The 84,582-nt window shown below is 73.6% G+C and carries 70 protein-coding genes; 38 read left to right on the top strand and 32 right to left on the bottom strand.

What is annotated here, in order from left to right; translation table 11 throughout:
• Nucleotides 1-9: 9 nt before the first annotated feature.
• The gene (locus tag RZ50_RS09605; protein WP_217680365.1) at nucleotides 10-738 is read right to left on the bottom strand and encodes a DUF3152 domain-containing protein; all 729 of its coding nucleotides are present in this window, start codon (nucleotides 736-738) and stop codon (nucleotides 10-12) included.
• Nucleotides 739-1,092: 354 nt separating this feature from the next.
• Here RZ50_RS09605 and RZ50_RS09600 point away from each other — a divergent pair, with 354 nt between their 5' ends.
• Together RZ50_RS09600 and RZ50_RS09595 are read left to right on the top strand one after the other, a co-directional pair.
• Nucleotides 1,093-1,776, top strand: coding sequence for a DUF4232 domain-containing protein (locus RZ50_RS09600; RefSeq protein WP_217680363.1), 684 nt, complete (start codon nucleotides 1,093-1,095; stop codon nucleotides 1,774-1,776).
• Between the two features lie 377 nt (nucleotides 1,777-2,153).
• Nucleotides 2,154-2,369, top strand: coding sequence for a heavy-metal-associated domain-containing protein (locus RZ50_RS09595; RefSeq protein ID WP_196949202.1), 216 nt, complete (start codon nucleotides 2,154-2,156; stop codon nucleotides 2,367-2,369).
• A 70-nt stretch (nucleotides 2,370-2,439) separates the two neighbouring features.
• On the opposite strand, the gene RZ50_RS09590 is transcribed toward RZ50_RS09595, so the two are convergent.
• Nucleotides 2,440-2,991 (bottom strand): DinB family protein, encoded by a 552-nt coding sequence (locus RZ50_RS09590; protein ID WP_196949203.1) that lies wholly within the window; start codon nucleotides 2,989-2,991, stop codon nucleotides 2,440-2,442.
• Between the two features lie 102 nt (nucleotides 2,992-3,093).
• Here RZ50_RS09590 and RZ50_RS09585 point away from each other — a divergent pair, with 102 nt between their 5' ends.
• A complete protein-coding gene (locus tag RZ50_RS09585) occupies nucleotides 3,094-4,059 on the top strand; it encodes a YafY family protein (RefSeq protein ID WP_196949204.1) in 966 nt (321 codons plus the stop codon).
• A gap of 55 nt (nucleotides 4,060-4,114) precedes the next feature.
• On the opposite strand, the gene RZ50_RS09580 is transcribed toward RZ50_RS09585, so the two are convergent.
• Complete coding sequence (locus RZ50_RS09580; RefSeq protein WP_196949205.1) at nucleotides 4,115-5,449, bottom strand: PLP-dependent aminotransferase family protein; 1,335 nt, start codon at nucleotides 5,447-5,449, stop codon at nucleotides 4,115-4,117.
• A gap of 159 nt (nucleotides 5,450-5,608) precedes the next feature.
• On the opposite strand from RZ50_RS09580, the gene RZ50_RS09575 reads away from it, so the two are divergent.
• The gene (locus RZ50_RS09575; RefSeq protein WP_196949206.1) at nucleotides 5,609-6,385 is read left to right on the top strand and encodes a crotonase/enoyl-CoA hydratase family protein; all 777 of its coding nucleotides are present in this window, start codon (nucleotides 5,609-5,611) and stop codon (nucleotides 6,383-6,385) included.
• A gap of 101 nt (nucleotides 6,386-6,486) precedes the next feature.
• On the top strand, nucleotides 6,487-7,257 hold the full coding sequence (locus tag RZ50_RS09570; protein ID WP_196949207.1) for a GNAT family N-acetyltransferase: 771 nt from the start codon (nucleotides 6,487-6,489) through the stop codon (nucleotides 7,255-7,257).
• Between the two features lie 140 nt (nucleotides 7,258-7,397).
• Here the strand turns inward: RZ50_RS09570 and RZ50_RS09565 are convergent, their stop codons facing one another.
• Both RZ50_RS09565 and RZ50_RS09560 read right to left on the bottom strand, forming a co-directional pair.
• On the bottom strand, nucleotides 7,398-8,330 hold the full coding sequence (locus tag RZ50_RS09565; protein ID WP_196949208.1) for a LysR family transcriptional regulator: 933 nt from the start codon (nucleotides 8,328-8,330) through the stop codon (nucleotides 7,398-7,400).
• 325 nt (nucleotides 8,331-8,655) lie between these two features.
• Nucleotides 8,656-9,390 carry a flavodoxin family protein gene (locus RZ50_RS09560; RefSeq protein ID WP_196949209.1) on the bottom strand — a complete coding sequence of 245 codons (735 nt, stop codon included), beginning with the start codon at nucleotides 9,388-9,390 and terminating at the stop codon, nucleotides 8,656-8,658.
• A gap of 142 nt (nucleotides 9,391-9,532) precedes the next feature.
• On the opposite strand from RZ50_RS09560, the gene RZ50_RS09550 reads away from it, so the two are divergent.
• Nucleotides 9,533-10,429 (top strand): LysR family transcriptional regulator, encoded by an 897-nt coding sequence (locus RZ50_RS09550; protein ID WP_305853032.1) that lies wholly within the window; start codon nucleotides 9,533-9,535, stop codon nucleotides 10,427-10,429.
• Between the two features lie 55 nt (nucleotides 10,430-10,484).
• Here the strand turns inward: RZ50_RS09550 and RZ50_RS09545 are convergent, their stop codons facing one another.
• Nucleotides 10,485-11,138: an ankyrin repeat domain-containing protein gene (locus RZ50_RS09545; RefSeq protein ID WP_196949210.1), complete on the bottom strand. Its 654-nt coding sequence runs from the start codon at nucleotides 11,136-11,138 to the stop codon at nucleotides 10,485-10,487.
• Between the two features lie 185 nt (nucleotides 11,139-11,323).
• Nucleotides 11,324-11,896 (bottom strand): HPP family protein, encoded by a 573-nt coding sequence (locus RZ50_RS09540; protein WP_196949211.1) that lies wholly within the window; start codon nucleotides 11,894-11,896, stop codon nucleotides 11,324-11,326.
• Between the two features lie 118 nt (nucleotides 11,897-12,014).
• On the opposite strand from RZ50_RS09540, the gene RZ50_RS09535 reads away from it, so the two are divergent.
• Nucleotides 12,015-13,250, top strand: a complete 1,236-nt coding sequence (locus RZ50_RS09535) for an amidohydrolase (RefSeq protein ID WP_196949212.1) — start codon at nucleotides 12,015-12,017, stop codon at nucleotides 13,248-13,250.
• An 80-nt stretch (nucleotides 13,251-13,330) separates the two neighbouring features.
• On the opposite strand, the gene RZ50_RS09530 is transcribed toward RZ50_RS09535, so the two are convergent.
• The gene (locus RZ50_RS09530; RefSeq protein ID WP_196949213.1) at nucleotides 13,331-14,701 is read right to left on the bottom strand and encodes an erythromycin esterase family protein; all 1,371 of its coding nucleotides are present in this window, start codon (nucleotides 14,699-14,701) and stop codon (nucleotides 13,331-13,333) included.
• 201 nt (nucleotides 14,702-14,902) lie between these two features.
• Nucleotides 14,903-15,589: a polysaccharide deacetylase family protein gene (locus tag RZ50_RS09525; protein ID WP_196949214.1), complete on the bottom strand. Its 687-nt coding sequence runs from the start codon at nucleotides 15,587-15,589 to the stop codon at nucleotides 14,903-14,905.
• 212 nt (nucleotides 15,590-15,801) lie between these two features.
• Between RZ50_RS09525 and RZ50_RS09520 the strand changes: the two genes are divergently transcribed.
• A complete protein-coding gene (locus RZ50_RS09520) occupies nucleotides 15,802-16,467 on the top strand; it encodes a DUF6461 domain-containing protein (protein ID WP_196949215.1) in 666 nt (221 codons plus the stop codon).
• 168 nt (nucleotides 16,468-16,635) lie between these two features.
• Here the strand turns inward: RZ50_RS09520 and RZ50_RS09515 are convergent, their stop codons facing one another.
• Nucleotides 16,636-17,127, bottom strand: a complete 492-nt coding sequence (locus RZ50_RS09515; protein ID WP_196949216.1) for a hypothetical protein — start codon at nucleotides 17,125-17,127, stop codon at nucleotides 16,636-16,638.
• A 141-nt stretch (nucleotides 17,128-17,268) separates the two neighbouring features.
• Nucleotides 17,269-19,098: an Ig domain-containing protein gene (locus RZ50_RS28995; protein ID WP_254802048.1), complete on the bottom strand. Its 1,830-nt coding sequence runs from the start codon at nucleotides 19,096-19,098 to the stop codon at nucleotides 17,269-17,271.
• A 741-nt stretch (nucleotides 19,099-19,839) separates the two neighbouring features.
• On the opposite strand from RZ50_RS28995, the gene RZ50_RS09505 reads away from it, so the two are divergent.
• Together RZ50_RS09505 and RZ50_RS09500 are read left to right on the top strand one after the other, a co-directional pair.
• Complete coding sequence (locus tag RZ50_RS09505; RefSeq protein WP_196949217.1) at nucleotides 19,840-21,417, top strand: alpha/beta hydrolase; 1,578 nt, start codon at nucleotides 19,840-19,842, stop codon at nucleotides 21,415-21,417.
• Nucleotides 21,418-21,505: 88 nt separating this feature from the next.
• Nucleotides 21,506-22,117: a DsbA family protein gene (locus RZ50_RS09500; RefSeq protein WP_196949218.1), complete on the top strand. Its 612-nt coding sequence runs from the start codon at nucleotides 21,506-21,508 to the stop codon at nucleotides 22,115-22,117.
• Nucleotides 22,118-22,533: 416 nt separating this feature from the next.
• Here the strand turns inward: RZ50_RS09500 and RZ50_RS09495 are convergent, their stop codons facing one another.
• Nucleotides 22,534-22,842: a PadR family transcriptional regulator gene (locus RZ50_RS09495; protein ID WP_196949219.1), complete on the bottom strand. Its 309-nt coding sequence runs from the start codon at nucleotides 22,840-22,842 to the stop codon at nucleotides 22,534-22,536.
• Between the two features lie 108 nt (nucleotides 22,843-22,950).
• Between RZ50_RS09495 and RZ50_RS09490 the strand changes: the two genes are divergently transcribed.
• The 5 genes from RZ50_RS09490 to RZ50_RS09470 all read left to right on the top strand — a co-directional run bounded on the left by RZ50_RS09490 (nucleotide 22,951) and on the right by RZ50_RS09470 (nucleotide 28,877).
• The gene (locus RZ50_RS09490; RefSeq protein WP_196949220.1) at nucleotides 22,951-23,184 is read left to right on the top strand and encodes a hypothetical protein; all 234 of its coding nucleotides are present in this window, start codon (nucleotides 22,951-22,953) and stop codon (nucleotides 23,182-23,184) included.
• Entirely contained in the window at nucleotides 23,181-24,119 is a 939-nt protein-coding gene (locus tag RZ50_RS09485) for a hypothetical protein (RefSeq protein WP_196949221.1), read from the top strand. Before RZ50_RS09490 ends, RZ50_RS09485 begins: the two co-directional genes overlap by 4 nt.
• Nucleotides 24,120-24,261: 142 nt before the next feature.
• Nucleotides 24,262-26,256: an ATP-dependent zinc metalloprotease FtsH gene (gene ftsH, locus RZ50_RS09480; protein ID WP_196949222.1), complete on the top strand. Its 1,995-nt coding sequence runs from the start codon at nucleotides 24,262-24,264 to the stop codon at nucleotides 26,254-26,256.
• Between the two features lie 106 nt (nucleotides 26,257-26,362).
• A complete protein-coding gene (gene nadE / locus RZ50_RS09475; protein ID WP_196949223.1) occupies nucleotides 26,363-27,214 on the top strand; it encodes an ammonia-dependent NAD(+) synthetase in 852 nt (283 codons plus the stop codon).
• A gap of 382 nt (nucleotides 27,215-27,596) precedes the next feature.
• Nucleotides 27,597-28,877 carry a nucleotide disphospho-sugar-binding domain-containing protein gene (locus RZ50_RS09470; protein ID WP_196949224.1) on the top strand — a complete coding sequence of 427 codons (1,281 nt, stop codon included), beginning with the start codon at nucleotides 27,597-27,599 and terminating at the stop codon, nucleotides 28,875-28,877.
• A gap of 33 nt (nucleotides 28,878-28,910) precedes the next feature.
• Here the strand turns inward: RZ50_RS09470 and RZ50_RS09465 are convergent, their stop codons facing one another.
• The 4 genes from RZ50_RS09465 to RZ50_RS09450 all read right to left on the bottom strand — a co-directional run bounded on the left by RZ50_RS09465 (nucleotide 28,911) and on the right by RZ50_RS09450 (nucleotide 33,417).
• Entirely contained in the window at nucleotides 28,911-29,651 is a 741-nt protein-coding gene (locus tag RZ50_RS09465; protein ID WP_196949225.1) for a hypothetical protein, read from the bottom strand.
• A gap of 312 nt (nucleotides 29,652-29,963) precedes the next feature.
• Nucleotides 29,964-31,715: a DUF885 family protein gene (locus RZ50_RS09460; protein ID WP_196949226.1), complete on the bottom strand. Its 1,752-nt coding sequence runs from the start codon at nucleotides 31,713-31,715 to the stop codon at nucleotides 29,964-29,966.
• A gap of 213 nt (nucleotides 31,716-31,928) precedes the next feature.
• Nucleotides 31,929-32,843: an SDR family oxidoreductase gene (locus RZ50_RS09455; RefSeq protein WP_196949227.1), complete on the bottom strand. Its 915-nt coding sequence runs from the start codon at nucleotides 32,841-32,843 to the stop codon at nucleotides 31,929-31,931.
• A 163-nt stretch (nucleotides 32,844-33,006) separates the two neighbouring features.
• Nucleotides 33,007-33,417, bottom strand: coding sequence for a DUF5997 family protein (locus RZ50_RS09450; protein WP_196949228.1), 411 nt, complete (start codon nucleotides 33,415-33,417; stop codon nucleotides 33,007-33,009).
• Between the two features lie 58 nt (nucleotides 33,418-33,475).
• Here RZ50_RS09450 and RZ50_RS09445 point away from each other — a divergent pair, with 58 nt between their 5' ends.
• Both RZ50_RS09445 and RZ50_RS09440 read left to right on the top strand, forming a co-directional pair.
• Complete coding sequence (locus RZ50_RS09445; RefSeq protein WP_374199890.1) at nucleotides 33,476-34,270, top strand: LysR family substrate-binding domain-containing protein; 795 nt, start codon at nucleotides 33,476-33,478, stop codon at nucleotides 34,268-34,270.
• 64 nt (nucleotides 34,271-34,334) lie between these two features.
• Nucleotides 34,335-34,910 carry a DUF421 domain-containing protein gene (locus RZ50_RS09440; protein WP_196949229.1) on the top strand — a complete coding sequence of 192 codons (576 nt, stop codon included), beginning with the start codon at nucleotides 34,335-34,337 and terminating at the stop codon, nucleotides 34,908-34,910.
• A gap of 23 nt (nucleotides 34,911-34,933) precedes the next feature.
• Here RZ50_RS09440 and RZ50_RS09435 read toward each other — a convergent pair whose 3' ends face one another.
• The gene (locus tag RZ50_RS09435) at nucleotides 34,934-35,656 is read right to left on the bottom strand and encodes a rhomboid-like protein (RefSeq protein ID WP_196949230.1); all 723 of its coding nucleotides are present in this window, start codon (nucleotides 35,654-35,656) and stop codon (nucleotides 34,934-34,936) included.
• Nucleotides 35,657-35,760: 104 nt separating this feature from the next.
• Nucleotides 35,761-37,110, bottom strand: a complete 1,350-nt coding sequence (locus RZ50_RS09430; protein WP_196949231.1) for a cytochrome P450 — start codon at nucleotides 37,108-37,110, stop codon at nucleotides 35,761-35,763.
• 278 nt (nucleotides 37,111-37,388) lie between these two features.
• Here RZ50_RS09430 and RZ50_RS09425 point away from each other — a divergent pair, with 278 nt between their 5' ends.
• A complete protein-coding gene (locus RZ50_RS09425) occupies nucleotides 37,389-38,792 on the top strand; it encodes an amidase (protein ID WP_196949232.1) in 1,404 nt (467 codons plus the stop codon).
• Between the two features lie 117 nt (nucleotides 38,793-38,909).
• On the opposite strand, the gene RZ50_RS09420 is transcribed toward RZ50_RS09425, so the two are convergent.
• Nucleotides 38,910-40,847: an FUSC family protein gene (locus RZ50_RS09420; protein ID WP_196949233.1), complete on the bottom strand. Its 1,938-nt coding sequence runs from the start codon at nucleotides 40,845-40,847 to the stop codon at nucleotides 38,910-38,912.
• 509 nt (nucleotides 40,848-41,356) lie between these two features.
• Between RZ50_RS09420 and RZ50_RS09415 the strand changes: the two genes are divergently transcribed.
• From RZ50_RS09415 to RZ50_RS09395, 5 genes are all read left to right on the top strand, one after another.
• Nucleotides 41,357-42,475: a phytanoyl-CoA dioxygenase family protein gene (locus tag RZ50_RS09415; protein ID WP_196949234.1), complete on the top strand. Its 1,119-nt coding sequence runs from the start codon at nucleotides 41,357-41,359 to the stop codon at nucleotides 42,473-42,475.
• Nucleotides 42,457-43,770 carry a DUF6271 family protein gene (locus RZ50_RS09410; protein WP_196949235.1) on the top strand — a complete coding sequence of 438 codons (1,314 nt, stop codon included), beginning with the start codon at nucleotides 42,457-42,459 and terminating at the stop codon, nucleotides 43,768-43,770. The genes RZ50_RS09415 and RZ50_RS09410 overlap by 19 nt, the downstream gene beginning before the upstream one ends.
• Before the next feature lie 196 nt (nucleotides 43,771-43,966).
• Nucleotides 43,967-45,136 carry a type III PLP-dependent enzyme gene (locus RZ50_RS09405; protein WP_196949249.1) on the top strand — a complete coding sequence of 390 codons (1,170 nt, stop codon included), beginning with the start codon at nucleotides 43,967-43,969 and terminating at the stop codon, nucleotides 45,134-45,136.
• On the top strand, nucleotides 45,133-45,714 hold the full coding sequence (locus RZ50_RS09400; RefSeq protein WP_196949236.1) for a GNAT family N-acetyltransferase: 582 nt from the start codon (nucleotides 45,133-45,135) through the stop codon (nucleotides 45,712-45,714). Before RZ50_RS09405 ends, RZ50_RS09400 begins: the two co-directional genes overlap by 4 nt.
• A 5-nt stretch (nucleotides 45,715-45,719) precedes the next feature.
• Nucleotides 45,720-46,931, top strand: coding sequence for an MFS transporter (locus RZ50_RS09395; protein WP_196949237.1), 1,212 nt, complete (start codon nucleotides 45,720-45,722; stop codon nucleotides 46,929-46,931).
• 22 nt (nucleotides 46,932-46,953) lie between these two features.
• On the opposite strand, the gene RZ50_RS09390 is transcribed toward RZ50_RS09395, so the two are convergent.
• Complete coding sequence (locus RZ50_RS09390; protein WP_196949238.1) at nucleotides 46,954-47,346, bottom strand: MerR family transcriptional regulator; 393 nt, start codon at nucleotides 47,344-47,346, stop codon at nucleotides 46,954-46,956.
• Between the two features lie 14 nt (nucleotides 47,347-47,360).
• Complete coding sequence (locus RZ50_RS09385) at nucleotides 47,361-48,380, bottom strand: NADP-dependent oxidoreductase (RefSeq protein WP_196949239.1); 1,020 nt, start codon at nucleotides 48,378-48,380, stop codon at nucleotides 47,361-47,363.
• A gap of 205 nt (nucleotides 48,381-48,585) precedes the next feature.
• Between RZ50_RS09385 and RZ50_RS09380 the strand changes: the two genes are divergently transcribed.
• Nucleotides 48,586-49,344 carry a PIG-L deacetylase family protein gene (locus RZ50_RS09380; protein WP_196949240.1) on the top strand — a complete coding sequence of 253 codons (759 nt, stop codon included), beginning with the start codon at nucleotides 48,586-48,588 and terminating at the stop codon, nucleotides 49,342-49,344.
• Between the two features lies 1 nt (nucleotide 49,345).
• Here the strand turns inward: RZ50_RS09380 and RZ50_RS09375 are convergent, their stop codons facing one another.
• From RZ50_RS09375 to RZ50_RS09365, 3 genes are all read right to left on the bottom strand, one after another.
• On the bottom strand, nucleotides 49,346-50,023 hold the full coding sequence (locus RZ50_RS09375) for a DedA family protein (protein WP_196949241.1): 678 nt from the start codon (nucleotides 50,021-50,023) through the stop codon (nucleotides 49,346-49,348).
• A gap of 42 nt (nucleotides 50,024-50,065) precedes the next feature.
• Nucleotides 50,066-50,260 carry a DUF1918 domain-containing protein gene (locus RZ50_RS09370; RefSeq protein WP_196949242.1) on the bottom strand — a complete coding sequence of 65 codons (195 nt, stop codon included), beginning with the start codon at nucleotides 50,258-50,260 and terminating at the stop codon, nucleotides 50,066-50,068.
• 121 nt (nucleotides 50,261-50,381) lie between these two features.
• On the bottom strand, nucleotides 50,382-51,053 hold the full coding sequence (locus tag RZ50_RS09365) for a TetR/AcrR family transcriptional regulator (RefSeq protein ID WP_196949243.1): 672 nt from the start codon (nucleotides 51,051-51,053) through the stop codon (nucleotides 50,382-50,384).
• 394 nt (nucleotides 51,054-51,447) lie between these two features.
• On the opposite strand from RZ50_RS09365, the gene RZ50_RS09360 reads away from it, so the two are divergent.
• The 8 genes from RZ50_RS09360 to RZ50_RS09330 all read left to right on the top strand — a co-directional run bounded on the left by RZ50_RS09360 (nucleotide 51,448) and on the right by RZ50_RS09330 (nucleotide 61,456).
• A complete protein-coding gene (locus RZ50_RS09360) occupies nucleotides 51,448-52,245 on the top strand; it encodes a phytanoyl-CoA dioxygenase family protein (protein WP_308271548.1) in 798 nt (265 codons plus the stop codon).
• 11 nt (nucleotides 52,246-52,256) lie between these two features.
• Entirely contained in the window at nucleotides 52,257-52,871 is a 615-nt protein-coding gene (locus RZ50_RS09355; RefSeq protein ID WP_196949244.1) for a DUF6309 family protein, read from the top strand.
• On the top strand, nucleotides 52,868-56,989 hold the full coding sequence (locus RZ50_RS09350) for an AMP-binding protein (RefSeq protein ID WP_217680361.1): 4,122 nt from the start codon (nucleotides 52,868-52,870) through the stop codon (nucleotides 56,987-56,989). The genes RZ50_RS09355 and RZ50_RS09350 overlap by 4 nt, the downstream gene beginning before the upstream one ends.
• A 31-nt stretch (nucleotides 56,990-57,020) precedes the next feature.
• Nucleotides 57,021-58,289: an aspartate aminotransferase family protein gene (locus RZ50_RS09345; RefSeq protein ID WP_217680360.1), complete on the top strand. Its 1,269-nt coding sequence runs from the start codon at nucleotides 57,021-57,023 to the stop codon at nucleotides 58,287-58,289.
• A gap of 12 nt (nucleotides 58,290-58,301) precedes the next feature.
• The gene (locus RZ50_RS28990) at nucleotides 58,302-59,171 is read left to right on the top strand and encodes a TauD/TfdA family dioxygenase (protein WP_254802046.1); all 870 of its coding nucleotides are present in this window, start codon (nucleotides 58,302-58,304) and stop codon (nucleotides 59,169-59,171) included.
• Nucleotides 59,168-59,917: an SDR family oxidoreductase gene (locus RZ50_RS09340; protein ID WP_308271547.1), complete on the top strand. Its 750-nt coding sequence runs from the start codon at nucleotides 59,168-59,170 to the stop codon at nucleotides 59,915-59,917. Before RZ50_RS28990 ends, RZ50_RS09340 begins: the two co-directional genes overlap by 4 nt.
• A 4-nt stretch (nucleotides 59,918-59,921) precedes the next feature.
• Nucleotides 59,922-60,668 carry a class I SAM-dependent methyltransferase gene (locus RZ50_RS09335; RefSeq protein WP_217680358.1) on the top strand — a complete coding sequence of 249 codons (747 nt, stop codon included), beginning with the start codon at nucleotides 59,922-59,924 and terminating at the stop codon, nucleotides 60,666-60,668.
• A gap of 68 nt (nucleotides 60,669-60,736) precedes the next feature.
• Nucleotides 60,737-61,456: an alpha/beta fold hydrolase gene (locus RZ50_RS09330; protein ID WP_217680357.1), complete on the top strand. Its 720-nt coding sequence runs from the start codon at nucleotides 60,737-60,739 to the stop codon at nucleotides 61,454-61,456.
• Between the two features lie 57 nt (nucleotides 61,457-61,513).
• Here RZ50_RS09330 and RZ50_RS09325 read toward each other — a convergent pair whose 3' ends face one another.
• Genes RZ50_RS09325 through hemA form a run of 8 tightly spaced genes read right to left on the bottom strand, consistent with a single transcriptional unit; the run spans nucleotide 61,514 to nucleotide 71,376 of the window.
• Nucleotides 61,514-62,758, bottom strand: a complete 1,245-nt coding sequence (locus RZ50_RS09325; RefSeq protein WP_217680356.1) for an MFS transporter — start codon at nucleotides 62,756-62,758, stop codon at nucleotides 61,514-61,516.
• A 3-nt stretch (nucleotides 62,759-62,761) separates the two neighbouring features.
• A complete protein-coding gene (locus RZ50_RS09320; RefSeq protein ID WP_217680355.1) occupies nucleotides 62,762-63,766 on the bottom strand; it encodes an NADP-dependent oxidoreductase in 1,005 nt (334 codons plus the stop codon).
• Between the two features lie 55 nt (nucleotides 63,767-63,821).
• Entirely contained in the window at nucleotides 63,822-65,168 is a 1,347-nt protein-coding gene (locus tag RZ50_RS09315; RefSeq protein ID WP_217680353.1) for a hypothetical protein, read from the bottom strand.
• On the bottom strand, nucleotides 65,168-67,084 hold the full coding sequence (locus RZ50_RS09310; RefSeq protein WP_308271546.1) for a phenylacetate--CoA ligase family protein: 1,917 nt from the start codon (nucleotides 67,082-67,084) through the stop codon (nucleotides 65,168-65,170). The genes RZ50_RS09315 and RZ50_RS09310 overlap by 1 nt, the downstream gene beginning before the upstream one ends.
• Nucleotides 67,081-68,289, bottom strand: coding sequence for an acetyl-CoA carboxylase biotin carboxylase subunit family protein (locus tag RZ50_RS09305; protein WP_254802045.1), 1,209 nt, complete (start codon nucleotides 68,287-68,289; stop codon nucleotides 67,081-67,083). The genes RZ50_RS09310 and RZ50_RS09305 overlap by 4 nt, the downstream gene beginning before the upstream one ends.
• A gap of 11 nt (nucleotides 68,290-68,300) precedes the next feature.
• Nucleotides 68,301-69,260, bottom strand: a complete 960-nt coding sequence (locus RZ50_RS09300; RefSeq protein WP_217680351.1) for a 3-oxoacyl-[acyl-carrier-protein] synthase III C-terminal domain-containing protein — start codon at nucleotides 69,258-69,260, stop codon at nucleotides 68,301-68,303.
• Entirely contained in the window at nucleotides 69,257-70,135 is an 879-nt protein-coding gene (locus RZ50_RS09295) for a TauD/TfdA family dioxygenase (RefSeq protein ID WP_217680349.1), read from the bottom strand. Before RZ50_RS09295 ends, RZ50_RS09300 begins: the two co-directional genes overlap by 4 nt.
• Nucleotides 70,132-71,376, bottom strand: a complete 1,245-nt coding sequence (hemA, locus tag RZ50_RS09290; RefSeq protein ID WP_217680347.1) for a 5-aminolevulinate synthase — start codon at nucleotides 71,374-71,376, stop codon at nucleotides 70,132-70,134. Before hemA ends, RZ50_RS09295 begins: the two co-directional genes overlap by 4 nt.
• Before the next feature lie 451 nt (nucleotides 71,377-71,827).
• Between hemA and RZ50_RS09285 the strand changes: the two genes are divergently transcribed.
• The 6 genes from RZ50_RS09285 to RZ50_RS09260 form a co-directional block, all read left to right on the top strand.
• Nucleotides 71,828-74,716 carry an AfsR/SARP family transcriptional regulator gene (locus RZ50_RS09285; protein ID WP_217680345.1) on the top strand — a complete coding sequence of 963 codons (2,889 nt, stop codon included), beginning with the start codon at nucleotides 71,828-71,830 and terminating at the stop codon, nucleotides 74,714-74,716.
• A gap of 364 nt (nucleotides 74,717-75,080) precedes the next feature.
• Nucleotides 75,081-76,997, top strand: a complete 1,917-nt coding sequence (locus RZ50_RS09280; RefSeq protein WP_217680343.1) for an ABC transporter substrate-binding protein — start codon at nucleotides 75,081-75,083, stop codon at nucleotides 76,995-76,997.
• Nucleotides 76,998-77,341: 344 nt separating this feature from the next.
• Nucleotides 77,342-78,394, top strand: coding sequence for an alpha/beta fold hydrolase (locus RZ50_RS09275; RefSeq protein WP_217680341.1), 1,053 nt, complete (start codon nucleotides 77,342-77,344; stop codon nucleotides 78,392-78,394).
• A gap of 377 nt (nucleotides 78,395-78,771) precedes the next feature.
• On the top strand, nucleotides 78,772-79,104 hold the full coding sequence (locus tag RZ50_RS09270; RefSeq protein WP_217680339.1) for a DUF5132 domain-containing protein: 333 nt from the start codon (nucleotides 78,772-78,774) through the stop codon (nucleotides 79,102-79,104).
• Nucleotides 79,105-79,332: 228 nt separating this feature from the next.
• The gene (locus RZ50_RS09265; protein WP_308271545.1) at nucleotides 79,333-81,591 is read left to right on the top strand and encodes an ATP-binding cassette domain-containing protein; all 2,259 of its coding nucleotides are present in this window, start codon (nucleotides 79,333-79,335) and stop codon (nucleotides 81,589-81,591) included.
• Between the two features lie 108 nt (nucleotides 81,592-81,699).
• Nucleotides 81,700-84,582 (top strand): amino acid adenylation domain-containing protein (locus tag RZ50_RS09260; RefSeq protein ID WP_217680335.1); only part of this gene is annotated, 2,883 nt, incomplete at its 3' end.

Here is an 84,582-nt window from a genome sequence, read left to right as displayed (position 1 = left end):
GGGGGAGGGTCAGGGCGCGTCGGTCGGGGCCTGGACGGGCGGGCCGGTGAGCAGGGTGCCCGTGTCGGAGTAGGGCCAGCCGTTGGGGACGCAGCCGTGCAGGCCCTTGATCTGCTGCATCATCACCGGCGCCGGGGCGCCCGGGCCGGGGCAGTCGACGTGGCCGTTGCCGAGGATGTGGCCGACCTCGTGGTTGATCGCGAGGGCGTGGTAGAGCTCGGGCTTGCCCTGGTAGAACTCGGACAGCTCGGTCCAGCGCTTGAGGTTGACCACGACCTGGTGGCCGACGCCGCAGTTGACCCAGCCGCCGGTGTCCAGGCCGTACTGGCCGCAGATCCGGTCGGTGGACTGCGGGGTGGCGAGGTAGACCGTGAAGTCCACCGGGTCCTCGGGCATCCGCTGGAAGGACGCCGTGTTCCCGGCGGCCCAGCCGTGGCGGGTGTCGCCGAGGATCGCGTCCACCTCGGCGGCGAACTGCGCGGGGCTCTCCTGGAGCCCGTTCTCCACCCGCACCTTGTAGCGGTACAGGTGCTCCCCGGTGCCGAAGCGGGCCGAGCCGCCGGGGGCGGTGGTGAAGGCCAGCGGCGCGGGCCCGTCGCTCCCGCGCCACGGCTGCCACCACAGCAGGCCGGCGGCCAGGGCCGCGACCAGCGCCAGGGCGGCGGCGCGCTGCCAGGGCCGTCCGCGCCGCCAGAGCCGCCCGGGTTGCCAGCGGCTGGTGCGGGTGGCCGCCGTCATCGGCCGCCGCCCGCTATTCGGCGGTCGTCGGGTCGGGCTTCGGTCGGGGCCTGGGTGGACATGGCGGTGGGACAGCTCCTGAGCGCGGTGGGTCGGGCGGTGGGTCGGGGGAGGGGGCGTCAGAGGGGACGTCAGAGGGAACGGGCCGGTTCGCACCGGCGGTTCAGCCGGTCGCGAGCGGACGGATTGCTCCCGGGACGGGAGGGGTAGTCGTCCGGGCGCTGTGCCGGGGCGGAACCCATGGGTGGTCAGCAGGCGATCACGGCGGGGCCGCGGTCGTTGATCGGTTGTTGATCGGGAGGCGGCACAGTGGTGTGCACATGCATTGAGCGTTGGCCCCCGAGGAGAAGATCCATGCCCAACCCGCTGTCGTCCAAGCCCCGTTACGTCGGCGCCGCCTGTCTCGTGACGGTGGCCGCCACCCTCGGGCTGAGCGCCTGCGGCCCCGACAACTCGGGGAGCGACAAGCCCGCCGCACCCGCGACGGCGGCCGCGAGCCCCGCCGCGCCGACGGCCACGGTGCCCGCGCCGGCGGCCACCCCGTCCGCGCCGGGGAAGGCGCCCACGGCGGCCGCGCCCGGCAGGACGACCCCGGCCGCCCCGGTTCCCCCGGTTGCGACGGGGGCGGACTGCACGGTCGACGACCTGCGGATCACCGCCCAGGACAACACCATCGACACCAAGGAGGGGGTGGTCACCGTCCAGATGCACAACAAGGGCTCGCGGGAGTGCCGGGTCAACGGCTTCCCCGGGGTCGACCTGAAGGTGTCCGGAGGCAGCATCTCGGTGCCGCGCAAGGCCGAACAGGCCGTCTCGGGCCAGATCCCCCCGGGAGGGGACGCGGCCTTCAACATCTACTTCCAGGTCAACACCACCGGCGGCACCGGAGTGAAGCCCACCCAGATCGTGGTGACCCCGCCGAACGACACCCACCAGGTGACCCTGGCCTGGCCGGGCGGCTCCTTCCCGGTCGACAACCCGGACCACCCGAACAGCGGGACCAAGCTTGAGGTGGGGCCGGCCGGCAAGGTCGGCTAGGGCCCGTCCGGCGGATCCTTGCCGGTGCCGGTGCCGGTGCCGGTGCCGGTGCCGGTGCCTGCCGTGCTCGCCGTAGCCGTCCGGTCGGGGCGGCCCGCTTGTCGTCCGTCACGGTGTGGTGCTTTCCCGGCGGCCCGGCGAAGGTCGGGGCCAGTGTGCTCGGGCCCGATCAACAGGCGGTCAGGGCGGGTGCGGGGAGGCCCCAGTCGGGCGCCGGTGCCCGTTGGTTCCCGGGTCCACTCGAAGGTGCCACCCGTGCGGCGTGTCCCTGGGGAACGCGGCCCGATTCCGCTGTCGTAGTGCGGGTCCACCGGTCGACGTGCGGGTCACCGGTCGACCACCACCGGCACACCCGACGAAGCAACGGAGGCACCGTCATGTCCATCACCACCGTCCTCACCGTCGACGGCATGAGCTGCGGCCACTGCGAGAAGACGGTCAGCGCCGGGCTGGCCGCCCTGCCCGGCGTCACCGAGGTCGTCGCGGACGCGCCGAGCGGGAGGGTCACCGTGGCCTCCGCCGGGCCGCTGGACGAGGCAGCGGTGCGCGGCGCGGTGGACGAGGCCGGGTTCACCCTCGTCGGCCGGGCCTGAGGCCGCCGCCGTGGGGCCCGCCGGCGGGCCCCACGGTCGTCTTCCGTCCACCTGTGGCGGCCGTGCGGGCTCAGCCCATGCTCTTGGCGCCGTCCAGGGACTCGCGGATGATGTCGGCGTGGCCCGCGTGCTGGGCGGTCTCGGCGATGATGTGCATCAGCACCCGGCGGGCCGACCACTCGGTGTCCGGCTGGAACCAGGGGGCGTTCGGCAGCTGCCGGGTGACGCCCAGGTCGGTCAGGGTGGCCACCAACTCGTCCGTGCGGCGCGCCACTTCGGCGTAGTCGGCGAGGACGCCGGCCAGCGTCTCGCCCGGCAGCAGCCGGAACTCGTCGGCGCGGCGGGCGAAGTCCTCCTCGGTCCAGGTGGTGAAGTCGGGCATCGCGGAGGGGCCCTCCACGATGAAGTTCGCCCACAGCCGCTCGACCGAGGTCACGTGCTTGATCAGGCCGCCCAGACACAGCTCGCTCGCGGTGGTCCGCAGGCCGGCCTGCTCGTCGGTGAGGTCACGGGTGGTGAAGCGCAGGAAGTGCCGGTGCTTCGCCAGGGCCACCAGGAAGTCGGCGCGCTCGCCGGTGACGGCGGGGGTGGTGGTCGTGCTCGCGGTCGTGCTCGTGGTCATGGTGGTGGCCCTTCCGTTCGGTTTCCTGCCCCTTCGGACGAGAACCACGCTACGGACCATTGCGGCCACTTTCCGTCCTGAATTCCGACGAGAATGGCAGGCATGGCGAACACCAGCACCCGTACGCTGCGACTGCTCTCCCTGCTCCAGAACCACCGCTACTGGCCCGGCGAGGAGCTCGCCGAGCGGCTCGGCGTCTCCCTCCGCACCCTGCGCCGCGACATCGACCGGCTGCGCGAACTCGGCTACCCCGTCGAGGCCCGGCGCGGGGTCGACGGCGGCTACCAGCTGGCGGCCGGCGCGGCCCTCCCGCCGCTGCTCATCGACGACGAGGAGGCCGTCGCCCTCGCGGTGGGCCTGCAGGCGGCCGCGGAGAGCCCGGTGGAGGGCGTCGCCGAGGCCTCCGTCCGGGTGCTCGCCAAGGTCGTGCAGGTGATGCCGGCCCGGCTGCGCCGCCGGGTCGAGGCGCTGCGCGCGATGACCGTCCCCGTCGACTGGGGTGCCTCGGCCCGCGCGGGCGTCGACCCGGACACCCTCACCGTGGTCGCCCTCACCTGCCGCGACGCCGAACGGCTGCGCTTCTCGTACACCGCGGCCTCCGGGCAGCGCACCGAACGGCAGGTCGAGCCGCACCGGCTGGTCAGCCTCGACCGGCGGTGGTACCTGGTCGCCTACGACCTCGACCGGGCCGACTGGCGGACCTTCCGCCTGGACCGCCTCGCCACCCCTCAGGGCAGCGGTGCCCGCTTCTCCCCGCGCCCCCTGCCCGCCGCCGACGCCGCCGAGTTCGTCCGTTCCGGCCTCAACGGCGTGCCCCGCCCGTACCGCGTCGAGGCCCTGGTCGAGGCCCCTGCCGCCCGCGTCCGCCCCCACGTCGGGCACTGGGGCGAGGTCGAGGAACTCGACGAGGACGGGGGCCGCTGCCGGCTCCGGATGACCGCCGACTCCCTGGACTGGCCCGCCATGGCCCTCGGCTCGCTCGGCGCCGAGTTCCACGTCGTCCACCCGCCCGAACTCCGCGCCCTGATCGCGGACTGGTCCGCCCGCTTCGCCCGCGCGGCGGGGTAAGCGGTGGGACGGATCCCGGGGGCCCCTCGTGCCGGCGGTGCCCGTGCGGACGGGCTCAGGGGGCGATGGACTCGATGGTGACGCGGAGGCGGTGGAGGGCGGCGGGGAGATCGGCGAGCGGGGGCGTGGCGAGGGCGAGGCGGATGGCGTTGGGGTGGTGCGGGGTGGTGGCGAAGGCGTCGGCGGTGGAGATCAGGATGCCCTCGGCCGCGAGCAGCTCGGCGACCCGGTCGGGGCGCTGGTGGGGCTCCAGGGTGAGCCACTGGATGTAGGAGGTGGGGTGCGCGGTGACCGGCAGCCCGGCGAGGGCGGTACGGGCGAGGCGCTGACGGGCGGCGGCGTCGGCGCGGCGCTGCTCCTCCAGGCGGGTGACCGTACCGTCGGCGAGCCAGCCGGTGGCGAGCGCGGTGGTCAGGCCGGGGGCGCCCCAGGCGGCGGCGCGCAGCTGGGTGGTGGCGGCGCGCAGATGGCGGTCGGGGAGGACGGCGAAGCCGAAGCGCAGACCGGGGGCGACGTTCTTGGACAGACCGGCCACGTAGCAGGTGCGGTCAGGGGCGAGGGCGTGCAGCGGCGGGGGCGGGGCGGCCTCCAGGAAGGCGTACGTGCCGTCCTCGATCAGTGTGCAGCCGTGCTCGGCGGCGAGGGCGGCGAGCCGGTCGCGCCGGGCCCGGTCCAGCACCCAGCCGAGCGGGTTGTGGACCGTCGGGATCGTGTAGACCGCGCGGACCGGGCGGCTGCGGCAGAGCCGGTCGAGCGCGTCGAGGTCAGGGCCCGCCGGGGTGACCGGGACGGGCGCCAGGTCGAGCCCGTGCGCGGTGGCGAGCAGCTTGACGCCCGGATAGCTGAGCGCGTCCACGGCGAGCACGTCACCCGGGCGGGTGAGCGTGCGCAGGACGCAGTCCAGCGCCTGCTGCGCCCCGCTGGTGAGCAGGACGTTCTCCGGCGCCGTGTCGACCCCGCGGTCCAGCAGGTACTCGGCCACCACGGCACGGTCGTGCCGGTGCCCGCCCGGCGGCTGCTGGCGCAGCAGCGCCTCGGCGTCGCCGCCGGAGGCGAGCGCGCGCAGGGCCTGGCGCAGCAGGTCGCCCTGGCCGGGGGCGAGCGGCTGGTTGAAGGAGAGGTCCGCGACCCGGGGCACCGGGAGGGCGCGCGAGGGTTCGAGGCCGTCGTAGCCGGAGCGGGTCCGGACGAAGGTGCCCCGGCCCTGCTCGCCGACCACCAGCCCGGCGGCGGCCAGTTCGGCGTACACCCGGGTGGCGGTGGCCAGGGCGATCCGGCGCTCGCGGGCGAGCGTGCGGTGGGTCGGCAGACGGGTGCCGGCGGGGAGGGTGCCGGAGCGGATGGCGGCGGCGTACTCGTCGACGATGGCCTTGTAGGAGGGCGGTCGCATGGGGGCCTGCCGTTCGGAGGGGGCGGTGCGGTGGGGGGCGGTGCGGTGGGGGTCTCGTGGTGGGGGGCGGAGTGTATCCAGGACAATAACTGGATTGTCCTGGGCGGTTGTTCCTAGCCTGCGAGGTGAAGGCACCACGGCGAAAGGGAGCAACCGGCCATGACCGTCCGCAGCGAGCGGGACCAGCACGTCGTCACCCTCACCATCGACCGGGAGAAGAAGCTCAACGCCCTCGACTACCCGACGATCGACGCGCTGCTCGCCGAACTCGACCGGATCGACGCCGACGACACCGTCCGCGCCGTCATCCTCACCGGCGCCGGGCAGCGGGCCTTCAGCGCGGGCGCGGACATCCCGTCCCTGGCGGGCAGCATCGCGGGCGGGGCCGAGCAGGCGCTGCGCGAGTTCGTCCGGCGCGGCCACGGGCTGACCCGGCGGATCGAGGAGTTCCCGAAGCCGATCATCGTCGCGGTCAACGGGCTCGCGTTCGGGGGCGGCTGCGAGATCACCGAGGCGGCGCCGCTGGCGATCGCCGCCGAGCACGCGACCTTCGCCAAGCCGGAGATCTCGCTCGGCTTCCCGCCGCCCTTCGGCGGTTCGCAGCGGCTGCCGCGCCACGTCGGCCGCAAGCGCGGCCTGGAGCTGATCCTGACCGGCGACCCGATTCCGGCCGCCCGGGCCGCCGAGCTGGGGCTGGTCAACTCGGTCGTCCCGGCGGACGAACTCCTCGACGCGGCGCGCGACCTGGCCGCGCGCATCATCCGGCACGCGCCGACCGCCGTGGCGGCCTGCCTGCGGGCCGTCACCCGGGGGATCAACCTGCCGATCGACGAGGGCCTCGCGGTCGAGGCGGCGGCCTTCGCGGCCACCGTGCCGACGGACGGGGTGCGGGACGGACTGCGGCGGTTCCTCGACCGTTCGCAGGGTGCCCGCTGACCTTCCCTCCGGTTGCCGGGCGTCGTTCGGCGCCGTGGGCCGGCAACGTGGATCGGCGATATTCGCTTGGCGGGAGCGACCGGCGGGGCGATCATGGCGAGATGTCTGAACTGCTCGGGCGTGTGAACGCCTTCCGCGCCGCCTTCGCCCGCCGCCAGGCGGCCGAGACCGTCGAGCTGCCCGAGTACCCGGGGGTGTTCGCGGTCCGGGACATGGAGTTCGCCCTGTCCCACGAGCACAACCACCTGGTCGTCACCGGCCCGGGAACCGACCCGGCGGCCCTGCCCGGGCTGGCGGCGAGGTGGCTCGGGCCGCGCCGCCAGTACGCGATCGCCGCACTGGAGGAGGAGCCGGGGGAGCGGGCCACCCCGGTGCTCGCCGAGGCCGGGTACGAGCGGAGCACCGCCGTGGTCCTGGCCCGGGACACGGCCGGCTGCGAACTGCCCGAACGAGCGGCCCGTCCGGCCGAGCTCGCCGAACTGCGGGCGGTGATCCGGCGCCAGCAGTCGGAGTGGTACAAGGGCGAGGAACTCGGCCGCCAGCTCACGGACCGCCGCGCGGCCCGGCTGCGCGGTGCGGAGCGGGTGCACTTCCTGGCCGCCCGGACGCCGGACGGCGAGGTCGCGGCCTGGGTCGACCTCTACCTCGACCCGGTCGCCGGGCTGGCGCAGGTGGAGGACCTGGTCACCGCCTCCCCGCACCGCGGTGCGGGATACGGCGACACCCTGCTCGCCACCGGCCTGGCACTGGCCGCCGAGGCCGGGATCCCCCAGCTCTTCCTCCTCGCGGACGCGGCCGACTGGCCGCGCGAGTGGTACGGGCGGCGCGGCTTCACCGAGATCGGCCGCAGCCACTCCTTCCACTCCCGCTGAGGCTGGTGGTCGGACTGTACGAGGTGTGGCGCGGTGGTGCAGGCGCGGATTCGCCCCGGTGATGCGCATGCCCTCGGCGGCGTGAAGGCCCTTGGGCGTGAAGGCCCCTGACACCCCGCGCCCCTCCGGCGCGCCATCCGTCAGGGAACGGCGGGCGCGGCGGGACCGACGGGCGGTGGCGTCCGCCGGTTGCCGCGGTGTCCGGCGACGGTGTCGGCGAAGGCGCGGGCGAGCGGGCCGAGGGTCTCCCAGTCGTGGACGGCCCAGCCGACGGTGAGCGCGGGCAGGTCGGGCAGCGGGAGCAGCCGGAGGCCGGGGTGGCCGGGGCCCTGCCATTCGGGGAGCGCCGGGACGACGGCGTGGCCGAGGCCGAGCTCGGCCAGGAGGATCGCGGTGTCCCAGTCCGTGACGCTGGTGTCGAAGATCGGCCGGATGCCCGACTTGCCGAGCCAGTCGTCGAGTTGGGAGCGTGACACCGAGTTCTGCGGCAGCCCGATGAGCCGGGCGTCCTGTAGGTCGGCGGGTTCGATGCGCTCCCGGGCGGCGAGCGGGTCGCCGGCCGCGACGGCGAGTACCCAGGGCAGGTCGGCCACCGGCCGCTGGTCGATGCCGCGGACCGGGGTGCCCATGGTGATCCAGGCGAGGTCCACGTGGCCGGCGTTGAGCGCCTCCAGGCAGCTGCGGCTGGACACCCCGGTCTGGAACTCCAGGCTGACCTGCGGGAACCGCTGCCGGAAGTCCACCACGGCGGCGGACATGAAGTGCCGGATGCTGGTGGCGCCGGTGGTGATCCGTACGGATCCGCCCTCGCCGCGAGCGAGTTCGGCGATGGTGCGCAGGGCGCGGTCGATCCCGCCGAGCCCGCCGGCCACGGCGGTCTGCAGGAGGCGCCCGGCCCGGGTGGGCACCACGCCGCGCGGATGGCGTTCGATCAGGGTGAGGCCGAGTTCGCGCTCCAGCCGCTTCACGTGCTGGCTGACGGCGGACTGGCTGCACGCCAGGTCGCGGGCGACGGCGCTGAGGGAGCCGGCCCGGCAGACGGCGGCGAAGACGCGGAGGTCGTCGAGGGTCATGGACACCCAAGGTAATGCTTGGAGGTTTCTCAGCAAACCGGTGGATTGACTTGGGTGTTGGGGTGGATCGATCATCGATGGCAGGGCCCGCGAGAAGGGCGGCAACCCGCCCGCTGCCTTCGCGGCGCTCCGGACGCCGGGGCGGGGGCACGGCGGGTGCCGACCCGCATGAGTTGAGTGCGTCGGGTGCGTCGGGTGCGTCGGGTGCGCTGCGTGTGTGAGGTGCGGAGGGGAGCGGAACGCGGTGGCGCCATCGGCTGATGGACCGCCCCTCCTCCGGCGTCCCGGACGGGCGCCGGCGCCGGAAGAGGGGCGGTCCACGAGGTCAGGCGCCGGTGAGCGCCGCCGGCGCGTCGAACGTCCCCCTGAGGGAGGCCGACAGGTCGCGGGCCTCGTGCTCGGTCATCCGGGGGGTGTCGTACGGCAGGGCGTTGACCCAGCGCTGGGTCAGCCGGGCGATCCGCTCGCCGTACCGCTGCGCGGTGATCAGGTCGCCGCGCGAACCGGCGTGCTCCGGCCCCTGGTCGGCGTGGCTCTGGCTCATCAGGCCCAGCCAGGAGCCGAGCCGGTTCACGTCGTCGCGTGAGCCGCCGCTCCAGTTGTTGCCCGGCATGTCGCCGACGCCGATCCATTGCATGCCCATCTGCGCGGCGAAGACCGCCAACTGCTCCAGGACCGTCAGCTTGTCGCCGCTCTGCGACGCGGACATGGTGAACCCGCCGGCCAGCTTGTCCTTCCACGCCTGCGTGGTGAACGGCGTGAACGCCGCCTCCATGAAGGCCTTGAACACCGCCGACACGCTGCCCATCAGCGTCGGGGAACCGAGGACGATCGCATCGGAGCGCCCGAGCAGTGCCATCACCTCCGCGTCGTGCCAGCGGCCCGCGTTGACGTCCTCGGCCCGGATCTCGGCGAGGTGCACCCGGGCACCCGGCACCCGCCGCGCCCCTTCGGCGAGGTGCTCGGCCAGGACCCGGGTGTGTCCGTGCACCGAGTGGTAGACCACCGTCACCGTGGCGGTCGGCCCGTCGTGCGCGCGGTCGACGTCATTGACTGTCATGACTCTTCACTGCTCCCGTTCGTGGGAAGTTCCTGCCTGCCCACTCATCACAGCCTGCGTACGGCACGGCATCAACGCCGAACTTCGGCACCCAGCGATCGGTCACACCGATCGATCGGGCTAGCCTGGCCCCGTGGACAGGATGGAACTGGAAGCATTCGTCGCGGTCGCGGAGGAACTCCACTTCGGCCGGGCCGCCGCTCGCCTGCACCGGGGGCAGCCCACCGTCAGCGAGGCCGTCAGGCGGCTGGAGAGCACCCTGGGCGGGCGGCTGTTCCACCGCACCAGCCGACGGGTTTCACTGACCGGTCTCGGCGAAGCGCTGCTGCCCGACGCCCACGCCGCCCTGGCCCAGCTGCGCCGCTTCCAACAGCGCGGCCGCTCCCTGGCCGCCGGCGACCGGGCCGGCACCACCCTCGTCGTCGGTCACGCCGAATACACCGGCCACCAGCTGCTGTTGCGCTGCCTGCCGCAACTGCGCGAGCGGTTCCCGGACGTGACGATCGTGCCGGAGGCCATGCCGACCACGGCCCAGCTCACCGCCCTGCGGGCGGAGACGATCGGGCTGGGCATCGGCTGGGCGACCGGCGGCATCACCGGCGTACGCGCCAGGGTGCTGTCCACCGAGAGGTTCATGGCGCTCGTACCCGCCGCCCACCCGCTCGCCGGGCGCGCCGAGCTGAGCGCGTCCGAACTGTCCGCCAGCGACCTGCTCACCTGGCCCCACCAGATCAACAGCGGCCTCTGCGACCGCCTGCTGTCCGCCTTCAGCATCGGCGGGGCCGACCTGCGCATCATCAGGACCGCCGACAGCGTGCACGCCATCGCCGCTCACGTCGCCGCGGGAACGGGCATCGGCATCACCGTCGAGTCCGCGCTCGACCACCAGCCGCCCGGCCTGCGCGTCATCCCCCTCACCGGCCCTTCGACCACCGTCGACCAGGTCGTCCTCACCCCTGCCGAGCCGTCGGACACCGCCGAGGCACTGCGCGACCTGCTGCTGAACGCCTCGGGGGAGGCTCCCACCGGCGGTCGGTGAACGGTGAACACGGTGCGGTCGTGGAGCTGTCGAGTCCGCGGCCACCGTGCTGCGCTCAGCGGGTGCCGCCCGTGGCGGAGCCGCGTGCCCGGCCCTGCGCCTCGGCCGCCCGCAGGGCGGCGGCGATGTCGTGGAAGCCTCGCCGTTCGGCGTGGGCGCGGGCGGTGGTGCCGTCGGCGTCCGGGAGGAGCGGATCGGCGCCGTGGGCGAGGAGGACGTCGACGATCTCGCGGTGGGCCGGGCCGCCGTCACTGAGCAGGACCGCCTCCAGCAGGGCCGTCCAGCCGAGGTCGTTGACGTGGTCGACGTCGATGCCGGTCTCGTCGAGCACCGCGCGGACGTAGGCGACGTGCCCGCGCTCGGCGGCCGGGATCACCGAGACCCCGCCGTAGCGGTTGCGGCGGGTGAGGTCGGGGCCGCCGGGGAGCAGGGCGCGCATCATCGGGACGCTGCCCGTGATGCCGGTGACCAGCCACGGGCTGTTCAGCTGGGGGTCCTGGGCGTTGACGTCGGCGCCGGCCTCGACCAGCAGGCGGGCGGCGGCGACCCGGTCGGCGAAGGCGGCCCGCAGCAGCGGGGTCCGGCCCTCGGTGTCCCGCACCTCGACGCTCGCGCCCGCCGCGAGGGCCGCCCGGACGGCGTCGAGCCCGCCGCGCTCGGCGGCCTCCAGCAGGGACCGGTCGGCGGGGGACGGCGGGCGGGCGGTCATGACGGGGCTCCTCCACGGGGTGTGCTCGCACGGGGTGTGCTGCTCCACGGGGCGTGCTGCGTACGGGGCTACGTCATCAGCTTGAGGCCTCCCGGCGGTCGGTGGTGTCGGCGGGGTGGCCGGGAGAGTACGGCGGAACGGTGGACGGCCGGGTCAACCGATCGGATGACCCGGCCGTCCACCGTTCACCAGGAGAGTGGGTACCGGACCGGATGCCCGCCGATCCGGCCGGGCAGCAGACCGATGACCACCAGCAGCCCGGTGGCCAGGGCGAGCAGCGGGAGGAAGGGCAGCGGGTGCGGGGCCTGCAGGACCACGATGACGGCGGTGGCCGCGGCCGGGGAGTGCGAGAGGTGGGTGAGCATCATCGCGCCCAGCGCGAGCCCGGCGGCGATGGCCGCGCCCCAGGCGGTGCTGCCGGTGACGGCCCGGGTGGCGAAGCCGATCACGGCCGACAGCAGCTGGCCGCCGATCAGGTTGCGCGGCTGCGAGATCGGCAGCCCGGGAGCGCCGTGCACCAGGGCCGCGCTGGCGGCCAGCGGCGGGATCAGTAGCGGCTGGTCGAGCAGCACACCGACCCCGACCAGGAGGAGCAGGGCGCCGATGGCGAAGACGGCGGCCCGCAGCGCGTGCAGCGGGTGCGGGCGGGGTGTGGCGGCGGTCGGTGCCGTGGTGGTCGGTGCTGCGGTGGGTGGTTCGGTGGTTCCTTCGGTGACGGACGGTTCGGTGGCGGGCGGTGCGGACAGCGGCGCGGGCATGCGTGAGCGGCTCCGGATGGGGGACGGGGACCCGCAGATGATAAACAGACTGTTGAAGGAAAGGTAGGACGTTTTGCCTGCTGGACAAATCGCCGAGACAGAATCCGGGGAGCATCGCATGACGACACCGACAGTCACACCCGCAGCCACACCGGCACCGTCCGTCACCGTCTTCCGCGACGTCCGCCCCTTCGGATCGGACCGCGCCGTCGACCTGGTCGCCGTGGACGGACTGCTGGTCGAACGGGTGCCGGACGGGGTCGAGCCGGAGGTGGTCGAGGGCGCCGGCCGGATCGCGCTGCCCACCCTGGTGGACGCGCACATCCACCCGGACAAGACCGCCTGGGGCGAGCCCTGGTACAGCCGCCGCCAGGCCGACTCGCTGCCCGAGTACGTCGAGGGAGACGTCGACCTCTACCGCCACCAGGGCACCCCGCTCGCCGATCGGGCGTACCGGCTGCTGGCCCACGCCGCGACCCGCGGCACCCGTGCGGTGCGGGCCCACGTGGACGTGGCGCCCGCCTACGGGCTGTCTGGGGTGACCGGGCTCGCGGAGGTCCGGGACCGGCTGGCCGGAGTGCTGGACGTCCAGCTGGTCGCCTTCCCGCAGCACGGGGTGCGGCGCACTCCGGGCGCGGGCGAGCTGCTGGCGGAGGCGGCGGCGAGCGGGCTGATCGACGCGGTGGGAGGCATCGACCCGGCCGGGTTCGACGGCGGTGCGGACGGCGAGGGGCCCGCCCAGCTGGACCTGCTGTTCGGCCTCGCGGAGCAGCACGGACTGCGGCTCGACATCCACCTGCACGACGGGGGCGAGCGCGGCCTCGGCCCGCTGCGCGAGATCGCCGAGCGGACCAGGGCGGCCGGACTGGCCGGGCGGGTCGTGGTCAGCCACGCCTTCTGCGTACCCGAGCTGTCCGGCGCGCCACTGACCGAACTGGCCGAGCTGCTGGCCGAGTCCGGGGTCGGCCTGACCACCGTCGCGCCCTCCGCCCACCAGGTGCTGCCGTTCCGTGAGCTGCGCGCGCACGGGGTGAAGGTCGGGCTCGGCTCGGACGGCGTCCGGGACTCGTGGAGCCCGTACGGCAACGCGGACATGCTGCACCGGGCCCACCTGCTCGGCTGGACCACCGACGCCCGCACCGACGAGCAGCTGGCCGACTGCTTCGCCCTGGCGGCCGACGGCGGCGCCGAGCTGCTGGACCTTCCGCCGGTCACCCTGGCGCCCGGCTCGCCGGCGGACTTCATGCTGCTGTCCGGCGAGTGCCTGCCCCAGGTCGTGATCGACCTCCCGGCGCGCGAACTGGTGGTCCGCGCGGGCCGCGTGGTCGCCCGCGAGGGCGAGCTGACGGCCTGACGGCGGCCGCCCGCTCGTCTATCTGGCGTCGGTGCGTCCGGCGTCGGGCAAGGCGAGCGGGCCCGGCTCGTCATTCGTGCTCAGAGCTTCTCGGCCGCGCGGACCCGGTGGAGGTGCACGAGCAGGTCGTAGGCCGGGCCGATGGCGAGGGTGGGCAGCGGGTCGCGTTCGAAGGTGGTCCCGGCGTCGTAGGTCGGGCGGGGCGTCGCCAGCCAGGCGCGGGCCGCGCTCGGGGTGCGGCGCAGATCGAGGTAGTAGTCGCCGGTCCGGACCCGGTCGAGGGTGTACTCGGTCATGTCCGGTGTGGCCGGGGGAACGGTGGTCGTCCGCCAGTCGTCGGCGAAGACGTCCTCCTCGGTGAGGAAGGAGCCCTGGCCGAAGGTGACACCGATGCTGCGGTAGCCCGTGCCGAGGGCATCGCGCAGCTGGCAGCCCTGCGGCTTGGGGTACAGCTCGGGGTCGGAACTCAGGTAGCCGGCGTGGCCGTTGTGCGCCGAGAGCAGGATCCCGTCGCCGTGGAGGCGCCGCCACCAGAGGACGTTGTCGGCCATCGCGCGGTCGCGGAGCTGCTGCGCCGCGATGACGGACGAGTGGTCCTTCTCCGGGTCCATGGTCGTGAAGGCGAAGGTCTGGGCGATGTTCCGGGCGTGCTGCACGGCCCACTCGTACTCCCGGTCGCCCTCGGCCCCGGCCGCCGCGACCAGCTCCAGCGCCTGCTGGGCCAGGGCCGCATTGCGTTTCCGCTCGGGCAGCGGCAGGTTCTCCAGGTAGCCGAGGCCGTCGTCGAACGGCCTGAGCCCGGCGTACAGTTGTTCGACCTTCGGCAGGGCGGCAGGGGCGGACCCGCGGAGGTAGCCGGTCACCCGGTCGAAGAGGTGGTCGCCGAGCCCGGGCAGGCCCAGGTCGTCGCCGACGAAGTGGACCGGGCGCCGCGGATGTCGGCGGTTGTGGTCGCGCATCCAGGCGATGAGGTCGGCGAACTCCTGTCGGTGCCACGGCGATCGGGCGAGGGCGTGGTCGGCGAGCTGGCGGGCGTCGCCCCCGCCCTGGCCCTGCACATAGGCGTCGATCAGCAGACCGGCCGACCAGCTCGCCTCCAGGACGAAGGTGGTGAACCCCCGCTCCTCGACCAAGTGGCGGAACACCCGGTGCTTCAGGGCGAAGAACTCGTGCGAGCCGTGCGTGGCCTCGCCCAGCCCGACCACCCGTGCCTCGCCGATCATCGCGTCCAGCGCCCGCAGGTCGTCGCTCGGGCCGCCGGGCTCGGTGGATCGCAGAGGGTGGGCGAGGCGCGCCAACTCGTCGATGGGCGCTGGCTGTTGCGGGGTTTCGGCGGTTGTGGACGCGGATGCGGCTGTGGCTGCGGCCGGGGTCAGCACGGTGGTGGTCGCGACGGCCGCGGTGGCCGCCAGCAGTCCTCGGCGACTGATCGGCATGCCGGGTACGGTCATGGGCGCTACTCCTCGGATGGACGGATTCAACTTCCCGGTCTGCGTCGGCCGGTGAGGGAATCCTCGCGAGAGGAGGGGCCGGGGCGCGCTGGGGACGGCCGCCGATTCGGCCGGGGGGATAACCCCCGGGGACGCGTGGTGACCGGGGCGTGTGACTGTGCGGCGGCATCGGTGGAGGCCGCTTCGGTGGGTCTGGTGGGGTCAGTGACAGAGGAGACGGAAGGTGTAGCCGCGGTGCTGGAGGGTGGTCAGGACGGTGGGGAGGGCGGCGACGGTTTGGCTGCGGTCGCCTCCGCCGTCGTGCAGGAGGATGACGGAGCCGGGTCGGACGGCGGTCAGGACGCGTTGCTCGATGGTGTGGATGCCGGGGCGGGACCAGTCGGCGGGGTCGACGGTCCACAGTTTGATCGTCTTGCCCAGCGCGGCCGCTCGGGCCCGGACGGTCTTGTCGACGAAGCCGTAGGGCGGGCGGAGACAGGTGGGGGTGCGGCCGGTCCGGGCGCGGATGGCCTGGTCGGTGTTGAGGATCTGGGCGTTGAAGTCGGCGAGGGAGAGCGGCCGTAGGTCGGGGTGATCCCAGCTGTGGTTCTGGACGCTCTCTCCCTGATGGACGGCCTGGTCGGTCAGGCCGGGGTTCGCGGTGACGTTCTGGCCGATCTCGAAGAAGGTCGCGGGCACGCGGTACCGCGCCAGGACGGCGAGGATCTGGGCGGTGTACTGGGGGCTCGGGCCGTCGTCGAAGGTGAGGTAGACGACCTTGGGGTCGGCGGCCGGGGAGGTGGCGCCGGCCGAGGCCAGGGTCGCGAGGCCGAGCCCGGTGGCGAGGAGGGCGGCCACGGCACCGGCCATCGGCCGGAGCGGGCGGGCGCGACGGGAGCTGCGAGGCATGGTGGGCTCCGGGGTTGTCCTACCGGGAGCGGTCGTGGACAGCCGCGACCCCGGGCGCCGCTGGCGTCGGGTGAACGGAGGCGCGCCCCAGGTGAGTTCCTCTTCCTCACCATCCTCTGCCCGGCCGCTCGGGGTTGCACGTCGGCAATCTCGGTTAGGGTGCGGACCGGCTGCGCCTGGCCATCACAGGGCCGGCGCGAGGGGAGGGCGTCATGGGCGACGGTACGCGCGGGGCGGAAGTGAACGGCGGTGAGGGCATCGAGTGGCTGGCGGACACCGGCGGAGCGGTCGGCGGTGTGGTGTTCGCCCGGGGCATTCCACCCGAGGAGCTCGCCCGGCGGATGGGGGCCGATCCGGCGGCCGTGACCGGGCCGATCAGCGGAACGGAGATCTGGGACCTGGACATCGAGGTCTACCGCCCCAGTGGCGACGGCGACGGCGTGATCCGGGTCGGGGAGGCGGCCGGTTGGTCCTTCGCGATCGAGTACGGCGACTCGACCGGCGGTGAGCTGCTCACCGAGATAGCGCGCGACGGCGTGGAGGTGGTCCACTTCCGGCCGATGCCCGAGCAGCAGCCGGCCCTGCTGGACTACGCCCGGGACGGTGCCGTGCTGTGCGGCTTCGGCCTCGGCGAGGAACGCTGGCGCTGGGGGCAGGAACCCGACCTGCTGGTGCCGGAGCTGGTCGCCGCGTTCGCGCTGGCGGCCGACGGCGTCACCCCCGTGCGCCCCGGGGGCGAGTCGTGCGCGGCCGTCCGCCGGCGCACCCTCGGTGCCGTCGGGCGGCGGTTCGGGCTGGACCTGCCCCGGGCGGTGCTGGGCGAGCTGCGGCTCCCGGCCTACGTGGTGCGCGGCACGCCGGACATGGAGCTGAGGTGAGCCGGGGCGAAGGGTGGTGACGGTCATGGCGGGGCTCCTTCCCGGGCCCCACCGGCGGGGCCCTGATGACCGTCATCCTCTCCGGAACCGGGCGCCCCGTACCTGTGCCGATCGGGAGGTTCCGGGGGAGGGATTCCCCGGTAAAGGGTGCCGATCGGCAGCTGTGCATCACCCGGGAGCGACGGTTACGGTCACCGTGAAGCTCCGCTGATTCGGCGGGCAGACCACGGCCTCGCCGCAGCTCGTGCGGTGCGCGGTGAGGCGGGCGGTGCCGGGTGCCTCGGCCCGGTAGGTGGCGGTGACCAGGCCGCAGCCTCCGCCCGGGCGACAGGAGGGCGCGGGCGAGCTCGTGCCCCCGGTGGCGACCAGGGTCTGCGGGCCGTCGCCGACCGGCGGGGACCAGTAGGTGCTGTGCAGTTCCACCCGCAGCACGGTGCCGGGGGTGACCCGCACGGTCGTGCCGTCGGCGTGCTCGTCCAGGACCAGGGCGGACGGGCCCGTCGTACCGGACGAGGCGGCGGGCTGCGGCGTGGAGGAGATCGCGGAGGATTCCGCGGGAGAGGGGACGGAGGACGAAACGGACGACGAAGCGGGAGCGGAACAGGAGGCCGCCGCCACGCAGAGCAGCGCGACGGCCGTACCGAGTGATCGAGTGGACAACAGCCCTCCTACCGGAGGTCGAAAGCCGAGGGCGGGGAGCAGGAAGCCTACGGCCAAGGAGCGGAACGACACGGAACGCCACCGCCGGGGCGGACCGTAACGGCCCGTCCCGGCGGCGCTAGGGGCGATCTTGGCGGTGGGTCAGGAGACCGTCACGTCGTCGTAGTAGGTGTACGTCGGGTCCCCGGGGTAGTTGTCGTCCACGTTGGTCAGGGTCAGCGTGTAGCTGTGCCCCGGCGTCACGGTGCCGGAGGCGGACTGCCAACCGAGGCCGTTGGTGCAGGTCTTGGCGAGCACCGTGGAGGTGGTGTTGGCGGTGTTGTCCTTCAGCGTGGCGGTCGCCCAGTCATAGGTCACGGTGTCAGGGCAGGTCACGTCGTACCAGAAGGAGACCTTGCTGCTGCCGGTCGGCGCGGTGAAGGTCTGGCTCGCGGAGGAGGTGGTGCTGGGGTTGGTGGAGCCGAGCATGGCGCCGTAGCTGCCGGTGTGCTTGGCCGCGGTGGTGGCGGTGGCGTTGCCGACGGTGGTCCAGCCGTTGGTGGTGCCGGTCTCGAAGCCGCCGTTGGTGATGCCGCCGCTGCCGCCCGGTCCGCTCACCGTCCAGCCGAAGGTGGTGGAGCCGGAGGCCCCGGTGCCGTCCGTCGCCGTCACTGTGACGCTGGAGCTGCCGGCGGTGGTCGGGGTGCCGCTGATCAGACCGGAGGTGGAGATGGACAGGCCGGCGGGCAGACCGCTCGCGGAGTAGCTCAGGGTCTGGCCGGAGGCGCTGTCGGTGGCCGACATCTGCAGGCTGACGGCCGTACCGGTGGTGCCGCTCTGGGCGCCGGGGTTGGTGACGGTCACGGTGTTGCCCGTCGTGCCGCCGACGATCGGGTGCGACATCTCACAGCCGCCCGCGCCGCCGTTGAAGTCGTTGGCCCAGGTCGACTGCATGGCGAAGCTGCCGGTGGTGAAGCCGACGTTCGCGGAAGCGCCCTGGCCGGTGCTGATCCAGGCGCACTTGTCGCCGTTCTCGGCACCGGAGCTGTCGGTCCAGCCGCCGGCCGGGTTCTGGTCGGTGATGGTCTCCGCGTACTCGTGGCCCTCGACGATGGTCACGCCGTCGAGGGTGCCGGCCGAGCCCGCGTTGACGTAGCCCTGGCCGCAGCTGGAGCCCGCGTCGGTGACGTACGGAAGGTTGGTGAAGGAGAGCTGGCCGTACGGGGAGGAGACCGCGCCGCCGGTGAGCGTCGAGTCGCCGGTGTAGTCGTGCCAGGCACAGAAGTTGCCGGTGGCGGTGTTGAAGCCGTCCGGCGTGGTGCCGCTGGGTGACACGACGACGTACTGGTTGTTGCGGTTGGCCGCGGCGGTGGTGTTGCCGAAGTGGCCGGACGCCTTGACCGCCTCGGCGCCGATCTGGTTGCCGTTGGCGGAGGCCGGGGCGGCGGAGGAGGTGTCCACCCAGACGCCCGCGAGCGCGCCGCCGGTCGGGTAGCCGACGTGGGCCGCGTTGCTCGGGCAGCTCTGGGAGCCCGAGGCGATGCCCTCGCAGTACTGGGTCATGACACCGGACCAGAGCTCGTTGCCCGTGCCGATGCCCTTGAACAGCTGCTGCAGGCGCGGCGCCATGCCCTGGGAGTCGCCGCTGAGCGTGGTGTTGCCGTTGGAGTCGGTGCCGGAGCCGCCCCACTGGGAGCCCCAGAACACCAGGTAGACGTGCTCCGGACCAGTGGTCACGCCGATGCTCGGACTGCCCGCGCCGCCACCGTAGTTGAGGTCGGCGGTCGAGGTGGCGGCGTGCGAGGACTCGTGCCCTCGCTGGGGGACGGCGCCGTGCCGGTAGGGGTGGTCGGCGCGCACCGAGGGGGTGGCGGCGCCGTCGGGCTGCGCCTGGGCGGGCGCCGCGCTGAAGCCGGCCATGGCGAGGGCGAGCGCGGCGATGCCGGTGAACGCCGCTCGCCTGGCCTGACGGGGGGTGGGGGGTCGACCCATGTGAGGGTTGCCTCTCTCATGCCGGCCACCCGGGCACCGGTCGGTGGCGGGTGGTCGTGATGGACAGGGAGAGGCCGGAGGCGGTCCGGATGCCTTGGTGACCCGCCGCACGCGGATCAGCGGGGGGAAAGGCCCGCCTCGGCCGCCGAGAAGCAAAGCAGTCAGCGGAATGGAGGGTCAACGGGCCTGACGGTAAAGGGAATTACGGTGAATGCCGCGTAATGGAAAAGGTGCCATGCCGAGGGCCGGTCGGCGGCTTCGTTCAATTCGGCTGAACTGTATGAGAGGTGCTGTGAACAGTATGAACTCCGCCACCATCAAACATATTTGACGGTATGAGGGCGGTAAGAATCAAGAATGCGGAGACCCGGCGGTGGACGGGAAGGGTACTGCTTTGGGTGCGTACGGACCTGGATTGTGGTCCATGGGCTACTTCAGGTACGACGTCCGGGTGCCCGGCCCGGGTGCCCGGCGGCAGGGCGGTAGGGCTGTCATCCCGTGGCCGGGTTGAACCCTCACCCGGTCGGCCGGTGGCAGCCCGTGCGGCGCGCGCCCCCCGTCCGGGGCTTCCAGCGGGCGTCGGCGCGCCGGGGCCCCTAGGGTCTGTGGTGCGCCGACGGTGCCGAGCGCCGGGCGTACGCCGCCCTGCCGCCCTGCTGCGCGCCGGGGTGCCCGGCCCAGCCTGAGGGCCGCCCGAGCAGTTCGAGGGGCGCCCGGCCAAACCGAGAGGTGGACCGCTCCATGCACACCGTCGTCCGCGGCACCGGCGCGCTCGGCCTGGCCGTCCTGCTGCTGGCCCCCGTCTCCGGCTGCCAGAGCGACAGCCCCTCCGCCGCCGAGCCCGTGCCGGCCTCGCCGGCCACCGGGGCGGGCGCCAGTGCCACCGGCCTCGCCGCCCAGGAACTGGCCTGGCACGCCTGCCCGGCCCCGAGCACCTCCCAGGGCGACGGCACGGCGCCCGCCAGCGACTGGCAGTGCTCCACCCTCAAGGCCCCGCTGGACCACGACAAGCCGGACGGCCCGACCATCGACATCGCGCTGATCCGCAGCCCGGCCAAGGACGAACAGCACCGGCTCGGCTCGCTGATCTTCAACTTCGGCGGCCCCGGGGCCTCCGGCGTCGCCACCCTGCCCGCCCTGGCCTCGACGTACGCCTCCCTCAACACCCGCTACGACCTGGTGAGTTTCGACCCGCGCGGGGTCGGCGCCAGCGCCGGGGTGAAGTGCCTGGACGACCAGGGGATGGACGCCAGCGCGACCGTCGACAACACGCCCGACACCCCGGCCGAGGTGAAGGCCCTGGACGAGAGCAACGCGCAGTTCACCGCCGCCTGCGAGCGCAACTCCGGCGCGGTGCTGCCGTACGTGGACACCGAGAGCGCCGCGCGGGACCTCGACCTGATGCGGCAGGTGCTGGGCGACGAGAAACTGTCCTACTTCGGCATCAGCTACGGCACCCAGCTCGGCGGCGTCTACGCGCACCTGTTCCCCAAGGAGGTCGGTCGGGTCGTCCTGGACTCCGTGGTCGACCCGACGAAGGACCCGGAGCAGCTCGCGCTCGGCCAGGCCCAGGGCTTCCAACTCGCCTTCGAGGACTTCATGAAGGCCTGCGCCGCCCAGCTCGGGGCGTCCTGCCCGACCGGCGCGGGCGGAGCCGAGGGAACGGCGAAGGTCACCGGGCTGCTGGAGAACCTGGAGCAGTCCCCGCTGCCCACCGCGAGCGGCCGGCAGCTGACCGAGGGCCTGGCCGTCACCGGCATCGCCGGAGCCCTGTACAGCAGGGAGACCTGGCCCGCGCTGGCCGTCGGGCTCACCGAGGCGATGCAGCAGGGCGCCGGCGACACGCTGCTCAAACTGGCCGACGCGCTGCTCGGGCGGGACGCGCAGGGGCACTACAACAACCTGAACGCGGCCAACCGGGCGATCACCTGTGTGGACGCGCGGCAGCGCTACTCGGACCAGGACGTGGAGCAGAAGCTGGCCCAGTTCCGGGCCGCCTCCCCGGTGTTCGGGGCGTTCGCGGCCTGGGGCCTGACCGGCTGCACCGGCTGGCCGGTGGCGGGCAAGACCGACCACCCGGAGGTCTCCGCCGAAGGCGCCGCCCCGATCCTGGTGGTCGGCACCACCGGCGACCCGGCCACCCCGGTGGAGGGCGCCCACGCGATGGCGCAGCAGCTCGGCCCGGGCGTGGGCGTCACCGTCACCCTGACCGGCGAGGGCCACGGTGGCTACAACACCGGCAACCCGTGCCTCAAGCAGACCGTGGACGCCTACCTGCTGGACGGCACGGTGCCGGCGGACGGCACGACCTGTAGCTGAGCGCCGCCGGGCGGGCGGGAATTGGCTCAGCGCAGTGGGTGTTGATTGGCCCTGGAGGGCGGTCCACCCGCCGCCTAGAATCGTCGGCGTGACCACGAAAACCACCAAAGTCGACTTCTACTTCGACCCCATCTGCCCCTTCGCCTGGATCACCTCCCGGTGGATCCTGGAGGTCGAGCAGCAGCGCGAACTCGACCTCAACTTCCGGGTGATGAGCCTGTCCGTCCTCAACGAGGGCCGCGACCTGCCCGAGCGCTACCAGGCCCTCATGACCACCGGCTGGGGCCCGGTCCGGGTGTGCATCGCCGCCGCCGAGAAGCACGGCGCGCACGTCCTGCGCGACCTGTACACCGAGCTCGGCACCCGCCTGCACAACCAGGACCGGCCCGTCGACGACACCCTCATCCGCGAGGCCCTGGTCGCGGCCGGCCTGCCGGAGGAGCTGGCCGAGGCGGCCGGCAGCACCGAGTACGACGTCGCGCTGCGCAAGAGCCACCACGAGGGCATGGACCCGGTCGGCGACGAGGTCGGCACCCCGACCATCCACGTGGACGGGGTCGCCTTCTTCGGCCCCGTGCTGACCGCGATCCCGCGCGGGGAGGAGGCCCTGCGGGTGTTCGACGGCGTGCGGCTGCTCGCCGGGTACCCGAAGTTCTTCGAGCTCAAGCGCACCCGGACCGGCGAGCTCGACTTCTCCTGAGAACCGACGACCGACAGCCGGCGACCAACGGCCGGCGCCTGGCGCCTGAGGGTCGGCGCCAGGCGCCCGGCAACTGAAGGCTGACAGCCGGCGGCGTGTCCCGGCCCGAGGGCCGGGGCCGTCAGTTCCAGTGCCCGCTCACGGCCGAGGCGGCGCTGTCGAGGTGGAGGTCGACGAAGTGGAGCAGGCCCGGTGGCGACGCACAGCCGCTCGGCCACCGCCTTCCGGTCGGCATCCCCGGCCCGCGGCTCCAGCCCGGCCTGCTGGTCGTGCTGGTCGTGCTGTTCCTGCGAGGCCGTTCGTACGGCCGGCTGTTCCGCGTCGGTCATGGCGCGACTCCAGAGCACGGCCGGTTCGGCCGTCCGGGCCCGGGCAAGTGCTGCCCCGGCGATGGTCGTTGTCGAGGCCGGGGTGGATCAGGCCGGGTTCACCTTGAGGCTGGCCAGCCCGGCGGCGGCCACCTTCGCCATCGACCGCAGCTCCTGCTCCAGCACCTCCCGCCCCTTCGGCGTCAGCCGCACGGGCCGCTGGCGCGGCTGCGCCCCGGCGTCGTCCGCGGGCTCGATCAGCTGCTTGGCCTCCAGGCGGCTCAGTGCCCCGTAGAGGCTGCCGGGGCCGAGCCTGGTGCCGACCAGCCGTTCGATCGCGGTGTTGACCGCGTAGCCGTGCAGCGGTCCGTCGGCCAGTGCGCAGAGCACCAGGGTCTGGGCGTCGTACGCCTGCATGGGGTCACTCCCTCGATTCACGCCGTGCCCGGTTCACGATACTCCGCGGCAAGTACTACGTGACCGGTACTACGTGACAAGTACTACGCGGCATGTACTATTTCACTCATGGTCGACAAGGGGAGTGCGGCGGCCCTCGGATGGGGTTGGCTGCCGGTGGCTTCGGCGCTGGTCGTGGTCGGGTTGCCGGCCGGGCGGATGCCGATCGGGGTGATGGACGCGCTGGGCCGGGCCCTGCCGGCGGAACGGCTGCTGGTCGAGCACGTGGCGCCGGGGGTGCCCTGGCCGCCGGACGTGCCGGCGCGGAGCGGACGGAGCGCACGGGGCGGTGCAACGCGATGAGCAGGGCGCAGGTCCGGGCGCTGTGGGCCGCGTTCGCGCTGGCGGTGGGGTTCACCGCCTTCGCGTACGTGACCACCCAGGTTCGGCCGCTACGGGCCGCGAGCCCCTGGCGGGCCGATCCGTACGACGCGGTGGTGTCGTTCACGCTCTTCCTGGTGCCCGCGCTGGCCGGGCTGTCGGCCGTACGGGCGTGGCTGTGCCGGGGCGGTGGGCCGCAGCCGGGGTACCGGGTGGACCAGTTGCTGCGCGCGGCCCGACTGGGCGTCGCGATGGTCGCGGTCACGGCCGCCACCGACGTGACGGCGGCGGTGCTGCGGGCGGAGCGCGAGCTGTGGGACGGCCGGACGGCCTGGCTGATCGCCGCACTGCTGCCGCTCGGCGCGGGCGTGCTGTGGTGCCTGGCCCTGCTGCGGCGGGCCGTCCGCGAGCTGCCGCCCGAGGAGCGGCGGCGGCCGGGCGGCGACTGGCTGGACGACCTCGTTCTGCTCGCCGCGCCGCTGGCCGACCTCGGGGCCGTCGCCCGACTGCTGCGCCGCCACCTGGTGGCCGCCGCGGCCGCGCTGAGCCTGCTGGCCGGGGCACTGGTGGTCACCGGGCAGGCGGTCGGCGAGGGCTGGCCCGGCGGGCTGCTCGCGCTGGCCGAGCTCACCGTCTTCGGCAGCGGATTCTTCGCCTTCTGCCTGCTGTGTGACGCCCTGCTGCGGATCGCCGCGCCACCGCGCCCGCCCGGCGCGGCCCGGGCCGCCGCCTTCGCGGCCGCGCTCGCCGTGCCGGTGAGCGGTGGCCTGCGGGAGGCGGTGTGGTCGCTGGCCGGACTGCCGGGGGAGGTGGACACCCCGGCCAGGCTGCTGGCGCTGATGGCCGGGTGCGCGGTGCTCGCGGGCACGGCGACCCTGGGCGCGGTACGGGCGCTGCGGGCGCGGCGGACGGCGTAAGGGCGGCCCGGTGAGCGCTCGGCCCCAGCCGCCCGCCCCCGGTCCCGCCCCAGCCGCCCGCCCCGGTCCCGCCGCTCGGCCTCCCGTCCGGGCCCGGACGGGCCGACCATGGAGGGGAAGCCCCGAGAGGCGGTGAGCGTGGATGATCGTACGAGCGCGCCTGCACGCTGCCCGGCACCCCGCGACCCCGCCCGGCCCCCGCCCGGGCCCCGGTCCCGGCGCCGGCGGCCCGGGCCAGCGCCCGGGCCCGGGCGGCACCCCGCCCAGGCCGCCCGCCCCCGGCTGGCGCCGCTGGCTGCTGCCCGGCGCCGTCCTCGTGACCCTGATGCTCCTCGTCCTGTTCTCCAACCCCGGCAAGACCGGTGCCCGCTACGGCTACACCGACTTCCTCAACCGGGTCGACGCCGGCCAGGTGCAGACCGTGGACGTCACCGACACCGGCGGCGTGAGCGGCGTGCTCAAGGACGGCACCCGCTTCACCAGCCAGATCCCCACCGCCCTGGACACCTCCCAGCTCAGCCACGCGCTCTCCGACCAGCACGTGAACGTCACCGCCACCCGCTCCAGCGGCGGCGGCTCGATCTGGTCCACCCTGCTGCTGTTCCTGCCGCTGCTGATCTTCGGCGGGCTGTTCCTCTGGTCCGGCCGGATGGCCGCCCGTTCGCTGGGCGGCGGGCTGAGCGCGATCGGCCGCTCCCGGGCCAAGATCATCGAGGCTGAGCGGCCGAGCACCGGCTTCGCCGACGTGGCGGGGTACGAGGGGGTGAAGCAGGAGGTCAGCGAGGTGGTCGACTTCCTGCGCAGCCCGGAGCGGTACGCCGCCGCCGGGGCCAAGGGGCCGCGTGGGGTGATCATGGTCGGGCCGCCCGGCACCGGCAAGACGCTGCTCGCCCGGGCGGTCGCGGGGGAGGCCTCGGTGCCGTTCCTCTCCGTGACCGGCTCCGGTTTCGTCGAGATGTTCGTCGGCGTCGGCGCCTCCCGGGTCCGCGACCTGTTCGAGGAGGCCCGCAAGCGTGCGCCGTCGATCATCTTCATCGACGAGATCGACGCCGTCGGCGGCCGTCGCGCGGGCGGCTCCCGGATCGGAGGCAACGACGAGCGCGAGCAGACCCTCAACCAGCTGCTCTCCGAGATGGACGGCTTCGACCAGAGCACCGGCATCGTCGTGATCGCCGCCACCAACCGGCCGGACGCGCTCGACCCGGCCCTGCTGCGCCCCGGCCGCTTCGACCGGCAGGTCACCGTCCCGCTGCCCAACCAGGCGGAGCGGGCCGCCATCCTCGCCGTGCACACCCGCGGCAAGACCCTCGGTCCGGACACCGACCTCGACCGGATCGCCCGCGGCACCCCCGGCTTCTCCGGTGCCGACCTCGCCAACCTGGTCAACGAGGCCGCCATCAACGCCGTGCGCGCCGATCGCGCCACCATCACCGCCGCCGACCTCGACGACGCCCGCGACCGGGTGCTGCTCGGGCGGCGGGAGTCCTCCAACGCGCTGCTGCCCGAGGAGCGGCACGCGGTGGCCGTGCACGAGTCCGGGCACGCGCTGATGGCCGCGCTGTGCGAGCACGCCGACCCGGTCGCCAAGGTGACCATCCTCCCGGCCGGGGTCGCCCTCGGCGCCACCGAGCAACTGCCCGAGGCGGAGCGGCACCTGTACAGCGAGGGCTACCTGACCGACCTGCTCACCGTCCAGCTCGGCGGACGGGCGGCGGAGCTGGTGGTCTTCGGCGAGGGCTCCACCGGCGCCGCCAACGACCTCGCCAACGCCACCTCGGTCGCCACCCGGATGGTCCGCGAGTTCGGCCTCTCCCCGGAGCTCGGCCCGGTCGGCTACTCCTCCGGCTCCTCGCAGTACCTCGGCGACCACCCCGAGGACCTGCTGCGCCGCCCGTACTCCGAGCAGACCCAGCGCGCCGTGGACGAGGCGGTGGCCGGACTGCTGCGCGGCGCCGAGCGGAGGGCCGTCGAGCTGCTGCGCGAACACCGGCACCACCTGGACGAGTTGGCGGCGCTGTTGGTCGCCCAGGAGACGGTGGACGGCAAGGTGGTGCTCCGGATCCTGAAGCAACCGGCACCGGAGCCCCACCCTGAGCTCCGACCTGAGCCCCGCCCCGAGCTCCGACCCGAGCCCTGACCCGAGCCCTGACCGTCGTACCCCGGGCCGCGGGCAGGCGCTCGAACGGGGTCAGGCACTATGGGCCTGTAGCACTGCGAATGGCCCGAGCACTACGGAGTCGACCATGACCGAACGCCTGCCCGCCGACGTCCAGCGGGAGATCGCCCTCGCCCTCGGGGTGGCCCCCGTGTCCGACCCCGCGAAGGAGGTCGAGCGCCGGGTGGCCTTCCTGGCCGACCAGGTACGGGCCTCGGGTGCCCGCAGCCTGGTGCTGGGCATCAGCGGTGGCGTCGACTCCACCACCACCGGGCGGCTCTGCCAGCTCGCCGTCGAGCTGCTGCGCGCCGAGGGCCACCAGGTGTCCTTCACCGCGATGCGGCTGCCCTACGGCGTCCAGGCGGACGAGGCGGACGCCCAGCGCGCGCTCGACTTCATCCGGGCCGACGAGGTGCTGACCGTCGACATCAAGCCCGCGACCGACGCCGCCCTGGAAGCCCTCCTCGCCGCCGGGCTCACCTTCAGCGACCACGCCCACGAGGACTTCGTGCGCGGCAACGTCAAGGCCCGCCAGCGGATGGTGGTCCAGTACGCGGCGGCGGGCGCCCACGGCGGGCTGGTCGTCGGCACTGACCACGCCGCAGAGGCGGCCGTCGGCTTCTTCACCAAGTTCGGCGACGGCGCGGCCGACGTGATGCCGCTCTCCGGCCTGACGAAGCGCCAGGTGCGCGCCGTCGCCGCCGCCCTGGGCGCGCCCGCCGACCTGGTCGGGAAGGTCCCCACCGCGGACCTGGAGAATCTCGCCCCCGGCCGCCCCGACGAGGAGGCCCTCGGCGTCCGGTACGACGCCCTGGACGACTTCCTGGAGGGCCTGCCGGTCAGCGAGGACGTCTTCCACACCGTCCTCGGCCACTACCGCCGCACCGAGCACAAGCGCAGCCTGCCCGTCACCCCGTCGCAGGAGCGGACCCAGCGGTGACGGACCGCTACGCCCGGGCCGCCGGGGCCGTCCTCGGGTAGGCCGTGGGCGACGCCCTCGGCGCCCCGTAGGGGTTCGGCCCCGCCGGTGCCCGCTACGGCCTGGCGGCGATCCCCCGGCGCTGGAGCGAACCGCTGCACGTGCCGCTGCCGGGGTTCGGGGAGCGGATGCTGCGGGTGCCCGAACTGCTGGACCTGGTGCGGCGTCTGACAGAGGGGCCGGTGCCGGGGGCCGTCCGTTCCTGAGCGGGACAGCAGGACAGCCGGGCAGGTGATCCGTTGATCCGTTGATCGTTTGTCTATCGCCGCTGCCTACCGTCGGCCCGACAACGCACCACGTTCGATTTCAGGAGCCTCCGCTGTCCAGGATCATCACCACCGCCATGCCCGCGCTCGGGCACACCGGCCCGCTGCTGGCCATCTCCGCCGACCTCGCCGCCCGGGGGCACGAGGTGGTGTTCCTCGGGGGCGCGCGGTTCGCCGGGGCGGCCGCGCGGGCGGGGGCGCGGTTCGTCGCGCTGCCGGCCGAGGCCGACTTCGACGACCGTGACCTCGACGCGAGCTTCCCGGGGCGGTCGGAGCTGCCGCCCGGGCCGGAGCGGATCGCCTTCGACGTGCGGCGGGTGTTCCTCGACCCCGTCCCGCACCAGTACCGGGCGCTGCTCGCGGTGCTGGCGGAGTTCCCGGCCGAGACCGTGATCGCGGACGCCTTCCTGCAGGGCGCGCTGGCGCTGGCGCTGGGCCGGCCGAAGGGGGAGCGTCCGGCGCTGATCGGTGTCGGGGTCACACCGTCGATGCTTCCGAGCGCGGACACCGCTCCGTTCGGGCTGGGGCTGCCGCCGATGCCGGGGGAGGAGGGCAGGGCCCGCAACCGGGCCCTCCAGGAGGAGCTGGACCGGCGTGGCGAGCCGTTGCAGCGGTACGCGGAGAGGGTGTTCGCCGAGGCGGGCGTCCGGTTGCCGGAGGGGCCGCGCGGACGGGCCGTGGTGGCGGTGCCGGACGTGTTCGTGCAGCTGACCGTGCCGGGCTTCGAGTACCCGCGCAGCGACGCGCCCGCCTCGTACCGGCTGATCGGCGCGCTGCCCGGCGCCGTCGGCGGGGAGCGGCCGCTGCCGTCGTGGTGGGGCGAGGCGACCGGCGAGCGGCCGGTCGTGGTGGTGACCCAGGGGACGCTGGCCAACACCGACCTCGGGGAGCTGATCGCGCCGACCGTCGCCGCCCTGGCCGAGCGGGACGTGCTGGTGGTGGCCGCCACCGGGCGCCCGGACGGGCCGCAGGTGCTGGCCGGGCTGATGGGCGGCCGACTGCCGGACAACGTGCGCGCCGTGGACCACGTCCCGTTCGAGCGGCTGCTGCCGCACACCGACGCGCTGGTCAGCAACGGCGGCTACGGCGGGGTGCAGACCGCGCTGCGGTACGGGGTGCCGGTGGTGGTCGCCGGGGTGAGCGAGGACAAGCCGGAGGTGGCGGCCCGGGTGCAGTGGTCGGGCACGGGGCTCGACCTGCGTACGGGCCGCCCGGCGCCGGAGGCGGTCGGCTGGGCGGTCGAGCAGGTGCTCGGCGAGGGCCGGTTCCGCGAGCGGGCCCGCGCGCTGGGCGCGGAGTTCGCGGAGTACCGGCCGTTCGACACCATCGCCGGGCTGGTGGAGTCGCTCGCCCGCTGAGGCCGGGGAGACGACCCCCCGGGTGGCGGTCCGTCAGTCCCCGTCGGCGTCCGGCTCCGTGCTGGGCGTGACGCCGCCCTTGGCGATGCCGAGCTTGGCCTCCGCCGTGGTCCAGTCGGTGGCGATCGCCTGCTGGGCCGCGGTCAGGGTGACCTGCCCCTTGCAGATCGCGGTGTGCAGGTGGGTCTCCACCGAGTCCTTCGGGTTGTTCGGGCCCTTGCCCGGAACGTGCCCGGGGGAGGGCGGCTGGACCCACAGGTTGCGCGGGTCGTTGGGGTCGCCGCCGAGCTGGAGGCTGATCAGGTGGTCGTACTCGGCGTCGCCCATCGGGCCGGTGTAGCCGTAGGACTTGGCGTTCTCGGTCTTCTCCTTGCCGGTGATGTTCACCGGCGGGCGGATGGTCGAGGTGTAGCCGCCCGGCTTGCAGATGGTGTCGTTGATGTTGCCCTGGTTGACCGCCGGGCTGATCGCCCCCGGGGTGCAGTTCGGGTCGGGCAGCGGCTGCTTGTCCGCGGTGTAGCGGTAGTGGCAACTGCCCGGCGCGGGCTGCGGCTGGGCGTCGTACGAGCTCTTCGGGCCGGGCCCGGTGACGATCGCGGCCGGGACGGGCTGGGCGGCGTCGCCGGCGGCGGCCGGGGTGGAGCCGTGGGCGGACTCCTTGGCGTGGCCGCCGTCCTTGGCGGTGGTGTGGCCGCCGCCGGACGAGCAGCCTGCGGCTGCGGCGAGCAGGACGGCCGCGGCTATGGCCAGGGCACCTCGGACGGGAGCCGGCACGGGGTTCCTCCAGGTCGTTGCGATGGGACGGGCGGCCGGCCGGCGGTGTGCACCGGTGGCCGCGCCAGCGGACACTACCGCGTCGAGGGGGCCGAAAGGGTGACGCCACGTCCGGGCGCTGGAGGACCGTCACGGGCGCGCGGAATCGTTTCCGCGACGGCACGTCACCCGCCGGGGTCGCGGCGGGTTCCGTGCCTGTCGGCATCATGAAGGATCCGTGGTCGAACGGAGCCTGAAGGAGCCGGGCCGAGCCTGAAGCCGAGCCGAGCCGAGCCGAGCCGGGCCGCCCGCCGCGGGCGGCCGGGCCCGCGGCTACCCCGCCGCGATCCAGTCGGTGATCAGGTCGTCCAGCACCCCCAGCGGCAGGCTGCCGTGCCCGATCAGCTGGTGGTGGAACTCCCGGACGTCGAAGCGCCCGCCGAGCGCGGCCCGCGCCCGCTCGCGGTGCCGGACGATCTCCCGCCGCCCGATCAGGTAGGCGGTGGCCTGGCCCGGCCAGGCGATGTAGCGGTCGATCTCGTTGCGGACGTTGGCCTCGGGCGTGGCGGTGTTCTCCCGCATGAAGGCCATCGCCCGCTCCCGGGACCAGCCGTACTGGTGCAGCCCGGTGTCCACCACCAGGCGCACCGCCCGCAGCGCGTCCATCGACAGCATGCCGAGGCGGGACAGCTCCGAGCCGTACAGGCCCATCTCGTCCGCCAGCCGCTCGGTGTACAGGCCCCAGCCCTCGACGTGGGCGGTCAGCTGGCCGCTCGGCTTCTGCCGGAACTCCGGCAGGTGGTGCAGGGTCTGTGCGACGGCGATCTGGAGGTGGTGGCCGGGCACGCTCTCGTGGAACGCGATCGCCTCGTACTCGTAGCTGAACCGGCTCTCCGGGCGCAGCGTGTTGATCCAGTGCGTGCCGGGCAGCCCGCCCGGGCCCGGCGGCTGGTAGTAGGCCAGCGGCGCGGTCTCCGCCTCGATCGGGTCGATCTCCCTGATCACGCAGTCGGCGATCGGGTACGGGTGGAACCAGTCGGCCGAGGCGCGGCGGGCGCGCTCCAGGGCGTCGTCCACCAGGGCGATGATCTCGGCCGCGCTGCCGAAGCGCAGCGAGCGGTCCTCGCGCAGCGCGGTCAGGACGGCGTCGGTACCGGAGAGGCCGAGCACCTTGCCGCCGAGCTCGGCGAACTCCTCGCGCAGCGCCGCCACCGCGTCCAGGCCGGTCCGGTGCACCTCCTCCGGGCTGAGCCCGGGCCGGGTGAAGCGGGAGACGGCGTCGGCGTAGCCCTCGGCGCCGCCGGGCACGTGGCAGACGCCGGCCTCCTCGTCCGGGCGGGCGCCCGGTGCCAGCTGCTGGGCGAGTCCGCCCCGGTAGCGGGCCACCGCCGGCCGGACGCCGTCGCGCACGATCGCCCGGGCCCGCTCGAACTCCCGGCGGCCCTGGAGCGGGCGCAGCAGCTGGTCCGCGGCCGGGCCGGCGGCGAGGTAGCCGTCCAGCTGGGTGACGGCGGCGTCCACCCCGCTGCGCAGCGGGCGGCGGCCCTCGGCGGCGGCCTCCACGGCGCGCCGCAGGGCGGCGTCGAAGTAGCCGGGCAGGGCGGCCAGCCGCTCCAGGTAGGCGTCGGCGCCCTCCTGGTCGACGGTGGTCATCGCGAGCGAGGTGAACACCTCGTTGTGCGGGGCGACGATGGTCGCGGAGACGCTGAAGTCGGCCAGTCCGTGGGTGATCAGGCCGGTGCCGTTGTCGATCAGGCGGGCGAGCACCCGGTGGGTGATGCGGTCCTCGCCGGTCAGTCCGTCCAGGGGGATCGCCGCCAGCCGCGCCCCGAAACCCCGGAGCGCCTCGCGGTGGCGCAGCGCGGCCGCGCGGGACGGGTCGGGCACCTCGTGGGCGTAGCCCTCGACTCCGCTGAGGCTGGCTTCGAAGGGGTTGTGGCGGTTCTCGGCGGCGAAGAACTCCTCGGCGAGGGAGGCGAGTTCGGCCTGGTGGGAGTCGGCGTGGGAGTCGGTGTTGGAGTCGGGGTGGGAGTCAGGACGGAGGTGGGGGTGGTCGGTCGACGGGCTGGTCGGCTGGTCGTTCATGGGTCGCTCCCGGGTCCGGTGGGGTCAGTGCGACACGTGCGACACGGGTTCCCTGGGGCGCCCCGATCGGGCCGATTATTGGGAGTCGGCGACGGCGCGGTCAATACGCTGAGAAGGGAAAGGAGTTCCGTTCGCAGGTGGTGAACGCGCCGCCGCCGGCCGGGGTTTCAGCGCGACGGGCCCAGCGGTGAGGCCCGGGTGCTCCCGGGTGGATCAGCGGTAGGACTCCGGCGCGGCCGGCTTGCCCGCCTCCTGCACCTCGACCAGGTAGCGCCAGCTGTCCGGCCGGCTGCCGTCCCGGTCGGTGAAGCCGTACTCCACGGCGAGCTGTCCGCTGGAGAGCGACTGGCCGTTCCAGCGGGCGACCTCGGGGTCGGCGGCCAGCGCGGCGACCGCCCGGCCGACGAAGTACGGGGTCTCCGAGATGCCGAAGTGCGGCTCCTGGGCCAGCGCGTCGCGCCAGTTCTCCTCGGTCACGCCGAAGTGCTCCAGCATGATCTCCGAGCGCATCCAGCCGGGGGTGAGCGCCACGGCGGTGGCGCCGCGCGAACCCAGCTCGTGGCCGAGGGAGAAGGCCATCCGCAGCACCGAGGCCTTGGCCAGGTCGTAGAAGAAGGAGTTGCGGTACCTGGCGCGGTTGTACTCCTCCGTGCCGTCCGTCATCTCCACCACCAGGCCGCCCGGGTTCCGGAGCAGCAGCGGCAGGGCGTGGTGGCTGGTGATCGCGTGCGTCTCCACCGCCAGGCGGAGCAGCCGCAGACCGTCGTCCAGGTCGTGCTCCCAGACCGGGGTGTCCCAGCCGAACAGCTTCTCTCCGCCCCAGATGTCGTTCACCAGGACGTCCAGCCGGCCCTGCTCGGCCTCGATCCGCGCCACCAGGGCGGCCACCTGGGACGGCACCAGGTGGTCGGTCGGCACCGCGATGCCCCGGCCACCCGCCGCGGTGACCAGCTCGGCGGTGTCCTCGATCGTCTCGGGGCGGTCGTACTCCGAGCGCTGCTCCCGGGTGGTGCGCCCGGTCACGTACACCGTCGCGCCCGCCGCGCCGAGCTCGACCGCGATCCCCCGCCCCGCGCCCCTGGTCGCTCCCGCGACCAGGGCGGTCCGACCGTTCAGTGCCCCTGTCATCCACTGACCTCCCGTACGTACGGTTGTGCTCATGACCGTGCCGGCGTCCGCCGCCCGTGGGCGAACGCCGGCACCATCCAAGCGCGGGGGTCTGACAACCGGCGGCGGAGCGCGCGATCCGGCAGGTCAGCGGTCCGGCAGGTCAGCGGTCCCGGGAGGGCGCTCAGGCCTGCTTGGCGGCCTTCGCGACGGCCTCCTTCTCGTGCTTCTCCTTGATCCGGACGGCCTCCTTGCGGACGTCCACCTGGTTGGCGCGCTCGTGCTGGAGCCAGAGCGGGTTCTCGGCCTTGATCGCCTCGATCTCGTCGGTGGTGAGCGCCTCGGTCACGCCGCCCCGGGCCAGGCCGGAGATCGACACACCGAGCTTGGCGGCGACCACCGGGCGCGGGTGCGGGCCGTTCTTGCGCAGCTCCTGGAGCCACTGCGGCGGCTCGGCCTGCAGCGCGTTCAGCTCCTCGCGGGAGACCACGCCCTCCTGGAAGTCGGTCGGCGCCGCGTCGAGGTAGATCCCCAGCTTCTTGGCCGCCGTGGCCGGCTTCATGGTCTGGCTGGTCTTCTGCTTGAGCGATGTCATACGGACAAGGGTAAGGGAGTGCGCGGGCGCTCCCGGTCACGGTCGGTAGCCTTGCCCTGTGACAGACATGCAGGTGAACCCGTCCTTCCGGCTCGCGTACGTCCCGGGCGTGACCCCCGGCAAATGGGCCCGGGTCTGGGGCGAGCGGCTCCCGGACGTACCGCTCGACCTCCTCGCGGTGGCCGCCGCCGACGGCGAGCGCACCCTGCGGGAGGGCACGGCGGACGCCGGGCTGGTCCGGCTGCCGGTCGACAAGGACGTGCTCAGCGCCATCCCGCTGTACACCGAGACCACCGTGGTGGTCTTCCCCAAGGACCACTGGCTGGCCGCCGCCGAGGAGGTCACCCTCGGCGACCTCGCCGAGGACGTGGTCTTCCACCCGCTCGACGACACCCTCGGCTGGGCCGCCGACGCGCTGCCCGGGCGCCCCGCCATCTCGCGCCCGGAGACCACGGCGGACGCGATCGAACTGGTGGCGGCCAACGTCGGCGTGCTGCTGGTGCCGCAGTCGCTGGCCCGGCTGCACCACCGGCGGGACCTCACCTACCGGCCGGTGGTCGAGGCGCCGCAGTCCCAGGTGGCGCTGTCCTGGCCGCAGGAGCGGACGACGGACCTGGTGGAGGAGTTCATCGGGATCGTCCGCGGGCGTACGGTCAACAGCTCGCGCGGGCGCGGGGCCGGGCAGGAGGCCGCTCCGGCCGGCTCGGCGAAGAAGAAGGCGGCGCCGCAGCGCAAGCCCCAGACGCAGAAGGCCGGCGGGCAGCCGAGGTCGGGCGGGCAGAAGCCGAAGGCGGCGGGGAGCGGCCGGGGAGCGGCCGCCGCCCGGCGGGGGAAGCCCAAGCGGCGCGGGTAGCGTAGCGTCGGCCCCGTTTCGAGGAGCCCGCGGCCGCAGGGCCGCGGTGGGAGGAGCGGGGCACATGTGGCATGACCTGATGGCCGTCCAGATTCCGATCGTGGAGAAGGTCCTCCGTACGATCGCCGTCTACGCGCTGATCCTGATCCTGTTCCGGCTCGCGGGGAAGCGCGGGCTGGCGGGGCTGAACACCTTCGACATGGTGGTCGTGTTCCTGCTGTCCAACGTGGTGCAGAACGCGATCATCGGCAACGACAACAGCCTGCTCGGCGGCGTGATCGGGGCGGTGACCCTGGTCGCGGTGAACTCCGGCGTCACCCGCTGGCTCGCCCGCGACCCGCGCGCCGCCCGCTTCCTGGAGGGCACGGCCACCACCGTCGTCCGGGACGGCAAGCTGGTGCCCGGAGCGCTGCACGACCTGGCGCTGCGCCCGTCCGAGCTGGAGCACGCGATCCGGCTCCAGAACGGGGACAACGTCAGCGGTGTCGCCCGGGCCCGGCTGGAGCCGGACGGGCAGCTGCTGGTCACCCTGAAGGGCAGCGAGCAGAGCGCCACCCGGGGCGACCTGGAGGAGCTGCGGGAGCGGCTGGCGGCGATCGAGCGGCTGCTGGCCGAGATCGCCGCCGACCGCCGGCCGTAAGGCCTGCTCGGCGGCCCGGGCCCTCAGGTGTTCGTGCCCGCGGTGGCGAGGGAGTCGGTCCGGCGGCGGCGCGCGGCCGGGGCCGCCGCCAGGGCGAAGCCGATGGCGGCGGCGAGCAGGTGGCCGACGGTGGTGAACTCCGGCAGCGGGCCCGGCCAGTGGCCACCGCCGCCGCCGAGCGGCCAGGCGATCACGAAGAGGGCCCAGGGCAGCCGGGCCCGGCGGGGCAGGGCGAGGACGGCGAGCGCGAGGGCGGCCTGGGCGCCGTAGCTGATGCCGTAGTCCGAGGCCTGGCGGACGTCCTCCGGGTACCAGCCCTCGTGCAGCGCCAGCAGGATGACCACGGCGGTGACGAGCGTGGCGCCGATGTGTCCGGCGAGGAACACGGCGACGGCCCGCAGCTTCCCGTAGCGGTGCTCGACCCAGGCCAGGCTGACGCAGACGCCGAGGCCCAGGGTGATCATCGTCGAGCCGAAGCCGGTCGAGAGGACGTCGGCGAGCGTGCCGTCGAACAGCAGCGCGCTGCTGAACAGCGCGCGGACCGGATGGTCGTGGAGGTTGTCCAGGTTGGTGCTGATGTAGGCCCGCACCGTGTCGGCCCGTTCCTCGGAGAGCCCGTACGCGATCCAGACGTGGCCGAGCAGGAGCAGCCCGACGAAGCCGAGCGTCAGCGGCGAGCGGCGCGGATACCGCCGGACGGCGCGCAGCAGCCCGGCCAGGAGCCCCAACGGGTTTCGAGCGTTCATGTTCTGACGGTGTCCCGGTCCGACGGCATGGTTCCGGCCGCCCTCGGTGCGGCCGGCCACGCCGGGACAGTACCGAAGTCCGATGAACGCCGAGGCGGCTGCCCTCACCTCGCCCGGCGGGTGAGGGTCGCCGTGAAGGGGCGGGGGGAGAGGGAGGAGCTGCGGTGGGGGCGGACGGACTGGTGGGGGGTGGGGGTGACGGTCCAGCGGGAGGCGATGGTGGCGATGGCGAGGGCGGCTTCGGTGGTGCCGAAGGTGTCGCCGATGCAGCGGCGGGCGCCGAGGCCGAAGGGGGTGTAGGTGCCGGGGGCGGGGCGGGCGGTGGTGAGCCAGCGGTCGGGGTCGAAGCGGCCGGGGTGGGGGAAGAGGTCGGCGCGGCGGTGCAGCAGGTAGGGGCTGTAGAGGATGGTGGCGCCGGCCGGGACGCGGTGGCCGCCGAGTTCGGTGTCGGCGGTGACGGTGCGGCTGAGGATCCAGGCGGGCGGGTGGAGGCGCAGGGTCTCGCTGACGATGCGGCCGGTGAGCGGGAGGGAGGGCAGGTCCTCGTGGCGGGCGGGGCGGCCGTCGAGGACGGTGTCGAGCTCGGTGTGCAGGCGCTCGCGTACGGGCGGGTTGGCGGCGAGGAGGGTCCAGGCCCAGGAGAGGGTGGCGGCGGTGGTCTCCATCCCGGCGAGCAGGAAGGTGACGACCTGGTCGTGGATCTCGTTGTCGGACAGGCCCCGCCCGTCCTCGTCGCGGGTGCTGAGCAGCACGGAGAGCAGGTCGTGGTGGTCGGTGCCGGCGGCGCGGTAGTCGGCGATCAGGCGGCGGGTGATCTCGCGGAGGTCGCGCCGGGCGCGTCGGAAGCGGCGGTTGCCGGGGGTGGGGATCCGGTCGGCGCCGGGCAGCGGCAGCATGATCCGCCGGGCGACGCCGCGGGCGACCGCGTCCATGCACGCGTGGACGGGCAGCGAGCCGGCCCGTTCGTGTGCGGCGAACAGGCAGCGGGCGGTGACGGCGGTGGTGAGGCGGTACATCGCGGCGGGCAGGTCGATCACGTCGCCGTCGCTCCAGGGGGCGGTGGTGCCGGCGATCTCCTCGGCCATCATGGCGGCGTAGCCGGGCAGCCGGTCGCGGTGGAACGCGGGCTGCAGCATCCGGCGCTGGCGGCGGTGGTCGGCGGCGGGGCAGGTGGCGAGGCCGTTGCCGAAGACCTCGCGGGCCTTGTCGAGGATCAGCCCGCCCTTGTCGTAGGTGCGGTCCTCGGTGAGCAGTTGGCGCACCAGGTCGGGGTGGCAGGCGACGTAGGCGTCGAGCGGGCCGAGCCGCAGTCTGACGAGGTCGCCGTGGGCGGCCAGGCCGGCCACGAAGTCGTACGGGTGGTGGAGGAGGGCGGGGGCGTGGCCGAGGAGGGGGAGCGCGCGGGGGGCGGTGGCCGAGGTGTACTGGAAGGTCGGGCGGTACTGGGTGGGCACGGGCGTCACCTCGGGAGATGGCCGGATCGAGTGGTGATCGGGATCTATCCCGGCGCCCACGACCGAAACGATCGAGGACCGGGGGCGGGTGGCGTGAACGCGGGGGCGTGTGCCGAACGCCGGTGCGCCGCCGGAGATGTGACGATCCGATCGGCGACCGGGGCTATCCGAGGGCGGCGCCGCGCGCCTACACTGCGAGCCCGGCGCGATTACCGGCCGGTACTACCGGGCAGTACGAGCCGGGCGGCGGAAGGTCCGGCGGGGAGCGGGGAGTTGGGATGACCGACGAGCGGACGCACGCGTTCACCGACGACGCCCTCGGCGCGCACGACGCGGTGGCGCTGGCCGCGCTGGTCCGGGCCGAAGAGGTGAACCCGCGGGAGCTGGTCGCGGCCGCCGTGGCCCGCGCCGGGCGGATCGACGGTGCGCTGCTGCCCGTCGCCCACGCCTCGTACGACCGGCCCCGGATCAGCCGGGAGGGCGTCGGCGGCGAGCTGTGGGGCGTACCGACCTTCCTCAAGGACAACGTGGACCTGCGCGGACTGCCGACCGCCATGGGCAGCGAGGCCTTCCGCGCCCGCCCGGCCCGCCGCAACGCGCGCTTCACCGACCAGTTCCTGGCCACCGGCCTGGCCGTGCTCGGCAAGACCCGGCTGCCCGAGTTCGGCCTGAACGCCTCGACCGAGTTCGCCACCGCCCAGCCGGTGCGCAACCCCTGGAAGCCCTCGCACTCGGCCGGCGCCTCCTCGGGCGGGTCGGCGGCGCTGGTGGCCTCCGGCGTGGTGCCGATCGCGCACGCCAACGACGGCGGCGGGTCGATCCGCATCCCGGCCGCCTGCTGCGGCCTGGTCGGGCTCAAGCCCACCCGGGGCCGGCTGGTGACCAACGCGCAGGGCGGCAAGCTGCCGGTCAACCTCGTCACCGACGGGGTGCTGACCCGCTCGGTGCGCGACACCGCCGCCTTCTTCGCCGCCGCCGAGCGCCACCACCGAAGCGCCCAACTGCCCCCGCTCGGCCTGGTCGAGGGCCCGGGGCAGCGCCGGCTGCGGATCGGCCTGGTGGTGGACTCGCCGATCGCCAAGACCGACGAGCCGACCCGCCGGGCCGTCGAGGAGACCGCCGCCCGGCTGGAGGCGATGGGCCACCTGGTCGAGCCGACCACCCTGCCGTTCGGCGAGGAGTTCTCCCGTGACTTCCTCGCGTACTGGGGCTACATCGCCTGGGTGATCGCGCTCACCGGCCGGCTGATGCTCGACCCGTCCTTCCGGGCCGGGAGGCTGGACGGCCTCACCACCGGGCTGCGCCGCCGCTTCCAGTCCGAGTTCCCGCGCACCCCGGGCGTGCTGCGACGGCTGCGACGGGCCGAGGCGGTGTACGCGGGGATCTTCCACCAGCACGACGCCATCCTCTCCCCGGTGCTCGCCCACACCACCCCGCCGATCGGCCACCTGAGCCCGAACGTGGCCTTCGACGAGCTGATCGAGCGGCTGCTGCGCTACGTCGCCTTCACCCCGGTCAACAACGTGACCGGCGGCCCGGGCATCGCGCTGCCCACCGGGGCGGCGCCGGGCGGCCTGCCGATCGGGGTGCACCTGTCGGCCGCGCACGGGCAGGAGCGGCTGCTGCTGGAGCTCGCCTTCGCGCTGGAGGCGGACCGGCCCTGGCGGCGCATCCAGGACTGACCGCGACCGGCCGGCCGCGACCCGCGGACCCATCGGCCGCGACCCGCCTACCCGCCGACCCACCGGCCGCGACAGGTCACGACCGCCTGACCGGCCACGACCAGGGGTCACCAGGGATCACGAGGCCGCCAGGGCCCGCGCCGCGTGCACCTCGTGGTGCAGCCGGGCCAGCGCGCAGTTCGGCGACAGTGCGTCCGGGTCGGCCTCCGGCAGCGCCGCGCCGGTGCGCAGCGCCTCGGCCAGGTCGGCCAGCTCCCGGGCGACGGTGGCGACCTCGGCCGTGGTCGGTACGGGCGCGCCGTGCTCGACCCGCACCCGGGCGGCGGTGGTGGTGTCGACGATCCGCTCGACCGCGATCACCAGCGGCCACCAGGCCTCGGCCCGGGCGCCGACCGGCGGCGGCTCGGTGAGCGCCCGCTGGAACTCGCTGCGCACCGTGGACAGGTCCCGGTAGAGCCGCCGCCGGTGGCGGGCCCGGCCCGGTTCGTCCCGCCCGGGGGCGGTGGTGAAGGCCAGCGACACGTACGCGGCGGTGTCCTGGACGGCGTCGGCCAGCCGGTCGCCGATCCGGGTGTGCCAGGACTCCGGCCACAGCAGGTAGCCGACCAGCAGCGAGATGCCGCAGCCGATCAGTGAGTCGTAGAGCCGGGGCAGCACCAGGCGGAAGCCCTGGTGGTTGAGCAGGTCGGAGAGCAGCAGGATCACGGGGGTGATGGCGGCGGTCTGGAAGGCGTACCCCTTGACCGACAGCGCGGGGATCAGCATGGCCAGGGCGGCCATCACCGGTACGTCCCACCAGCCGTGCGGCACCTCGGCGAGCACCGGCACGGCGATCAGCAGCCCGCCGGCGGTGCCGAGCGCGCGCAGCACGGCGCGGGAGAACACCGAGCCGAAGTCGGGCTTCATCACGAAGGTGACGGTCAGTGCCACCCAGTACGAGCGGGGCACCGCGATCACCGAGACCAGCACCTGCGCCAGCCCGATGCACAGCGCGAGCCGCAGCCCGTAGCGCCAGGAGGCGCCGGAGAGCAGCAGCGCGCGGGCGGCCCGCCGGGCGCGGATCTCCAGGCCGGCGGGGCGGCCGAGCCGGTCGTCGACGGCGTACGGGTCCGGCGCGACCTCGTGCACGACGACGGAGGCGTGCCCGATCGCCTGGGCCAGCGCGCGGGTGGAGGGGCCGACCGGTTCGGGCAGGTCGGGTGGTGGGGCGGGGCCGGTGCGGCCCTGTTCGACGGCTTCGGCGAGGGCTCGGACCGCGGCCGGGTAGGCGGGTGGCAGCGGGCCGTACTCGGGCGGGCGGAACTGGACGGCCGAGGCGCCCTCGACCACCGGGACCAGCGCGTTGAGCTGGGCGAGCAGCCGGGCGAGGGTGGCGGAGCGGCCGTGTCGGCGGGCGCGGCGGGCGAGCAGCAGGTCGTAGGAGTGGTTGAGCGACTGGGTGAGCGCCCGGCGCCTGCCCTCGTACGCGGCGGAGCCGGTGGCCTCCAGCAGTTCGGCGGCCGACCGGTAGGTGTCGGCGACGACCGTGCGTTCGGGGGTGCCGCCGCGCAGCGGCCAGGCGAGCAGGGTGAGGGCGAGCACCAGCAGGCCGCCGAGCAGCAGCAGCGCGGGCGGCAGCCACCAGGGCGAGGGGAGCGGAAGTCCGGCCCCGATCACGGCGTTGAGCAGCAGGAGCAGTCCGGAGACGGAGGCGACGGCTCCGATCGAGGAGATCATGCCGGAGACCAGCGCGACCACGGTCAGCACCGCGACGGCCGTCCAGCCGGCGCCGTGCGCCTGGGCGCCCAGCAGCACGCCGAGGGCGCCGAACAGTTGCGGCACGGCGATGTTGAACACCCGCATCCGGTAGGCGTCGGCGGTGTCGCCGATGACGCCGGACAGCGCGCCGATCGAGACCAGCGCGGCGTCGCCGGGCCGCCCGACGGCGGTACCGACCGCGAGCGGGGCGGCGAGCGCCACCGAGGCGCGGGCGACCGCGGCCCAGGGGATCGGCGCGTTCCGGGGCCGCAGGCCCTCGGTCAGCCAGGGAGGAGGGGCGAGCCGGGTGCGTGCCACAGTCCCAAGCTACCGGCGGGCGGGCGGCGAGGGCTCGGCGTCGACCGTGCGCGGGCGCCGCGGGGCCGGGTGTAACGGGGCGCCGAGGCGGCGGGTTCAACCCGTGAGCCGCCTCTCGCGCTTATGTCAATTCTCGAAACATACCCGTGCTTATGTCAGTCTCCGAAACATAAAGCGAAGCCTGGAAGGCGTTGTGAGCTGCGCTGATTTCCCAATCGGTAACCAGCCGGAAAGGGTTGACACCATTAGTTGGTCTAGTCCAACGTATGGGGAGCGCGGTTCGCCAATGGCTGATGCTGGGTGAGTGGCCTTGCCAGGCGGGTGAGTTGACCCCCTGACGTGGTGCTGTTCCGTGCTCGGGGGCAGGGGCGAGAAGGAGCGCATGCGGACGGGACCGCATCCGCGCTCCGAATTCCCCACGCGGCCGACGACCGGCCGCCGATCCGCCGTGTCCGCACCGAGCGCCCCAGGACGCGCTGAGTCGACTACGAACCATGGAGTGACCGCCCATGCCGAGCCCTGACGAACACCCCGACGCACTCCCCGACGGGCCCGCCGAGGAATACCTGTACCGGGCCGCCACCGAGCGCCCCTACTTCAGCGCGGACACCGAGAGCTACCTGGCCCGCACGGCGCTGCGCGAAGTGCGCAAGCGGCTCCCCCTGCGGGTGCTCTCCGAGGAGGACTTCGCGTTCTGGCAGACCTACGGCTACGTCGTGGTGAAGCAGGCGATCCCGGCCGAGGCCGCCCGGCGCCTGCTCGACTTCACCTGGGACTTCCAGGGACTGTCGCCCGACCGCCCGGAGGACTGGTACCGCGAGCGCGACTACCGCGACGAACTCGACCAGCACCTGCACATCTACGGCTTCGTCGAGGCCTACCACCACCAGCTCATCTGGGACAGCCGCCAGGCGCAGCGCGTCTACGACGCCTTCGTCGACGTCTGGGACAGCGAGGAGCTCTGGGTCACCCTCGACCGCCTCAACCTCAACCCGCCGAACGTCCGCAACCGCGACCGCGCGCTCATCGAGCCCACCGACAAGGGCTTCGACATCGAACTGCACTGGGACGTCGACACCACCCAGGGCATGCTGCCGCAGCGCGTCCAGGGCATCATCGCGCTCAACGACACCGCGCCCGACCACGGCGGCTTCCAGTGCAACCCGGAGCTGTTCCGGCGCTACAACGAGTGGCAGGCCGCCCAGCCCGCCGGCCGCGACCCGATCCGCCCGGACGTCGACCGTACGGAGTTCCCGGTGGTCCGGCCCGAGTTGAAGGCCGGCGACCTGCTGATCTGGAACGGTCTGCTCGCCCACGGCGTCGCCCGCAACACCTCCGAGAACGGGGTGCGCGCCGTGCAGTACCTGTCCATGATGCCCGCCCTGGAGGAGTCCGAGCCGCTGCGCCGCTCCCGGGTCGAATCCTGGCGCACCCTCGGCACCCCGGACTGGAACCGCACCCTGGTCGGGGACGCCGAGAAGCCCGAGGCGCTGCGCTACGGGCCCGCCGAACTGACCGAGCTGGGGGAGAAGTTGCTCGGCCTGCGGTCCTGGAACGGCCACGTCCGGGAAGAGACGCAGGAGCAGCCGGAGTCGACGGGGGAGCCGGAATGCGCGACATCTGCCTGACCCTGCCCACTAACCGCGAGTGCGCCGGCACCATCACCGCGATCGGCGCCGAAGCCGCCTACGCCGCCCGGCGGTTCGGCGTCCGGGTGCACCTGCTGGTGCTGGACTCCGCCGACCCCGCCAGTCGCGCCCGGCACGCCGAGGCGCTGGCCGCGCTGCCGCCCGCCGAGGGCGTGGTCGTCCACCACTTGGACGAGGAGGACCAACGCGCCTTCCTGCGCGAGGCGATCGAGCGCTCCGACCTGCCCGGGCCGGACAAGCTGCTCGACCTGATGCTGCCCGACGCCGTCTCCTACGGCGCCTGCACCAACCGGGCCTTCCTGCTCGCCGCCGCGCTCGGCTGCGCCTCGGTGCACCGCCGCGACTCCGACAGCCGCTACCAACTGCTCGACGGTGAACCGGTGTTCCCGATCGAGCACGAGCTCGCCACGATCGGGCTCAAGGCCGCCGACGCGGCCGCCGCCGTCACCGAGCACACCCTGGACCCGGCGCACGCCGACAAGCCGGTCGCCCTGGTCGGCGCCTCCTTCATCGGCGAACTCTCCGTCGACCTCGGGGAGATCCGCGACCTCGACCCGGAGGCCTACCACGACGTGGTCGCGCTCTGGGCGCCCACCGGGGCCACCGAGGAGCAGCGGCGCGAGCTGGTCGCCGAGTCCTTCGTCGGCGCCGGCAGCGAGCCCTTCACCGGCGACCGCGCCGTGCTCGACCGGCCCGACATCTGGCGGATCGACATGTGCAACATCGCCCTCGACCGCGAGGTGTACGAGCGCGTCCCGCTGCCGCCCGCCACCGACACCATCGGCAGCGACTACTTCCTGCACCACCTCGTCCACGACGCCACCCTGCCCGGGGTGACGCACAACCGGCACATCGTCAACTACTACACCGCGGAACGGCGTACCGGCCGCGGCTTCACCGCCTACCAGGAGCGCTACGCCAAGTTCCTGCTCTCCATGCTCTACCTCCACCCGGTCTACGCCGAGATGGAGGAGGCCGGCGCGGCCCTGCTCGACGAGCGGCACCGCGTCCGGCCCGAGGCGATCGCCGAATCCGCCCGCCGCAGCGCCGCGACGGACCGCGCCGAGAACCACCGGCGGCTCGCCGAGCTCGACCGCTGCTACCGACGACTGGGCGGGAAGTACGCCGAGTTCGCCGACCACCTGGCGTCCCTGCGGACGCGTCTGCTCGACGAGGCGCAGGCGGACATCGAGGACTTCGCACTGCTGATCGACGCGTGGGGCCCGCTGGTGCGGGCGAGCAAGGCCACCCCCGCCGACCGGCTGCCGCGCTAGCCGGACCGGGAGTTCACACGTGATACCTCAGACCACCGAACCGCGCCCGTCGGCCGACCACGGCAGGGCCCCGCACCAGAAGGCGGGCCACCCGCGGCCCGAGGCCGCCCGGAAGACCAGCCACCGCGCCCCGACCACCGCGGCCACCGAGCACGCGGACAGCGCGCCCCGCCCCGACCAGCACGACCACGGCGCTCTGCGTGCCGCGCTCGCGGCCGCCACCGAGGACACCATCGTCTACGACCTGGACGGCATCGGGCGTCAGTACGCGGCCCTGTGTGGGGAACTGCCCGGCGTCGCGGTGCGGTTCGCGATGAAGGCCTGTCCGGTGGACGAGGTGCTCGCCCACCTCGCCGGGCTGGGTTCCGGGTTCGACGCGGCGAGCCCGCAGGAGATCGAGCAGGCGCTGCGCACCGGCGTGGCGCCCGGGCTGGTCCACTACGGCAACACCATCAAGTCCGATCGCAACATCGCCGAGGCCTACCGGCTGGGGGTGCGCGAGTTCGCCACCGACAGTCTGGAGGACGTCGCGGCGATCACCGAACACGCCCCCGGCTCCCGGGTGTTCTGCCGTCTCGCGACCACCGGTGAGGGTGCGTTGTGGGGCTTGAGCCACAAGTTCGGGTGCTCGCCCGAGGACGCGGTGCGGGTGCTCGGCGCCGCCCGCGCCGCGGGGCTGGTGCCCTCCGGCTTGTCGGTGCACGTCGGTTCGCAGCAGATGACCGCCGAGGCGTGGGGTGCGGCGATCGATGCTCTGGCCGCGGTGCTGGAGGCGCTCAACTGGCGTGGCATCACCCCGGAGCGGATCAACCTCGGCGGCGGCCTGCCCGCGCTCGGGGTGCTGGACCGGCTGGGCCGTGCGCTGGAGCCGCCGTTGGACAAGATGTTCGCGGTGATCCGTGAGGGGATGGAGCGGTTGCGCGCGGTCAACGGGGCCCCGCTGGAGTTCCTGGTGGAGCCCGGGCGTCACCTGGTCGCCGACCACGGTGCGATCCGCGCCCATGTCGCCCGGCTCTCCTCGCGTCACCGTCTGGACGGCACGGGTGAGGACTGGCTCTATCTGAGCTGCGGGAAGTTCAACGGTCTGTACGAGATGGACCAGTTGCAGTACCGGCTGGAGTTCCCGACCCATCCGGGCGGGCAGTTCGTCAACGCGGTGGTGGCCGGTCCGACGTGTGACAGCGACGACGCGTACGGGCAGGACGGTGGCCGGGTGCGGGTGCCGCGCGCGCTCGCCTCGGGCGACCCGGTCTGGATCCACTCCTGCGGCGCGTACGCCACGGCCTACGCGACCCGCGGGTTCAACGGCTTCGCGCCGCTGCCGTACACCTGCGTCGGCGGCGGCACGGACGGAGGCGCCGCATGACCGACACCCGCATCCGGCTGCTCCGGGAGGAGGACTGGGACGCCGTGGTCGCGCTGGAGGAGCGCGCCTACGCCGCGAGCGGCCTGTCCGAGGGCCGCGAGGCGCTGCGCTCCCGGCACCGGGCCTCGCCCTCGACCTGCTTCGTGCTGGAGCACGAGGGCCGCTGCGGCGGCTACCTGCTCGCCCTGCCGTACCCGCTGTTCCGCTGCCCGGACCTCAGCCTGGCCGAGGAGGGCGGCGTACGGGCGGACAACCTGCACGCCCACGACGTGGTGATCGCGGAGGAGCTGCGCGGCCGGGGCCTGTCCCACCGGATGCTGCGGCACCTGGAGGGCACCGCCCGGGCGGCCGGCTACCGGACGCTCTCCCTGGTCGCGGTGCGCGGTTCGCACGTGCTGTGGAACCCGCTCGGCTACCGGGCCCGGCCCGAGGTCGCCCTGCCGGAGAGCTACGGCTCCCGCGCGATCTACATGGCGATGCCCCTGGACCCCGTCCCGGCCGACCCCGTTCCGGCCTGGCCGCTGCCGCACTCCACCGACCCGATCCCCGGGTCCCCACCCAGAGCCGAAGTGGGCTGATGCACATGTCCCCCGTTCGCGACGAGTTCCGCCGGTCCCAAGTGGCCATCGGCGCACTGTTCTTCGTCCTCGGATTCCAGTACGCGACCTGGGTCTCCCAGGTGCCCGCGCTCAAGGCGCGGCTCGACCTGGGCGAGGCCCAGATCGGGCTGCTGCTGATGACCTGCGGTATCGGCGCGGCGGTGTCCTTCCCCCTGGTGGCCGTGCTGATGCGGCGGCTGGGCTCCCGGCTGCTCTCGGTGGTGTCCGCGCTCGCGCTCGGGGTGATCCTGCTCGCGCTGTCGGTGGTGCCGAACTACCCGGTCACCCTGCTGGTGCTGTTCTGCGACGGTGTCGCGGTCGGCGCCCTGAACGTCGCGATGAACGCCCAGGGCGCCGCCCTGGAGGCGCGGTTCGAGCGGACCACGATGTCCCGGCTGCACGCCACCTTCAGCGCCGGCTCTCTGCTGGCCGCCCTGCTGGCCTCGGGCGTCAACGCCTTCACCGGCACCCTCGCGGCGCACTTCGGGCTGGCCGCGCTGCTGCTCGCGGTGCTGGTGGTGGCCGCCCGGCCGGGGCTGCTCGCGGACGGGCCGCAGCAGGACGAGGCCGCCTCGTCGGCGGAGAAGAAGGAGCGCAAGGGCTTCGCCCTGCCGGCCGTGGCGACGCTCTGGATGGGCCTGGCCATGGTCTTCGGCACCGTCACCGAGGGCGCCATGAACGACTGGTCGGCGCTCTACCTCAAGGACGTGGTGCACGCGGGCGGCGGGCTCGCCCCGATGGGCATCGCCGTGGTCTCGGTGATGATGGTCTGCGCCCGGATCTTCGCCGACGGCTGGCGCACCCGCTTCGGTGACGGCAGGCTCGTACGCGTCGGCAGCCTGCTGGCCGGGCTCGGTCTCGCCCTCGCCCTGCTGGTCGGCGGCGTGGTGCCGACCCTGCTCGGCTTCGCCTGCGTCGGCCTGGGCGTGGCCGCGGTGACCCCGTGCGTCTACGTGGCCGCCGCCCGGCAGGGCTCCGACGCGCTCTCCCTGGTCGCCGCGATGGGCACCACCGGCCTGCTCGCCGGCCCCGCCGTGATCGGCTTCATCGCCGGTGCCACCAGCCTGGTCTGGGGCATGGCCGCGGTCGCCGCCTCGGCCGCGATCGTCTCGCTCTGCGCGACCCGGATCCGCTGGCCGCAGCGGGAGGCCCCGGCCGAACCGGCCGACGTCCGTCTGGCCGCCGACCCGACCTGAGCCCTCCCCGGGCGGGCGCTCCTCAGACCTCGCCCGGCACGTTCGCTCCCCCCGTGGCGGCGTGCCGGGCGAGTCGTTCCCGCAGCGCGGTCAGCCGGGCGATCTCGGTGTCCAGAGCGGTCAGCCGGGCCTCGATCACCGGGGCGAAGGTCTCCGGGCCGGGGGCGTCCGTGCAGCGCCGCGGCGGGTCCTCGGAGAGCAGGTCCAGGCGGTGGACGCGGCTGACCAGGTCGTCCACCGTCAGTCCGACGGCCAGCAGTTGACGGATCGCCCGGACCCTGGCGACCTCGGCGGGGCCGTACTCGCGCTGGCCGGAGGCGGACCGGGCGGGCGGGGGCAGCAGCCCGCGCTCCTCGTAGAAGCGCAGCGCCCTGGGCGTGGTGCCCGCCGCTGCCGCCGCGTCGCCGATCCGCATGCCGCCTCCCGGGGTCAGAGCTCCACGACGGTCGTCCCGAAGGTGTCTCCGGTGAACAACCGGGTCAACGCGTGGGGGGCCCGATCGATGCCCGTGACCGGAGTCCACGGGACGGTGATCTCCCCGGCGCGCAGCCAGCCGCCGAAGCGCTCGCGCCACTCGGCCTCCAGGTCCGGGTGGTCCAGCAGGGTGAAGCCGCGCAGGCTCGCTCCGAGGGTGCAGATCCGGAAGGCGTCGATCACCGTGGGCGCGCTGCCGCCCGGGAGCTCCGGGTCGAGCTGCCCGGACAGCGCCCCGACCAGGGCGATCCGGGCGCCTCGGCGGGCCGCGTCCACGGCGGCGGTCAGCTGCTCGCCGCCGACCAGGTCCAGCACCACGTCGACGCCGTCCGGCGCGGCCTCGGCGAGCTGCTCGGCGAACGGCCGCCCGCCGGGCACCAGCACCGCGTCGTAGCCGAGTTCGGCGGTCAGCCGCTCCGCCTTGGCGGGCGAGCGGGTGGTGCCGATCACCCGGGCCGCGCCCAGCAGCCGGGCGAGCCGGCCGGCCACCGTGCCGATCGCGCCCGCCGCGCCGAGCACCAGCACCACGTCGCCCGGGCGCACCTCGGCGGTGCGGGTCAGCCCGCCGTAGCCGGCCGAGGCTGCGGAGATCAGGGCCAGCGGCTCCGGGAAGTCCGGGGGGACCGGGGTGAAGTGCCCGGCCTCGGCGAGCGCGAGGTCCCGCCAGCCGTACGAATGGGTGACCAGGTCGCCCGGGCGCAGCGGCCCGTCCCCGGGCGCGGCCAGCACCTCGCCGAGGGCCGGGCCGAACAGCGCGTCGCCGGGGGCGATGTGCGGCATCGGCAGGCCGGAGCCCTCGCCGCTGATCAGGGTGCGCAGCCCGGGGAAGACCAGGAAGGCCCGGTTGCGGACCAGCACCTCGCCGGGCCCGGGCGCGGGCAGCGCCTCCTCGGCCACGGTGAGGTCCTCGGGGGTGGGCAGTCCGGCCGGTCGGGCGGCCAGTCGGACGACACGGGCGGTGGTGGGCAGGGCCATGGCGGCGCTCCTCGCAGCGGAAGGGGGGGTGTGCGGCGGCCGGTCGGCCGCGCGGTGCCCGGACGCTAACCCCTGACCCGTGCGTCAGGGTCAAGTCGCCCGGTGCGGCCGGTGCGCCCGGTGTCTGACGGTCTGTCGTGGTCCAGGTCACCTAGAGTCACCTGCGGTACGGCCGCACCGCTGTGAGCCGCACGAGGAGGAGCCCATGACCGAGCAGCCCCCCGAGCCCCCCGAGCCCTTCGAGCACGTCGACGAGGACTGGCGGACCGCGCTGGCGATCGTCCCCCACCCCGACGACATGGAGTACGGCGGCGCCGCGGCCGTCGCCCGCTGGACCGCCCAGGGCAAGCGGGTGGTCTACGTGATGGTCACCAGCGGCGAGGCCGGGATCGACTCGATGGACCCCGGGGAGTGCGGGCCGCTGCGCGAGGCCGAGGAGCTCGCCTCGGCGCGCGTCGTCGGTGTGGACACGGTCGAGTTCCTCGGCTACCCGGACGGGGTGGTGGAGTACGGGCTGCCGCTGCGGCGCGACATCGCCCGGGTGGTGCGCCGGCACCGCCCGGACATCGTGATCACCAGCAACTTCCGCGACACCTACGGCGGGAGGACGCTCAACCAGGCCGACCACGTCGCGGTCGGCCGGGCCACCCTGGACGCGGTGCGGGACGCCGGGAACCGCTGGGTGTTCCGCGAGCTGCTCGCGGAGGGCCACGAGCCGTGGAACGGCGTGCGGCAGATCTGGGCGGCGGGCTCGCCGGGGGCGAAGCACGCGGTGGACACCACCGGGTCCTTCGAGCTGGGCGTCGCCTCGCTGGCGGAGCACAAGGCGTACCTGGCCGGGCTGGGCGCGCCGGGCGGGGGGATGGCGGATCCGCGGGAGTTCCTGGAGGGCGTGGGCCGGGGCGCGGGCACCCGGCTGGGGACGCGCTTCGCCGTCGCGTTCGAGGTGTTCCCGCTGCGCTGAGTCAGGCGTCCGTGCCGGTGTCGTCGCCGGTGTCGTTGCCGGAGCCGGAGCCACGTCGGCGCCGGTGGCGCAGCACCTGGCGCAGCAGGAGGGCCGCGACGAGCACCCCCAGTCCGACCGCGAACCAGAGCTGGTAGTGGACCGCCGTCCGGTACACGGTGCCGATGTTGGCCCCGGCGACGTAGCCGACGGTTCCCCAGACGCCCGTCCACAGCACGGCGCCGAGCAGGTTGAACAGCAGGAAGGGGCGCCAGGGCATCCCGATCGTCCCGGCGATGACGCCGTTGTACTGGCGCAGCCCGTCCACGAACCGGGCGACGGTGACCACCTTGCCGCCGTTGCGGGCGAAGAAGGCGTCCGCGCGCTCGATCCGGGCCTCGGTGAGCAGCACGTAGCGGCCCCAGCGGTGCACGAAGGCGCGCCCGCCGGTGTGGCCGATGAGATAGCCGAGGCTGTTGCCGAGGGCGGCGGCGCCGGCCGCGATCAGCAGGACGGCGGCGAAGTCCAGGTGCCCGCTGCCGGCGTACACCGAGGCGAGCACCAGGATGGTCTGGCCGGGCACCGGGATGCCGCAGTTGTCCAGCAGCACGAGCAGCGCCACCGCGAGGTACCCGTAGTGGTCCAGCAGTGGCGCGAGCCCGGCCAGTGCCCCGGGCAGCGGGGTCGTCGGCGCGGACACCGTCCGTCACCTGGGGCGGCCCCGGATTGGCGGGGGAGTCGGTCAGAGCTCCGCCTGGTGGGGTTCGATGTTGCAGTCGGGGCCGGGGTAGATCAGGCCTTCGTGGCCGTCCTCGAAGCGGACCACGTACGGCGGCTCGCCGTTGGTGCCGCGCACCTCGATGATCTCGCCCTTCTGGTCCGTCATGCCCACCGATCTGCTGTGGATGTGGAGCTGGTCGCCTACCTCTGCGTGCATGATCTGCTCCTCCGGTCGTGGTGGCCGCCCGCGCGGCGGTTCCGCTTTCCACTGTGCTGCGGGGGCGGCGGGCTCGCAACGCCTCGGGCGGACGGGACGCGAGCGGATCGCGTGGCGGGTGTCAGCGGGTGGATGGCTGTTGCGTGAGGTAGCCGCGCACCAGCCGCTTGCATTCGGCGATCAGCGCCGGATCGCCCTCCGGGTCCCCGCGGAAGGCGAGTTTGAGCACCGCGTCGGCGGCCTCCAGGGCGACCCGCAGGGTGAGCGTGGTGGCCGCCGGGTCGCCCGCGGAGAACAGCCCGCCGCCGAGGGCCTGGAGCCGCAGCGCGACGGCGGTGTTGTTGTCGACGCCCGCGTCCAGCAGGTGCTGTTCGTCCCGGACCCCGGAGGGCGCCGTCGTGCCCGCGAGCCCGAAGTCGACCTGGCCGAAGCCGGGCACGGCGCGCTTCATCGCGACGAACTCCTCCACCGCGAGGTCGGTGAAGGTGGCCGCGCCGACCGGGGCGGCCCCGGCGAGCCGGTCGTCGAGCCGTTGGAGGTAGTGGTCGAGGTTGCGGGTGGCGAGCGCGGCCAGCAGGTCCTCCTTGCCGGCGAAGAACTGGTACAGGGTGCCGATCGGCACCTGGGCGCGCTGGGCGACCTCCTTGGTGGTGAGCGCTGTCGCCCCGACCTCGTCCAGCAACCCGGCGCAGGCGTCCAGGATGCGGCCGTACCGCTCCTGGCTGCGCTGCTGGACCGGCCGCCGCCTGGTGACCGGTCCGGGGCTGTGGTGACTCCGAGTGTCCGCGCTCATGAACTCACTGTGCCGCATCGGCTGTTCCGGCGACGAATCACCGGGGCGGGGAAAGGCCCGAGTTGCCGCTGTGGAAGGAATCCAGTGGTGGCCGGAGCTGAACGGCACGGTGGCGGGAAGGTGTCCAGGGGTTGGCATTGGTCTTGTCGTGGACGCGAAGGCCGGTTCATACTCCTGAGGCGGATCACTTTGTGTGATCAACTTACTTCGCTTGGTGATCATCGTGCATTCAGGTGATCACGGATTCAGCCGTCCGTGGCGATGACAGGCGACACCGCCGCCACCCGAGGTCTGGACGAAGCCGTGTGCCTTCCCGCCCCTACCGCGCCCCGTGCCGTGTCCCGTACCGAGTCCCGTTGTGCGTCCCGTCGAACGGAAGGAGGGGGTCGGTTCGGTGACCCCGCACTCCGGAGGGCGTGAGGCCCTCGACACCGAGCACCGCCGCCAGTTCCTGGAATCCGGCTACCTGATACTGCCCGGGCTGCTGCCGGAAGCCCTGCGCGAGCGCCTCGCCCCCGAGGTCGACCGCTGGGTGGACGAGGGCCTGCGGGCCCGCTCGATCGCCGCCTGCACCGACCCGGACCGGTACGGCCCGCCCCCGCTGCTGGAGCTGGAACTCCCCGCCCACGGCGAACTGCTCACCCACCCGCCGCTGCTGCGGGCGCTGACCGGGCTGATCGGGCCGTCCTTCGTCTTCCACCACCTGCACAGCGACCGCCACGCCCCGGACATCCCCGGCAAGGCCTGGCACCACGACTACGAGCCCAACGACCGGGCCGACCCGTCCCTGCTGATGGTCCACGCGCTGCACTACCTCGGCGGCCTGGACGAGAAGGTCGGCAGCCTGGCCGTGCTGCCCGGTTCGCACCGGCACGCCGCCGGCAAGAGCGCCTACGCCCGCCACGGCACCGCCGAGCTGCCCGGCGAGGTGGTGATCGACCGGCTGCCGCCCGGCTCGACCGTGCTGCTCAACTCGGCGCTGTTCCACGCCCGCAGACCGGCGGCCGACGGGCCGGGCAGACCCCGCTACTTCGTCGACGCCTCCTACTGCCAGGTGGGAGCGCGCTGGCGCCCGGTGAAGCCCTACTGGCGGCGGATGCTCGCCCGGGCCCGCGAACTGGACCTGGCCGACCGCCGGTGGCCCGAACTGTTCGCGGAGCGCCACTTCACCGAGTACACCGGAACCGTCTGAGGAGCACTGCCGTGGAGATCGTCACCGCCGTCGCCTACCCCGAGGTCCACGACGCCTTCCTGCGGGACCACCCGGTCGGGCGGGCCCACGAGGCGAACAGCAACATGTACGGCGAGGAGAACCTCGACCGCGCCGACCGGATCCCCGGCGGCTGGTGGCGGGTGCGGCTCTCCCGGGCCGACGTCCTCGGCGTCGTCCTGCCCTGGCACCTCAGCGAGGGCGGCGAGCTCGAACTCGTCCCGCGCTCCGGGCTGACCGTCGGCCAGGCGGCCGACCGCATCCGCTCCGGCGGCACCGCCTGGGCCGCGGCCAATCCGGTCTGCGCGGCGAAGCTGCGGCTGCTGCGTTGGGCGCCGTTCACCCCGCTCTTCCTCAGCACCGGGCCGGTCGACCACCCCGACTACGGGGACCTGCTGGTCCGGGAGGGGCTGATCCACATCGACGGACTGCACCGCATGCTGGCCTGGGAGTTGGCCGGGCGGCTGCCCGGACGGGCCGTGCTGGACGGCTACCTGGTGGGCGACCCCGGGGTCCTCGCCGGGGCGGGGCTGTCGGTGCGGCCGGGACGCGGCGGCAGGGCGGAGCCGCCGGAACGGGTGGTCCGGGCGGGGGACGAGCCGGCGTGACCGCCGCGACGCGACACCTCCGTGCCACGCCCGCCACCGGCTCGCTGAGCGCGCTCCTGTCGGGCCTCGCCCGGGCCCACCCCGACCGGCCCGCCCTCACCGACGGCGTCCGAGCCCTCGACTACCGCACGCTCGACGCCGCAGCCGGGCGGATCGCCGCCCGGCTGAACGCCGACGGCACCGGGCGCGGCGACCGCGTCGCCCTGCTCGGCCCCCGGGACGCCCGGATGCTGGTGCTGCTGCACGGGGTGCTGCGCTCCGGCGCGGCGGCCGTGCTGGCCGACCCGGACTGGTCGGCGGCCGACCTCGCCCGGCGGCTGGCGGCCGTCCGGGTCGGGCGGGTGCTCGCCACCGAGGCCGGGCTCGGCGGCGAGGCGGTGGACCTGGAGGCCGGCGCCGGCGGTGAGGCCGACTCCGGCGCCGAGCCGGCGGGCTTCGAGCCGGCGGGCTTCGGGCCGGCGGGCGAGGACCTCGCCTACCTGTCCTTCACCTCCGGATCCAGCGGCGAACCCAAGGCGGTGGCCGTCACCCACGCCAACGCCCTGCACTACGCGCACGCGCTGGCCGAACGGCTCGGACGCACCGAGGCCGACCCGCCCCGCCTCGCACACGTCACCACCCTGGCCGCCGACCTCGGCCACACCGCCTGGCTGCTCGCCCTGGCCACCGGCGGCTCGGTGCACGTCGTCCCCGACCGCCAGGTGCGCGACCCCGAGGCCTTCTGGGCCTCGCTGCGCCGCGCCGGGGTCGACACCCTCAAGACCACCCCCTCGCACCTGACCGCCCTGCTGGACGGCCGCCCCGACGGCACCCCGCCGCTGCACACCCTGCTGCTCGGCGGCGAGGCCCTGCCCCGCCCGCTCGCCGCCGCCCTGCTCGACGGCGGCGTCACCGAGCGGCTGGCCAACCACTACGGACCGACCGAGACCACCGTCGGCGCCACCTGCTTCCTGGCCACCGACGCCCGTCAACTGCCCGCCGGGGAGCCGACCGTACCGATCGGCAGCGGGATCGGCGAGGTTCTGCTCACCCTGCTGGACGCCGAGGGGCGGGAGGTGCCGGACGGCACGGCGGGGGAGCTGCTGATCGGCGGGCGGGGCGTCAGCGCCGGGTACTACGGCCGACCGGCCGAGACCGCCCGCAGCTTCGTCCGGCACGACGGCCGGCCGATGTACCGCACCGGCGACCTGTGCCGCCGGCGGGCGGACGGCGACCTCGTCTTCCTCGGCCGGGTGGACCGCCAGGTCAAGGTCCGCGGCTACCGGGTCGACCTCGCCGAGGTCGAGCGGGCCATGGACGGCCACCCGGGCGTCGCCCGCTCGGCGGCGCTGCTGCGCGAGACCGGGCTCGGCGGCCAACTGATGGGTGCCGTACGGCTGCTGGAGGGTGCGAGGATCGACGGCCTGGCCGAGTTCCTGCGCGACCGGCTGCCCGGCTACTCCGTGCCGCAGCCGATCCTGGTGCTGCCCGAGTTCCCCGTCGGGCCGAACGGCAAGCTGGACCGGCGGCGGCTGGGCGAACTGGTGGCCGAACTGGTCGAGGCCCGCGCGGAGCCGACGGCGGAAGGCCCGGCCGAGGACGGTCTGGTCGGGGAGATCGCCCGGTTCTGGGCCGGCGCGCTCGGACTGCCCGCCATCGGGCCGCGGGCCGACGTCCTGGGCCTCGGCGGGGACTCCATCCTCGCCATGCGCACCATCGCCTTCCTGCGCCGCTCGGGCCGACGGGTCGCCTACGAGGACTTCTACCGGCACCCGACCGCGGCCGCCCTGGCCCGCGCCGCGGTGCCCGCCGCCACCCCGCTCCCGGCCCCCCGGAGCGGCGGCGGAAGCGGACGACTCGCCCCGGCCCAGCGCTGGTTCTACCGGCAGAAGTCCCTCGCCGACCCACGGCACTGGAACCAGTCGGTGCTGCTGCGCTGCCGCACCGCCGTCGACCCGGCCGCCCTCTCCGCCGCCGTCACCGCCGTCCTGGAACGCCACCCGGCGCTGCGCCGCCCGCTCTCCCCGGACGGCTACGGCCAGCCCCGGGCGGCGGCCGGGCTCGACCCGGTCTCGTACTCCCGCATCCCGCGCGCGGCGGACGCGATCGCCGGGACGATCGCCGGGGTCTGCACCGAACTGCACCGCAGTCTGGACCCGTCGGCCGGGCGGCTGCTGCGCGCCCACCTGTTCTCCGGCCCGCCCGGCACCGACGACCGGCTCGCGCTGATCGCCCATCACCTGGTCGTCGACGGGCTGTCCTGGCGGATCCTGCTCGACGACCTGGCCCACGCCTACCGGGCGGCGCTCGACCGGAAGCCCGCAGAGCTGCCGCCGACCGCCGACTTCTACCGGTGGGCGGCCGCCACCCCACCCACCCCTCCCGCCCCTCCCGCCGCCACCGCCGCCGAACCCGTGGAGCGGAGCCGACCGGCCGCGCTCAGCTGGGCGCTGGACGCCACCGCCACCGCCCGACTGATCGGCCGGTACGGCGGCGGCGCCGGGCTGGAGGCGGCGCTGCTCGCCGCCTTCGCCGGAGCCGTCGGCGAGTGGCAGGGCGAGCCCCGGCTCGCGGTCGAGGTGGAGACCCACGGCCGGGACGCCACCGGCGACCCGGGCGAATTCCTCGACACCGTCGGCTGGTTCACCGCCGTCAAGCACGTCGAACTGGACACCCCCGCCGAGCCGGCCGTGGTCGCGCGACGGCTGCGTGAGGCGCCCGTCCGGCCGATGGACGCGCCCGGCGACCGCCCGGCCGTCGGCTTCAACTTCCTCGGCACCTTCCGGCTGCCCGAGGAACCCGCACTGGACTGGACCGTCGCCGACGAACAGGCGGGCCAGGCCCGCTGCGCCGGCGGCGACCCGCTGTACCGACTCCGGCTCACCGCACGGGTGGTGGAGCAGCGGCTGGTCGCCGACCTGGTCTACGGCCGACCCGGCGTGCCGCACCCCGACGCCGAACGGATCGCCGCCCGCTTCGCCGAGGCCGTCGCCGGGCCGGACGCCGAACGGCCCGTCCGGGCGCCGCTGTCCACCTCCGGGCAGCTGCTGCACGCGCGGGTGCCGCTCACCGCCCGGGCGACCGTCCGGGAACCGGCCCGGGTGCTGCTCACCGGCGCCACCGGCTACCTCGGGCGGCACCTGCTGGACGCCTTCCGGCGGCGCGGCGCCGAGGTCACCTGCCTGGTGCGGGCCGCGGACGACGCCCGGGCCGCGGAACGGCTGACGGCCGGACGGGCCCGGGTCGTCGCCGGGGACATCGACCGGGACGGCCTCGGCCTCTCCCCGGCCGGGCTGCGGCAGGCCCGGGGCGTCGGCATCGTCGTGCACGCGGCGGCGGACGTCCGACTGGTCGCCCCGCCCGACGCGCTGGAGCGCACCAACCTCACCGCCGTGCGCCGACTGCTCGACTGGATCGACGAACACGCCCCGGCGGCCCGCCTCCACCACGTCTCCACGCTCGCCGTCTCCGGCGAGGTCGACGGCCCGCCGCGCCGCTTCAGCGAGGCCGACCTGTGGATCGGGCAGCACTTCCGCACCCCGTACGAGCGCACCAAGTACCGCGCCGAACAGGCCGTCCGCGCCTGGGCGGCCACCGGGCACGCCGCCTACCTGCACCGCAGCGGCCACATCGCGGCGCACAGCCGCACCGGCGCCTTCCAGGCCAACATCGGCGACAACCGGATCTACCAGCTCGTCCGCGGCTACCTGCTGGCCGGCGCCGCCCCCAGCCGCCCGGACACCGCCTTCGCGTTCTCGCACGTGGACACGGTGGCCGCCGGGATCGCCGCGATCGCCCTCGACCCGCACGCCGCGCCCGGCGCCTACCACGTCGAGACCCCGTACGAGACCCCGCACGACCTGCTCGTCGGCTGGCTGGCCGCGCACGGCCACCGCGTCCGGCTCACCGACGAGGAGACCTTCGCGGCCGCCCTCGCCCGGGCCGAGCGGCGGCACCCGACGGCCGCCCGGCTGGCCGCCGCCTGGGCCCAGCAGCAGGAACGCAACGTCCGGGTGGACAGCGCCCGCACCAACGCCGTGCTCGACCGGCTCGGCGTCCGCTTCACCGAACCCACCCCGCAGTGGTGGTCGGCCGCGCTCACCTGGGCCGCCGAGGCCGGCTACCTGCCGCCCCGCTGACCCGATCCAACCGATGGCGAAAGGCAGACTCGTGTCCCAGCTCTCCCCGGTGCTCAAGCAGGCCACCCCCGTCGTCGCCGTACGCGGCGAAGGCCTCCACCTCTACGACGCCGACGGCCGCCGCTACCTCGACTTCACCTCCGGCGTGGGGGTGACCAGCACCGGCCACTGCCACCCCAGGGTGGTCGAGGCCGTCCGCGAACAGGCCGGCCGGCTGCTCCACGGGCAGTACACCACCGTCCTGCACGACCAGCTGCTCACCCTCACCGAACGGCTCGGCGAGGTGCTGCCGGCCGGCCTGGACTCGCTGTTCTACGCCACCGCCGGCACCGAGGCCGTGGAGGCCGCGCTGCGGCTGGCCCGGCACGCCACCGGGCGGCAGAACGTGATCGTCTTCGAGGGCTCCTTCCACGGCCGCACCATGGGCGCGGCCTCGCTCACCACCGCCGGGACGCGCTACCGGGCCGGCATCGGCCCGTTGGCGCCCGGGGTCGCGGTGGCGCCGTTCCCGGCCGCCTTCCGGCTGCGGCTCTCGCTGGGCCTCTCCGAGGACGAGGCGGTGGCGTACGCCCTGCGCGGGCTGGACGAGGTGCTGGCCACCGTCTCCGCGCCCGCCGAAACCGCGGCGATGTTCGTCGAACCGGTGCTCGGCGAGGGCGGTTACGTCCCCGCCCCGCCCGGCTTCCTCGCCGGACTGCGCGAGCGCGCCGACCGGCACGGCATCCTGCTGGTCTTGGACGAGGTGCAGACCGGCTTCGGGCGGACCGGCCGCTTCTGGGCCCACCAGTACGAGGAGGGCGTGCGGCCCGATGTGCTGATCACCGCCAAGGGCCTGGCCAGCGGCTTCCCGCTGTCCGCGATCGCCGCGCCGACCGGGCTGATGCAACGCGCCTGGCCCGGCTCGCAGGGCGGCACCTACGGCGGCAACCCGGTGGCCTGCGCCGCCGCCCTGGCCACGCTGGACGTGCTGCGCGAGGAACGGCTGGTCGAGAACGCCGCCGAACAGGGAGCCCGGCTGCTCGACGGCCTGCGGACGGTGGCCGCCGGGGCGCCCGCCATCGGCGACGTCAGGGGCCTGGGGCTGATGGCGGCCAGCGAGTTCTGCCGGCCGGACGGCTCGCCGGACCCGGAGGCCGCCCGGCGGGTCCAGCAGGCGGCGGCCGACCTCGGCCTGCTGCTCCTGCTCTGTGGGGTCCACCTCAACGTCGTCCGGATGATCCCCGCGCTGGTCGTCACGGCCGGGCAGGTCGACGAGGCGCTGGCGCTCTGGTCGAAGGCCGTCGCGGCCGGGGCCCGGTAGGGGGAGAGGCGGATGAACGAGCACACGGTGACCGAAATCGGCTGGAGCAGCCTGGAGTTGGAGGCCCGGCGGGAGCTGTGGTCGCTGGCGCTGACGGACCGCGAGCGGCAGGAGCTGTGGGCCGGCGCCCACGCCGGGCGCTGGGCCGCGGCCGCGCCGGTCCGCGAACGGCTGCGCGCCTTCGTCCGGGAGAGCGCCGGCTCGGTCGGGCTCACCCATGTCGGCAACCTGATGGACCCGGCCCTGCCGGAGAAGGAGATCACCGAGGCGCTCTCCCTCCTGCTGCGGGACTACGGCCGGATCGTGCCGCAGAACGGGCGCGGCGACCTCACCTCGGTGCTGCGGGACCAGGACGGCGACGGCAACACCGAACTGGGCTTCCACTGCGACACCTGCGACCTCCTCGTCCTGCTCTGTCTCCAACCCGCCTACCACGGCGGCGGGTTGACCAAGCTGGCGAGCGCCCGTCACGTGCACGACCTGATCGGGCTGGAACGGCCGGACGCACTGGCCACCCTCCGCGAGGAGTGGACCTTCGACCGGACCGGCCGGGCGGGCCCCCAGGTCGTGGTCACCCCGATCCTCTACTCCCGGAGGGACGGGACGATCGGCTGCTACTACCAGACCCGCACCGTCCGCTCCTCCCCGGACCGTGGCGGCCCGGCGCTGACCGACCGTCAATGGGAGGCGCTCGGCGTGCTGGACGAGGTGCTCTACCGGCCGGAGATCGCCTTCGGCCTGCCGATGGCCGCCGGAGACCTGCTGATCATCCGCAACAGCAGGGTGCTGCACGGGCGTTCCGCGTACGTGGACGAACCGGGGCCGCACGCCCGGCGGATGCTGCGGATCTGGTTGAACGAGGGGGAGACGTGGGCGCCGTGAACGGACGGATCGCGCTGGTGACCGGAGGCGGCAGCGGGCTCGGCCGCGCCTCCTCGCTGGCCCTGCTGTCGGCGGGCTGGACGGTGGTGCTGGCCGGGCGGCGCAAGGAGGCGCTGGAGGAGACCGCCGCGCTCGCGGACGCCGGGCCCGACCGGGTGCTGGCCGTACCGGCCGACATCCGCAGCCCCGAGGAGGTCACCCGGCTCTTCGACGCCGTCCGCGACCGGTACGGCCGGCTGGACCTGCTGTTCAACAACGCGGGCGCCGCCGCCCCGCGCCGGCCGATCACCGAGACCCCGTTCGCGGACTGGAACCGGGTGCTCGACACCATCGTCACCGGCAGCTTCCTCTGCGCCCGCGAGGCCTTCCGGCTGATGAGCACCCAGACCCCGCAGGGCGGGCGGATCATCAACAACGGCGCGCCCTCGGCGCACGTGCCCCGCCCCAACTCCGCCGCCTACACGGCCGCCAAGCACGCCGTCCTCGGCCTCACCAAGGTGCTCGCCCTGGACGGCCGCCCGTACGGCATCTCCTGCGGGCAGATCGACGTCGGAAACGTCGCCCCACCGGACGGCCGTCCGCAGCCGGCCGCGATGCAGGCGGACGGGACGATGGCGGTGGAGGCGACCATCCCGGTGGAGCGCTTCACCGAGGCCCTGCTGCTGATGGCCTCGCAGCCGCCGGACACCGTCATCCAGTCCCTGGTGGTGCTGCCGGCCACCATGCCGTTCGTCGGGCGGGGGTGAGGCGGTGCTGGTCAGCGCCCGCTCCTTCGCGGACTACCGCGCGATGTTCGCACTCACCGAGCGCGACCTGGAACAGCGCATCCTCGACTGCCCGGCCGGCGCCGCGAGCTTCGTCGCCGAGGCCGGGCGGCGGGGGGTCGACGCGGTGGCGGTGGACCGCGAATACGCCTTCCATCGGGAGGAGTTGGGCCTGATGGTGGAGCTGGAGACCAGGTTCAAGTGCCCGACGCTGGTGCGGGAGGCGAAGGACTTCGTCTGGTCCTGGTACGCGGACCCGCACGACCTGGCCCGCCAGTGGATCGGCAACGCCCGGCTGTTCCGGGCCGACATCGCCGCCCGTCCGGAACGCTACATCGCCGGCGAGCTGCCCGAACTCCCCTTCCACAACGGCTCCTTCGACCTGGTGCTCAGCTCGCACCTGCTGTTCTCGTACGGCAACCGGCTGGGGGAGGACTTCCTCCGCGCCGGGCTGCTGGAGCTCGCCCGGGTGGCACGGCGCGAGGTCCGGATCTTCCCGGTCACGGTGTACGACACCGGCGAACGGCACCCGGGGCTCGACCGGCTGCGCGAGGAGCTCGGCGGGCTCGGGATCGCGAGCCGGGTGGAACGGGTGGCCTACGAGTTCCAGCCCGGCAGCGACGAGCTGCTGGTGCTCTCCTGCGCCCGGTACCGGGCTCGGGCACGGACCGTCCCACCCGGGGCGGCCGCCGTCGACCCGGTGCGGTGGCGCCACCGGGAGGGCGGCGCCTGAGGCCCCGTTCGGCCGGGCAGCGGAATATCCGCACGACGGAGGCCCGGCCGCTCCGCTACGGTGCGATCATGGTGAACTTCGTACTGGTCGCGGGCGCGCGGCTCGGGGCCTGGGCCTGGGACGACGTGGCGCCGCGGCTGCGGGCGGCCGGGCACGGCGTGCACCCGTTGACGCTGTCCGGGCTGGCCGAGAAGCGGGGCACCCCGGCCGGGCAGCAGACCCACGTCCGGGACATCGTGGCCGAGGTCGAGCGCCTGGACCTGCGCGAGGTCGTCCTGGTCGGCCACAGCTACGCGGGCGTCCCGGCCGGGCAGGCCGCGGGGCGGATCGGCGAACGGCTGGCCCGGATCGTCCTCGTCGACGCCGCCGTCCCGGTCGACGGCGAGTCCTTCGCCCAGGGCTGGCCGGACGGCGGACGGGAGCTGGTCGGGGAGCTCGCCGCCAACGGCGGCCACTGGCCGCGCGCGACCGCCGCCCACTTCGCGGGCCATGACCTGACCGACGAACAGATCGCCCGCATCGTCGCCGGCTCGACCCCGCACCCGGGCGCCACCCTCACCGAGCCCGCCGCCCTGACCAGGCCGCTCGGCGAACTCCCCGGCACGTACGTCCTGTGCCTGCCCGCCGGCGAGGAGCCGTCCGCGCAGGACCTGGCCGAGCTGCCGGCCGGCGAGCACTGGCGCCTGGTCGAACTGCGCACCGGCCACTGGCCGATGTTCTCCCGCCCGGGCGAACTCGCCCGCATCCTGCTCGACGCCGCGGGCGCGGGGGAGATCGGAGCATCCTGAGAAACGCACGCGACGAGGCCGCACCCGCCGAGCGGGTGCGGCCTCGTCGACGGAGCGTCAGACCGCCGCCGGGGCGTCGGCCTCCTCTTCCTCCGCCGCCTTGACCGGCTTCGGCCGGGCGAAGTACTGGTAGCCGATCGTCAGGGCCGCCAGGGCCGCCCCGACGCCGCCGGTGACCGCGAAGCCCCAGGCCGGGGCGGAGTGGTCGATGACGGCCCCGGCCAGCGGCGCGCCGATCGCCGCGCCGATGGTCATCGCCGAGCCCTGCAGGCCCGCGGCCTGGCCGACCACCGAGGCCGGCACCGCCCGGGTGACCTCCTCGGAGGCCGAGGCGAGGGTCGGTGCGCACATGAAGCCCGAGGGGAGCAGGGCGAGGGCGAGCCAGAACCAGCCCCCGTGGCCGATGATCCCGACGGGGGCGATGGTGAGCCCCATCAGCAGCATCAGCCTCGGCAGCCGCCAGGGCTTGCTGGTGGCGCCGTGCCAGAACCCGCCCACCATGGAGGCCGCGCACCAGATCGCGACGCAGATCCCGGCCCACCCGGTGGAGTCGATGTCGCGCAGGACGGCGGTGATCGAGATCTCGCTGCCGGCCAGGACGAGGTTCGCCGCCATGCTGACGCCCAGGACCAGCAGGAAGCCGGGGCGGAGCCAGAGGCTGAGCCCGCTCGGTTCCGGGGCCGCCGAGTCCTTGGTGCCGGCCGTCGCCCCGCCGGCCTCCAGGGGAGGGGCGAGCCGGGTGAGCAGCAGCCCGGCTCCCAGGTAGAGCACGCCGATCCCGGTCATCGTCGCGGTGGCGTCGTTCACCATGGTGATGGCACCGACCGCGATGGACGGTCCGACCATGAACACCACCTCGACGAGGATCGCGTCGAGGGCGAACGCCTTCCGCTGGTGCTCGGAGGGGATGCGCGTGGCGATCGCCCGACGGATGGTCGTGAACACGGGCAGCCCCATGAACCCGGCCACCAGGGACGCCGCGAGCAGCCACGGATAGCTGAGGTAGGGCGCGCCGACCCAGAACACGGCGTCGACCGCGCCGGTGACCAGCACCACCGGGCGCACGCCGAAGCGGTCCAGGGAACGGCCCAGCAGGGGTGCGCCCATGGCCCCGCCGACGGTCAGCATCAGGTCCGCGAGCCCCGCCGCGCCGTAGCCGCGGTCCAGGTCGATGACGACGTGCAGGGCGAGGGCCATCGAGGCCGCCGTGAACGGGAGGCGGGCGAGCAGGCCGACGAAGAACAGGGTGCGCGCTCCGGGGAGCGCCAGGAGTCCTCGATAGGACGCGAAGGCCTTGAACATCGGTCACTCCTCCCCGACGCGGACGAGCATCTTGCCGGTGTTGTCGCCCCGCATCACGCCGAGGAACGCCTCGACGACGTGGTCGAAGCCCTCGACGATCTGCTCGTCGGCGACGATCCGTCCGGCCTGCAGATGGGGCGTCAGCCAGGACTGCGCCTCCTGCCGCAGGTGCATGAAGTGCCGTACCTGGTAGCCGCGCAGGTGGATGCTGCGGTCCGAGACGGCGTAGAGGTTCCGGGGGGCGGACGGCGGCCGGTCGGGGTGGTTGTACTGGGAGATCGCGCCGACCCAGGCGATCCGGCCGAACTCGCGGGTGGCGCCGATCGCCGCCTCCAGGTGGTCGCCGCCCACGCCCTCCAGCACCGCGTCGACGCCGTTCGGGGCCACCTTCGCGAGCAGTTCGGCCACGGGCCCGTCGTGGTAGTCGAAGGCCGCGTCGAAGCCGAGCCGCTCGACCACGTGACGGGCCTTCGCCGCCGAGCCGGCGCTGCCGACCACGGGCCCGGCGCCGGCCAGCTTCGCGATCTGGCCGGCCACGCCGCCGACCGCGCCGGCGGCCGCCGAGACGTAGACCGCCTCCCCGGACTGGACCCGGAGGATCTCGCGGACGCCCACGTAGGCGGTCAGGCCGGTCGCGCCGAGCACCGACAGGTACGTCGCCGTCGACACGCCGGCCGCGGGCCGGATCACCCGTCCGTAGCCGTGCCGGATCAGGGAGTGCGTGCTCCAGCCTCCGCCGTGCTCCACCAGGTCGCCCACCTTGAGGTCGGGGTCGCCGGAGCGCACGATGCGGCCGATGGCCCGGCCGTACCCGAGCGGTTCGTGGAGCGGCCACTCCTCGTCCATGAGCTCGCGCATGTACGGGTCGACGGACAGGTAGATGTTCTCCGCCAGGGCGGTGCCGGGTTCGACCGCGGGGAGCGGATGCTCCACGACGGCGAAGTGTTCGGCGCCGGGAGCGCCGTCGGGTCGCGCCACCTGGTGCACGGCGCGGAAGGTGGAAGACATCGTCTCCGTCCTGGGGTTGGGGGCTGGCGGGTGTGGGAAGCGGGATCGGGGCGCCTCAGTGGCGGTCGGTGTCCTGGTCCGGGTACAGGAACATCGGGGACAGGCGCCGGTCGGTGGAGTCGGCCGGTTCGCCGGAGTGTACGAGCCGCCCGCCGCCGCCGCCCAGACCGCCCGGGACCCAGTACAGGCCCAGGCACGCGTCCCAGGACTCCGTGAGGCCGGTCTCGACGTTCACCGCCACCTCCTCGCGGGGGACGACCCGTTGCTGGGCCACCGCGCCCTCGGCGGCGCCGCGGCGCAGCGCGTCGGCCCACTGCTCGTCGGAGACCAGCCAGCCGCAGGTGATGCCCCGGCTGGCGAAACCGGCGTCGGGCTTGAGGATCAGGTGCTCGCGGCGCTCACGGCAGTCCGCGACCACCTCGTCGAGCCCCGCCGCACCCGGTACCAGGGCGCGGGTCCACGGCAGCACCCGGTCCACCATGTCCCGTTCGTCCTGCGACATGTGACCGCGCAGCCGGGGGTCCGACAGGTACGCCAGGAACCGCTTGTTGTCGATCAGATCGCACTCCAGCGGGGCCCACAGCGCGACCTGTCCGGACCGGTGAGCATCCCGCAGCCGCACCGTGGTGCGCCAGGCGTCCGGGTCGTCGACGACCTGGTCCAGGTCGAACAGCCGGTACACGAGGTCCACCCGCCGGCCCTGGAAGCGCACCTCGGAGGCGGTCACCTCCAGCTCGTGGACCTCGCCGATCCGGCAGTCGAGCCCCTCGGCCTCCAGCAGGCGGTGCAGCAGGAACCACGAGCCCTCGGCGTAGAGGTCGAGGCCGCCCGTGCCCTCGACCATGGCGATGACCGGGTCGCGGCCCGAGGTGACGGGGGCGGCGGAGGACCGCAGCGCTTCGGCCAGCAGCTTGGTCTGCTTCAGGTAGTGCAGGCCGTGCGCCGTCCCGAACTCGCGGAAGGCGTCGTTGGCCCAGAACATGTCCGCCAGCGGCTCCACCCACTCCTGGCCGCCCACGGATCCGCCGACGTTGAACTCCAGGATCCGCAGCGCCTCGCCGTCGTGGTAGGAGTCGATCCGGCCGAAGCGCGACGGGCTCTGCTGCTCGAACTCCCCGACCAGCTCGGCCTTGCGCGGGTCCAGGCCCAGCGCTTGGCAGGTCCGCGCGACGTCGCCGTCGAACAGCCGCTTCGGCAGGGCCGTCAGCAACTCGACCGTGCCGAGCAGATCGGCTCCGAAGGCGCGCAGCTCCGACTCGGGGTAGACCAGCGGCCGGCTCAGGTACCGGGCGCGCTTCAGGTCGGCGAGGACGGGGTGCTGCCGGGGGTCGATCGACTGCAACGGGCTGCCGGGCCTGGCGAGTTCCGCGTTGAGCAGCGCGGACACCGGTTCCTTCGCCATCACGACTCCACCCGCCGGTCGATCACGCCGCGGACCTTGCCGCTGACCGGGTGGCGCGGCAGCTCGCCCTCGCCGAGGCATTCCACAGCGAAGTGGAACAGCAACTCGTCCTCCTCCCATTCCTGCTGCCCGCCGAGGAGTTTGAACTTCGACTCCAGGTGCGCCTTCACCTCCGCCGGATCCAGCGGGCGGGTGGACTCGGTCCGGATCACGATGGACTCGTGCCGGTCGCGGGAGGCGATCTCGATCTGCACCTCGGAGACCTCGAAGGCGGCCAGCTCGGCCACGACGTCCCCGTAGAGCATGGTCTGGGCGTGGGCCTTGATCTGTCCGTCGGAGCGCCCCAGGTACTCCAGCACCCGGCCGCTCAGGCCGCAGCCGCAGCTGTGCTCGTAGATGCGGCCGATGTCGCCGATCCGGTAGCGGATCAGCGGCCCCTCCAGCTTCTGCAGGCTGGTCACCAGCAGTTCGCCGACCTCGCCGTCGGGCAGCGGCCCGCCCTGCTCGTCCACCACCTCGATGAGGTTGTAGTCGTCGCAGACGTGGTGCAGCGTCCCGCTCATCTCGGAGCACTGGTAGCCGAGTTGGGCGCCGTCGTTGGCGGCGAGGATGCTGGCCACGACCTTGGCGCCCAGCTCGTCGCGGAGCCACTGCTTGTCGGTCTCCATCATCGGGCTGCCGCCGTACAGCACCTTCTCGATCCGCAGCTCGGGGAAGGCGGCCTTGGAGGCCCGCAGCACCGGCAGCAGCAGGGAGGGCATGCCCAGCACGGCGTTGGCGTCGAAGCTGCGCACCAGCATCAGGATGTGGTCCGCGTTCGCGCGGCCGCCGACGGTGTAGGTCTCCACCGGCATCCGGGAGAGCTCGTTCTGACTGGTCACCAGTCCGCCGTAGAGCTCCCCGCCGAACAGGGTGTTGATGACCCGGTCGCCCGGCCGCAGGCCCAGCGCGTACAGCACCGGGATCGCCTCGCGGATCATGTTGGTCCAGTCGGCGCGCGAGTAGACGATGTACCGGGGGGTCCCGGCGGTGGCGCCGCTGCGCAGGACCTCGCCGCTGGGCCGGTCGCCGCTGTTCAGGTCGGTCGAGGTCGGCAGGGAGTGCTGCTCCAGGTCCGCCTTGTCGAGGATCGGCAGCCGCTGGAGGTCGGCGCGCTCCGTCACCCGCGGCAGGTCGAGCCCCTGGTAGTACGGGGCGCGCCGGGCGCGCTCGACGAGGTAGCGCAGGCGCGCCGCGACCCGGCCGTCCAGCCCGTCGGCGGCCGCGGCCCGGGCCTGGGCCAGCGTGGTGCCCGGCAGGTACTCGCGCCGGGACAGCCCCTGGGCCCAGCCGGAGGTGCAGTCGAGCCGGAAGCGCCGGGCGTCGACGTCGGCGTCCGTGGTGGCGCCGCCGACCGCCGGCAGCGGCGGGACGTCGACCACGACGGCGTCCGGGAAGGACTCGCCCGGCTCGGCGGTCCGCAGGGCGGGCAGCGGGAAGCCCGGGGCCCGCAGCAGGTCCTCGACCGTGCGCCACCACTGCGGCCGTGCGGTCCGGACGATGACGTCGTCGCCGGACGCCCAGGCCAGCAGCAGGCCGCGCAGTGCCGACTCGGCGGCGTCCGGCGCCGAGTCGTCGAAGACGACCGTGCCGACCGGCGAGAAGGCGATCACGTCGTCGCTGTCCGTCAGCGGACGCCACGGGTACTGGCTCACGCCGCCGAAGAGCTCGTCGAGCCCTTCGGCCAGTTCGTCCGTGCGGAACAGGAAGGCGACGCCGGCGTCGACGAGCGCCCGTGCCGCCGGCGAACCGGGCTCGCGCGTCAGCGCCTGCTCGACGTGTTCGACGGCCAGCAGCAGATCGGTCGGGTGGTACGGCCCGGCGCTCGCCGGCTGCGTCCCGGCAGCCGAGTGGACCGGGGTGGTGGTGGCGGTCACGGCCTGGGACCTCCTGGGGTGTGGGCGGGCTCGGGCTGGCTCACGCGGATGGAGCCGGCACAGTCCGCGAGGAAGCGGGCGAGTTCGACGGGATCGGGGTGCGAGGCCTCGATGAAGGCGGGGACCTGCCATTCCTGGTAGGTGATCCGGGCGGATCCGCCGTCGGACCCGGTGCCCGGGTCCTCCAGCAGGTGCAGCCGGTCCAGTGCCGGGTGGTCGCGCAGCCGCTCGGGCACCTCGGTCCGCCAGGGGCGGGACGGGTCCAGCCGGTGCCCGGGGAAGATGGCGAAGCCGTGGTACCGCCCGCTCGGCGCCAGGGGGGCCGGTCGGGGGAGGCCGAGCCGGATCGCGACCTCGTGGTGGCCCAGGTGGACTCCGGTGTGCCGCAGGTGGGAGGTGACGATGCCGCCGCCGCCGAGCCGGTTCGCGACCTCCAGGAAGACCAGCTCCCCGGCGGCGGTCTCGAAGAACTCCAGGTGGATGCAGCCGGCCTCGATCCGCAGCGCCTCCACCACCCGCTCGGTGAACGCCGTGTGGCGCGGGTCGGCGGGCAGCTGCCCGGTGGCGATGGGGGCGCCGGCGGCGAAGTCGACGGGCTTGCCGATGTACCGGCTGACCACCAGGTCCGTCACCTGCCCGGCAGTCACCAGGCCGTCCGCGTGGAAGAGTTCGCCCTCGATGTACTCCTCCAGCTGGTACTCCAGCGGATCGGGCAGCTCCCGGTGGTGGGCGAGGGCCTCCTCGGCCGTGGCGTGGATGGTCACCCCGTCGCTGGAGGCGCCCTGCCGCGGCTTGACGACCGTACGGCCGGTCCACGGCAGCCGCCCCGAGGCCGGGGGAGCCGCCACGAACCGGGGGTGGCGCACGTCGGCCTCGACGAGCGCCCGCTTCATGGCGACCTTGTCGCGGATCAGCTCCAGGCGCGCGCGGTCGGGGCCGGGGATGCCGAGGTGCTCGCGCACCGCCGCGGCTTCGAGGATCCCGAACTCGGACAGCGCCAGCACCTGCTCCCAGCCGTCGGCCCGGTCGGTGCGGGCGATGATCTGCTCGGCCAGCCCGTCCGGGCCGTCGAGCACCACGCGCCCGCACCGCAGCGACGGCGGGATCTCGGCGATCGAGTCGGCCGTCCCGAAGTACGTGACGTCGTGCGCCTCGTGGTCGATCGCCAGGTGGTAGCCGATCTTCCGGTACGGGACCTGATGCATCACCAGGATCTTCACAGTCGACACTCCAAGGCCGTGATTCCCCAGCTGAAACCCATCGCGCTGGTGGCCAGCAGGATGAGGTCGCCCTCGCGCACCCGGCCGGCGTCCACGACCTCGCGCAGGGCGATCAGGGTGTCCGCGCCGCCCATGTGGCCCTGCCGGTCGTAGGCGAACACCGACTTCTCCTCGGGCAGGCCGAGGGCGGCCATCAGCCGCTGGTGCATCCACTTGTCGCCGTGGTTGATCAGCAGCAGGGCGACGTCGTCGAGCTTGGCGCCCGCCGCCCGCAGCGTGCGGTCCACCAGGTTCCGGAAGTTCTCGACGTAGGCGTCCGCCAGGCCGCGCCGGTGGGGCTCCTGCTGGATCACCACGCCGTCGGCCCGGTGCTCGCCGTGGTAGTAGTCGGCCCAGCTGCCGTCGGTGCGCATGGCGGAGTGCACGAGGGTGAAGGCCCCCGGGCCGGCGGTCACCAGGACGGCGGCCGCCGCGTCGCCGAAGTTGAACAGGTCCAGGCTCGCGGGGTCGGAGCGGTCGACCAGGCGGCTCAGCCGGTCGCCGATCAGGATCAGGGCGTAGCCCGAGCCCTGGGCGTCGAGCCGGTCGCCCGCGATCTGCAGGGCGGCGGCACCCGCGTTGCAGAAGTTGCCGACCTCGAAGCAGTGCGCCTGCTCGATGCCCAGCGCGTGCGCGACCTTGGCCGCCGGGGACCAGAACGGACGGTCCCACTGGCCGGAGCCCGCGTAGATCACGGTGCCGATCTGCTCCGGGGCGACCCCGGTGCGGTCCAGGACCTCGCGGGCCGCGTCCCGGGTCAGCTCCCACGCCGCCTCCCCGTCACCCAGCCCCGGGAACCCCGGGGCGTGGGTGACGGCCAGGATGTCGGCCACCGGCACCCCGGAGGCGGCGTGCAGATCCTGCACGTCGACCCGCCCCGCGGGGTACCGGACGGCGAAGTCCGCTATGGCGCTCACTGCACCCGCTCTTCGACCGGCGCCGCCTCGCTGTCCGCCGACTCGATGCTGACGCGGTGCACGGTGCGGCCGACGCCCGGCTCGACCTCGGTCGCGATGTGGTACGTCGTGCGGGTCTTCCAGATGACCAGGTCGTGCGGGGTCCACTGGTGGGTGTAGACGTGGCTCTCGTCCGTGATCAGCTCGTCCAGCAGCGAGAAGAAGGCCTCGTCCTCGTTGGGGTCGAAGCCCTCGACGCCGGCCATGTACTCCCGGCTGCCGTACACGTACGGGCGGCCGCTCTCCTCGTCCTTCAGGATCACCGGGTGCTGGACCGGCGGGTGCTCGAAGTCCGCCTGGGCCCGGAACTCGGCCACGGACAGGCCCACGTGCTCCGGGCGGATGCGCAGCCGCTTGCTCACGGTGTGGTTGCCGGTCTTGTCGGCCAGCCGCGCCTTCCACTCCTCGGGCAGGCGGTCGTACACGTCCTTCGCGCTGGCGAACTTGGTGTGCCCGCTGGTGGACGGCACGTTGAAGCCGTACAGCATGGTGAACGGCGCGGGATCGGCCACGAAGGTGGAGTCCTGGTGCCAGAAGTTGCCGACCCGGGCGACGCCGACCGGCTTGCCGTCCTTCTGCTCGTTCGAGGAGATCATGATCTCCTCGTACTCCGGGTGCCGGTACTTGCTGATCACGAACGGCACCGGGCGGCCCAGCCGCTTGGCCAGCTCGATCTGCTGCTCCGGCGTCAGGTCGATCGAGCGGACCACGACCACGTCGTGGGCGTGCAGCGACTCGACCAGCTCGGCCCACAGGGCCGGGTCCTGCAGGGCGTCGTAGTCCACACCGGTGAACTCCGCGCCGACGAACGGGGTGCTCAGCTTCTTCTGGGTCATCGCGATTCCTCCGCTATCCGGGACGAGGGGTCGTAGGCCTTCAGGCAGTGCTGCAGCGACTCGGCGAAGTTCGCGATCTGTTCCGGAGTCCGGAACGGGGCGACCGTCACGCGGTAGCGCTCGCTGCCCGCGGGCACAGAGGGGAAGTTGATCGGCTGGACGTAGATGTCGTGGTGCTCCAGCAGCAGGTCGGCCACCTTGCGGACCCGCTCGGCGCCGCGCACCATCACCGGGACGAGGTGGCTGTCGGCATCGAGGAACTCGATGTCGCGGGCCCGCAGTTCCGCCTTCATCAGGGCGGCCTTGTCGGCCAGTTCGGCGCGCAGCCCGGCGCCCTTCTGGACGATGTCCAGGGTGCAGAGCGTGGCGTCCATCGAGGCCTGGGGCAGCGCGGTGGTGAAGATGAACCCGGGCGCCTTCGAGCGCACGTAGTCCAGGGCGACGTCGGGGCCGACCACGTAACCCCCGACCGTGCCCAGCGCCTTGCCGAACACCCCCTGGATGAAGGTGGCGCGGTGGTCGCCCAGCTCCTCGCTCAGGCCGGCGCCGGTCGCGCCGCGCACCCCGATCGAGTGGGTCTCGTCCAGCCAGGTCAGCGCCCGGAACTCCTCGGCGAGGTCGAGGATCTCCGACAGCGGCGAGGTGTCGCCGTCCATGGAGTACACGGACTCGAACACGATGAGCTTCGGCAGGTACGACGGCGTCGCCGCCAGGCGGGCGCGCAGGTCGGCCAGGTCGTTGTGCTTGAACACCTGCTTGCTGGCGCCGGATCGGACGATGCCCTCGATCAGCGAGCGGTGGTTGAGCGCGTCCGAGAACACCACCATGCCGGGCGTGGCGGCGATCAGGGTGCTCAGCGACTCGAAGTTGGCCACGTAGCCGCTGGAGAAGATGAGCGCGCGCTCCTTGCCGTGCCACTCGGCCAGTCGGCGTTCGAGCTCGACGTGCGCCACGCTGGTGCCGGCGATGTTGCGGGACCCACCGGTCCCGGTGCCGTGCTGGGCGATCGAGGCCATCTGCGCCGCGATCGCGTCGGGGTGCTGACTGAGCCCCAGGTAGTCGTTGCTGCACCAGACTTGCACCAGTCGGCCGTTGTGCCAGGTGTGGCCGGGCTCGGCGGCCTGGTGGGCGACGGGCAGGAAGTCCCGGTAGAGCCGGTTGGCCCTGAGTTCGTCGAGCTGGATCCGCAGGGGGTCCAGGACCGACGTGTCCATCGGTGTTTCCAGGATCTCGGCAGTCATTCGATTCTCCGCAAGCAGTCGGGATCCGTTCGGGGCGGCGGGGGGCTGTGGTGGTGCCGCCGTGAACCAGAGTGCCGACTGTGCTTCCCGTTCCGATCCCGCGAGGCTCCCTGGAGGGATCCGCTCCGTTTCCGGGCGGGGTACCGGGCGGGTGGGGCCTGGGGGCCGAGTGTTGCCGCGGTGTAACCGACGCCGCGTCAGTGGCGCTATTCGTACGCAGGGAATGCCCGGTTGCTCCCGAATCAGCGCGCTCGCGGGCCCGCGAAGTGTTGAAACCGGGCAATGCACAGGTGATATCGCTCCTTAGATCCAACACGGCACTAGAATGTGGACAGTTGTGCCATCGGTGCTCGTTTATGGGGGGAGGGAAATCGTGGGCAAACCTCGGTTCCTGCTGTTGGGGCCATTAGAGGTGTGGGCGGGGGAGAGGCGGGTACCTCTGGGCGGCAGGGTGAACGAGAAGGTTCTGACCCTCCTGCTCCTCGCGCCCGGACAGGTCCTGTCCGTGCCGCGGATCGTCGAGGGCATCTGGGGTGACGCACCGCCGGAAACCGCCACGCATCAGGTCCGCAAAGCGGTGTCGAACCTGCGCACCCGGCTTCCCGACGGCAAGCTGCTCATCGAGACCGCCGGCAGCGGATACCGCATCGCGATAAACGACGAGGACCTGGACTCGACGAGGTTCGTCGGGGCCGTCCAACGCGCGCACGCCCTGCTCGGCGAAGAGCGCAACGCCGAAGCGGCGGTGGAATTCCGCGCGGCCCTGGGCCTGTGGCGCGGCCAGGCTCTCGACGACCGCGGGAGCGCGGTCATCTCGGCCGCGTCGGCGGCCCTGGAGGAGCGCCGGATGGCTGCCCTCGAACAGCTGTTGGCCCTGCGGATGGATTCCGGCGAGGGCCCGGAACTGATCGGCGAACTGCGCGACCTCATCGCGGCCAACCCCCTGCGGGAACGGCTGTACGGCCACCTGATGCTCGCCCTGTACCGGTCCGGACGGCGGGCGGACGCGCTCGACGTGTTCCGGTCCGTGCAGCGGCTGCTGCGCGAGGACCTCGGGGTCGATCCGGGCCCGGCGCTGATCGGCCTCCACGAGGCGGTGCTGAGGGACAGCCCGGACCTGCTGATCGCCCCCGCGGCGCCGCGTACGGCCCCCAAGGCGGCCGGACCCCCGCCCCACCGGCCGCCCACGATCCCCCGGCTGCTGCCCAACGACCTGCCCGACTTCGTCGGACGGACGGCGGAACTGGAGGCGGTCGTGGCCGCCGCCGCCGAAGCCGAGTCGGCGGGCGGCCGGATCGTCGCCGTCGACGGCATCGGCGGCTGCGGGAAGACCTCCTTCGCGATCCGGGCGGCCCACGCGATCGCCGGGGCGTTCCCGGACGGCCAGATCTTCATCGACCTGCAGAGCCACAGTCCCGACGAGGAGCCGATCAGCGCGAACGCCGCGCTCGGCATCCTGCTGCGGGCCCTCGGCAGGCGGCCCGACGAGATCCCCGACGACCTGCCCGGCCGCACCAGCATGTGGCGCAACTGCCTGACCGGGCACCGCTACCTGCTGGTCCTGGACAACGTGCGGGAGGTCGGCCAGATCCGGCCCCTGCTGCCGGCGACCGCGGGCAGCATCGCGATCGTGACGAGCCGCGCCCGCCTGGTGGACCTCGACGGCGCCCGGTGGGTGTCGCTGCGGGAGCTGTCGCCGCTCGAAAGCTCCGCGTTCCTCGCCCGGACGCTCGGCGCCGACCTCGTCGCCGCCGACCTTCGCGGCGCCCGGGACCTCGCCGAGTTCTGCGGCCACCTCCCGCTGGCCCTGCGGATCGCCACGGCACGGCTGCTCAACCGCCCCGGCTGGACACTGGACCGGATGGTGCGCAGGCTCGCCGACCAGGCCAGGCGACTGGACGAGCTCAGCAGCACCGACCGCAGCGTCGAGGCGACCCTGCGGTCCTCGTACGACGCCATGGAACCGCCCGTCCGCACGGCGTTCCGGCTCACCGCCCAGCACCCGGGCGGCGCGCTCGACGTCCACTCGGCGGCGGCCCTGCTCGGCCGCGACCTGCCCGCCGCCGACTCGGCGCTGGAATCCCTCATGGACGCCCGGTTCCTGCAACTGCGCAACGACGGCCGCTACGGATTCCACGACCTGGTCCGGGCGTTCGCGCTCAGACTGTGCGACTCGGACGGCGAGGCCGGCATCGCCCTGCGCCGGCTGCTCGACTTCTACTGCCAGGCCAGCGACGACGCCTGCACCCGGCTGTTCCCGTACTGGCGCCGGCTGGACACCCCCTTCCGGCCGGAGACGCCGAACCTGCCCCGGTTCCCGGACCACGGCGCCGCCCTGGACTGGCTCGACCGCGAGCACGCCGGCCTGATCGCCGTCGTCCGGCGCGCCGAGCAGGAACGCCTGGACCTGCACGCCGCGTACCTCGCCCGCAACCTGGTCTACTACCTGAACCTCCGCGGCTACTTCGAGGACTACTACGAGGTCGCCAAGATCGCCGTCGCGTGCGCCCGGCGCCTCGGCGACTCGTCGCTGCTGCTGCTCAGCCTGTCGAACCTGGCCGCGGTCTGCTGGAAGGTCGGCAGGCTCTCGGAGGGCGTCGCGGCCGCCGACGAGGGGCTCGCCGCCGCCATCGCCATCCGCGACGCCCACGCCGAGGCCCGCTGCCGGGGCACCCTCGGCATGCTGCTGACCACCGTGGGCACGTACGAAGCGGCCCTGCCGCACCTGGAGCGGAGCATCGCCCTGGGCACCGAGACCGGCCTGCTGCGGGAGACCGCCGAGTCGCTCACCGTGCTGAGCATGCTCCACGAGCACCGCGGCGACTACCGCCGGTCCATCGAGTCGGCCCGCACGGCCGTGGACCTCAGCCGCCGGCTGCACGCGGTCGAGATCGAGATCACGGCCCTGACCGACCAGGCCGTCGCCCACCTGCGCTCCGGGGAACTGGCGCAGGCCCGGGCCTGCGTGGAGCAGGCCAGACCGCTGTCGGACGAGTCCAAGCTCCCCGGCAACGTCGCCCTGCTGCTGGCCGTCTGCGCCGAGGTCGAGGCCCTGGGCGGGGACCTGGCGGCGGCGGCCGGGTCGGGCGCGCGCGCCCTGCGCCTGGCCGAGGCCAGCCGGACGCCGGTGCGCCAGGCGGCGGTCGCCAACATCGTGGGCCGGGTGCGGATCGTGGTGCAGGACTGCGAAGGGGCGCTGGAGGCGCACCGCTACGCCTACCGGCACGCGAGCGCGATCGGGTACCGGATCGAGGCGGTCCGCGCCCTGGAGGGCATGGAGGCGGCGGCCGCCCTGCTCGAAGCCGGGGAGCAGTGCGGTCCGGGGCGCGCGCGGCTCTGACGCTCCCCGCGTCCTGGGCGCCTCGTTCCCGGCATCCCGTACCGCCCGATCGGGCGGGTATCGAAACGGGAACTGCGCGGGATAGCCATGCCCAAGGCTGTGTGAGGTATGTGAAACGGATTCATTCAAGAGGGGACCTGACAGGGCATGGCCAAGAAGATCGTGGGCCCGGACCGGGGCGGCTCCGCCGCGACACGCGCATGGGGTCCGGCGGAGCCGTGTGAGGCGTGTGCCGGCGCCGGGCGGTCCGGCGGCGGTGCCGACATCGGGCCCAGCTGACCGTACGGAGCCCTGCCCGAGCCCGCCCCGGTCCCCACCCCGGGGCCGGCCCCGGTCCCCGCCCGAACGGAAGGTTCTGGTCCTCATGCACATCGGCACAGTCCGCAGGATCCTGACGAAGGCGGGCATCGTGGCCGTCGCCGCCACCACGCTCGGCGCCGCCACGACGGCCGGAGCGGCAGCGGGCCCCGACGACGTCACCGGTGCCGGGACGCACGCCCAGTACGGCGGGACGGTCCGCATCGCGCAGCGGCCCAACGACAGCCCGAACGTGATCTGGCCGTTCATGGACGTCAACCAGGTCACCTCGATCAACATCGGGGAGTTCCAGCAGTACTTCTTCAGACCGCTGTACTTCGCCGGGCGGGACGACAGGATCGCCATCGACGACGACCTGTCGCCGGCCCGGGCCCCGATCTGGAGCGAGGACGGGAAGACCGTCACCATCCGCCTCAAGGACTGGAGATGGAGCAACGGCGAACAGGTCACCGGCCGTGACGTCCAGTTCTGGATCAACATGTCCAAGGCCGAGAAGGACCACGACGGCTACTACACGCCGCCGATGACCATCGCGGGCACGACGACGAACTACTTCCCGGACAGCGTGGTGTCCACCAGGGCCACGAGGCACGGCATCTCGATCACCTTCGACCGGCAGTACAACCGGACGTGGGTGCTGCAGAACGTCCTGACGACGATCACGCCGATGCCCAGGGCCTGGGACGTCACCGGCCCCGACGGCGCGAGGGGCCGGTGTTCCTCGGACGACTTCGACGCCCCGACGCTGAAGGCCGACTGCGACCCGGTCTTCCGGTACCTGAGCGCGGCCTCGGTCGACAAGAAGACCTTCGCGACCAACCCGCTCTGGCAGATCTCGGACGGCCCCTGGAAGCTCAAGTCCTATGACGCGGCGTCCGGTTCCTACGCCATCGTCCGCAACAGGGCCTACTCCGGCGTCCACAGGCCGTACCTGGACGAGGTCGACTTCGTCCCGTACAAGAACGCCGAGACCCAGTACGCGGACCTCCAGGCCGGCGTGTCCAGCCCGAACGCCCTGCAGATCGGCATCCTGCCCAAGGCGCACGCGGCCCGGTACGACGAGAACGACCTCCAGGCGGGCAACCCGCTGGCCGGGCAGGGCTACCACATCGCGCCGCTGACCTACCTGGACTCGATCAGCTACTACCAGCTCAACTTCCGGAGCACCCGGCACGGCAAGCTGTTCCGGCAGCCCTACTTCACCAAGGCGCTCCAGGACTCCTACGACCAGCAGGGCGTCATCAACGGCGCCCGCAAGGGCTGGGGCCACCCGACGATCGGCGCCGTGCCGTCGATCCCCGCGGGGAACCCGCTGTCACCCAACGCCCAGCAGCACCGGATCAAGTTCGACCTCGCCGAGGCCCGCGGCCTGATGGCCGCCAACGGCTGGGACCTGAGCACCACCCCGGCCGTGTGCCGGAACCCGGGGACGGGCCCGGGGCAGTGCGGTGCCGACATCGCCGCCGGCGACAAGGCGGAGTTCGACCTGGACTACCAGGCCGGCAACGCCGACCTGCCGGGGATCATGGCCTCCTACCGGTCGAACCTCGCGCAGTCGGGGATCTCCGTGAACCTGGCCGAGGTGGCCGTCGACCGCCTCCAGAGCGAAGCGTCCCTGTGCACCCCGGCCAACCCCGACGGCTGCGCCTGGGACGCCGCCCTGTACGGCGGCTGGGTCTACTCGCCCCAGCTCTACCCGACCGGCGACTCCCTCTTCGCCACCGGCGCCGCGGCGAACGTCTGGGGCTACTCGGACCCGCACCTGGACGAGCTGATCGCCAAGTCGATCACCAGCAACGACCTCCAGGACATGTACGCCTACGAGGACTACGTCAACGACCACCAGCCGGTGATCTACACCGACGACATCGTGGCCATCTACGAGGTGGCCAACGGCCTCCACATGCCGGTCCAGGACCCCTTCGAGGGCTACCAGCCGGAGTTCTGGTACTACACGAAGTGATCGGCCGGAACACCAGGGGCCGGGTCCATGACCCGGCCCCCTCGGCGAGTAGTCGGACCGGTAATTCCCGTAGCAGGTCGAGTAGTTGACGTCGCGCCACTTCATGGTCCCGCCAGTGGAGCGGTCGACCGCCCGGCGCGGGCTCTCCGGTTCCGGTTCCGGCCCTCGCGCTCGTTGCGGGCGGTGACCCCGGGTCGCAGGTCATGTGCGGTGCGTGCCGGGTCGGTTGGTGGCCGTGGGCATGCGTGGACGGGCGGAATGGGGGAAAACGACAGGCAGGATCAGTTGTCTGGTACTGCTGTCGCGGAGGATCCATGCGCCGGGACGGACGGATCGTTAACTTCTTGCTGGCACTGCTGAGCAGGGACTGGGTCGGAGTGCCGGTCGCGCTGCTGGTGGCAGGGGCGGGCGGCGTCCTGATCGGGCTCGACGGGGCCTGGGCGGTGGCGCTCGGTGTTGTCGTCGTGGCTGTGGGTGTGGTGCTGGCGGCCGGTGCCGTGCGTCACCTGGTGCTGGTGGCCCGCGAGGAGAGGGCCCGGCCGATGCCGGGGAAGCTGGTCGACGTGGGTGGTCACCGGATGCACGTCCTCGCCGAGGGGGAGGCGGGGGGCGGGCCCACGGTGGTCTGGATGCCGGGTGTGCACGCCCCCGGCGAGGAGCTTGGCCGGCTGCACACGATGCTGACGCCCCTGACCCGGTCGGTCCTGGTCGACCGGTTCGGCTCGGGCTGGAGTGATGTCGGCCCCTTCCCCAGGACGACGGCGGGCGAGGCGGGGGAGCTGCTGGCGGCGCTGGAGGCGGCGGGGGAGAGGCCCCCGTTCGTGTTCGTCGGCCACTCCTTCGGGGGACTGCTGGTCGCGAACGCGGCGAGGCGGCGGCCGGATCTGGTGGCCGGGCTCGTCCTGCTGGATCCGACGCCCTCGGACGTCATCGCCTTCGCGCCGCCCAGCCGGCTGGTCGTGAGGATGCGCCGGGGGGCTCTCCTGACGGCGGTGCGGCACCTGTTCGGTGCGCACCGTGGCCGTGGCGGCCGGACCCGCCAGAGCTGCGCCGCCGCGTCGATCTTCGCGGAGCTCTCGCCGTCCGGGCTGGCCAGGGTGGGGTGGGAGACCGTGGTCTACGACGGGGACCTCGGGCACCTGCCGCTGGTGCTGGTCGTACCCCCGGACCTCAAGGAGGGCGAGACCTTGCTGGGGGCCGCCCGGGACGCGGTCGAGGTCGAGCGGATCGGCCGCTTCTACCTCCGCACCAGGACCCGTTACCTGGCCACGACGACCGGGGCCCGGGTGGTGTACACACCGGACGGTACCGGCCATGACTTTCCGCACGAGGAGCCCGAGTTCGTGGCCGATGTGGTCGGCGGCCTGGTGCGCGAGCTGCGAGTGACCGGTCGATGACCCTCGGCGCGGAGCCCCCTGCCGTTCCTCCCCTTTCACGGCAGGTGGCGCACGAACGCGGTGGCCCCCGGTAAATAGGAATGTTGAACTAATAGTCCATTTGGTTGATGCGCGTACGGCAATCCGTGGTACTTGAGCGGGTTGGGGACACTCGCATGAGTGAAGTTGACCGAGATTGTTTGGCCTCGATGTACCTGGCTCGACTACTGTGGCGGGCGAGGTGGGCGGTCGACCCCATAGGCTGAGGAATTCGGTCCGGAAAGGCAATCGCGAATTTCAGAAGTGGGAGCCTCCGTCCGCTCAGCTGTGCGCTGCTCCGGTGTTCGCAATTTCCGGAGTCCCTGTCATGCGTCCGCGTAGAGAAAGGATGGAGCATCATGCCACCCGTCATCCCGCCCTTCCTGGTCGGTCTCATCGTCTCGCCCCTGGCCAAGCGGCTGCTCAAGCCGCTGGTGCGTGGCGTCGTCAAGACGTCCGTGGGCATCGTCCTGGAGGTGAAGCAGGCGGCCCACGAGGCCGGGGAGAACATCCACGACCTCGCGGCCGAGGTCGCCGCCGACATGGTGGCCGCGCAGTCCTCCGGCGACGGTCACCGTGCCGCCGACGGTGCCGCCCCGAGCGCGGAGAAGGGCGAGGCCGTCGACCGGGGCGACGACGAGGCGAGGGGCCAGAGGGCCCGCGCTGTTGCCACTGCCGGCAAGGCGCACTGACCGCCGGACAGTGGCCCGGCCCGCCGCCCGGGCGCACGCCCTCGACGGATTCCGGAACAATTCGCCCGAACGGCGGTCGGCCGTGCGCCTGATGCCGCAGCGATTCTCCCCAGAACTTCCACTCCGTCGCACTTTTCCGTCGTGCCCGTGTCGGAATGTTGCGACCTCCGCAAACAGGTGATCGTACATATGCCGTCTCTGCTGGGTGTCTCAGCCGGATATCGCTCCGTGGATGTGGACGTGCGCCCGCGCTCGGTCATTCCGGGCCGCCAGCGCTGGGACGTCAAGCCGGTGCTCGGCCGGCCCCAGGCTGCCGAAGTCCTCGCCGCGACCCTGCGGCGCGTCCCCGGGATCACCGAGGCGCAGGCCAGTCCGATCACCGGTGGGGTCCTCGTCCGGCACGACGCGGGGGTGAAAGCCGCCGACGTCGGTCGAATCGTCCGCAGAGCCGTCACCCAGGTCGTGGAGGGCATGGCCGGCCGGGGGTGTTCGGCGCCGGCACCGCCGGCCGCCAAGCCGGCTCCGCGGGTGCACCGAGGCGGTGTCGTGCGCCCCGCCCTCGCCGTCGGGGGCGGGGTGACGGCCGGCATCGCGCTGATCCGCGGGTCGGCGCTGAGCAGGCAGCTGGTCGCGCTGGGCGGCGTGGTGGCGGCGACCGCGGCCGTCCTGCGGAAGGCCTGGCGGCGAGCGGTCGACGCGACCCGGGAACTGCCCGGGGACGGAACCGCACGGCACCCCCTGCTGGAGATCGTCGGACCGTACCGCCGACGCCTCTACCGTGCCGCGGCGCTGTCGGCCGGCTGCCAGATCTCGGAGATGGTGCTCGCCGCTGTCATCGGCTGCACCGCGGTGGTGCTCACCAAGGGCGAGCTCGCGCCGCTGGTCAGCTTGGGTTTGACCACCGCGTCCGCCCAGCTCTGGTGCCTGGCAGGGCTGGTGGTCGCGACCTGTGGCGCCGTGGCGGGCCTCTCGTACGCCTCGAACCTCCAGTGGCGCGGGCTCGGCCAGGACGTCGAGCACGACTGGCGGGGCCGCACCTACGCGCACGTGCAGCACCTCGAACTGCGGCACCTGGAGGGCGAGCGGACGACCCGGGTGGCGAGTGCGCTCATGGACGACGTCGGCCAGCTGGGCGCCTTCTTCGCCACCTCCGCCAACGACGTGGTGCAACTGGGCACCAGTCTGGCTCTCCTGATCCCGGTGTTCCTGCTGCTGGCACCGCAGATCGCCTGGATCGCGTTCCTGCCCATTCCGGTCGTCGCCTGGCTGTCCGTTCACTACCAGGACAAGGTGACGGCCGACTACGCCGTCTCCGGCGAGCACCGGACCAGGCTGCACAGCCAGCTGGTCAACACGCTGGAGGCCGGCGCCACCGTCAAGAGCTTCTGCACCGAGGACTACGAGGCCGAGCGCATCGACCGGCTGGGCGAGGCGGCCCAGGACCACAGTCGGCAGACCGACCGCAGTACGATCCGACACGCCGAGATCGTCCGGGCCTGCACGACCGCCTCCCTGACCGGCATCCTGCTGATCGGCGGCCGCTCGGTGCTCAACAGCAGCCTGCGGTCGGAGGTGCTCATTCCACTGATCGGCCTGCCGCAGATGGCGATGATGCGGATGAACCGGCTCGGCGGCATCGTCGACCAGTACCAGCGCACGCTGGCCTCCTACGACCGGGTCCAGCGGCTGCACGCCCTGCCCGTCGAGACCGACGGAACCGGCGGACCGCTCGGCGCCGAGAAGGTGCAGGGGGAGGTCGTCCTCAAGGACGTGACCTTCGGCTACCCCGGCCGGCCCCCGGTGCTGACGGACTTCTCGCTGACCATTCCCGCCGGGCGGACCACCGCTCTCGTCGGCGCCACGGGCTCCGGGAAGACGACGATCGCCAAACTGCTGATGCGCTTCCAGGACGCCGAGTCCGGCACGGTGCTGCTCGACGGGCGGGACGTCTGCGACCTGCAGCGCCGGGACCTGCGTGAGGCGATCGGATTCGTCGCCCAGGACCCGTTCCTCTTCGACGGCACCATCGCCGACAACATCCGCTACGGCAGCTTCCAGGCCTCCGACGAGGCCGTGGTCGAGGCGGCCACGATGGCCGAGGCGCACACCTTCGTCGCGGCGCTGCCGGACGGCTACGACACGCTCATCGGCGAACGCGGCGCCGCGCTCTCCGGCGGCCAGCGGCAGCGGATCGCCCTGGCGCGGGCCATCCTCAAGGACTCGCCGGTCGTGATCCTCGACGAGGCCACCTCCGCGGTGGACAACGAGACCGAGGCCGCCATCCAGCGCACGCTCCGCACCTTCGCGGCCGACCGGACGATGGTGGTCATCGCCCACCGGCTCTCCACGGTCCGCCACGCCGACCTGATCTACGTCATGGACAAGGGCGGCGTCGTCGCCGAACAGGGCACCCACGACGAACTCCTCGCCCGGCACGGACTCTACGCGTCCCTCTGGCAGCTCCAGGCCGGCGAACTCGCCGCCTGACCGCAGCAGCCGCGCCACCCGCCACCTGCCCGCCGACCGCGTGACATCACCGCGGTCGGCGTGTGCAGGCGCGTCCTCACGCCTGCCCACACTTCTGGAGGTACCCCCATGTCCCGTCGCGTCGGCGACGTCCTTCCCCTGACGGCGGCCCAGCGCGAGATCTGGCTCGCCGAGCAGCGCTCCCGGACGGCGATTCCGGCCTATCGCATCGGCGAGTACCTGGAGATCCACGGTCCTGTCGACCCGGAGCTGTTCGAGACCGCGCTGCGCCGGGTGGTCGACGAGGTCGACGTCCTGCACGTGGGCTTCGTCGAGGACGGAGACGGTCCGCGCCAGGCCGTCCGCGGGACGTGGGACCGGGGGCCGGTCTTCCTCGACCTCAGCGCGGAACCCGCACCGCTCACGGCGGCCCTGGCGTGGATGGAGGAGGACCGGATCCGCCCGCTCGACCTCGCCCGCGATCCGCTGTTCAGCCATGCGCTGATCAGGCTCTCGCCGACGCGCCACCTCTGGTACCAGAGCTACCACCACCTGGTGATGGACGGGTACGGCTACGTCCTCGTCCGACAGCGGGTCGCGGAGACGTACACGGCGCTGGCCGAGGGCCGGGAGGCGCCGCCGTGCGCGTTCGGTTCACTGGACGACCTGGTGGCGGCGGACGCCGACTACCGTGCCTCGACGCGGTTCGCCACGGACCGGGCGTACTGGATGGAGAGGTTCGCCGACTGCCCGGCCCCCACCCGGATCAGCGACCGGGCTCTGGACGGGCCTGCCCGGTCCGCGCGCCGAACCGGGGAGTCGGAGGTCCTGCGCCCGGATACGTTCCGGGCCGCGGCCGGGCGTGCCGGAGTCCGGTGGTCCCGTCTGCTGATCGCGGCGGTGGCGCTCTACGCTCACCGGCTGACCGGCTCCCGGGACGTGGTGCTCTGCCTTCCCGTCACGGGCCGGCAGGGATTCGGGCCCGAGCTGATGTCGGTGCCCGGCGCCGTATCCAACACGGTGCCCCTGCGCCTGGCGGTGCGACCCGACATGAGGTGGCGCGAACTCGTCGCACAGGTGTCGGGCGAGGTGGACGCGGCCCTGGCGCACCAGCGTTATCGGAGCGAGGACCTGCTCCGGGATCTCGGCGTGCCCGGCTCCATCGGGACGGCATTCCCGCTGATCGTCAACATCATGGCCTTCGAGTCGGAGCCGCGCTTCGCGGGACATGCCGTCACGGTGCACGACTTGTCCGAGGCGCCGACCACCGACCTGGCCGTCTGGGCGTTCGCCCACCGGGACGGCAGCGGCCCGCGGCTGGTGCTCAACGGCTCGCCGGACGCCTACGGCGACGACGAACTCGCCGCGCACCAGCAGCGGCTTTCGGCGCTGCTGGAAACCATCGCGGCTTGCGAGCCGGACGAGTTGGTGGGCCGGATCGATGTGCTCACGGCCGAGGAGCTGCGAGCGCTGCAACCGGTCGGAGTCGGCCTGAGCGGGGGGATCCCGGAGAACAGCCTGACCGCGCTGTTCGAGCGGCAGGTTCGGGTGGATCCGTCCGCTGTCGCGCTCACGGACGGCGAAGTCTTTCTGACGTACGGCGAGTTGAACGCGCGGGCGAACCGGTTGGCGCACGCTCTGGTCGCCCGTGGGGTGGGGCCGGAGCGGTTGGTGGCGCTGGCTCTGCCGCGTTCGGTGGAGCTGGTGGTCGCCGTCCTGGCTGTGCTCAAGGCCGGCGGTGCGTACGTTCCGGTGGACCCGGAGTACCCGGCGGCCCGGATCTCCTATCTGCTCCAGGACGCCCGGCCCTCGCTGCTGGTGACGACGCATGGAATCGGTGAGTTGCCGGGTGGGGAGTCCGTGGAGCGGTTGCTGCTGGACACCGTCGACCTGGCCGGGCTGCCGGACACGGATCCGGGGGTCCTCGTCGATCCGGGCCATCCGGCGTATGTCATCTACACCTCGGGTTCCACGGGCAATCCCAAGGGTGTGGTGGTCCCGCACCGGAACGTGGTGCGGTTGTTCGGTGCGACGGAGGGGCTGTTCGGTTTCTCCGCGGAGGACGTGTGGACGCTGTTCCACTCGTACGCGTTCGACTTCTCGGTGTGGGAGCTGTGGGGGCCGCTGCTGTACGGCGGTCGGCTGGTGGTCGTGGACTACGAGACCAGCCGCTCGCCCGGCCGGTTCCTGGAGCTCCTCGCCCGGGAGCGGGTGACGGTGCTCAACCAGACGCCGTCCGCCTTCTACCAGTTGATGCAGGCGGACGCGGAGGCGCCGGAGACGAGTCGTGAACTCGCCCTGCGCACGGTGGTGTTCGGCGGTGAGGCGCTGGAGCACGCCCGGCTGGCGAGCTGGTACCAGCGGCATGCGGACGACGCGCCGCGGCTGGTCAACATGTACGGCATCACCGAGACCACGGTCCATGTCACCTCTGCGGTGCTCGACGGCTCGGGCACCGTGGCCGACCAGATCGGCTCCCCCCTCACGGACCTACGGACGTACGTGCTCGACGGCGCCCTCCGGCCGCTGCCCGCAGGTGTGCCGGGGGAGTTGTACGTCGCGGGCGCGGGGTTGGCGCGCGGCTACCTGAACCGGCCGGGCCTGACCGCCGGGCGGTTCGTCGCCGACCCGTACGGGCCCGCGGGCTCCCGGATGTACCGCAGCGGCGACGTGGTGCGCCGGGCGGCGGATGGCAGCCTGCGCTACGTCGGCCGCGCCGACCAGCAGGTGAAGGTGCGCGGCTTCCGCCTCGAGCTCGGAGAGATCGAGGCGGCGCTGGCCTCCCACCCCGGCATCGCCCAGGTCGCCGTGCTGGCCCGGCAGGACCGCGCCGACGACACCCGGCTGGTCGCCTACCTGGTGCCCGCCGCGGACGCCGCCCCGCGCCCGGCCGACCTGCGCGGCCACCTGGCCGAGCGGCTGCCGGAGTACATGGTGCCGTCGGCGTTCGTGGTGTTGGACGCGCTGCCACTGACCTCGAACGGCAAGCTCGACCGGCGGGCCCTTCCGGCC

Source organism: Kitasatospora sp. SUK 42 (assembly GCF_015776785.2).
In the GTDB taxonomy this organism is placed as follows: Bacteria; Actinomycetota; Actinomycetes; order Streptomycetales; family Streptomycetaceae; genus Kitasatospora.
Note: the sequence above shows the minus strand (reverse complement) of the source record. Positions and strands in the feature narration are given on the sequence as shown.

Excerpts from the sequence above, each read along its gene's own strand:
- RZ50_RS09435 (WP_196949230.1), bottom strand. The coding sequence starts at position 35,656 with ATGAACGCTCGAAACCCGTTGGGGCTCCTGGCCGGGCTGCTGCGCGCC.
- RZ50_RS09280 (WP_217680343.1), top strand. The coding sequence starts at position 75,081 with ATGCACATCGGCACAGTCCGCAGGATCCTGACGAAGGCGGGCATCGTG.
- RZ50_RS09580 (WP_196949205.1), bottom strand. The coding sequence starts at position 5,449 with ATGCGACCGCCCTCCTACAAGGCCATCGTCGACGAGTACGCCGCCGCC.
- RZ50_RS09415 (WP_196949234.1), top strand. The coding sequence starts at position 41,357 with ATGCCGAGCCCTGACGAACACCCCGACGCACTCCCCGACGGGCCCGCC.
- RZ50_RS09570 (WP_196949207.1), top strand. The coding sequence starts at position 6,487 with ATGTCTGAACTGCTCGGGCGTGTGAACGCCTTCCGCGCCGCCTTCGCC.
- hemA (WP_217680347.1), bottom strand. The coding sequence starts at position 71,376 with ATGACTGCCGAGATCCTGGAAACACCGATGGACACGTCGGTCCTGGAC.
- RZ50_RS09560 (WP_196949209.1), bottom strand. The coding sequence starts at position 9,390 with ATGACAGTCAATGACGTCGACCGCGCGCACGACGGGCCGACCGCCACG.
- RZ50_RS09315 (WP_217680353.1), bottom strand. The coding sequence starts at position 65,168 with ATGGCGAAGGAACCGGTGTCCGCGCTGCTCAACGCGGAACTCGCCAGG.
- RZ50_RS09605 (WP_217680365.1), bottom strand. The coding sequence starts at position 738 with ATGACGGCGGCCACCCGCACCAGCCGCTGGCAACCCGGGCGGCTCTGG.
- RZ50_RS09270 (WP_217680339.1), top strand. The coding sequence starts at position 78,772 with ATGCCACCCGTCATCCCGCCCTTCCTGGTCGGTCTCATCGTCTCGCCC.
- RZ50_RS09330 (WP_217680357.1), top strand. The coding sequence starts at position 60,737 with ATGGTGAACTTCGTACTGGTCGCGGGCGCGCGGCTCGGGGCCTGGGCC.
- RZ50_RS09545 (WP_196949210.1), bottom strand. The coding sequence starts at position 11,138 with ATGACCGCCCGCCCGCCGTCCCCCGCCGACCGGTCCCTGCTGGAGGCC.
- RZ50_RS09485 (WP_196949221.1), top strand. The coding sequence starts at position 23,181 with ATGAGCAGGGCGCAGGTCCGGGCGCTGTGGGCCGCGTTCGCGCTGGCG.
- RZ50_RS09295 (WP_217680349.1), bottom strand. The coding sequence starts at position 70,135 with ATGACCCAGAAGAAGCTGAGCACCCCGTTCGTCGGCGCGGAGTTCACC.
- ftsH (WP_196949222.1), top strand. The coding sequence starts at position 24,262 with ATGATCGTACGAGCGCGCCTGCACGCTGCCCGGCACCCCGCGACCCCG.
- RZ50_RS09550 (WP_305853032.1), top strand. The coding sequence starts at position 9,533 with ATGGAACTGGAAGCATTCGTCGCGGTCGCGGAGGAACTCCACTTCGGC.
- RZ50_RS28995 (WP_254802048.1), bottom strand. The coding sequence starts at position 19,098 with ATGGGTCGACCCCCCACCCCCCGTCAGGCCAGGCGAGCGGCGTTCACC.
- RZ50_RS09370 (WP_196949242.1), bottom strand. The coding sequence starts at position 50,260 with ATGCACGCAGAGGTAGGCGACCAGCTCCACATCCACAGCAGATCGGTG.
- RZ50_RS09540 (WP_196949211.1), bottom strand. The coding sequence starts at position 11,896 with ATGCCCGCGCCGCTGTCCGCACCGCCCGCCACCGAACCGTCCGTCACC.
- RZ50_RS09450 (WP_196949228.1), bottom strand. The coding sequence starts at position 33,417 with ATGACATCGCTCAAGCAGAAGACCAGCCAGACCATGAAGCCGGCCACG.
- RZ50_RS09520 (WP_196949215.1), top strand. The coding sequence starts at position 15,802 with ATGGGCGACGGTACGCGCGGGGCGGAAGTGAACGGCGGTGAGGGCATC.
- RZ50_RS09600 (WP_217680363.1), top strand. The coding sequence starts at position 1,093 with ATGCCCAACCCGCTGTCGTCCAAGCCCCGTTACGTCGGCGCCGCCTGT.
- RZ50_RS09455 (WP_196949227.1), bottom strand. The coding sequence starts at position 32,843 with ATGACAGGGGCACTGAACGGTCGGACCGCCCTGGTCGCGGGAGCGACC.
- RZ50_RS09495 (WP_196949219.1), bottom strand. The coding sequence starts at position 22,842 with ATGCAGGCGTACGACGCCCAGACCCTGGTGCTCTGCGCACTGGCCGAC.
- RZ50_RS09595 (WP_196949202.1), top strand. The coding sequence starts at position 2,154 with ATGTCCATCACCACCGTCCTCACCGTCGACGGCATGAGCTGCGGCCAC.
- RZ50_RS09490 (WP_196949220.1), top strand. The coding sequence starts at position 22,951 with ATGGTCGACAAGGGGAGTGCGGCGGCCCTCGGATGGGGTTGGCTGCCG.
- RZ50_RS09385 (WP_196949239.1), bottom strand. The coding sequence starts at position 48,380 with ATGGCCCTGCCCACCACCGCCCGTGTCGTCCGACTGGCCGCCCGACCG.
- RZ50_RS09440 (WP_196949229.1), top strand. The coding sequence starts at position 34,335 with ATGTGGCATGACCTGATGGCCGTCCAGATTCCGATCGTGGAGAAGGTC.
- RZ50_RS09535 (WP_196949212.1), top strand. The coding sequence starts at position 12,015 with ATGACGACACCGACAGTCACACCCGCAGCCACACCGGCACCGTCCGTC.
- RZ50_RS09530 (WP_196949213.1), bottom strand. The coding sequence starts at position 14,701 with ATGACCGTACCCGGCATGCCGATCAGTCGCCGAGGACTGCTGGCGGCC.
- RZ50_RS09365 (WP_196949243.1), bottom strand. The coding sequence starts at position 51,053 with ATGAGCGCGGACACTCGGAGTCACCACAGCCCCGGACCGGTCACCAGG.
- RZ50_RS09390 (WP_196949238.1), bottom strand. The coding sequence starts at position 47,346 with ATGCGGATCGGCGACGCGGCGGCAGCGGCGGGCACCACGCCCAGGGCG.
- RZ50_RS09320 (WP_217680355.1), bottom strand. The coding sequence starts at position 63,766 with ATGTCTTCCACCTTCCGCGCCGTGCACCAGGTGGCGCGACCCGACGGC.
- RZ50_RS09460 (WP_196949226.1), bottom strand. The coding sequence starts at position 31,715 with ATGAACGACCAGCCGACCAGCCCGTCGACCGACCACCCCCACCTCCGT.
- RZ50_RS09525 (WP_196949214.1), bottom strand. The coding sequence starts at position 15,589 with ATGCCTCGCAGCTCCCGTCGCGCCCGCCCGCTCCGGCCGATGGCCGGT.
- RZ50_RS09325 (WP_217680356.1), bottom strand. The coding sequence starts at position 62,758 with ATGTTCAAGGCCTTCGCGTCCTATCGAGGACTCCTGGCGCTCCCCGGA.
- RZ50_RS09575 (WP_196949206.1), top strand. The coding sequence starts at position 5,609 with ATGACCGTCCGCAGCGAGCGGGACCAGCACGTCGTCACCCTCACCATC.
- RZ50_RS09410 (WP_196949235.1), top strand. The coding sequence starts at position 42,457 with ATGCGCGACATCTGCCTGACCCTGCCCACTAACCGCGAGTGCGCCGGC.
- RZ50_RS09470 (WP_196949224.1), top strand. The coding sequence starts at position 27,597 with ATGCCCGCGCTCGGGCACACCGGCCCGCTGCTGGCCATCTCCGCCGAC.
- RZ50_RS09590 (WP_196949203.1), bottom strand. The coding sequence starts at position 2,991 with ATGACCACGAGCACGACCGCGAGCACGACCACCACCCCCGCCGTCACC.
- RZ50_RS09395 (WP_196949237.1), top strand. The coding sequence starts at position 45,720 with ATGTCCCCCGTTCGCGACGAGTTCCGCCGGTCCCAAGTGGCCATCGGC.
- RZ50_RS09305 (WP_254802045.1), bottom strand. The coding sequence starts at position 68,289 with ATGCATCAGGTCCCGTACCGGAAGATCGGCTACCACCTGGCGATCGAC.
- RZ50_RS09585 (WP_196949204.1), top strand. The coding sequence starts at position 3,094 with ATGGCGAACACCAGCACCCGTACGCTGCGACTGCTCTCCCTGCTCCAG.
- RZ50_RS09565 (WP_196949208.1), bottom strand. The coding sequence starts at position 8,330 with ATGACCCTCGACGACCTCCGCGTCTTCGCCGCCGTCTGCCGGGCCGGC.
- RZ50_RS09425 (WP_196949232.1), top strand. The coding sequence starts at position 37,389 with ATGACCGACGAGCGGACGCACGCGTTCACCGACGACGCCCTCGGCGCG.
- RZ50_RS09380 (WP_196949240.1), top strand. The coding sequence starts at position 48,586 with ATGACCGAGCAGCCCCCCGAGCCCCCCGAGCCCTTCGAGCACGTCGAC.
- RZ50_RS28990 (WP_254802046.1), top strand. The coding sequence starts at position 58,302 with ATGAACGAGCACACGGTGACCGAAATCGGCTGGAGCAGCCTGGAGTTG.
- RZ50_RS09400 (WP_196949236.1), top strand. The coding sequence starts at position 45,133 with ATGACCGACACCCGCATCCGGCTGCTCCGGGAGGAGGACTGGGACGCC.
- RZ50_RS09505 (WP_196949217.1), top strand. The coding sequence starts at position 19,840 with ATGCACACCGTCGTCCGCGGCACCGGCGCGCTCGGCCTGGCCGTCCTG.
- nadE (WP_196949223.1), top strand. The coding sequence starts at position 26,363 with ATGACCGAACGCCTGCCCGCCGACGTCCAGCGGGAGATCGCCCTCGCC.